The organism is Candidatus Chryseobacterium colombiense, from assembly GCA_029203185.1.
Taxonomy (GTDB): domain Bacteria; phylum Bacteroidota; class Bacteroidia; order Flavobacteriales; family Weeksellaceae; genus Chryseobacterium; species Chryseobacterium colombiense.
The window spans coordinates 2,364,533-2,479,875 of the sequence record CP119310.1; the positions used below are offsets into that span (position 1 = coordinate 2,364,533).

Sequence of the window (115,343 nt, forward strand, 5' to 3'; positions counted from 1 at the left end):
CTTCCGATATCAAATCCGGAAAGATTCAGATTTCAGAATTACCCGCTGCAGCTTATTTCATTGAAATTTCAGGGAAAGATTCAAAAACAGAAATCACTAAACTTATAAAAAAATAGAAAGTTTGATAAACAGTAAATATTTCAGTGTTTCTGTTTCTCAAAACCTTATAATATAATAAGTTTGCCTGTTTTTTGCATTCTGTTTTAATACACACACTTAAAATATAAAGTCATGAAAAAATATTTCATTCTGCTTCTTTGTTTTATTTTTTCGGGAATAAACGCACAGGAAGAATCGGGAGCTGTATCTTCAGAAAGGATGAATATCGTCAAAACGAATGTTACGGCATATGCTTTCAGGAATATTAATCTTTCTTATGAAAGAGCCTTTAACAAATGGTTTTCAGTCAATATGGGATTCGGTACGATGCCGGAAGGAAAAGTTCCTTTTATCAATTCTTTTCTGAATGATGAGGATGAAAAAAAATTTCAAAACCTTGAAGTAAAAGCTTTTAATTTCACCATAGAACCCCGTTTCTATATCGGGCACGGATATGGGAAAGGATTTTATTTTGCGCCGTATTACCGTTATTCAAAAGTTACATCCAACACCTTCGATTTTTATTATGATTACAGACTGAATGGAAATACCTTCCGAATTCCGATAAAAGGATTCGGAAACACCAACGGGAACAGTGGTGGCTTAATGGTGGGAGTACAATTCTTTCTCACCAGAAAACAAAACTTAGTATTGGATTTTTGGATTGCCGGAGCCCATTACGGAGCCGGAAAGGGAGACTTTACCATGACCAGCGATGTTATTTTAACACCCGATATGCAGGCTCAACTGAAAAAAGAAATCGAGGATCTTAATATTCCTTATGTAAAATATACCGTAGAGACCAACTCCAATGGAGCCAGAATCAAAGTAGACGGTCCATGGATTGGCTTCAGAAGCGGATTGTCTTTAGGATTTAAATTCTAGAAAATTTTATTTACATATTTTTTGAAACCGTTCTTTTTACAGAGCGGTTTTAATTTTTAACAAAAAATAAATATCTTTCCCTTATGAATTCATCACAAATCACCACCACGCAAAGAATCAAAGCCATTGTAGGCGGATCGATAGGAAATCTGGTAGAATGGTATGACTGGTATGCGTATGCTGCATTTGCCATTTATTTTTCCAATTCATTTTTTCCGGATTCGGATCTTACGGCGCAACTTTTAAATACTGCAGGAATTTTTGCAGTCGGTTTTCTGATGAGACCTGTAGGAGGATGGCTTTTCGGGAGTATTGCCGATAAAGTTGGAAGAAAAAGAGCAATGACACTGTCTGTTTTACTAATGTCTTTTGGTTCTTTACTGATTGCTTTAACTCCAACCTATAAAACGATCGGAGTTTTAGCCCCACTTCTCTTGCTAGTTGCAAGACTATTACAGGGATTAAGCGTTGGAGGAGAATATGGAGTTTCCGCAACCTACCTTAGTGAAATGGCCACCAATGATCGAAGAGGATTTTATTCAAGCTTTCAATATGTCACTTTAATTGGCGGACAGCTGATTGCTTTGGGAATTCAATTGATTTTACAAAAGCTATTATTAACAGAAGCTCAGCTTGAAGATTGGGGATGGAGGATTCCTTTTGTGATCGGAGCACTACTTTCTGTGATTGCTTTATATTTAAGATCAAATCTTCATGAAACGGAAGCTTTTGAAAATAAAAAAGAAGTTAGTGAAAAGAAAAAAGGTTCTGTCAAAGAACTTTTAAAGCATCCTAAAGCCTTATTAACGGTTGTAGGATTAACCTTAGGCGGAACGTTAGCTTTTTATACCTACACCACTTATATGCAAAAATTTTTGGTAAATACCGTTCATCTTACCAAAGAAGAATCGACTCTTGTTTCTTTTATCTCGCTCTTTATTTTTGCTTGTTTGCAGCCTGTTTTCGGAGCTTTATCTGATAAAATAGGAAGAAGACCTTTATTATTAAGTTTTGGGATTCTAGGCACTGTTTTCACTTATCCCCTTCTGAATGCTTTAAGCCATACCACTTCAATGTGGGGTGCCTTTTTCCTAATCATGTCCGCGTTAATTATTGTAAGCGGATATACTTCAATCAATGCCGTGGTAAAAGCTGAACTTTTCCCATCTGAAGTAAGAGCTTTAGGAGTAGGATTACCATATGCTTTAACGGTTGCTATCTTTGGAGGAACGGCAGAATATATTGCACTATGGTTCAAACAGGCCAATGTGGAACATTATTTTTACTGGTACATTACTGCGTGTATCTTCTTCTCAATGGTAGTCTATTCAAGAATGAAGGACACTAAAGAAACTTCCACTTTAAATAAAGATTAAATCTAATATTAACAATAAAGCGGGCGGCTCAGATTCTCTGAGCCGCCCGCTTTATTGTTAATGATAAGCTTGTTTAAACTTCTCTAAAATATTGTCTAAATTATGCCTCTGCACATACACGCTCTTTACATCTTGGTACCTTGGTGACTTATAAAAAACTTCATGGAAATCCATACTCCCGTTTCCTACTTTTATTACTTTCTGCACATCAATATTCAATTTTCTAAGCTCATCTTTAAAAACTTGAAATTCATCCTGTATATTCTTCATCTATATTTTGGGTTTAATTAAAAAAACAGTTAATTTTATTTCAAACACCCTGCCATTTTAGTGGGTGATGTCTGAAATTTTCATTAAAGTTAATAAATTCATCCAAATAATCATAAGATTTTGTTAACAAAATGTAAAAATAAATGAAAAATAACAACCTTTTTCATTATATCCATGCACATTCCCTATATTTACCCCTGAAAGAAACCCTTTTCCACTTATGAATAGTAAAATATTTTTCATTTTATTTCTTCTGAATGTATTTTTAAATCTGCAGGCTCAGAAACAAGAGTTTCAGGCTCCAGATTATACTCTGATCAAAAAGAATATAGAAGATAAAACCTCAGAATTTTATTATCCCCGTGTTCTAAAAAGACTGAAAGAGAATGATACCCTTCTTACCAATGAGCATTACAGGCATCTTTATTTTGGTTTTATTTTCCAGAAAAACTATAAACCTTATAAAATCAGTAAGAAAACTGATGAACTGAAAAAGTTTTATCTTGGTGAGGTTACTGAGAAAGATTTTCCAAAGGGGATTAAACTTTTCACAGAGGAGTTGGAAGAGAATCCATTTAATCTTCGCGCCATGAATTACTTATCATACCTTTATCACCTCAACAAAGATGAGGTTACAGCCAAGAAGATGTCCAAAAATTTTCACGGTTTGCTGGATGCTATTTTGTCTTCCGGTGACGGTCAAAAATGCGAGACAGGATTTCATGTGATTGCAGTACCGGATGAGTATGTTCTGTTAAATATGTTTCAGATGGAAACCCGGTCCCAAAGCTACTCAGGAACATGTGACTATTTAGAATTTGAAAAAGATAAATACAAGGTTCCCGGTTTATATTTTGATGTAAGTATTTTTTACGGAAAATTTTAAGAAATAAATAAAAATTAAAAAGGTTAAAATCAGTGTTGATTTTAACCTTTTTTGTATCTATGAATGATCATTTACTTTAATTCCTCAGTCTCTTCCACCTCATGTCTCAACTGAGCTTTATACAGCGTCGCATAATATCCGTTTTTATCTAAGAGCTCCAGATGTTTTCCTTCCTCAACGATTTTTCCGTGTTCCATTACAATGATTTTATCTGCTTTTTCGATGGTTGAAAGTCGGTGTGCAATAATAATTGATGTTCTGTTTTTTGTAATCTTTTCCGTTGCTCTCTGAATTAATTTCTCACTTTCATGGTCAATAGAAGAGGTCGCTTCATCCAGGATTAAAATTTTAGGATCAGATAAATAAGCTCTTAAGAAAGATAATAACTGCCGCTGTCCCAGTGAGATAGATGAACCTCTTTCGCTCACCACATAATCGTAACCTCCGGGAAGCTGTTCAATAAACTGATCCACTTCAATTTCTTTTGCCCCTGCTTTTATTTTATCTAAAGTAATCGTATCGTCACCGAACGCAAGATTTTCAAAAATACTTCCGTGGAACAGGAATACATCCTGCAATACAACACCAATATGACTTCTCAGATTGTATAATTCGTAATCTTTAAGATTAACATCATCAATAAGAATATTTCCTGAATTAATATCATATAACCTCGTAATCAAGCTGATAATGGTAGATTTTCCGGCTCCGGTTGCTCCTACAATCGCTACAGTCTCTCCTGGATTTACTTTGAAATCAATTCCTTTTAAAACTTCCTGCTTATCATCATAAGCAAAACGAACATTCTGGAACTCAATTTTTCCGTCAAAATGATCTTTTTTTACCATTCCTGTATTAGACATGGCGTAATCCTCATCCATCAATCCCAATACTCTTTCCGCTCCTACAATACCCCTTTGAATATTATTAAATCGATCCGCAATCTGTCTTAAAGGACGAATCAACATCGAAATATATTGAATAAATGCAATGACAACTCCCGCACTGATGGTAATATAACCTCCGTAGAAAAGGATAAATCCGATAAAAAGTGAAGAAATAAGCTCTACTACAGGAAAGAACAGTGAGAAAATAAATACCGTTCTCAATAACGCTTCTTTCAGAGTAATATTAATATCATCGAATTTCTTAAACTCAGATTCCTGCCTGTTGAATACCTGAATAATAGACATTCCGGCCAATCTTTCCTGAACAAAAGAGTTCTGATTGGCTGTCCAGTTCCTTTCATCACCAAAAGCTTTCTTCAGTCTCTTCTGAAAAAATCTTGTGATAATAACCATCAAAGGTAAAATTGCTAATGTAATATAACTCAGGTGAACATTTGTGCTGAACATCATCACCAGCACAAAAACAATCCTCAACACATCTCCGAAAACCATCAGGAATCCGTCTGTATAAACTGTTGCAATCGTTTCAACATCACCTACGGCTCTTGTTACCAGCTGTCCGATCGGAGTTTTATCAAAAAATGACGTTTTAAAATAGATAAGCTTACTATAAAGTCTTTCTCTGATATCTCTGATTACATTTTGTGAAATATAGTTGGAGAAATAAACCAGGAAAAAATTCAGAACCGTTTCTGCAAAAACCAAACCTACCAGTAAGTAGATATGCTTCATCATCAGAGCTTTGTCTCTTAGTTTCGTGATATCATTATCCACAACCTGCATGGTAAGATAAGGTCTATACGTGGAAACCATTGCCAGTAAGATAGAGATAATCAGCGTAATGATGAACCAAGAACGAAACTTCATCCCGATAAAGAACAGCCTCTTGATAATTTCCCAGGTATCTTGTTTTTTCATTGTACGAATTGAAGAAAGAATTAAAATAAAATTCTTTGCAAAAATAAGACTTTCAAATTTCTCAGCCTTTACAACTTCATTAAATACTCATGAAAATTTCAGATAGCTGTTATTTATGGTATGAATATCATTAATTAACTTTTTTCAGCCAGTCCAGAACATATCCAGCGACTTCTTCCCAGCCTTTTTCACCTGCTATAAAGTGGCTTCTTCCCGGAAACACCTTAAAGTCGACAATGCTGTTTTTATCTTGATATGCACCTGCAATTTTTCTTGAAAATTCTGCCGGAAAAATATGATCATTTCCACCAGCAATGAACAGTAAAGGCTCGTGAGGTTTCTTTAAATCTAATTTTGCAGAAGATTTAAACAATGGATCTTTTGCCAGTTTTCTGCTTTCAGGAGCTGCTACCGTTTCATACAATTGATCGCTCTCTTCTTTAGAATAATTATTGAAAAAAGCTTTATGATACCATTCTTTTGAACCCATAAACACCGTATTTCCTTTAAAGAAATTCACTACAGGCCAAACGATTTTCACTGTAGAAAAAGGAGCCATTACATTTTTGGGAGGAGCTCCGTCAATGCTTACACCCGCAACTGCTTTTCCCATATCAATCAGTTTCTGAACCATCAAACCTCCGAATGAATGCCCAATGACAATTGGTTTTTCAGGTAATGTGTCGATAAATTTGGATATATAAGCAACCACATCATCAAACCCGACATCTTTCAAGTCTGACGGAATGTTCTTTTTCAATTCTTTCGGATCACCATGATGTCCCGGATTGGCAGGAGTGTGTACAGTGTACCCTTGTGCTTCGAAATAAGTTTTCCATTCTTTCCAGCTTGTATTATTCACAAATAACCCATGAATCAATACGATAGTTTTTGTTTTCATAACTTTTATTTTTTATTGGTTTTAAATTATGAGACAAAGTTCCGCGAATAAAATGAGGATAATTTTAACCTTGGTTAAAATCGTGTTACTTACCCGAAATTCTTTTCCGGATTCTGCTTAAAGACGGGCCCTGTATTCCTAAATACGAGGAAATATGATACAACGGAACATTGTTGAAAATATCAGGATGTTGTTTAATAAGATCTAAATACCGTTCTTCAGGAGATTTTAAAATAAATCCCTCTATACGGCTCATTGTAACATTAAATGCTTCCTGAGCAAGAAGTCTTCCAAACTTTTCCCACCGATGCGATTTCTGATACAGTGAAAGCAAATCCGTATACCTAATATAAATAATAGAAGCATCCGTTAATGCCTGAGTATGATAATCACACGGAATCTGATTAATGAAACTTTTAAAAGAAACCACAAAACCATTCGCTGAATACAGAAAAACATTTTTTTCTTCTCCCGTCTTTTCATCGATGGTATAAGAACGGAAAACTCCATCAACAATGAACCCTAAATAGGTGCAAACCGTTCCGCGAAGATTGTAAAAATCACCTTTTCTGTAATCTCTGGGAAGCCAAAAATCTTCGGATAATCTAAAATCATCTTCCGAAAGCCCGGCAAAATGATTCAACGCAAAAGCTAATCTTTCTATTTCTTCCATGGTTTTTAGTTTTTATCTGTAATTAAAATGGTGACTTCGAAACATCGAGCCACCATTATTCATAATCATTCTGTTTTGCCAATTTCCTCTATTTCTAAAGTAGGTTTTTGACGATTTTCTTTTATAAATTTATTTTCAAGAAGTTTGTACACTCCATACACTGCAGCAATAGAAATAAGCCAGCCAATAATATTTATTCCTGAAAAACCAGTGTAATTTATATCGTCTAAAGATTCTGGATCTGTGATCCCTACATAAATACCATAACAAAAACCGAAAAGCAACTGCGTTCCTATATAAACTCCAATTGCAAAAAGCCCATAGTGCCATTTTGTTTTTCTAAATGTTTCAGCAAGCCTTGCATAATACCTGTATGCAGCTATCAAAATAAAAATTCCCAGCATAGTTATTAGTTTTTTGTTTTTTAATTACATTATTCAAATTCGTATCCTACATCTACCAGATACAATCCATGAGCGGGCGCGGAAGTTCCTGCAGAATTACGATGCTTGTCTTCAATTACTTTTCGTAAATCTTCAGGTTTTATTTTTCCTGAACCAATTTCAACCATGGTTCCGACAATTGCTCTCACCATATTTCTCAGAAAGCGGTTTGCCGAAACAGTGAACTTCAGTTCACTTCCGCTTTGCTCCCATTCTGCTTTGTACATTTTACAGATATTGGTTTTATTATCGGTTTTTAATTTAGCAAAACTTGTAAAATCCTCGTACTCAAATAATATTTTACAGGCTTCATTCATCTTATCAATATCCAGGTTTCTTTTCCAGTGCTGCCATGCAGATTCTGTAGTGAACGGATTTTTCTCTAAGGTAATATAATATTCATAGGTTCTGTAAGTAGCATCAAAACGGGCATGAAAATCATCTTTTACTTTAAAAATTCTTTTAATCGCAATATCAGGCGGAAGAAAGCTGTTTAATTTTCTGGGAAGATCATCATCCAAAACTTTTTCCGTATCAAAATGGGCGAAAATTTTCTTCGCATGAACGCCTGTATCTGTTCTTCCCGCTCCTGTTGTTTTAATCTCTTCCCTCAAGATTGTGGAAAGTGCTTTTTCCAATTCTTCCTGCACAGAAATAGCATCCGGCTGAATCTGATAACCGAAATAATTTTTACCGTTGTAAGAAAATTCAATAAAATACCTCAATGTAATAGTTTAATTTTACAAAAATACTTTAATTTAATAAAATATTTATTGAAAACTCGTCCTGAATATGAGACAAAATGATGTTGAAATTCCTATTTTTGCATACGTATGAAAAGATGGTACCTTTATCCTTTTTCCCTCGGTTATCATTTGGTAACGGGTATCCGAAACACAATGTATGATGTAGGGATTTTTAAATCTACAAAATTCAAAACTCCGATTATTTGCGTCGGCAATCTTTCTGTGGGCGGAAGCGGAAAATCTCCCATGGTGATGTATCTCGCTCAGTTTTTATCAAAACATTACAGAACCGGAGTCCTTTCACGTGGTTATGGAAGAGTTACCAAAGGTTATGAAGTAACGAACTACGACAGCAACTATAAAATGGTGGGTGATGAAGCGATGCAGCTGTTTGAACGCTTTAAGAACCGTTTTGTCATTGCCGTTTCCGAAGAAAGAGTTCCGGGAGCCAAGAAAGTTATTGCCGATATGGATCTTGACGTACTTGTTCTGGATGACGCTATGCAGCACAGAGCCATAAAAGCAGGTTTCAATATTTTAATGACTGATTTTAATGATCCTTATTTTAAAGATCATTTACTTCCGGCCGGAGATTTAAGAGAGTCCAGAGCGGGCTCCAGTAGAGCAGACATTATTATGGTCAGCAAATGTCCCGATGAACTTACGGAAGAAACCAAGCAGTATTATATCTCGAGAATAAGACCGGATCGTACCCAGAAAGTATTCTTTTCATCCATTGGCTATGACGAAAACGTGTATGGAAAAGAAAAAATGCTTCCGGACAACAACCTGAATTATTATGACATTCTATTAATCACAGGAATTGCCAATCCAAAACCTTTGTTGCAGCATTTAGCCAAATTTTCGCAGAGGGTAAAGCATTTAAAATTCAGAGATCATCATAACTTTACGGATGATGACATCAAAAAAATCATTGCCGAGTATAAAAAACTGGGTGAATATAAATTAATCTTAACCACAGAAAAAGATTACGTACGTCTTAAAACTTTTGACTATCTTAGAGATATTGTTTACTACTGGCCTATTAATGTGATCATTGATAAGAAAGAAGAATTCAATCAAATCATCTTAGATTATGTTAGAAAAAATTAAGCAGACCGCCGATTTTATCAGAAACATCATTCAGGAAACTCCTGATTTTGCCATCGTTTTAGGCTCCGGATTGGGAAAGCTTCAGGATGAAGTGGAAGCAATTCATATTCTTGAATACAAAAACATCCCTAATTTTCCACAGACCACAGTTGCAGGCCATAGCGGAAAACTTATCTACGGAATTCTGGAAGGTAAAAAAGTACTGATGATGAGCGGCCGCTTTCATTACTATGAAGGTCATTCCATGGAAACCGTAACTTTTCCTATCAGGGTTTTTCATTTATTAGGCATCCAAAATCTAATTCTTTCTAATGCTTGTGGCGGAGTAAACCCGAATTACAACATCGCTGATATTGTTATTGTAAAAGACCACATCAATATGATGCCTGAACATCCGCTTCGTGGCAGAAATATCGATGAATTGGGACCTCGTTTTGTTGATATGAGCGAACCTTACAACAAAAAGATGATTTCCGTTGCCGAACGATCTGCCAAAGAAAATAATATTAAAGTTCATCAGGGAATTTATGTTGCCTTACAGGGACCTACTTTTGAAACGCCGGCAGAATACGGAATGATAAAAGCAATCGGTGGTGATATGGTAGGAATGAGTACCGTACCTGAAGTAATTGTTGCCAAACATATGAATATGGATGTTTTTTGTGTCTCCGTAATTACAGATCTGGGAGGACCCGATATTGCCTTCACCGTTTCTCACGAAGAAGTTTTAAATGCAGCCAACAAAGCAATGCCCAATGTGATTACTCTGGTAAAAGGTCTGGTAAAAAATTACCAATAGACAGTCTCGATCTATAAATTTTTCCTTATTCATAAGAAACTGATCTCAAATTCCGTTTCATTGTTTAGATTTGCATAAAATGAAATCGAAAGAATGAGAAAGTTAGTATTAATTTTTGCCTTAAGTATTTTTGGATTGGGTCATTCTCAGGAAGTTCCAAAAGTTCTTAAAACCGGTTTTTCCAAAGAAGCTTTAAACCAGAAATTGGAAGATGAAGATGGGAAAAGCACTACTATTCAGCAAATTTTGGATCAGCATAAAGGAAAAGTATTGGTTATTGATTTTTGGGCAGGTTGGTGTAGAGACTGTCTGAAAGCGCTTCCAAAAGCTAAAGAACTGGAAGAAAACAATAAAAATATTGATTTCGTATTCCTCTCGCTCGACCGCTCCAAAGAAGGTTTTGATAAAAGCCTGGAAAGATTTGAAATGAAGGACAAAGAAAACTATTGGTTTGCTTCCGGCTGGAAAAATGACTTTAATAATTATGTTGACCTCAACTGGATTCCTAGATATATGGTAGTCGATCAGAAATCTTCTATTGCAAAATATTACGCGATCACACCTGAAGATCCGGAAATTCAATTTACTATTGATAAGTTATTAAATAAATAAGGTTTAGGCTAAGATTGAGATTAAGAATCTCGTTGCACTCTAAAACCATGACAAGAAAATACAGAATCCATATCTTTGTGATATGGATTTTCCTTTTCCCATCCGCAAAATAATTCATGTTGATATGGATGCATTTTATGCTTCCGTAGAGCAGCATGACAATCCTACACTAAAGGGAAAAGCCATCGCCGTTGGAGGACAGCATCGAGGAGTTGTTGCCGCAGCAAGCTACGAAGCCAGAAAATTTGGAGTTCGCTCTGCAATGCCCAGTAAAACAGCCCAAGAAAAATGTCCTCATTTAATTTTTGTTCCCCCACGTTTTGCGCGATATAAAGAAATTTCAAGAAAAATCAGGGAAATATTTTACGAATATACAGATCTTGTAGAGCCCCTCTCTTTAGATGAAGCCTATCTTGATGTTACCGAAAATAAAAAAGGAATAGAATCCGCCAATCAGATTGCGAAGGAAATCCGTCAGAAAATATTCAGTGAAACCGGACTCACCGCTTCTGCAGGAATTTCCGTTAATAAATTTTTAGCAAAAGTAGCTTCCGATATCAATAAACCGAACGGACAAAAAACGATTCATCCTGATAAAATCGAAACATTTTTAGAAGAACTTCCTGTTGAAAAATTTTACGGCGTTGGAAAAGTTACGGCTAACAAAATGTTTAGTTTAGGAATTTTTAAAGGAAAAGATTTAAAAAAAAGATCTATTGAAGACTTAACCCGAATGTTTGGAAAATCCGGTGGATATTATTACAATGTCGTTCGCGGAATTCATCATTCTGAAGTAAAACCTCATCGCATACAGAAAAGTGTGGCAGTGGAAAGAACTTTTTTTGAAGATATTTTTGATGAACAGCAGATCAATGAAAAACTTGAAAGTCTAAGTACCGAGCTTCATTCAAGACTACAAAAAAATAATATTCTCGGGCGGACCTTAACGTTAAAAATTAAATACAAAGATTTCTCACTTTTTACAAGAAGCATCACTAAAGAAGATTATTTTTCTTCGGCAGATCAATATTTCAATACCGGAAAAAAACTCTGGGAGCTCCGTCCGTTCGACAAACCTGTCCGATTATTAGGCTTATCACTCTCCCATTTGAATACTGAAGATCAAAAACTGGTTTCCGTTCAACTAAAAATCCCGTTTAAGGAATTTGAAGATCAATAGTTTGTAAATTTTCACTATCTTGTAGAAACCAAATTTTACAAAATATGAACCAGACAATGATTCAATTTTTCCACTGGTATTCGGAAGGAAACGGAAAGCTTTGGCAGGAAGCCGAAAAACAGTCAAAATATTTATCAAAATTAGGAATCACGGCGATTTGGTTTCCTCCGGCTTACAAAGGCGCAAACGGAGGCTATTCTATTGGTTATGACACTTATGATCTGTTCGATCTCGGGGAATTTGATCAGAAAGGAACCATTCCTACAAAATACGGAACAAAAGATGAGTATTTAAAAGCCATTAAAACCCTTAAAAAAAACAATATTCAAGTCATTGTTGATATTGTACTGGGACATAAAGGCGGTGGTGATGAACTGGAAACCTTTAAAGTGGTAAAAGTAGACGAAAACAACCGTGAAAAAGTAATTTCCGACGTTTTTGAAATACAGTCTTACACTAAATTTACTTTTCCTGGAAGAGCAAAAAAATATTCAGATTTTGAATGGAATTTCACCTGCTTCAGCGGAACCGACTACGCAGAAGGAATGGACAAGCATATCTATAAAATCCAATCTGAGTACGGAAACGATTGGGAGGAAATGATTGATGATGAAAAAGGAAATTATGATTACCTCATGTTCAATGATATTGAGCATCGAAATCCTCATGTACGTGAAGAACTCAACTATTGGGCAAAGTGGTATTTTGATCAGACTGATTTTGACGGAGTAAGACTGGATGCCTTAAAGCATATTTCTTTTGATTTTTACAAAGAATGGCTCACTTTACTGCGCTCCAATTCCGGAAAAAATATTTTTGCCGTTGGGGAATATTGGGCTCCCGGACATCTGCATCTGCTTCAGAAATATCTTGAAGTGACGGAAGGCTGCATGAGCTTATTTGACAGCTCTTTGCAGAATAACTTCCATACAGCATCCAAAGAAGGTGGTTCTTATGATTTACGAAGAATTTTTGATGAGACTCTAACGCTGGCTGATCCTATGCACTCTGTTACTTTGGTTGATAATCATGATACTCAGCCGTTACAAAAGCTTGAAGCTCCTGTGGAATCATGGTTTAAACCTATTGCTTATGCACTCATATTACTCAGAGAAGAAGGCTATCCATGTGTTTTTTACCCCGACTTATATGGAGCTCATTATATAGATAAGGACGGAGCAGGCAATGATCAGGAAATTTTTCTTCCCAAAATTGATAAGATTGAAGAATTATTAAAAGCCCGGAAAGATTATGCTTACGGAGCTCAGAGAGATTATTTTGAAGATGCCAATTGCCTAGGTTGGGTTCGGGAAGGAGATCAGGAACATAGTGGTTGCGCTGTTGTGATCAGTAATAAAGATGCCTATAATAAACCTATGGAGGTCGGAAAACAATATTCCGGAAAGAAATTTCATGATCTTTTAAAAAGATTCAAAGAAAAAGTAACGATTGATGAAAATGGCTGGGGAAATTTTCCTGTTCCCGCAGGAAACGTGAGTGTTTGGATTCCTGAATAAAAACTTTTGAAACTAAAGTTTTTTAAGTTCCAGAATTTCAGGTTTTTCCGAGTCTTCAGAAATTGTACCGGTTCTAGCAAACTCTGCCCAAAGCGCCCGGAGTTTTCTTCCGTTTTTCTGAATATACTCCCAAGGTACATCTTTTAATAATTCGGAATCTTTCCACGCGGTTTCATTTTCAAAAATCAACGGAAGATCTACACAATGAGAAGCTCCGATAAAATTATTTTTTAATCGGGAATGAAGGGTAAACTGATAAATATTTCCGCCTCCTGCTGCATAGTTTTGGGCAAAAATAGCAGCAGGCTTTTCATAGATAGATTCTGTGGTTTTCCGAACAATTCTGTCGAGAATTTTTTCATGTAAATAAGTGTACAGTCCTTCTTCGGCAGTTTTTACATAAAAAGCAGTTTCATCATGATTTAAACCGATCAATACATCATATTTTTTGGCATTTTCTTTCCATTTCGGAAGACTTTCCTCTTCGGTACATAACGGAGAATAGCCATATTGTGTACAAAAAGGCATGGAGGTTTTTAAGCCATATTTCATAAATGACGGTAGAAACGCTGAATAGCTTTCTGTCATTTTTAAAGGATCTTTCTCATCTTGTAAGAATGCTGTTTTCTGAAAAAACTCAAGAGACATTTTGCTTCTTTTAAGACGAAAACCAAGAGGGGCACTCTGAATAATCACTCTTTGAAATAAATTTTCAATGCCCTCGGAAATCATTAAATGGGCAATCGCATCACCTCCGGAAGATTGTCCGAAAAGAGTAATATTGTGAGAATCTCCGCCAAAGCTTTCAATATTGCTTTTGATCCATTGTAAAGCTTCAATGATATCGAAAAGCCCTAAATTCGGAGGTCTTTTTTCATTGCCGCCTAAAAAACCAAAAAGTCCGAGGCGATAAGAAACAGAAACTACAATAATATGTTGTTCTCTCACCCAAACTGAAGGATCTGAAGTAGGAAGATCTCCGCAGCCAACTTCATAAGAACCACCATGAATCCAAACAATTACAGGAAGCCTTTCTTCGTCTTTAAAATTTTCCGGCCGTGTGATTGTTAAATATTGGGGAGATTCATCAACATGAAATTTTTCAATGTCTGTTTTTCCGATAAGCCTTTCTAAAAGCGGACTTATTTTCTGTGGACAAACCGGTGTTTTGTCTGGGAAACCAATTTCTGAGGAAGAATATTTTACGGGAACAGGTTTCTGATACCTTTCTGATGTCGCATAGCGGATGCTTTGAGCCTTAATAACTCCATTTTCTTTTAAAGCTAAAATTTTTCCGAACGGCGTCTGAAAAGCATGAGTTCTAAAATTTTGTTGTGATGTCATTGAATTTCAAAATAGTAAGTAATAGGCTCCAGATTTTCCACTTCAATTTACTACTTTTTTAGTATTTAGTACCTATCAAATTAGTTTAAGGTTTTATATTCACTCGGAGACACTCCTACTTTACTTTTGAACAGTCTGGTAAAATGCTGCGGATATTTAAATCAAGATCATAAGAAATTTCACTAATGGATTTTGCAGGATCAAAAATCTGATCTTTGGCAACATCAATAAGTTTATTGTGAATATATTCCTGGGCAGAAATTCCGAGCTCTTTTTTAATAAGATCTCCAAAATAGTTGGCAGAAAGATTGAGCTGCTCTGCAAAATAGTTGACCATAGGAAAACCTATATTCTTAGGTTTGTCAGATTTTAAATACTCATTCAGCAGGTTTTCAAATTTCCCGATAACTCCCTGATTGATATGATCTCTTGTTATGAACTGACGATCATAGAAACGCATGCAATAATTTAAAAACAACTCAATATTGTTTACTATTAAAGATTTACTATGTTTGTCTATTGTCTGCTCCAGCTCATGTTTTATATTCTTGAAGCATTCTAAAATAATTTCCCTCTCCTTTTCTGAAAGGTGCAATGCTTCATGAACTTCATAAGAAAAGAAATTATAATTGTTGATATTTTTACCCAAGTTGGTTCCTTTTAATAAATCGGGATGAAAAATTAAAGCAAAACCTGCAGGCTGAATATAAGTATCTGCATTATAAATTCCGTAAGTCTGCCCCGGAGCAATAAAAACCAGTGTTCCCTCCTGATAATCATAACTGTGCTTTCCATACAGCATATCTCCACACATCACATCTTTTAGGAAAACAGTATAAAATCCAAATTTTCTGATATACTGACAAATCGGATTTGCCTTGGAAAAATCAACCACACTTATCAGCGGATGCATCGTTTCATGATTCATCATTTTATTATATTCCGCAACCGTATTAAATATTTCAACCTTCTGATTTTCCATGAAGTATATTTTATTTCTATTCAAAATTACCACTTTATCAGCTGACATTTTATAAGGTCTGTAAAATTGGTACATCTTTCCGTAATTTATATAAGCCGAGTTGAGCTAAAAGTTTCGACTTTTGTATCCATGATAATAATATTTAATTCCAGCGGATATATTTTAATCGTAAATTATAACATTCATTTTTAATGATCCTTCAATACAAATTTAAAACTCAACTAATTAAAATTTAAACTAAAAAAATATGAGCACAATCACTGTAAAAGCTTACGGAGCAGAATCCAGGACAGCAGATTTAGCTGAAATCAACATTGAAAGGAGAGAAGTAACGCCTAAAGATGTAGAAATTGAAATTCTATATTGCGGAGTTTGCCACTCAGATCTTCACACCGCAAGAAATGACTGGGGCGGATCTATGTATCCTGTTGTTCCGGGACACGAAATTGTAGGAAGAATCACAAATGTAGGAAGCGAAGTTTCCCAATTTAAAGTGGGAGATTTAGCCGCCGTTGGTTGTATGGTTGATTCCTGCGGACACTGCGACAGCTGTAAGCACGATCTGGAACAATACTGCCAAAATGGTTTCACCGGAACTTATAATGGAAAAGACAAACATTTGGGAGGCCATACTTTCGGTGGATACTCTCAGAAAGTAGTCGTTGACGAACATTTCGTACTAAGCGTTCCTGAAAATCTTGATCTTGCCGCAGTAGCACCACTTCTATGTGCAGGAATTACAACATGGTCACCTTTAAGACACTGGAATGTAGGTCCAAATTCTAAAGTTGCCGTTGTAGGTTTAGGAGGTTTGGGACATATGGCCATCAAACTGGCAAAAGGTTTGGGAGCAGAGGTTACTTTATTTTCAAGAACTCCGGGAAAAACTGAAGATGCTAAGAAATTGGGAGCAGATCATGTCGTTATTTCTACAGATGATGCTCAAATGAAAGAAGTAGCTGCAAAGTTTGACTTAATTATTGATACTGTTCCTTACGAGCACGACATCAATCCTTATATGCAAACTGTAGCCCTGAACGGAACTCTTGTCTTGGTTGGTTTCGTTGGCCAGTTTGAAGAAGCAAAACCAAGTACCGTACCTATGATTTTCCAGCGTCGTTCTGTGGCGGGATCATTGATCGGTGGTATTGCTGAAACTCAGGAAATGCTTGATTTCTGCGGAAAACACAATATCGTTTCTGATATTGAATTAATTAAAATCCAGGATATCAACAATGCTTATGAAAGAATGCTGAAAAGCGATGTAAAATATCGTTTTGTAATTGATATGCAATCTTTGTAATTCTTCGTATATTTTTAACTGAAAGACTCTCTCCGGAGAGTCTTTTTCTTATAGTAAAACAATATTTAAATTAATTCCCGTATTTTCCACCCATATCTTCAAATGCCCATTCTGCCATTGAATTGATAACAGGAATCAAGCCTTTTCCGGCTTTACTTAATTCATAGGTTACATGAGGCGGAACCACAGGTTTTGCCGTTCTTATTATTAAACCATCACTTTCCAATTGTTTTAAATGCTGAATCAGCATTTTTTCCGTCACTGCCGGAATCGCCCGTTTCAATTCACTGTATCTTTTATCACCTCCTGAAAGATTATATAAAATAATGGGCTTCCAGAATCCACCGATTTTTTCCATCACATACGTTACCGGACAATAATCGAGCGCATATTTCTTATTCTGCTGAATGGTTGAACTTTCTTTAATTGCTGCCATAATACATACTTTAGGGTAAGTACTTGTATAAAAGTAAGCACAAATATACCTTTGTATCAGGAAATAAAAAAATAATTATTAACAAATAATACAAATATTATGAAAATCATCGTCACAGGTTCATTAGGAAATGTTGCAAAACCTCTTACAGAGCAATTAATTGCTGAAGGTCATGATATTACTGTAATCAGCAGTAATGCCTCTAAAAAAGAGGAAATTGAACGTTTAGGAGCAAAAGCAGCTATCGGCTCAATCACAGATTTAGATTTTTTAATTGAAAATTTTAAAGGGAATGATGCCGCATTTTTGATGACTCCTCCTAATATAGGATTTGAAAACATTGTTGAAAATACAATTCATGCAGGTAAAAATTATGCTGAAGCCATCAAACAGACAGGTGTAAAAAAGATTGTAATGCTAAGCAGCATCGGAGCTGAATCTCCGGTTGAAAACGGACCAATCAAAGGTCTCCATTTTATCGAAAAACTCTATAACGAATTAGAAAATACTTCTGTGACCTTTTTAAGAGCCGGATATTTTTATATTAATTTCTTCAATGATATTCCACTGATTAAAAATGCAGGAATTATCGGAGGAAATTATCCGGGTCATATAGAAGTTCCTTTAGTACACCCGAAAGACATTGCAAAAGCAGCTGCAGAGGAATTGACAAAAACATCTGAAGGTAAAAATGTAAGATATATTGTAAGCGATCTTAAGAATGCCTCTGATTTAGCCAAAACTTTTGGAAATGCCATCGGAAAACCTGAGCTCCCTTGGGTTGAGTTTAAAGACGAAGAATCGTTAAACGGAATGTTACAGGCCGGTCTTCCGGAAGAAATTGCAGAATTATATACGGAAATGGGGAGAGGAATCAGAACCGGAGTTGTGCAGAAAGATTTTATTGAGCATGGTTCTGTAGTTGATGGTGAAATTAAACTGGAGGAGTTTGCCAAAGAATTTGCGGGTAAGTTTAGTGCTTAATTTTCTTTTGACTTGAATCAAAAGAAACAAAAGTTCAAGACTTGGAATCAAAATGCTAAAAATAAATTCTATTCACTAAAAATTCTAAAACTTACGCGAATTCATGATTTGTATTTTAATTCTAAATTGATCTCGCGCTTCAGACAGTAGAATTTTTTTAACGTCCATAAAATTCATTTTTCTTGACGCTTTTGATTCCGAGGTCGGTTTGAATATACCGTTTAGATATAGTTTCGGCGAGCCAAAGGCTCGCCGAAACTATATCTTACTAGATTTTTTATACTGAAATTAAAATCAATTGTTTTATTTCTCTTTTAAAGTTTCTTTCAAAACCTTCAATTTCCCATCAATTGGCTGATGAATTTTCAATCCTAAAATTTCAGCAACTAAAGGATACACATTGATATTAGCAAATTCATCAATGATCAGATTATTTTTAAATTCAGGACCCCAAGCGAAGAAAGTAGCTTTCATTTCAGTAACTATTCTCGGGTTATAACCATGTTTCCCAACGGAAGTTTTCTTTCCTTTTTCCAGAAATATTTTTGGAGCTTTCGGTATTAATAAGATTTGTCCTATTCTATTATATTTATCGTCTTTTGTTCCGAAGTGAAGATATTTTGGCAGCTTTTTATCTAAATATACTTCATAATCTTCGGTTTTATTTGCTTTTAATTCTTTATATATTTTTTTAACCTCAGCAGGGTTTTTAACATAAACTCTCAGTAAAGTCTGAGAATTATAAATATCAAATCTGTTTTTATCTAAAAGCATTGCAGGAATTTCCAAAGGATTTCCACCATCTACTTTTATCATTCCGTGGTCTGAAACAAACACGAAGTTGACATTTCTTAATCCTAAGTCATTCACTTTTTGAACCAGCTCTCCGATGGCTTTATCAATTAAATGAACAGCATCTTCGGTTTCCTTGGCATCGGGTCCAAAGTGATGCCCGCTTCCGTCAACCTCAGGAAAGTATAATGAAATAAAGTGAGGTCTTTTATCCATAGGCAATTTCAGCCAGTTGATTACTTTATTCACTTTTTCTGACGGAGTAAATTTTTCGTGATAAGGATAATAATAGGTCGGTCTTTTTCCACCCGCATCACTCGCAGAACCCACCCATTGCATGGAGGCGGAAACCATTCCCTGCTTTTCAGCTAAACTCCAAAGCGGAATTCCTCCATACCAGCTTCCATCCTCAGCATTTTTCTTATTACTCATCGCATAAGATTCTTTTCTTTTATAATCGTAAAAATAATTATCTATCAATCCGTGATGAGAAGGATACAGTCCGGTAATTAAAGTCCAGTGATTCGGAAAAGTAATGCTCGGATAACTTGGAATCATTGCTTTAGCCTGAACACCTTCATTTGAAAGCTTTAGAAGATTTTCTGCATTGTACTTTTTAGCATAATCATATCGGAATCCATCTGTTGAAATCATGATTACATAAGGCTTTGTCTGGGCTTCAGCACTATTGTATCTGTTTGGAATAAGGACCTGTGCCGTATCAACTGTTTCTTTCTGGGCAAAAACCGTCAATGAAAAAATTAACAGTAAAAATTGTAATCCTCGCTTCATTATCATTTTTTTGCAAAGTTACTTCTGTAAAATTAGACCTAAAAATTTCCTGGGTTAAAAAAACATTAAAAGCATTTTTTAGAATAAATGTAAACAGAAAATTTTTAACTTTAGTTTTCAAAGAAAGCCAACCATGAAAATCATAATAGTTCTATTTATCCTTTTTTTATTTACGGGCTGTTATAAGGATAATAAAAGAATCACCGCCACACTAGAAATTAACAATGAATGGATTAAAGACTCTTTAGGATGCCTGAAAAAGAGGAATAATAATTATGCAGAAAATTTAATTCAAAAATACAATCTCAAAAATTCAACCCTATCAGATTTTAAAAAAGTATTCGGAACCCCAAATACAACTGAGAAGGAAAACCTTAGTACTGATGAAATCTTAATTTATTTTTTTGATTCTTTTTGTGAAAATAATATTCTTCAAAATAATTCAGATAAATGCTATGCCAGATTTTATTTTAGAAACAATATACTAATCGATAGAGATTATATATGTGAATAAAAAAGCCACTTTTCAGTGGCTTCTTCTAATCTATTCTTTAATCAATTTTTCATAGGACAATGTTCCATCTTTCTGGGTAATTTCCAAATAATAACTTCCGGATCTTAAATCAGAAATACTGATATTCCCACCTTCAACTTTTACAGTTCTCACTTTTCGTCCTGTAGATTCATAAATATCAACTGACTTGATATTATCTGCATTTTTAAAGTTTACCGCTTCTTTAGCCGGATTCGGATAAATGCTTATTTTTTTGTTTTCAAGTGCTAAATCAGCCGTTGCAAGACTTGCCGATCTAGACAACGTTGCATAATCTCTATTTGAACTATGATATCCCAATGCTGTATTCCCATCTCTCCTTGCGTAGAAGATATTGATGCTTGTATTGGCATTGGAAATAGCAAAATCTCCGGCTCCACCAGCTAAAGTTCTTGTTGCAACAATAGTTCTTGTACTTCCAGATACTGTATTGCTGCTTACCGTCCAGTCTTGTGATGCATCTGCAGTAGGGGTAATTCCTATTCCTCCAAAAGTATAATCGGTATTTCCTGAAGAATTATAAATAAATCCGTCTGCTCCACTTGCCATCCCGCTCGATCCGAAACCGATTCCCAGCATTGAATTACTGTCTCCAGTTAATGTTAAAGTTACCGTAGTAGGCGTAGTATCTATTTTCACAGTCATACTTGCAGTTGGTAACGAGACTGTTCCTGTCGTAAACTGAGCCCAGGCAAAATTTGCCAGAAGCATTCCCATTGATAGTAGAATTTTTTTCATTTTTAATTTTTTAAGAGGTTGATGATGTCTTTATTATTCGTTTGAAGGGCATATTCGAATGGAGTCATTCCCTGAGCATCTTTGATGGATTTGTCTGCCTTATGTTTCAGTAGTAATTCTATAAGTTCTTTATTACCAAATTTCACTGCCCAGAATAAAGGAGTAGCTCCTGTAGCATCCGCGATATTAGGATCGGCGTTCTTTTGTAACAAACGCTCTACCAAATCTTTATTATATTTCACAGAAAGTCCGGCTAAAGCTGTACCTTCCTGGCTCTTATAATTAACGTTCTTTACATGATCAATCAAAAACTCAGCCACTTCTATATTTCCTCTGTAACATGCTAGAATAAGAGGAGAAAAGCCGTGATCATTGGTTTGATTAATAACATCCGGGTTCTGTTTCATCAGTCCTTTTACTTCCGAAACAGTTCCGCTTCTGGCAATATCAAAAATTGATTTTGCTTTTTCCTGGGCAGACACAAATGTGAGGCTCAGAAATACACTCATTATAATTATTAGATTTTTCATTGTTTTGACAGGATATAATCGTATTGAACATTTACATTTTCAGCCACTTTTTTAGTGACCATTTTAGGAATTGTTACTTTATGGTCTGCTGATTTTGCTACAAAACTTCCCGATATATAAATCTTCCCGTCTTTGGCATAAATGGTTGCACCGGAAGTATAGGCTTTATCAACTCCATGAAAATTCAATGTTCCCTGTATGGTATATTTCTGAGGATTTGCGGTCAGCTTTGTTTTATCAAAATTCAAAATCTTTCCTGAAAAAGTGGTTTTCGGATATTTTGCAGTTTCTGCATAACTTTCGTTAAAATGTTCCTCCATCAGCTTCACTTTAAAATGAAAGTTTTTAACTGCTGAAACGGAAGCAATATCTCCTGTATCAGCGTTTAAAACGACAATATTATTATCATCCTGAGCAAAAACGTCCTCAAATAAAGGAACTGAAGCTTCAAACGTTACTTTCCCTGTTTTTGAGCTGTATTTCTGAGCTGAAACAAGGTTTGCAAAAAGTAACGAAACGGTTAGTATTATTAACTTTTTCATATTAATTCAGTTTAATTTTCAATAAGTCCGTCAGTTTTCCATTTAATAAAAATATTGATCTGTGCCGGAGATAAGGCTCCTCCTTGAGGCATTTTTCCGGGGTCTCCATTAGCCCTACTTATTCTGTCGATGACATTGTCAATATTCGCTTTTACCTGGGAATAATTTGTTAAAGCCTGAACTCCGGGTGAATGGCAGTTGGCACAATTAGCATCCATAATAGGTTTTACATCTTTGGAGTACGTTACTTTATCCGCGATAGGTTTAACATCCGAAATCTCTTCATAAGTTCTGCTTTCACAAGCTGTTACCAAAACTGCTGATGAAATTAAATACATAAACTTTTTCATAATTTAAAAAACTCTATAAAGATTAAACCCAAAGAAAATATGTCCTTTTCCCCAATTTCCTGTTGCATTGGTGAGATAGCCAATGTCTGAATTGAGTTGGGAATTGGTAAATAACAGCTGGAAAACATGTCCCCCGGTTTCTATATCCATCCCTAATGACAAAGGATTTTTATAAAAACTGTGATTATCAAAATTCACGAAGTATTCTGCGTTAAGAGAAATTCTTTTTGAAATTTTATAACGGCCTCCTAATCCTGTAAGGAACTGGTCTTTATTTTCGATACTTGGCTCGTAAAGATTCTTATGAACATAAGAAGGGGTTAATTGTAAAGAAAATTTATCATTAAACCTTCTTGAAATTAACGCCTGGGTAAGATAAGAAAGCCTGTCCCCAAACTGAAGCTCCGGATAATTATCTTTGCTAAGATCTGTATTGACAGCCAATACATTATATCCAACAATATCTAACGGAAAACTCTCACTTTGTTTTAACAGTTTGTATTTTGCACCGCCTTCAAAGGTTTTCTGATTCGTTTCTCTGGAAAGATGTAACGAAAGGCCATCGGTAACGCCATAAATGACGCCTAATTTGGTAGAAGCATTATCCAACCCAAAAAAATCTTTGAAACCTCTGCTTACATCCCCAAAACGATGGGCTACAACAATGTACCACTCATTCTTCGAAGGAAGTTTTGTAGATTGTCCCGTGACGATTTGTAATGCCTTGAATGCAGGCTGTGAAATTTCGGTGTTTGTTTTAATAGTATCAATATCCTTCAACAAGTCTTCCTGTGCAAAGGCAAGACCTGAAGCCAACATTGACAAAAAGAAGAAAGTTTTTGTCATACGCTTATTTTTTATTAAAAATTAGTACAACAAACTTATAGACTTATGCTTTCAAAAGCAGGTGATAAAAGTCACCGACAAAATTGTTTTTATCAATCAGATTGTTAAAATAATTAAATAACACTTATTAGAATCATCTAACATTTTCATTGACAGGTATTTTTATACCTTCTCTGGTCTGGATAATTTCTCCTTCATTTTCAACTTTTTTCAACACACGGCTTACCACTTCTCTGGAAGTTCCCAAGTTACTGGCAATTTCTCTATGAGTAAGTTTTACAGGATTATTTCCAGTTATCAAAATCTGCTGTTTGATATAATTTAATACTCTTTTATCGAGCCGGTGGAAAACAGCATCATTAACCATGTTCATGACATCTGTAAACCTTTTGTCATATTCATGATAAAAAAGTTTATTGATCTCGGGAAATCTAATCAGCCAATAGTGCAATACTGCTGCAGGAACCAGCATTACTTCAGAATCTTCTTCAGCAAGAGCATATATTTTACTGGTATAGTCACCAAAAATAGATGAAAAAGTCATCAAACAACTATCATTAGGTCTTACATAATAATAGATCAGTTCTCTTCCATCATTTAAAGAATAGACTTTGATAGAGCCTTTTATTAAAAATGGAACATATCTTACCTTTTGCCCTTCTGTAATAATCTCTGTTTTGGCTTTAATATTGGTAATAAATGCATTCTTCTCAAGCTCAATTGAAAAATCTTCTCCCAAAAACCCGAATTTATTAATAATAAACTGGTTATTTATCATATTCATTAAATCATATATAGTAACAAATATATAAAAATGAAGAGTTATGATTGTAAAAAAATAAAATTCTTTTATTATCTATATAAAAAATTTATATTTTATTCATTTAAGCTATCTATTCCAGTTTAAAAAAGAGCTTATATTAAGAAAAATGAATTCAATATAAAATTTACTACTCTCCCAGATGTATTCTTCATAAAAAAACTGCTTCATTAAGATGAAGCAGTTTTAAATTTTTAGAATCTGTATTTCAGATTTGCGCCGTAAAAGAAATATGATTGATGAGGTCCCGGATTGAGATCGGTTGCCACTCCTTTCGGATAATTACTCCCTGTATCTGAATCATTAATACTGTTTCCTAAGAACAGGAATGTATAATTAATCTGGTTTGTCAAATTATTTCCCATTACAAAAACATCCAAATCCAGTTTATTAAAGGATTTTTTATAGCCTAATTTTGAATTGAGCAATCCGAAGCCTTTTACTAATCTGTCATTGTTAAAATCAGCATATACGTTTCCTAAATAATTGTACGTATTCACAAGATAAAAACCCGGTTTTGTATAAATATCCAAGCCTATTGCATATTTATTTCTTGGAACTCCTACTACGGTTTTATGCGTATAATCTTGATCTCCTCCTGCCAGTCTTGTTTTAAAATCTTTATATTTTGCATCATAATAGGAAAGATTAACAAACGGAACAATTTTATTAATAAATGAATTTTCATTTTTATACTGATATCCAACACTCACTTCCAGTCCGTTATTTTTCTGGCTTCCTGTATTTGCCCAGTACGTTTGATTTCCGGAATTAGGAATCACCAACTGAGTCAGTTTATTAGAATAATCTATTCTGAATACGGAAACCTGATAATCCAATTTTGTGTTTAACAGCAGACCATGCACACTGAAATCAAACATTTTGGCACGCTCTGGTTTCAAGTCATCATTTGCGGTATTCGTAAAGTTTATGAATGATGAAGCTGCTGTAGGAGAATTATAGCCTTCACTATAACTTAAGTTAAAAATCTGCTGCTTCCATTCTTTTTGTAATGCAAAGTGTGGCGTGTAAGCAACTTTATACTCTTTTTCAAATGACTGGTCCTTTGTATGCCCGGCAATTAATCCCGGCAAAGCAAAAAGGTCTTTTCTGTCATAATTCGTTCTATTCGCACTTACTCCTGCCAGCAAAGTTACTCCCCACGGTTTATAAGTAAGATAGTCTATTGCAAAATAGGTCGACTGATTGTTGTTGTATTTGAAATAAGAAGCTCCGTTAATTCCTGTTGTCAATAATGGATTATTGGGATCTCTACCATCAAAACGATAGCTTGAAGCAGTAGAAACCGAGTTTTGAATTTCTGTTCCAAAGTCTAATTTGTTTTCAAAATTATTGAACTCATTTTTCAAGGTAAATGTTGAACGTAATCCTACGTTGGGTGAACTTGTAATACCATAAGCACCAGCTGAAATACTTTCCGTATTTGCACTATAATAAAATAAGGTCGTATAATTTCTCAGGTTGGGTAAAATATTTACCGTATTGCTTAATCCGACTCTTGTAGATTTTATTTTAGTCCCTGCATTTTTACTAATATAAGCCGTGTTTCCGTTATCAATTCCTGCGTAATAATCGTCATAAGAAATTTGTCCTGAAGTATGCTCATAAGAGTAAGCCTGACTTGCAAAAAAACTTAACTGATCTTTTTTCCCAAGCTTCACCGCTCCATTGATATTGAAAAAGTTTTTTAATCCTCCTCCATTCGGTCTGTAACCATCGGTTTCAAGGTGTCCATACGCTGCATTAATAGAATAGTTCTCATCTGCAACATTCAGCTGTGTTCTGGACTGAAAAGTCTTAAAAGCTCCAAACATTGCATTTTCTGAAACTGAGACTCCTTTTGTAAAATCCGGACGGGTATAGAAGCGTACCGCTCCTCCAACTCCCCCTCCATACATTGTCGCAGCCGGACCTTTTATAACTTCTACATTGTTTACATAAGCAAAATCAACATCATCTAAGATTGTGATTCCTTCTGCGTTTGTTAAAGGCATATTATTCCAATAAGCCTTAACTCCCCAGTTATTAAACTTCTGGTCATTTCCGTATCCACGTACAACCAGTCTCTGACCTCCGAAATTGGTTCTCTTATCCACTTGCAGACCAGACATTGTTGATAGCGTCTGATCAATTGCTGCCGGATTGTTTCTATTTAATTCTTCTTCAGAAAGTGTTTCTACAGATTGTCCGTGTCTTTTGAATTCGGCACGTTCCTGTTTTATTTTTTTCCTTCCCTGTATTGCTACTTCTTCTATTGTACTTTCCTGTGACTGTTGAGCATTCGCAACTACGCAGCATAATAAAGCTGCAATTCCTATATATCTTTTCATTACATTAAAAAATTATTATCATTAAATTATATTCGTTCTCTGTGGATGCTTCCTTCAGGAGGCGGAATAATAATGAATGAATAATGTGTATTTTCTAATTGCGTGTAATGATTTGGCAATATTCTGATATAGAAGATATTAAAAACATTAAGATCAGGACCTTCGAAAGCCGTAAAGAAGTTGGATCTTTTGGATATACTTCTTTCATGAACAGGCAGATCTATTTGCTTTCTTACATTTACTTTCTTCACTCTGAGTTTTTCTGAAAAAGTCAATAATGAATTAATGATGATATCTTTTTTATCTATATAACAGAGAAAATACTTTTTCCCTTTTATAATGCTAATCCTAATAACATCATAAGAATACCCGTTGAGAATAAATTCTTTTTCTTCTTTCCATTTTGCCTTTACCAGATCTTTTTCCGTAAAAAATATTGTTTCGGATTTCCTGAAATTTTTGTTTGAAATATTATATTGTACATTTTCGTACAACTCTCTTTTCACATGAGAAATAATATGGTAGATCACATTATTGAATAACATGATTACCGGGATGCAGATAAAAATAAAAAATAGTTTTTTATTCAAAAAAGTATTATTGTCTTTGGGGAATTAATTCGCCTGCTGGTTCGACCAAAACAAACTTAGAAATGTTTATTTTATATATTTTTTTGGAATCCTTCACGGCATATTCTATCCAGTTATCTTTGGGATGCAAGGTCTGGGATAGAGGTTTGTCTGTCGTAATTCTGCCTAAAACAGGATTATCTTCTGTATTATTTAATTGCAAATTTCCTCTTATTACAGTTATACCTTCAGAATTATCTTGTACAAATGGAATCGTATTGCCTTCTGCGTGCAAAGTTTTTACCATAATAACCTGATTATTTTTCTTCTTCAATTTTATGGTATACATGATCCCTCTTACACCGGCTCTTCCTCCCACCCATTTTGTTTTTTCTGCAGAGATTACTGATATATTTTTTTCCTGATATACAGAAGATACCGGCTTCCCGCAAGAAGCCAGTATCCAAAATAATATTAAAAGTAATTGATTATTCATGATTTAGTCATCATCTCCTCCTACTCTTCCCAGTACTAAGAAATTACCGCTATAGATTTTTTCTCCTTTATATTCAGCTTTAAGCACGTATTTTCCAGGTGTTAACCTTTGTCCAAACTCTTCGTCAGATTTTACATTTTGTTTGCTGTATATCAATCTTCCTGATCCATCAAAAATGCTTATATCTACAGTACTATATTTAGAAGAATCAAATCTTAAATGGGCAATTCCTTTTGAAGGGTTAGGATAGATCATGGTCATATCCTTTTTAGAGCTTACTTCTCCAGTTGCTAAAGAAGTGCTGTTTTGTGAAGTCCATGCTCCTCTTCCATAGGTAGAAACCAATATTGTTTTGGTAGATGGTCTGTAATCTAAATTTGTTACTCTCACATTTCCGATATTCCCCGTTACTGATGACCAGATTGGTGCAGGATCCATAAAATTAGTTGTACCCCAAACTCCCATTTCTGTTCCCAATAATACTTCATTTACGTTGTCAGGATTTCTCAATATTGTTCTTACGGGCATATCCGGAAGGTTTCCTTCTTTATTTTGCCATGTAACTCCTCCATCTGTAGAAAAGAATACACTTGTTAGGTTATAGTTGGATAATGTTACCATAATTTCACTCTCACTAGCCCCAAATTCTATATCTGAAATGGTTCCGGTTGCAGGGGATGTAAGAAGTGTAGAGGTATAAGATGTCGTATTAGCATTGGTTATTTTAAATACCCTTCCTAAATTTGTTCCAACAAACAGCGTTGTAGATGCGGTTGTATAAGGAGAAACTTTCATCCAAGAAATCTGCTCGCCACTTTGTGCTGTTCCTGCAGTCACTGTAACATTTGTAAATGTTGTAGCAGTAGCAGAAAGTCCGGCAGTTCTAAAAAGTGTCAGCCCAGAACGATAAGAATAAAACACATCATTTATTCTGTCTAAAGCAAGTTCATTCACAAAGTGTCCATAGTTATTTCTATTAGCAGAAGACAGCAAATAGTATGTGCCTGATGTTAGTAAATAATGGTTATTATAAACATAGCTGGCAATTTCATAATTATCCTGATCGTCATATTCTGTGTACATTCCGTCTCCACCCGTTGCAGATTGACTGGTCAGAAAATTATTCGCTTGTGGTGCACCATACAGCCACCATGAACCATTATCCTGAGCTCCGGCTAACAATTCTTCATTCGCAGGTGTTTTTATAGGATTAAGCATTGCAGAGTAGAACTGCGTTACATTATATCTTGTATTTCTTGCTGAAAAACCAGTATTTGTTGCAATATTGGCTTTATTGGATGCAAAATAAATTCCGCCATCGTTTCCAAACATCATTTGTCCTGTTGCATAGTTATTAAAAGGATTAAAAACTATAGCGTGCTGATCCGCATGTACAATAGAAACCGGCAAGCTCGCCATTGCATTGTTGTTAGACCATTTTGAAATTTGTGACCAATTGACTCCTCCATCAGTAGATTTAAATAAATCTACCCCACCAATATATACACTATTATCATCTTGAGGATCTGCCGCAATTACAAGATCATAAAAAGATTGTCCTCTTGTAAAATCATTTGCCGGAATACTTGTATCTGTAGCAGTAGGAAGATTTATAGTTCCTGTTCCATCATTAGTAGCCTGCCATGTAGTACCTCCATCTGTAGATTTCGCAATGCGTATAGGTTCGGAAGAACCTGCTCCCTGCATAAATGCATATACCTTATTGGCATTTGTTTTGGAAAGAGTGAAATTCACCCTTGCACCAGCACTTCCAACATTATAAACTTCAGTAAAAGTAGTTCCGTTAGTAGATTTTAAAATTCTTCCCCCTGAATCTATATTTGAATATCTTGAAGACCTGGTAGAAACCCAGACTGAATTGTCTGCGCCAATTTCTATCTGCTGAATAGAATACCCTGTGGTACTTGTTACACCTGTCGTCGTATTAAGAGCTAATAAACTGGTATTTTTTACAAATGTTACCCCTCCGTCGGTAGATTTATACAACCCTGACTGACTTAATCCCTGGTATGCTCCATCATTATAGTTACCACTTACTCCAGCATAGACTTCAGAAACTCCGGCATTGTTTCTTACTTTTATATCATTGATATAAAAATTACCACTTCTGACTCCATTAACATACGTTACCGGTATTGTAAAAATCTGAGTCCATGTGGTACCTCCATTTGTAGATTTCCATATTCCGGATCCTATTGCGTCTGATGTTGAAGCTTCTCCAGTCCCCGCATAAAAAACCTGGGGATTGTTAGGATCGTAAGTAATACTTGAAATCGAGGTATTAGCCCAGAATGTACTTAACGGAGTCCATTCATTAGTACTAACTGAAGGGTCCTGATTTACCCAAAGTCCACCTGAAACACTTCCTGCAAATACCCTTTTCCCTGTAGGATCATTAGGATCAAACATAATAGCCCTTGTTCTGCCTCCTACACTATAAGGCCCTCTTTCAATCCAAGGCTGATCAAAACTTTTTGAAGTTGCAGATGCATTATTAGAAAGAAAGGACATCCCGGTTTGAGGAGCATACTTTCCTTCTAAAATATCTTTTCTTATTTTTAATAATCCCTCAAAGTTTGTCTGTCCCGTAACCGGATCCATAGTCCTCTTAAAATCTTCTTCATTATATGGGTTAGGAGGTATTCCTGCCGACTTCCCATACTTATGCTGCTTTTTAAGATCTTTTTTATATTTAGCATACAGCTCTTGCAGGTGCTTTTGATTCTCCTGAAGTGTGTTATTTTTCTGGGCATACATGCTCACATTTACACTCAACAATAGACTCAAAAGATAGTATTGTTTCATTTTTACATATTTTCTACAAATATAATTAAGTTTAATACAAAATATAATAATTTAACGCCATTAATTACATATACTTATCATAATTAAAGTTTCCTTAAGTGTTCTTCATTATGAACAATCAGCTATATCCGGTTAAAATACAGAATTTATTTCATAAAAAATGCCTCAATTTTCATTGAGGCATCTTATGTATGTTTAAGAAAAATTCTTAAGCTTGTACGTTGTTAGCACCTAATACGAAAGGCTCAACTTCTTTGATTTCTCCAAATTGTTGCTCGTAGTTAGCGATGTTTTGTTGAAGAGCAGATAATACTCTTTTTGCGTGAAGTGGAGCAAGGATAACTCTTGATCTTACTTTCGCTTGTTGTACCCCCGGCATTAATTGGATAAAATCTACAACGAATTCAGATGGAGAGTGGTTTACTAATGCTAAGTTAGCATAGATTCCTGCTGCTACCATTTCGTTTAATTCGATGTTGATGTTTCCGTCTTGTGGATTTTGATTGTTGTCCATTGTTATAAATTATTTTTTTTAATTCGAAATTTGAGGTTGTGAAAATATAAAAATAATTTCAAACCTCAAATTCCAAATCATTAATTTTAGTTAAGGTCTTCGAATTCTTTTCTAGAACCTACAATTACATTTTGGTATTCTTTAAGACCTGTACCTGCAGGAATTCTGTGTCCTACAATTACATTTTCTTTCAGACCGTTAAGATCGTCTACCTTACCAGCAACTGCTGCTTCATTAAGCACTTTAGTTGTTTCCTGGAACGATGCTGCAGACATGAACGATTTAGTTTGAAGAGCCGCTCTTGTAATACCTTGCAATACAGGTGTTGCTGTAGCAGGTAAAGCTTCTCTTACTTCAACTAAAGCCTGATCTTCACGCTTCAATTTAGAATTTTCATCTCTTAATTCTCTTGCTGTAATCATCTGACCTGGTTGGAATACTTTAGAATCACCAGCATCAACAACTACTTTAAGACCGAATACTCTATTGTTTTCTTCTAAGAAGTCATATTTGTGCTCAAGAGCTCCTTCAAGGAACTGAGTATCACCTCCATCAACGATAGATACTTTCGTCATCATCTGTCTTACGATAATTTCAAAGTGCTTGTCATCAATTTTTACCCCTTGTAGACGGTAAACTTCCTGAATCTCATTTACTAAATATTCCTGAACTGCAGTTGGACCTTTAATTCTTAGGATATCTTCCGGTGTGATAGAACCGTCAGATAATGGAGAACCTGCTCTTACGAAGTCATTCTCCTGTACTAAGATCTGGTTTGATAATTTAACTAAGTAAATTTTTCTTTCTCCAGTTTTAGCCTCAACAATAAGTTCACGGTTACCTCTCTTGATTTTTCCGTAAGAAACTACCCCATCGATTTCTGTAACAACCGCAGGGTTTGAAGGATTTCTCGCTTCGAATAATTCGGTAACTCTCGGAAGACCTCCTGTGATATCCCCTGCTTTCGCAGATTTTCTTGGGATCTTGATTAGGACTTTACCAGCCTTAATCTTTTCACCATCGTTAACCATTAAGTGGGCTCCTACCGGTAAGTTGTAACCTTTTTGTTCAACACCTTTAGAGTCTACTACTTTTAACGTAGGTACCGCTTTCTTATTTCTAGATTCAGAGATTACTTTCTCTTCAAATCCTGTAGCTTCGTCAATTTCCAACTGGAATGAAATACCCTGGATAATATCCTCGTATTCAACCTTACCAGAAGTTTCAGCAATGATTACCGCGTTATAGGCATCCCATGTACAGATTACATCCCCTTTTTTAACTTTATCACCTGGTTTTACAGCCAATATTGAACCGTAAGGTACGTTAGCTACCATTAATGGAGTTCTGGACTCATTATCAGCAACTAATCTGAATTCCGTTGAACGGGAAACTACAACTTCTGATGTATTACCGTTTTCATCTTCAGAAGTAATAGTTCTTACTTCATCCATTTCAACGATACCGTCTCTTCTTGCAACGATTGACGGGTTTTCTGATACGTTTCCTGCAGTACCCCCTTGGTGGAAAGTTCTCAACGTAAGCTGAGTTCCCGGTTCCCCAATTGACTGTGCTGCAATTACACCTACCGCTTCCCCCATATGGATCATCTTACCTGTTGCCAAGTTTCTACCGTAACATTTCGCACAGATACCTTTCTTAGCTTCACAAGTAAGTGGAGAACGAACTTCAACAGCTTCTAATCCAGCTTCCTCAATTCTCTTAGCCAATACCTCATTGATTACCTGATCTGCTTCAGCGATTAATTCATCACTTTCAGGATCGTAGATATTATGTAAAGAAACTCTACCTAAGATTCTTTCAGAGATTTTTTCAACAATCTCGTCATTTTTCTTAAGTGCAGTAACTTCTGTACCTCTTAAAGTTCCACAGTCGTCTTCTGTAACGATAACGTCTTGTGCAACGTCTACCAATCTTCTCGTTAAGTAACCTGCATCGGCAGTCTTAAGAGCGGTATCCGCAAGACCTTTACGAGCACCGTGGGTAGAGATAAAGTATTCTAGGATGGAAAGACCTTCTTTAAAGTTTGCAAGGATCGGGTTTTCGATGATCTCCGCACCGGTAGAACCAGCTTTTTGCGGTTTCGCCATCAAACCTCTCATCCCTGATAACTGACGGATCTGTTCCTTAGAACCCCTCGCCCCAGAGTCAAGCATCATATATACAGAGTTGAAACCACCTTGGTCAGTTTTCATTCTGCTCATGATCATTTCAGTTAATCCTGCGTTGGTATTTGTCCAAACGTCGATTACCTGGTTATAACGTTCTGTATCCGTAATTAGCCCCATGTTATAGTTAGCTCTAATTTCGTCTACAGTTTCAATTGATTGTGCAATCATCTGTTTTTTCTCAACAGGAACCACGATGTCTCCTAATGAGAAAGAAAGACCTCCTTTGAATGCATTTGAATACCCTAAGTCTTTCATTGCATCCAGGAACTTCACCGTTGTAGGGAAATCTGTATCAGCAAGGATCTTACCGATAACGTTTCTTAATGATTTCTTAGTTAAAAGTTCATTAATATATCCTACTTGTTTAGGTACAATCTGGTTAAACAAAATTCTACCCACAGAAGTTTCGATCAATCTTGTAACGATTTCACCGTCTTCTTTTACTGGAAGTCTACATCTTACTTTAGCATTTAAAGATACTCTACCTTCAGCATAAGCGATTTCCGCTTCTTCAGGAGAATAGAATGCAAGACCTTCACCTTTTACTTTCATATCTTCTGTAGAGCTCAATTCTTTAGTCATGAAATAAAGACCAAGAACCATGTCCTGAGAAGGTACCGTAATTGGAGAACCGTTTGCAGGGTTCAAGATGTTTTGAGAACCTAACATCAATAACTGAGCCTCAAGGATCGCTTCTGGTCCTAACGGTAAGTGTACCGCCATCTGGTCACCATCGAAATCGGCGTTGAATGCTGTTGTTACTAATGGGTGTAGCTGGATTGCCTTACCTTCGATCATCTTAGGTTGGAAAGCCTGAATACCAAGTCTGTGAAGCGTAGGTGCTCTGTTCAATAGAACAGGGTGACCTTTCATCACGTTTTCAAGGATGTCATAAACTACGGGTTCTTTTCTATCAATAATTCTCTTTGCAGATTTTACTGTTTTTACAATCCCTCTTTCAATTAGTTTTCTAATGATGAACGGTTTGTACAATTCCGCAGCCATATCCTTAGGAATACCACACTCGTGAAGCTGTAAGTTTGGACCTACAACAATTACCGAACGCGCAGAGTAATCTACCCTTTTCCCTAATAAGTTCTGACGGAAACGACCTTGCTTACCTTTCAATGAATCAGAAAGAGATTTCAATGGTCTGTTTGATTCAGATTTTACAGCAGAAGATTTTCTTGTATTATCAAATAATGAATCTACTGATTCCTGAAGCATACGCTTCTCGTTTCTCAAGATTACTTCAGGAGCTTTGATCTCCAATAATCTCTTCAAACGGTTGTTTCTGATGATAACTCTCCTGTAAAGGTCATTTAAGTCAGAAGTTGCGAAACGTCCTCCATCCAATGGAACCAATGGTCTTAGTTCTGGTGGGATAACCGGAAGAACACGCATAATCATCCACTCCGGTCTGTTGATCATTCTTGTATTAGCATTTCTCAATGCTTCTACAACGTTCAATCTTTTCAGCGCTTCAGTTCTTCTTTGTTTTGAACCTTCGTTGTGTGCTTTATGTCTCAAATCGAAAGACAATGCATCAAGATCGATTCTTTTTAATAATTCCTCAACAGCTTCAGCACCCATTTTAGCGATGAATTTGTTTGGATCAGAATCATCAAGATATTGGTTTTCTACAGGAAGAGTTTCCATGATATCAAGGTACTCTTCTTCTGTAAGGAATTCCATTTTTTCAAAGTCGGAACCGTCTAATTTCTTAGCAATACCTTGTTGGATCACTACATATCTCTCGTAGTAGATAATCATATCCAATTTCTTTGAAGGAATACCTAAAAGGTAACCGATTTTGTTTGGTAGAGAACGGAAATACCAAATGTGCGCGATAGGAACAACCAAACCGATATGTCCGATTCTCTCTCTACGTACTTTTTTCTCCGTAACTTCTACACCACAACGGTCACAAACGATCCCTTTGTAACGAATTCTCTTGTATTTACCACAAGCACATTCGTAATCCTTTATAGGACCGAAGATTTTTTCACAGAACAAACCGTCTCTTTCAGGCTTGTGTGTTCTGTAGTTAATAGTTTCCGGTTTAAGAACCTCCCCTCTTGAGTCTTGTAAAATAGACTCCGGTGAAGCTAAACCGATGGTTATTTTATTAAATCTACTTGATTTATTTTTATTTGACATTTTAAATTTGATTAAAGATTAAAAGATTGAAAGATTCAAAAATTAATTTGATGTTTTTCTTTCACTCTTATGAGTTCAATGATTTTTAAATTTTTGAATAATTAAATCTTTAAATTACTCTTCCAATCTTACGTCTAATCCAAGACCTTGTAACTCGTGAAGTAATACGTTGAATGATTCCGGAATACCTGGTTCAGGCATAGATTCACCTTTTGCAATTGCTTCATAAGTTTTTGCTCTACCAATCACGTCATCTGATTTCACAGTCAAGATTTCTCTCAAGATGTTAGATGCTCCGAATGCTTCAAGAGCCCAAACTTCCATCTCTCCGAATCTCTGACCTCCGAACTGAGCTTTACCTCCTAACGGCTGCTGAGTAATCAATGAATAAGGACCGATAGAACGTGCGTGCATCTTATCATCTACCATGTGTCCTAGTTTCAACATATAAATTACCCCTACTGTAGCCGGCTGTGTAAATCTTTCTCCGGTGCCACCATCATAAAGGTGAGTATTACCAAATTTAGGAAGACCTGCTTTTTCAGTGTATTCAGTGATTTGATCTAAACTTGCTCCGTCAAAAATTGGTGTAGCGAACTTCAATCCTAATTTTTTACCAGCCCATCCAAGAACTGTTTCATAAATCTGACCGATGTTCATACGAGAAGGTACCCCTAGTGGATTCAATACGATATCTACCGGTGTTCCGTCTTCAAGGAATGGCATATCTTCTTCACGAACGATTCTTGAAACGATACCTTTGTTACCGTGACGTCCTGCCATTTTATCCCCTACATTCAGTTTACGTTTCTTAGCGATGTAAACTTTAGCCAATTTCATGATACCTGCAGGAAGCTCGTCTCCGATTGAAATTGCAAACTTCTCACGGTTTTTAACCCCTTGGATATCGTTGTATTTGATTTTGTAATTGTGAATTAATTGTTTAATCAATTCATTTTTATCGTTATCTACAGTCCAGTCTGAACCGCTAACGTTTACATAATCTTCAACTGAAGTCAATAATTTATGAGTGAACTTCACACCTTTACCGATGATTTCTTCATCAAGGTCGTTGGTAACCCCTTGAGAAGTTTTACCGCTTACCAGTGTATTTAATTTTTCAATTAAAGTATTTCTCAACTCATCAAACTTAGCCTTGTAAGTGTTTTCAATTTCTTCAAGTTTAAGTTTTTCTTCAGTTCTTTTCTTTTTGTCTTTAATGTTTCTTGAGAACAATTTTTTGTTGATAACAACACCTCTTAATGAAGAGTCAGCTTTCAATGATGCATCTTTCACATCACCAGCTTTGTCACCGAAGATTGCTCTCAAAAGTTTTTCTTCAGGCGTCGGGTCAGATTCACCTTTTGGAGTAATTTTACCAATCATGATATCTCCAGGCTTCACTTCAGCACCGATTCTGATCATACCGTTCTCGTCAAGATCTTTGGTAGCTTCTTCAGAAACGTTTGGAATATCCGCTGTCAATTCCTCCATACCTAATTTGGTATCACGAACTTCTAGAGAGTATTCATCTACGTGGATTGAAGTAAACCAGTCTTCGCGTACAACTTTTTCGTTGATTACGATCGCATCCTCGAAGTTATATCCTTTCCAAGGCATGAACGCAACCACTAAGTTTCTACCAAGAGCCAATTCTCCGTCTTCAGTAGCATAACCGTCGCAAAGCACCTGACCTTTCTCAACTACATCACCTACTCTTACGTTTGGTCTTAGTGTAATTGTTGTACTTTGGTTAGTTTTTCTAAACTTAGTTAAGTTATATGTTTTAGTAGCAGACTCGAATTGTACTAAATCTTCGTCTTCACTTCTTTCATATTTAATAACGATTTTATCAGCATCTACATACTCTACAGTACCTGTACCTTCAGCGTTAATTAAAATTCTTGAATCTTTTGCAACTTGCTGTTCCAGACCTGTACCTACGATTGGAGCCTGTGGCTTCAACAAAGGAACTGCCTGACGCATCATGTTGGATCCCATCAATGCACGGTTCGCATCATCATGCTCCAAGAACGGAATTAATGATGCAGAAATACCGGAAATCTGGTTAGGTGCAACATCGATAAGATTTACCTGATTAGGCTCAACTACAGGGTAGTCACCATCCAATCTTGCAATAATTCTGTCTGTTAAGAATTCACCATTATCGTTCAATTCAACGTTTGCCTGAGCAATTACTTTATCTTCTTCGTCTTCAGCATTTAAGTAAATTGGATCAGCCGATAAATCGATCTTACTGTCTATTACTTTTCTATATGGAGTTTCGATGAAACCTAGTCTGTTGATCTTAGCATAAATACCTAAAGATGAAATCAAACCGATGTTTGGTCCTTCCGGAGTTTCAATCGGACAAATTCTTCCGTAGTGCGTATGGTGAACGTCTCGAACCTCGAAACCTGCTCTTTCTCTAGATAAACCACCAGGTCCTAATGCAGAAAGTCTACGCTTATGCGTGATTTCTGATAACGGGTTGGTCTGGTCCATGAACTGAGAAAGCTGGTTGGTACCAAAGAACGAGTTGATTACTGATGTCAAAGTCTTAGCATTAACAAGATCAAGCGGAGTAAAGATTTCGTTATCTCTAACGTTCATTCTCTCCTTAATTGTTCTTGCAATTCTTGAAAGACCTACACCGAACTGACCTGCTAATTGCTCACCAACAGTTTTAATTCTTCTGTTTGATAAGTGGTCGATATCATCAACCTCTGCTTTAGAGTTAACAAGCTCAATCAGGTGTCTTACAATAGCAATGATATCTTCTTTTGTAAGAACCTCAGTAGTAGTAGGAATGTTAAGACCTAATTTTTTGTTCAATCTGTAACGTCCAACTTCACCTAGAGAATATCTTTGCTCAGAGAAGAATAATTTTTCAATAATTCCTCTTGCAGTTTCCTCATCTGGCGGATCAGCATTTCTTAACTGACGGTAGATATATTCTACAGCCTCTTTTTCAGAGTTTGTAGGGTCTTTCTGTAATGTATTCTGGATGATAGAGAATTCATTGCTGTTTTCTTTGTGAATCAAAATAGATTTCACACCAGCATCAAGAATAAGATCTAAATGTTCTTTTTCAAGAATAGTTTCTCTATCCAAGATGATTTCATTTCTTTCAATAGAAACTACCTCACCTGTATCTTCATCTACGAAATCTTCAAACCAAGTGTTCAAAACTCTCGCAGCCAATGTTCTTCCTTCAACTTTTTTAAGGGCAGCTTTAGAAACTTTCACTTCTTCAGCAAGGTCGAAGATCTGAAGGATATCCTTATCAGATTCGTAACCGATAGCTCTTAAAAGAGTAGTTAGTGGTAATTTTTTCTTACGGTCGATATATGCGTACATAACGCTGTTGATATCGGTCGTAAATTCCATCCAAGATCCTTTGAAAGGGATAATTCTTGAATAATACAGTTTTGTTCCATTTGCGTGGTACGTTTGTCCGAAGAATACACCAGGTGAACGGTGAAGCTGCGTAACGATAACTCTTTCTGCACCATTGATGATGAAAGATCCACTAGGCGTCATGTATGGAACAGGGCCTAAATATACATCCTGAACTACAGTCTGGAAATCCTCGTGCTCAGGGTCTGTACAATACAATTTAAGTCTTGCTTTAAGAGGCACTGAATACGTCAATCCTCTTTCCACACACTCATCAATTGAATAACGTGGAGAATCCACCAAATAATCCAAGAATTCCAATACGAATTGGTTTCTGGAATCGGTAATTGGGAAATTTTCCTGGAAGGTCTTATACAAACCTTCGTTTGTTCTGTCTTCCGGAAGGGTATCAAGCTGGAAAAACTCACTGAAAGACTCGATCTGGATATCCAGGAAGTCAGGAGTAATGATTTTTCCTTTTGCTGAAGAGAAGTTAACTCTCTTATCCCCCCTAGTTGTTGCTGTTGTTTTACTCATAAAACTTTTAAGAAAGGGTTAAAAAATATTTTGATTAAAAAATATCAGAAGAGAATCGTATTAAATATGAGAATAAGGATAAATAAGAAAATTTTGGCGCAATGATCAAGTTTTATTCCTAATGCTCAACTATTTAAATCGTATTAAGCTTCTAACTGCAACACTGGTATATCTTTTCACAGTGTAATGCAAAATATTTTTATTACTTTTGAGGCAGAACCGCCGCAATATCTATATACAACAAAGCCCTTTCATTTTCATGAAAGAGTTAATCCTCAGTATTTTATAGATTTACAAACAATTTTTCGCGCCAAAAGAGGAGCAAAGATACGAAAAGTTATCCACATTCACAATATTTCATCTCATAATATTACTCATCATTCTTTGATTAAACTCAAGCGATCCAAACTTTAATCTATAAAAAAAGCCCGAGTAAATACTCAGGCTTATTATGTATCGTATAAATTGATTATTTCAATTCTACTTCAGCACCAGCTTCTTCTAATTGCTTCTTAAGAGCTTCAGCTTCGTCTTTAGAGATACCTTGCTTCAATGGAGCAGGAGCACCATCTACGATATCTTTAGCTTCTTTAAGACCAGCACCAGTTAAATCTTTTACTAATTTAACAATAGCTAATTTAGAAGCACCTGCAGACTTAAGAATTACATCGAATTCTGTTTTTTCTTCAGCAGCTTCACCTGCACCACCTGCAGCAACTACTACAGCAGCAGCAGCTGGTTCAATTCCGTACTCATCCTTAAGGATAGCAGCTAATTCGTTTACGTCTTTTACTGTTAAGTTTACTAGCGTTTCAGCTAAATTTTTTAAATCTGACATTGTTGTAATGTTTTTGTTGATTATTTATTATTTTTTGAGTGTAATTATTCAGCAGCTGGCGTTTCGTCAGTGCTTTCTGCAGCAGGAGCTTCTGGAGCAGCCTCAGCAGGAGTTTCTTCTACTGCAGGAGCAGCAACTTCTTCAGTTGTAGCTTCTCCAGCTTCAGATTTGTTTTGAAGAGCAGAAACAACTCTTTGAATTGGAGACTGAAGTAATCCGATGATTTCACCGATCATTTCTTCTCTAGACTTGATGTTAGCCAACATATCTAGGTTGTTGTCACCAATGTAGAAAGTTTCCTGAACAAAAGCAGATTTCAAAGCTGGCTTTTCTTCTTTCTTTCTGAACCCTTGGATTAATTTTGCAGGAGCGTTTGCAGTCTCAGAAATCATAATAGCTGAATTTCCTTTGAAAGACTGGAACATTTCAGAGTAATCTACCCCTTCCATTTGCTCCATTGCTTTTTGTAAAAGTGTATTTTTTACTACTTTTACTTTAATATTTTGTTTGAAAGCCTGTCTTCTGAAGTCAGAAGATTTTGCAGCGTTCAATCCGTCTAGATCTGCTACGTAAACTACTTTTGCATCCTGAAGCAAATCTTTGATCTCTTGTATTGCTACAACTTTTTGGTCTTTTGTCATTGTCTTAAGGATTTATATTAGTTAACAGATTTAGTATCAATTGCAATACCTGGACTCATTGTAGAAGACAAATAGATAGACTTCACATAAGTTCCTTTAGCAGCAGTTGGTTTCATTTTAATCAAAGTAGAGATCAATTCCTGAGCATTTTCCTTGATTTTAGCAGCATCAAAAGATACTTTACCAATACCAGCGTGGATAATACCGTATTTATCAACTTTGAAATCAATTTTACCTGCTTTTACTTCAGTTACTGCTTTACCAATTTCCATAGTTACAGTTCCTGATTTAGGGTTTGGCATTAAACCTCTTGGTCCTAATACTCTACCCAATGGTCCTAATTTACCCATTACAGCTGGCATTGTAACGATAACGTCAACATCTGTCCAACCTTCTTTGATTTTTTGTAAATATTCATCTAGACCTACATAGTCAGCACCAGCTTCTTTAGCTTCTGCTTCTTTATCTGGAGTTACTAAAGCCAAAACTTTAACATCCTTACCAGTTCCGTGAGGAAGAGATACAACACCTCTTACCATTTGGTTTGCTTTTCTTGGATCTACACCTAGTCTTACAGCGATATCTACAGAAGCATCAAACTTTGCAGTGTTAACTTCTTTTACAAGAGCTGAACCTTCTTCAAGGTTATAGATTCTACCTTTCTCTACTTTGCTTAAAGCTTCCTTTTGCTTTTTTGTTAATTTTGCCATTTCTTCTTTAAGTATTAAGCGTTAAAAGTTGGTTTAGTTCCTGTTACTTTTAATCCCATAGATCTTGCAGTACCAGCAACCATAGAAACAGCTGAATCCATTGTAAAGCAGTTAAGGTCCGCCATTTTATCTTCAGCGATTTTTTTCACTTGATCCCAAGATACAGAACCTACTTTGTTTCTGTTTGGTTCTCCAGAACCACCCTTGATTTTAGCCGCATCCATTAACTGGATTGCTGCAGGAGGAGTTTTAATTACGAATTCAAAAGATTTATCTTCGTATACTGTAATTACTACAGGTAAAACTTGTCCTGGCTTATCTTGAGTTCTTCCGTTAAATTGCTTACAAAACTCCATGATGTTCACACCTGCAGAACCCAAAGCTGGACCTACTGGTGGAGAAGGGTTAGCTGCGCCACCTTTCACCTGAAGCTTTACCATTTTAAAGACTTTTTTAGCCATTTTTTGTTTTTTAAATTTGAATAATTAATGAGTTTGGAAGCATTTATTATTCAGCAGGTTATCTATTCTCACCTCAGACAATCCTACTTTTCGGACTGCAAAATTATGAAATATTTTTGAAATAGCAAATCGAATCGACTGATTTTTAGAAAGTATTATATTTTTCTCTAAAAATTTATTTTTTCTTTTATTTCAAATTCTTTACCCCGCACAAAATATTTTAGAAATAAAAAAAGCGAAATCACTGAGGTTTCTATCCATTCAAAATCCAGTTTAAAACGAATATTGGCAGCATGCCCTATTAAATAGGGGAATGTAAATCCTCCAAATACTATACAGCAAAAAATAAATATTTTTTTTTGATTTCTGAAAAAATAAATCAGACTTATTAATAGTAATAAATTGATGAAAGCCACATACAGCTTCCTTCCGATGAGAATTGACCATGCATCATTATCAAAATAGGTTTTGGGAACAAACCATAGGCTAATAAAGTTATTTACCCCTTTTTTAATAGGAGCAAAACTATCTTTTTCTACAATTTTCAAGACCTCTTCCTTATAAATTTTCTCATTGATAAATTCATTATGAGCTGCTGTCTTTTTAAAGACGATTTTCTTTTCTTCTTCTGTTAGAAAATGAGTACCCGATAAGATCTGATAATCCGGAATATAACCCAAAAATACGTTTTGCCAAAAAGGTGATTTACTGATAATAACCTTATCAAAAGTAATATAATTTCTAATTACCCAAGGAGAATAAACAAGTACAGTAATAAAGGCAACAGTGAAAATATCTTTTAAAGAAAATTTTTTATAAAAAATTAAAAATACAGTCATCACTCCCATAACAGGAACAGCTACCACCTGCGTCAAAGCAACAAAAGCTGTGATCACAGAAAAAATCACTATCTTATTTAAGCTAATATATACCTGGGTCCAACATATAGAAAACCAATAAAGCCAAATGGCAAAAAGCAGAATAAATAAATTGGTAGCCTCTAAAATATTAGAATAATAAAAATAAGCAGGCGAAAAAATAAAAAAATACGCAGATAGAAAACCAACTGTTTTTAGATTAAAATTTTCGAATATTTTAATAATTATTACAGGAATAACAAAGTAAAAAACATGCTGAGTAATAATGATAAATTTAACAGCATTCAGGAGTCCGAAACATTTCATGAAAAAACACAGAAATAAAGGATATAAGGGAAGTTTATAGGCCGAGCTTCCAAATTTATAGTTCCATGAGTAGATTTCAAGAGCAGCTAAATTCCTGGCAATACTCCAATCTTCAAACCATTCTGCGTGAAAGTTATTATATGCTGAAAAAACGATTTTAGTAACGAAAATAAGAATGTTAAAAACAAGAAAAGATTTCCAATTAAGAAAAAAATCTGTTATCCGTATTTTTGAAATATTCGACATGTAAAAATTTATAGAAACAAAAATAAAAAAAGCTATTTACTTCTAAATAGCCTTTATATATTTTGACATGAAAAATCCGTTAAAAACCTGATGGCTTATTTATCATTTGCGTAGAACCGTCATTTCCCCCAAGATCAGTATTGACATCACTGATGTTTTGCTTTTCAATCAATCTTTTATATGCCATCAGATACAGATCAACGGTAAAGTTGTTGTATGTTCTTGATGGAATAGGTGAATTCGTCGCAATAATTCTGCTATCCGTAAACTTTGCTTTGATATGCCATGTTCCATTACTTTTGAATGCAATAACATCAGGAGATCCCTGCCTGTCATCATTAAGACCATTATCTCCGTAATCAAGCATTACACTGGTAGTTCCGTCATTTAACTTAAATGAGTAGTTGTGAAGCACAACAAGAAAATTATTGGCATCTATCTTTGTGTCATAATCTTCAATTCCTGTACCCGGAACTCCGGTAAGAGTTAGTTTAAGATAATTAAACAATCCACTACTTTCCAAAGCAGGATCATATAACTGTAAAGCATTTTCTGAAGTTGCCAGAAAGCTACCTCCCGACATGGTAGGCTCTCCCGGATTTCTAAGGTATAAAGAATTGGTATATGTTTTACCATTAACATCAAGTGTTTCTGTAGGGTTTGTTGTGTTTATCCCTACTTTTCCCTGCTGGGCATTTATAAACAATCCCACACACATGATTATTGTGATATAAATATTTCTTTTCATAGTTTTCTTATTGAAGTCCTAGAGGTGTATTGGTTGAAATCCCTGAATAAATAGGCGAAGCTGCTGCCGAAACAGAGCCGGTGAAAGTTCCCCAGTCTTTAACTAATGACTTTTCAAAGACATTTAAAGAAAGTGTCCAGGTTCCGTTTTGAGATGAAACTGTTCCTGCGCCTTTAAAAGCTAAATTAATAGCATGATAGTTTTTACCCCCACTCGTTACTTGAGTAATTTCTGTAGAATAAGATCCGAATGATTTCGGATTTGTAGTTGTATTTGCTGCAGAAACCGCTCCTGTAAAAATAGCACCTGTAATAGCCACAACATATTTACTCGCATCCAACCCTGTATTGAGATTTATAACTTCATCCTGTTTCACATTTTTCAATACAATATTATAGGTATTTACAGGCGCTACATCACGGAGCGTTATATCCAGCATCTTAACTTTTCCTACCGGTGAACTGTCTTTTGAACGGGTAAGAAGGAGATAATTTCCTCCCGCCTTCGCATTTTCAGTATCTATTAAATAGGATTCTACCAGTGTTTCTCCTTCTACATCAAGAGTTCCTTTTGGTGTTGTAGTATTAATTCCGATTTGGGCATGCATACCTAAGGCAGCAAAACCCGTAAAGAGGATTGCAATAATTTTTTTCATCATTTTGTTTTATGTTTTTACTGAATTAATGGAGCTGCTGCCGCACCTGTCCCTAAAGCATTAAGGCTTTGTGTTGCATTGAAATCTTTGGCATATGATCTATCAAATACTAACAGATTCAGTGTCCAGATTCCCGTAGGAAGTGATGAATCCGGGGCGAATCCTTGATAATCTGCCTTCAGTTTCCATGTCCCTCCCGAAGAATAGGCAAAAATCTGGGGCACGGGGGTAAGCCAGTTAGCAGAAAACGTTCTTGTAGGCTGTGTAAAACCAAAAGAAGAAATCACCACCAAAAACTTGCTGGAATTAATCTTTGTATCAAATTGATTTACCCAATCCTTGTCCGTAGGATCACAATTAATTTTGAACTGAATAAGGTTAATGGGTGCCGGCGCATTAGGCACAAAAGAATCATTATACGCAGTAATTTTGTTTTCCGGAGCCGGAGATTTGATAAGGAAAGTATAATTCTCATCCGCTCCCAATTTTTCCATAGGCTGTTTGAAAACCATTCCTGACGTCTTCATCGTACCATTTACGGTAAGTTCTTTTTCCGGCGTAGTCGTATTGATTCCAACCTGCGCACTCATAAGTACTGATGCACTCAATAGAGTGATCATAGAAATAATTTTTTTCATTGAAATGTGTTTTTAAGATTGTGTTTTAACTATTCTACATTTATATTCTTAATTAAACGCATAGAAATTACTCTATAATAAATAAAGAATGTAAAAATTGGAAATAGTTAATAACTCAATTACAAGAAGTATGCCATTCAATTTAAATTAAATTATTCAAAAATTTAGGTCAGAGGTAATATAAGCACTAAAAGTGATAAAATTACTAAATCAACTATTATTTAGCAGTTGCAGTGCTTCATATTTAAACAATAAAATAAGCCTAAACAATTATCACAGGGAAAATATGAAAATCCGATTTCAATATAAGGATTAACCAATCCTTTAGTCTACTGTTAAAAATAGTCATATATGCAAAAAGACTGCTATTAAGCAGTCTTTTTATATTTTTATAAAATAATATTATACTTTTTCAACCTGCATATAGCTAAGTTCCATTGGAGTTTTTCTACCGAAGATAAGAACTGAAACTTCAATTTTCTTTTTATCTTCAAGGATTTTTTCTACTGTTCCGTTGAATCCGTTGAATGGTCCGTCAATTACTTTAACGTTTTCACCCACTATATAAGGAATTTCAACATCACTTGCGAATTCTGACAATTCATCCATTCTTCCAAGCATTCTGTTAACTTCAGACTTTCTCATTGGAACCGGATCTCCTCCTTTTGTTAAACTCAAGAAAGAAATAACTCCAGGAATGTTTTTAATAATGTGAGGAATCTCCCCCATTAAGTCAGCTTCAATCATTAAGTATCCAGGATAGTAGGGTCTTTCTTTAGGAACTTTTTTTCCGTTTCTAATCTGAATAACCTTTTCCATAGGAATAACCACTTGAGTAACATACTGCTCAAACCCTAAACGTTTGATTTCTGTCTCAATATAGTTTTTCACTTTATTTTCCTGTCCGCTGATTGCTTTCAGCACATACCATTTCAATTCGCTCATTATGGGAAAATACTTTTATTATTAATTGAACAAGTTGATTAGCATTCCTATTATGTTGCTGATTGCTTTAGAAAACAATTCATCAACTCCAAAAGTAAATAGTGCCAAAATAACTGTTGCAATAGTCACTACAATTGTAGAGGATTGCAGATCAGCCCACTTCGGCCATTCAACTTTATGTCTGAATTCGTTATAAGAACCTTTTAAAAAATCGATTAATGAACTCATAATTGTTATTTGCACGGGCACAAGGATTCGAACCCTGATCAACGGTTTTGGAGACCGGTATCCTACCATTGGACGATGCCCGTAGATTAAAAGTTCCGTAAGTTTCCTTACGGAACTTTAATTATATTAAGATGATTAGTCTAAAATTTCAGTAACCTGACCTGAACCAACTGTTCTACCTCCTTCTCTGATCGCGAATCTAAGACCCTCGTTAAGAGCGATTGGTTGTAACAATTCTACAGTGATCTCTAAGTTATCACCAGGCATTACCATTTCTACACCTTCTGGCAAGAAGATCTCACCTGTAACGTCAGTAGTTCTTACGTAGAACTGAGGACGGTATTTGTTGTGGAATGGAGTGTGACGTCCACCTTCTTCTTTAGAAAGGATATAAACTGAAGCCTTGAATTTTTTGTGAGGCTTAACAGAATCTTTCTTAGCGATAACCATACCTCTCTTGATGTCAGTTTTTTCAATACCTCTCAACAATAGACCTACGTTATCACCAGCTTCACCTCTGTCTAGGATTTTTCTGAACATCTCAACTCCTGTAATTGTAGAAGTTAATTTTTCATCACCCATACCTACGATATCAACTGGATCACCAGTATTGATAATACCTGCTTCAATTCTACCAGTTGCTACAGTACCTCTACCAGTAATAGAGAATACGTCTTCGATTGGCATCAAGAATGGCTTTTCTGTATCTCTTACAGGCTCATCAATCCACTCATCAACAGCATCCATTAGAGCTTCAACAGTTTTGAACCACTTATCTTCTGAATCACCGTTAGTTGCAGCAGTAAGAGCACCAAGAGCAGAACCTTGAATCACTGGAGAGTTATCTCCGTCGAAATCATAAGTAGCTAATAGATCTCTAAGTTCCATTTCAACAAGCTCTAACAATTCTGGATCATCCACCATGTCAACTTTGTTCATGAAAACAACGATCTTAGGTACGTTTACCTGACGGCAAAGTAGGATATGTTCTCTAGTTTGAGGCATTGGTCCGTCAGTTGCAGCACATACTACGATAGCTCCATCCATCTGAGCAGCACCAGTTACCATGTTCTTCACATAATCCGCGTGACCTGGACAGTCAACGTGAGCATAGTGTCTTTTTTCAGTTTCGTATTCGATGTGAGCAGTATTGATAGTAATACCTCTTTCTTTTTCTTCTGGAGCAGAGTCAATTGCAGAGAAGTCTTTTTTCTCAGCAAGACCTTTGCTAGCTAATACAGCAGAAATAGCAGCTGTAAGAGTAGTTTTACCATGGTCAACGTGACCAATAGTACCAATGTTCAAGTGTGGTTTGTTACGATTAAACGTTTCCTTTGCCATGATTTAAAATTATTTATTTATTGTTTTTCAAATTTTCGGTGTGCAAATATAATGATTTTTTACATACCAAAACCTTTTTACTAAAAAAAGTTTTAATATTTAAATCCTAAGAAGTACAAACCGTATTTTCAAAGTATTGAGACTGCAAATTTACACATTTTTCTCAATTGAAAAAATTCGGAAAACTCTTTTATTAAAAATCCAAACTATCTTATTAATTATGAATGAAATAATTTTAGGAATAATAATCGTTCCGGTAAATCCATGTTTATTTTTTTCTCGTAAATAAAAAAACAACCTATTAAAATTAATATTATGAGAAAATTACTACATTTATGTACCGTACTGTTCAGCATTTCCATTTTATTTTCATGTAATAATTCTGAAGATATGATGTCACCCGTAGAAATGTCAGTACAGGGACCAGATCTTATGGCATACGGACTTACATCGAGTAACGAACTGGTGTCTTTTAATTCCAACAATCCCAAGGTATTTATTTCTAAAACAGCAGTAACCGGCGTGATTGCAGGAGAAAAACTGATGAGTATAGATTTCAGACCTGCAACAGGGGAACTTTACGCTTTATCAAGCGCAAGCAAACTATATGTCATCAACACTTCAAACGCTTCTGCAAGAGCGGTAAGTACCACTGCATTTTCACCTACAGTTTCAGGGACTATTGCTTCTATAGATTTTAATCCTACCGTGGACAGAATTCGTTTAGTAAGCAATACCGGACAAAACTTAAGGCTTCATCCCGAAACAGGAGCAGTTGCTGCTACCGATATGAATATCAATGGAGGCGGAACTCCTTCTGTAGCAGGAATAGCTTACACCAACAGCAAATCAGGAGCTGCAAGCACTGTTTTGTATGATATTGATATGGCTTCAGGAAAATTATTTAAGCAAGATCCTCCCAACAACGGGACATTGGTAGAAGTAGGAAGCCTGGGAACTACTTTTACAGGACAGGCAGCTTTTGATATCAAATACGATAATAGCGTGGCCTTATTAGCTTTAAATAATAATTTGCATGTACTGGATCTAAACAGTGGTAAAGCCACTGCTGTCGGAATGCTACAGCAACAAATCATTGACCTTGCTATTCCTACCGAACCTGTTGCTTACGCAGTGGATAATTCCAATAATCTGCAGATCTTCAATCCTAATAATCCGATGCCGGTTTCAAAGGCAATTACAGGACTTCAAAGTGGTGAAAATATTCTGGGAATAGATTTCAGACCTGTAAACGGGCAACTTTACGCTTTAGGAAGCTCAAGCAGACTATATATAATTAATTTAGGAACCGGAGCTGCAACAGCTGTGGGAACTTCTCCTTTTGCAACTTTATTGGCAGGAACAGATTTCGGATTTGACTTCAATCCTACGGTAGACAAAATAAGAGTAGTTAGCAACACAGGACAAAATTTACGTCTTGATCCTGTAACAGGTGGAATTACTGCAGTAGACGGTATTCTAAACCCGGGAAGTCCCATGATTGGAGCAGCAGCTTACACTAATAATTTCGCAGGAGCTACTTCAACAACTTTGTTTGTTATTGATCATAATACTGATAAATTATATCAGCAAAACCCACCTAATAACGGAACTTTGGTAGAAACAGGTTCTTTGGGCATCAATATTACCAACGCCAATGGTTTCGACATCGGAAGCATGAGCCAAAAAGCTTATTTGCTTGCAACAGTAGGAACCTCAACAAAAATTTACAGCATTAATACTTCAACGGGAGCAGCAACATCAGTTTCTGATTTCCCGAATGCCGTGAGAGGTTTTACAGTGGGATTAGGATTCTAAACTCATAATATTTTTTTCAATAAGGAAGGGCGGAAAACTTTGTTTTCCGCCCTTTTGGTTAATATAATATAAATGAAAGAATAGTTAGATCTGTTGTGATCTTTTGGTTCTGTTAAAGATCCAGAAGATAATCGGGAAAATTAACAGCGTTAAAACAGTTGCCGTGATTAATCCTCCGATAATTACGATTGCTAATGGCTTCTGAGACTCCGAACCGATACCTGTTGACAACGCTGCAGGCATTAATCCAATCGATGCCATTAAAGCCGTCATGATTACCGGACGTGTTCTGGATTTTACACCATTTAATATGGACTCATCAAGACTCAGTCCGCTCTTGACATTCTGATGGAATTCCGTAATCAGAATCACCCCATTTTGAATACAGATTCCAAGAAGAGCAATCATCCCTACTCCCGCTGAGATTCCAAAATTAATTCCTGTCACATGCAGAGCAATAATTCCTCCGATCAAAGCAAATGGTACATTGGCCAATACCAAAAGGGAATCTTTCATATTTCCGAAAAGAATGAATAGCAGAAAGAAAATTCCTAAAATACTGATCGGAACCACCTGAGTCAATCTTTTTGATGCTCTTTGCTGATTTTCAAACTGACCGGTCCATCCTATGGAATAGCCATCCGGAAGCTCAATTTTAGCCACTTTTTTCTGAGCATCTGCAATTGTACCTCCCAAATCGCGGTCTCGGATAGAGAATTTCACTCCAATATATCTTTTAATATCATCACGATAAATAAACGCCGCTCCGTTATCTTTAATAATGGTACTGATTTCTTTTAAAGGAATTTTAGCACCATCCTGAGTAGGAACCATTAATGCTGCAATATCATTTTCATCTTTTCTGTATTGCTGTGAATAGCGAAGACGAATCGGGAATTTTCTTTCTCCATCAAACATTTCCGAAGCCGTTTTTCCTCCAAAAGCCATTTCCAAAACCGCCTGTGCATCTGCAGGCATTACTCCGTAAGCCGCCATTTTATCTCTATCAAGGACTACACTTACTTCCGGCTGACCAATATTTTTGATGATTCCCGGATCTTTTACCCCATCTACATCCTTGATTTGTTTTAAAACTTCCTCCGCCAATCTATCCAATGTTTCCAGGTTATCCCCATAAATTTTAATTCCGTTTTCTGCTTTAAACCCAGCCACTGCTTCAGCAACATTGTCAGAAATCGGCTGGGAATAGTTAAAGGTAATTCCTTGATACGTTCTCAATTTCTTATCGATTTCTTCAATCAGCTCTTCATAGGTGATTTTCCGTTTCCATTCTTCTTTAGGTTTAAGATTTACTGCAAACTGTACAAATCCAAAACCATTGGGATCGGTACCATCATTACTTCGTCCTGTTTGCGCAAGAACATCCGTTACTTCCGAGAAGCTCATAATATCTTTTTTAAGAAGATCTGCTGTTTTTAAAGATTCTTTTAATGACGAACTCATTGGCATTTCTGCCGTAATCCAAAGAGAACCTTCATTTAGCTGGGGTAAAAATTCTGTTCCTAAGAATTTCCCTGAGAATAACGTCACTGCCAAAAAGGATATGGCGACAATTAAACTCATCCTTTTGTGTTTAAAGGTATAATTAAAACCTTTCAAAACGATTCTGTCCCAGAAATTCACAAAAGGATTGTTTTTTTCTTTAACATTCTTATTTAAAAGGAGATGTGAAAGAACCGGAACTAATGTCAGAGTGAAAATCAAAGCTCCCATCAAAGCAAAACCTAACGTAAATGCTAATGGTGAGAACATTTTCCCTTCCACTTTCTGGAATGAGAAAATCGGAATCAAGGAAGTAATAATAATTAATTTTGAAAAGAAAATAGCTTTTCCCAATCCTGTTCCTGTCTGTTTGATCCATCCTCCTTTGGCCAATTTATTAAATCGTTCTTCTCCGTATTTATGAGCTTTGTGGTCGAGCATTACAAATAGTCCCTCCACCATGACGACGGCCCCGTCAATAATGATCCCGAAATCTACTGCTCCAAGAGATAATAAATTGGCACTCATTCCGGCTAATTTTAGACATAAAAATGCAAATAAGAGAGATAGCGGAATGATGATGGAAACAATTAGAGTAGTCCTCCAGTCTGCCATAAAAATTAAAACGATTACGGTAACTAAAACAATTCCTTCAATAAGGTTGTGCATTACCGTATGCGTTGTGAAATCCATCAGATTGTCACGATCATAGAACGTAACCATTTTTACATCTTTAGGAAGGATCTTTTCATTAAGCTCTTTAATTTTAGCTTTCACTCCCACTAAAACTTCACGTGGATTTTCGCCTTTTCGCATCACGACAATTCCTTCAACGGTATCTTCATGATTATTCAATCCCGCCTGCCCTACTCTAGGCATCGAACTTTCGTGAACTTCGGCCACATTTTTTACCAAAACCGGGTTTCCACTGTCATTTTGTATGGTAATATTTCCAATATCAGCAACGGATTTCACCAGACCGATTCCACGAACAACATAAGCCTGTCCGTTTTTTTCGATCACATCTCCACCGACATTTAAATTACTTTTAGTAACTGCATCGTAAACCTGAAGCGGTGTTAAATTATATTTATCCAAAGCTCTCGGATCAATACTCAATTCAAAAACTTTATCCTGCCCCCCGAAAACATTGATATCAGCAACGCCCGGAACACCTCTCAAAGCTCTGTCGATTACCCAGTTTTGAAGAGTCAATAATTCACGGGAATCTTTCTTCTTGCTTTCCAAAGTATACCGGAAAATTTCCCCGGTTGGTCCATAAGGTGGCTGAACTTCCGGATCCACCGCATCCGGAAGGCTGACTGTCCGTAATTGATTATTCACCTGATTTCGTGCAAAAGTATCATCCACACCATCATCAAAAAGAATTTTGACAATGGAAAGTCCAAACATCGTGGTACTTCTCACGCTGGTTTTCTTCTGAACAGGGCTCATCGCCAATTCGATGGGAGTCGTCACAAAACGCTCTACTTCCTCTGCACTTCGTCCGTTCCATTGAGTAATGATAACAATCTGGGTATTGGTAACGTCCGGAAAAGCTTCAATAGGCATATTTTTGAAACTTATAAATCCTGCAACCGCCAAAACTGCTACCCAAATAAAGGTAAATGCTTTATTTTTTAACGAAAAAGCAATTATATTTTTAATGAATTTATTCATGATAGATTTTTTGATGACCTAAAAAAGTCGGTGAATTTGTTTTTAACGCAAAGAGCGCCAGTTTTTTTGACAAACTGTAAGTTTTTAAGTTCGCAAAGGCGTTTCACTTAACAAAGAATTTTCATTTTTGAACCATTAAGGATATTTAAGGAGTTAAGAATTATTAAGAAATTCGTAAACGAAGTTTGTAAGATCGAATGTTTAAATATCTTTAAATATTTCCTTCATTAAACTTAACTTCTTAAGTATACATTATTAAAAGTCTAATGGCTTAAATAAAATTTTAACTATTCAAAGAGCGGTAAATCAGCAATTGATTATTGGTAATTACCTGTTCTCCTTCAGACAAACCTTCGGAAATATAGGTAATATCACCAACCTGTTTTAAAACTTTTACTTCTTTAACCTTTACATCCGTTCTGGATTTGTAGATCACCACAAAACTTCTGTTATCATCAAAAATTACTGCTTTTGAAGGAACAGTGAGCGCCATACTGTTTTCCGAACTGGTCACTTTTATCGTCGCTTTACTGTCAGGAATAAGCAATCCGTTTTGGTTATCCAATACTACTCTGGCCTGCATGGCATTGGTTTGCGGATCGATAATCTTGAAAATTTTATCAATTTTTCCGTCAAAAACTTTATCCGGATAAGACAAAGTAGAAACCTGAGCTTTCATTCCAAGACTGATTTTATCAATATCAGATTCGTTGACATTCATAATGGCCCAAACGTTGTTGGTATTGGCCACATCGAAAATATTATCACTTCTGTCACTTCTCAGCTGCATATCTTTGTTAATATTCTTCTGAACAATATATCCGCTGATCGGGGCAAGCACACTGTAAATATTACCCTTCTTCACATTATAAACCGTACTTACCGCACTTGCTCTCTGCAACTGGTCCTGTGCTTTTTGCAGCTGACTTTTAGCTTCCAGTACATCTCTCTCGGTATTCAGTTTCCCTTCATACATTTCCTTGGCAACACGAAGGTTATTTTGAGCAACCACCAAATCCGTTTTTGCATCGCTCACGTCTTTCTGAACTTCTGCTAATTCGGTACTTCTGATAGTCGCCAGAACCTGACCTTTCGTCACATGATCTCCCAATTCTGCATTTACACTCAAAACGTTTCCTCCAACCAGTGGATAAACGTCAATATAACTATTTTTATCCGCCGAAATTTTTCCGTAGAAATTATAGTCGTCTTGAATATATCGTTTTTCAACTTTAGCTAAAGAAATCGATTGAAGCATGGTGTTGCTCAGTTCAAAACCTTTTTTTGCCTGCTGCTTTACCACTTCCTCTTTTTTGGAGCAAGATAAAACTGACAAAGCTATCATTACCGGAATTATATAATTTTTCATTGTTTAATAGAAGATTTTCGTTTGTACTAGTTGATTCAATTGTTCCGCCGACTGTATGATTTCGTTTTTCATATCATAGATCTGAAGAGCCGTTTGCCTGTAGCTGTCCATGAAATCCGCAAACTCGATAAGGCTCACATTTCCTTTTCTGAAATTGTTCAGCATTCCGTTATATACCAATTCCATGTTATTAAGATCATCAGATTTAATTTGTGCCAGCTGATCGTATTGTGATTTCCAGGTTTTATAAGCCGCCTGAACTTTAGTTTCAAGATTTAATTTCTGAAAATCTGCATTTTTCTGGTTTTGCTGAATGGCAAAATTGGCTTTCTCAACATTTCCTTTATTGGATTTCCACAACGGCAAGGGAATTCCTACCAAGAGATTCACTTCATTTTTAAAAGTTCCTCCGTTCTGGTCCCATCCTGCACCTAGATTAAGATCCGGAACATTCAGTGATTTTTGCCATTGAGCATACAACTTGCTGTTGTCTATTAATTTTAAATTATATTGATAATCCGCATTATTCTCCAATGCTTTTTTCTGTAATTCGGTTTCGTCTCCAAAAGGCTGAGCTGCAAGAATATCTTTCGCTTCCGAATCCGAAAGTTCGGGCTCTATATCATCTGTAACCCCTGTCAGAACTTTTAAAGTCTGTTCAAACCCAAGAATATTTTTATTGATGCCTATTTTGTCATTGTTCAGCTGTATCACGATACTCTGAAGTCTTACTTCATCTTTCAAAGAGACATTTCCTTTTGCTGACTGCACTTTATAAGCTGCTAAAAGGTCGTTCATATACCCAAGCTGCTTATTGGTATTTTCAAGTTTTAATTTTTCGTAATAAAGATCGAAATAAGCGGAACGAAGCTGAGATCGTAAATCTACCAGAAGTTGGGAAAACTGAAGCTGTGCAAGCTCTTTACTGGATTTTGCAAAGGCAATTTCATTTTTCTTTTTGCCCCCCATGTAGATCAGCTGTGTTACCTGAGCTCCTTTTGATTGTCCAGCATCAAAAATTTTCCTGTTTTCAGGATTGTACGCATTAATTTGTCCGCTCAGCTGCGGAAGCTCCCAGATTTTGGCCTGCAAAATATCTGCATCGGCCATGTTAATATTATACTGTTCCGCAAGCAGTTGTAAATTGTTCTCCTGAAAAGCTTTTTCACAGTCCTGAAGAGACATTTTCTGTTGTGCCGCCATGAATGAGGAAATGACGATGAACAGTCCTGCAAATTTGTTCATTATTTTTTCTTTTTAAGTTACAAAATTGCCTTTATGCTATTAAAAAGCTCTTAAAGAATCCTTAAAAAAAAATTAAAATCCCTGATTAATACTGATTTTTCAACCGATTATTTTTTCATTTTCATTTCACATTTAATCCCTAACTGTTGAATTTTAGATAAAAATTAATCATCCGTTTAACATAAAACTGAGTTTGGCTTTTGTGAAAGGGAAAATTATTGCAAAGAATTATTTGTGAAAAACGACGCTGAACTTATTCAATAAATCCCCCGGAGAAGTATAAATGATTTGAGCATTGTGATACTCCAGAATTCTCTTGACAATCCTTAAGCCAAGTCCTGAACCTGAAATATTCTGAGAGTTTTTCCCGCGTTTGAAAGCTTCAAATAATTTTGACTGCTCTTCTTCCGAAATGGTATTCCCATGGGAAATCACATCTACGATAAGATTTTCATTAGATTCGGTAATTAGCACATCGACTTCTACATCATCCGAATAAACCGCTGCATTCTTAAATAAATTAATGAAAACAATATCCAGTAAAGACTGTATTCCTTTTATCGTTAAAATAGCATCTTCGGAAGTATTTTCGGAAATAAGGAAGTCCATTTTAAGCTTGGGATAACTTTTTTCAACAGCTTCAAACGACTCAAAAATCACCTCATCAATTCTTACTTCTTCGTAAATACTCTGAATATTTTCTTTATCGAATTTCGTCAACAGCAACAGTGAATTCGTTAAATCGGACAGCTGATAAACATCGCGCTGAATTTGTTTTAAAGAAGATAAGGTTTCCGGAGAATGCTGCTCAAACTTAATTAAATTTTCCAGCTGGAAAGCCATTCTTGTAATGGGTGTCCGGATTTCATGGGACGCGCTCGCTGTAAAGTCTTTCTGTGACTGGAAAACATCATCCAGTCGCGCGATCATGGTATTGAAAGACTGTGCCAGTACATCAATTTCATCATTCGATTCACGAACAGGAATTTGAGTGGTCAATTTATGGGCGGTAACCTCCGAAATTTCTTTATTCAGATCTTCTAAAGGTTTCAGGAATTGCCCCATAAAATAATAACTGAAAAAGCCAATGAGCAACGTACTCATTACATAGGCCGTGATTAGTAGATATTTTAAATAAGCCAGTTTTGATTTTCCGTTGGTATCGAATGCACTGGTAAGAATGTAATAATTCTCACCATTGATTGTTCTTAGAGCCGCATAAATTTCAGGAACTGTTTTTTCAGAATAGATGATTTTCTTTTCATCAAGTTCCTTTAACAAAGTATTATCCCAGGTTACATTCCTATCTTTAATGGTACTGTAAATTAATTCCTTTTCGCTATTAAAAATTAAAATGGTTTCGTTTAAAAGAATATTATCTGAATTCTCATTAAAAAAAATAGGAGCCTCTTCTTCAAAATCCTTTGACTTGGCAATAAAATGTGAAGTAAATTCCAGCCTCTGCCTGAATCTTTCTTTGAATTCATCTCTCCGGAAATCATTAAAGGACATATAAATCACCGCCATAACAATACCAAAAAGCAATGAAAAGGCAATACTGAGATTGAGTGCTATCTTCCGTTTTAAAGACATTTTTATAGTGGACTTAAGTAATACCCGAAGCCGGAACGTGTATGAATAAGTTTAATTTTAAAATCTTTATCTATTTTCTTTCTTAAAAAATTGATATAAACTTCTACTGTATTGGTATTTGTATTAAAATTGTGTTCCCACACATGCTCTGTAATCTGTTGTTTGGAAACGGTTCTTCCCTGCGCTTCTGCAAGATAAACCAACAATTGAAATTCTTTCAGGGTAAGACTGATTTCATTCCCGCCACGATATACCTTTTGTTCAGTTTTATTGACAATTAAATCATCTATTCTGATAATATCTTGATCTGTTGTTTCAGAAGAAGACTTTCTTCTCAATAATGAATTGATGCGTAACAATAATTCCTCAAACTGGAAAGGTTTTACTAGATAATCATCCGCCAATCGGGTGAATGCATCTTTCTTATCTGACAAATCTCCATAGGCTGAAATGATGATAATCGGCGTATTTTTATCAAATGAACGAATGGTCTGACAAACATCCAGCCCATTGATCTTAGGAACATTGATATCAAGCAAATACAAATCGTAAGTATTATTCTTTATCTGCCGGATAAAAGTTTCCCCATCATATATCTTATCACATGTAAAATTATTTGATTCAAGGAATTTACAAAGTTCAGCCGAAAGAATAAGATCATCTTCCAATAAAAGAATATTCATCAAACTATATTTTATACGAATGTAACAAAAATTTTTATGATAGTAAATGAAGTTATAAAGAGAAGCAAATACTTTAATTAAATTTTAAGGTTGAAATTTAATATTAAACTATAATTAAAATAAAAGCATCACGATAATCCTGTTGAAATTCTGCTATTATCAGAATAAATTTTAAAATGACTGTTTAACCACTATCTTATATCAAAGTCTAATTTTTTCTTTTTTGTAAAAGATTAATGATTCTAAATGATTTTAAAACTTGTCAAAATTCAGGCAAAAAATATCCCGAAGAAATCGGGATTAAACGAGAGCCAACTACGGGACTTGAACCCGTGACCTCTTCCTTACCAAGGAAGCACTCTACCGCTGAGCTAAGTCGGCATTAATTAAAAAAATCACACTGAATAGCGTGATTTTTGTTGAGCGGAAGACGGGGGTCGAACCCGCGACATTCAGCTTGGAAGGCTGACGCTCTACCAACTGAGCTACTTCCGCAATTTTGTTTCCAAAACTATTGGTAACGCTGTGCAAACTTAGGAAAAATCCTTTAGTTGTGCAACTTTTTTTCTAATATAAAATGTGGGGAGAGCAGGATTCGAACCTACGAAGCCGAAGCAACTGAGTTACAGTCAGTCCCATTTAGCCACTCTGGAATCTCCCCAGATATTTTATATTAAATAGAGCTTCCAGAGGGATTCGAACCCACGACCCCGAGATTACAAATCACGTGCTCTGGCCAGCTGAGCTATGGAAGCATTTTAATATATGGACTGAACGTGTGAGAAACTCTACTCTACATCATTTCAGTAGTAAAAAAAATCACGCTAGTAAAAGTGTGATATTCGAGCGGAAGACGGGGGTCGAACCCGCGACATTCAGCTTGGAAGGCTGACGCTCTACCAACTGAGCTACTTCCGCAATTTTGTTTCCAAAACTATTGGTAACGCTGTGCAAACTTAGGAAAAATCCTTTAGTTGTGCAACTTTTTTTCTAATATAAAATGTGGGGAGAGCAGGATTCGAACCTACGAAGCCGAAGCAACTGAGTTACAGTCAGTCCCATTTAGCCACTCTGGAATCTCCCCAGATATTTTATATTAAATAGAGCTTCCAGAGGGATTCGAACCCACGACCCCGAGATTACAAATCACGTGCTCTGGCCAACTGAGCTATGGAAGCATTTAATAAAAAAGAATTCAAAAGATCGCTGTTCCCTTTTTGCGAGTGCAAATATAGAACGGATTTTTTGAATTCTCAAATTTTTTAATGACTTTTTTTATTTTTTTTTCTATGCCATTTCTTTTTTCTTGATTAATAGCTTTTTAGCAGTATCAACGCATAGGTCTAAACTTTCTTCAAAACTTGTAGTAGTCTTTTTTACTACGATATCGTCTCCCGGAACCGCCAAAATAATCTCGGCAGTTTTATTAGCTTTATCAGCATTATTTTCCACTTTCAGGAATATTTTACATTCATGAATTTTATCATAAAACGTATCAAGTTTGCTTACTTTTTTGTCAATGTGTGATTCTAGTGGTTCGTGAGGAGTTAAACCAATTGATTGAACTGTGATCTTCATAATTCTTCTTTTTTTGATGCTCGAGGATGAGCCTGATTAAACACTTTTTTCAATTGTTCTATATTAGCATTCGTATAGACCTGAGTACTGGCAAGACTGGAATGACCTAATATTTTTTTTACTTTGGAGATCTCCGCCCCATTATCCAAAACGTGTGTAGCAAAGCTATGACGAAGGATGTGAGGACTTCTTTTTTCTTTTGTTGTTACAAGACTAAGGTACTTATTAACTACCACATAAACAAATTTTTCAGAGAGTTTTTTGCCTTTCTTATTGACAAAAAAATAGGACTCATAATCAGTCAATGGTTTACGGATATTTAAGTAACCTTTTAACAAATATGATAACTCTGCGGAAATAGGGATTACTCTTTCTTTATTACCTTTTCCGATAATTCTCATTTCGTTTTCGTCTAGGTTAACATTTTCAAATATCATACCACAAAGCTCAGCTTTACGAATCCCTGTCTGATATAACACCTCTATGATACACTGTTCTAAAACATCATGTATATGATCAAATACAGAATCACTAAGAACCTGCATTTCATCTTTAGAGATAGGAATTTGCTTCTCTGCATAAAATTTAAGGGAAGAAATACTTTCTGTAGGAGAAACTTTAATTTCACCTACTTTAAGAAGAAAAAGATAGAAGCTACGCAATGAAGAAAGTTTTCTATTAATACTTCTCTTGGAAATACCGTTCTCGCTTAGTTCTACGATAAAATTCCTGATGATTTTTTTGTCTGCTTTAGAAATATCTTCGGAAGACTCTGTCCTGAGATAGAAATGAGAAAAGTCTTCCAGGTCTTTTTTATAGCTTGTAATTGTGTGAGGAGAATACCTCTTTTCGAATTGTAAATAGTCTAAAAATTTATCCCGCATCATTGAAGTATAAAAACAAAAAATTCACTCTTCAAATATAAGTATTTAAAGAGTGAATTTAGTATGTGTTTAAGAAAATATCTTAAGCCTGTTCTTCTTTGCTAAGATTTCTTTGCTTGTGAGCAGCTTTCAGTCTAGCTTGTCTTAAAGTTACAGAAGGCTTGATAAACGCCTGTCTAGCTCTTAATTGACGAACTGTACCCGTTTTATCAAATTTTCTTTTATATTTTTTTAATGCTCTGTCGATAGACTCTCCGTCTTTTACTGGAATTATTAACATATATTACATCTCATTTTGGATTGCAAAAATAGACATTTTTTATTAAAGCACAAAAAAATAAGCTTTTTATAATTCAAAATCATTTTTAAAACATGTAAAAACCCTGTATTAATGGTGGTTTACCGTGATAATTATTTTTAGCTTATTAATTTTAATCATCATTCTGCACAAAACAGTATTCAAAAAGCTACTTTCAATACTAATATTATTTAAACAAATTAATTATATTTGCACTCACTTTTCATGGGGTTGACTGGTTTCGACAGCAAGACCAATGGGTAAGTAAGCATGCAGAGAACCGTAGCGCGATCTCTATAATCCCTTGCTACAAAATTTTAACTGGCAACGAAGAGTTCGCTCTTGCAGCTTAATATCGAAGTATAGTAGATCAAGCGTTTTCCCGAAGATTTCAGTAGGGAAGCAAGATATTCCACAAATGCTCTGTTCTGCGGCGTTTGATCCTGGGATATAGGAATGCAGAAATAAGGTTTTAGATGCTTTGGCTAAAACTCGAAAACCTCAGAAGATAAGCTGGAAGTTGGGTGTCTGCTCTCTGCCTCCAGTCAAAAACCAATAGTAGAATAAGCATGTAGAAAGCTTATGTATTGCTTGTTTGGACGAGGGTTCGAATCCCTCCAACTCCACAAAAAAGAGGTTTTGTAATTACAAAACCTCTTTTTTCTTTTTCCTATTCTTCCTAAACTTCCAGGGTGAAATCGCATTACTGTCTTTCCACAATCCAACTTTTGAGTTTTTGGCTGTTAATTCATAATTTTTTAATTCTGTGTTTTTTGAAGATTTAAAATACCACCATCCAAAACCTGATTTTATAATCTCAGCAGACAAATATTTATCATTATCATAGAATATTTTAGCAACCGTTCGTTTGTACCGGTCTTTTCCCGTTCTATAAAACATTACTTTTTTACCAAAAACCTGAGAACCGGTAAATTGTTTTGCATTTTTACCAAAAGCCTGTCCATTTTCTGGGCAATCCACTTCTGCTAAACGCAATGTTTCCTGCCGATTATTTCCTAAGAGAACGACTACAGTATCTCCATCTTTCACTTTAATGACCTTACCTTTCGATTGAGAAAACAGTAAATGACAATTTAAAAGCAGAATTACACAGACAAATTCCAACTTCATTATATATAAGATATCTATATTATTTTACTGGGTGATGAGCCATAATGTTTTTTAAAGGCAAACGAAAAATGAGAAAGATCTTCAAAACCGAGGTCCAGATATATTTCGGAAGCCATTTTTCCTTTTTCCAAAATAAGATAATGAGCTTCCTGCAATCTTTTCTGAATCAGCCATTTTCCCGGTGTAATTCCGAAAATCTTTTCAAAATCACGTTTAAAAGTCGCTAAGCTTCGCCCAGTAAGGTATGCAAAGCGGTCTAAATTAACATTAAAATGGAAGTTTTTATTCATAAAAGCTTCAATATCTATTTTACCGGGCTCATTAAAATCAAACAAAATATTTTTTAATTCGGGCTCTTCTTCAAGTAATAAAATTAATACCTCTTTTATTTTTAAATCTACCAGTCTTGCATCAGAAAGTTTTTCTGAATTATAATAAAACAGTAGCGAGTTCATATAATTTTTAAATTGCAGACTGTCATTAAATAAGTATAAGGGTTTATTAAACTCTTTTCTTTCCGAGATTAAATTATATTCAATACTAAAATCTTTAAGAACTTGTTGATTTAAATAAATAGATAAAGACCTAAACTCTCCATCAGGAGGTGGCTGTTTGGTAAATTTCAATAACTGATTTCTTCTCAGAAAGCGAATTGAACCGTCTTTCGCGGAATAATCATGGAAACCGTCATTTAAAATCAAATCACCTGAGATCTGATAACTCAGCACATGATCAGACACAAAATGCTCTCCCTGTCTACTCAGCTGAGTGTAGCAGGAAAATACAATATTTCCAAAATCCTCTCTTTTAGGTTTCATGATATACAAAGATATAAAACGAGATCGCAAAAACTCAACCCATTTATTATTCCAGACTAATTCCTTTATGGGTTAAATACTTCTTTCCGTACTCTGTGTCAAAAATATTAACCGCGTTGTCATGATCTGTAGAGATCGTCACATCCATCCATTTCTCAAACTCTTCTTTTCTTTTTTCATCAGTTGCTCTTAAAATAGCCGCCGCTTCACTTCCCAAGACCAAATGCAATGGAGGATTTTCATTTTCTACAACATCAATCATTACTTTTGCTGCCTTCGCAGGATCTCCCATCGGAAGAAACTTCCCGGAAGTCAAATATTCTTTTACGCCACCTACTGTCGCTTCATACCCATCAATATCTTTTGCAAAGCTCATTGAGGAACCCGCCCATTCTGTACGAAAACCACCAGGTTGAATACAGGTTACTTTTATTCCCAAAGGAGCAACTTCTTTACTCAGAGATTCAGAAAAACCGACTAAACCAAACTTCGCAGCCTGATAAATGGAAAGCCCTGCATTCCCCACCCTGCCTCCAATAGAACTGATCTGCAGAATATTTCCCGAACGTTCTTTTCTCATATAAGGCAGAACAGCTCTAGTAATTTCAATCGGCGCATACAAATTAACTTCCAACTGACTTCTTACCTGTTCATTCGTAAAAGCTTCCGCAGCTCCAGTAATTCCGAAACCTGCATTATTTACCAAAACATCTATTTTACCGAAATAACTCACCGCTTCTTCAACTGCAGCATAAATCTGCGCTTTATTCTGAACATCTAATTCCAATGACAACAACTGCCCCGAATATTGTTCAGTCAGTTCTGTTAAATGTTGAAGATTTCTGGCGGTAGCCACAACATAATCTCCTTTTAATAATACTGCTTCAACTAGACTTTTTCCTAAACCTTTTGAACTTCCTGTGATAAACCAAACTTTTTTCATTATATTATTGATTTTATTTGATACAAATTTCCGTCAACAATGCTTCGTACAGGTTTGTTAAAAAGCTCAAATTCACTTTGTTTAAAGAATCATTTCAGTTAAAATTAAGCAGTTATTATATAAGGTATATCCACACAACAAAATATTATTTCAATCAAATTAAAACAAGGACATATAATGCCAAAATATAAACACCTGAAAACTAAAACACTAAACTAACCAAGGATAAAATAAGCACCTGCAAGCCACAAAAAAGACTAAAAAAATGTTTTATCGTAAAGAATTTTATATATTTGCACCATCTAACAATTAAAAAAAATAATTTACTATGTCAGACATTGCATCAAGAGTAAAAGCTATCATCGCTGATAAGCTTGACGTTGAAGAAACAGAAGTAACTCCTGAAGCTAGCTTCACTAACGATTTAGGAGCTGATTCATTGGATACAGTTGAACTAATCATGGAATTTGAAAAAGAATTCAACATTCAAATCCCTGATGATCAGGCTGAAAAAATTACTACTGTAGGACACGCTATCGCTTATATCGAAGAAGTAGTAAATAAATAATATTCTTCAACAAAAAAGAAATTAAACAAAGTTTATGGAATTAAAAAGAGTAGTTGTAACAGGATTTGGAGCAATAACACCGATTGGAAATAATGCAAAAGAATACTGGGAAAATCTTGTGAAAGGTGAGAGCGGTGCCGCTCCGATTACTCTTTTTGATGCCACAAACTTTAAAACAAAATTCGCTTGCGAAGTAAAAAATTTCAATCCATTAGACCATTTCGATAAGAAAGAGGCTAAAAAAATGGATAGAAATACACAACTTGGACTGGTTGCTGCTAAAGAAGCAGTACAACACTCAAGAATTATTGAAGACCATGTAGATAAAAACAGAGTCGGTGTAATCTGGGGTTCAGGAATCGGAGGTTTAGAAACTTTCGAAACTGAAGTTTTAGGATGGGCCAATACGGAAATTCCGAGATTCAATCCTTTCTTTATCCCTAAAATGATTGCAGATATTACTCCAGGACATATTTCTATTGAATATGGATTCCACGGACCGAACTATACTACTGTTTCTGCATGTGCATCTTCGGCAAATGCTTTAATTGATTCCAAAATGCTTATCCAATTAGGAAAAGCAGATGTAATTGTGTGCGGAGGCTCAGAAGCTGCCGTTACAGCAAGTGGTGTCGGTGGATTCAATGCAATGATGGCACTTTCTACAAGAAATGATGATCCTAAAACAGCTTCAAGACCTTTTGACAAAGACAGAGACGGATTTGTACTTGGTGAAGGAGCGGGATGTATCATCCTTGAAGAATACGAGCACGCTGTAAAACGTGGTGCTACAATTTATGCGGAATTAAAAGGTGGTGGTCTTAGTGCAGATGCACATCACATGACAGCACCTCATCCTGAAGGTTTAGGAGCTTATCTGGTAATGAAAAGTTGCTTGGAAGATGCAGGCTTAACTGCTGATGAAGTAGATCACATCAATATGCATGGCACATCTACTCCATTAGGAGATATTGCAGAGTCTAATGCGATTTCAAAATTATTAGGAGAGCACGCTTTCGACATTCAGATTAATTCTACAAAATCAATGACGGGTCACTTATTGGGTGCTGCCGGGGTTATTGAAGCTATTGCTGCGTTAGGAACTATTATTCATGGTATTGTTCCTCCTACCATCAACCATTTTACTGATGATGAAAATATCGATAGCAGACTGAACTTTACGTTCAACGAAGCTGCGAAGAAAGATGTAAAAGTAGCCATGAGTAATACTTTTGGGTTTGGTGGACATAACGCGTGCGTTCTATTTAAGAAAATCTAATTTTACTGAATGGAGTTACAGAAATACTTTTCTAAATTCCTTCTCAAACAAAGAAAAAGAAAATTAACGGAGAGAGACTACTTCCTCAGTACTGAACTTCACAAAATGTTAGGTACCGAGGTGCAAAATGTTGCGCTTTACCGTGAAGCTTTTTCTTTAAAAAGCTCTTCTAAAAATCAAGACAATAGTAATTACGAAAGACTTGAATTTTTGGGAGATTCCGTTTTGGGTACAATTATCTCCTGTCATCTGTTTCAGACTTATCCTAAAGCTAATGAAGGGTATCTGACACAAATGAAATCTAAGATTGTCAACAGGAAAAACCTTAATAAACTTGGAGAAGATTTAAAATTGACAGATCTTCTGCAAAAGCAAAATTCTGTGGCTTTAGGGGAAAATATCTCCGGAAATTTATTTGAAGCCTTAATTGGTGCCGTTTATCTGGATTTTCAATATGACACCTGTAAGAAAATCATTTTGGAAAGGCTTTTAACGCCATCAGAGATCAATAAACTTGAGAATAAAATTGTAAGCTACAAAGGTCTTTTGCTGGAATGGAGCCAGAAGAAAAAAGTAAATATAAAATATGAGACCTGCGAAGAAATCCAGGTAAATAAAGCCGTCGTTTTTCGATGTCATGTTTGGTTAGGTGAAGAAAAAATAGCCAATGCTACAGAAACCTCCAAAAAGAAAGCAGAAGAAAAAGCAGCACAGAGAGCATTTTATATTTTAAATAAAAAAGAAAATATACTTGGAAATCCAAAAACTTTATGATCTAGACGATATAGAATTTGAAGATATTGCCATAGGATTGGTAAGATTAGCAAAAAATATACCTGATCACGAGTTTTTCTACAAAATAAATCAAAATAATGATCTTACCTTCTCCAGAAAAAAGGACATTGTCTTACACGGAGATTATTATGATTATTTTTTTCCAAGATTTGAAGCTTATCACAAGTTTACAAAGACATGTTTTACTTTCATTTCGAACAGATCTTCTGAAAGTAAACAAAAAAAAATACAAACAGAACTCTTCTCAGAAGAAGAAAACATTAAATTTTTATTAAATAATCAGGTAGATGTAGAATATATTCTGCATAGTTCGGAACAGTTTCCTGATTTTTCCGTAATTTTGCTCCCTGAAAATCTTGTATTTCCAATTCAAGATTATACATTGAGTTCTGAGGAAGAACTTTATCAAATTATCCAGTATTATGAATAAGTATTTAAAGAAGACAAAAATTATCGCAACACTTGGACCGGCTTCATCGTCGAAGGAAGTAATGTTAGGATTAATGAAAGCGGGAGTTGATATTTTTAGAATTAATTTTTCACACGCCGATTATGATCTAGTAAAAGCAAATATCAAAATCATCAGAGAGCTTAATAAAGAATATGGTTTCTCTGTAGGTATATTGGGAGATTTACAGGGTCCTAAGCTGAGAGTAGGTGTGGTAAAAGAAGGTTCTTATCTGAATCCTGGAGATATTCTGACCTTTACCAATGAAAAAATAGAAGGCGATTCTACAAAAGTATATATGACTTACCAACAGTTTCCACAAGATGTAAAAGTTGGTGAAAGAATTCTTATCGATGATGGTAAGTTAGTTTTGGAAGTTACTGAAACCAATCTGACCGATACGGTAAAAGCAAAAACGATTCAAGGGGGACCTTTAAGTTCTAAAAAAGGAGTAAACCTTCCCAATACCAACGTTTCTCTTCCTGCTTTAACGGAAAAAGATATTCAGGATGCTAATTTCATGCTTGATCAGGAAGTAGATTGGGTGGCTCTTTCATTCGTGCGTCACGCTCAGGATATTATTGATTTGAAAGAATTAATCAATAAACACCCGAAAGGTAAATTTAAGACTCCGATTATTGCGAAAATTGAAAAGCCTGAAGGCGTAAAAAATATTGATGAGATCCTATTGGAATGTGACGGATTAATGGTTGCGCGTGGAGATTTAGGAGTAGAAGTTCCAATGGAAGAAGTTCCGGCTATTCAGAAAACATTGGTAGAAAAAGCCAGATTTTACTCTAAGCCGGTAATCATTGCTACTCAGATGATGGAAACAATGATCAACAGCTTAACACCAACAAGAGCAGAGGTAAACGACGTTGCCAACTCCGTATTGGACGGAGCTGATGCAGTAATGCTTTCTGGAGAAACTTCTGTAGGTAGATATCCTGTTCAGGTGGTTGAAAATATGGCTAAAATTGTGAAGAACATTGAAATGACCCATTTTTACCAACACAAAAATGAACCGATTGAAAAAGACTACAACTGCATCGATGAAAGATTCATTACTAACAGAGTTTGTCTTGCAGCGGTAAGAATTGCAAAAACAACCAATGTTTCAGCTATCGTTACTTTAACACATTCAGGATATACAGCATTCCAGCTTGCAGCACACAGACCGAACTCGCATATCATCGTTTATAGCGGAAATAAGAGAGTTATTACCATGCTGAACCTGCTTTGGGGAGTTCATGCTTACTATTATGATATGAAGAAACCTACGGATGAAACGATTATCCAGGTAAATATGCTGACTCACAACCACGGTTATATTGAAACCGGAGATTTTGTAATCAACATCAATGCTACACCATCATACGAAGGTGGAAAAACGAATACATTGAGATTAACAACGGTTTAATCAAACGAAAAACAGTATACAATAAAAACTCCCAAGATTTTGGGAGTTTTTTTATGTTTAAATTATTTCCTATTTTCAATAAAGCTAATTTCCGACAATCGTCTTAGCCGTTACAAACTCTTTTAAAGCCAGTAAAGAAAGCTCCGTACCATAACCCGAAGCCTTTGTTCCGCCAAAAGGAAAACGGGGATCAGAACTTGTCATTCTGTTGATATTTACCGTTCCCGATTCCAGGTTTTCGATAAAGAATAACTGACGGGCTTTATCAGCTGTCCAGACAGAGTTTGAAAGTCCGAAGGGAATATCATTCGCCATTTGTAAAGCTTCCTCATCATTTTTAGCAATCATCACTATTCCAAGCGGTCCGAAAAGTTCTTCCTGTAAAATTGGATTACCTTCTTTTACACGGATTAATCCTGGATTAAATTCAATATCTGAAATTCTTTCCAATGGGATGATAATTTCCGCACCGTTCTCCAAAGCTTTTTTAAATTGCTGTTCCAAATCATCGGCCAAGTCCGGCCTTGCCATTCCTGCAATCCTGGTTTCTTTATTCATCGGATCTCCGACAACATATTTTTTATATTCTTCAATGAATTTTGGAAGAAAAACATCTTCAACTTTCTCATCGATAATAAACCTCTTGGCTGCAGTACAAGTTTGTCCACAGTTTTGAAGCCTGGATTTCACTCCGGCCTTCGCAGCTTCCTCTAGGTCTGCATCATCAAAAACAATAAATGCATCACTTCCTCCTAATTCAAGCAGGGATTTCTTAATGTTTAAACCGGCTATCGAAGCCACTTCACCACCTGCTTTTCCACTTCCTGTAAGACTTACTCCTTTTACAATAGGATGCTCTAAAATTTCTTTTACGGCTTTATGTCCCACTTCAAGATTCTGAAAAACACCTTCTGGAAAGCCCGCTTCCAAAAGCACCTCTTCAATCGCATTTCCACTTCCAAAGCAAATTGATGCATGCTTCAAAACAATAGTATTACCCGCTAAAATTGCAGGCGCAGCGAATCTCAACACCTGCCAGAAAGGAAAATTCCAAGGCATTACTCCTAAAATCACACCTTTTGGAACATAATGAACTTCTGAATAAGAAAATTCGGAGTCTATTTTCTCTGGTTTTAAAATGTTCTCGGCATCGGCATAATAATTCATCATTAAAGCACATTTTTCTACCTCAGCAATCGATTCTGAAATCGGCTTATTCATCTCTTGAGTAATGATAGTACCAAATCTCTCAGCATTGTTTTTTAAAATTCCTGCAGCTTTTGCAATGAGTTTTTGTCTGTTTTCGAATGGTACTTTTCTCCATTCTGAAAATGCCTTATCTCCTTGGATAAGTTTATTTTCAATTGATTGTTCCATACTGTAATTTCTGTTTTTAAATTCAAATCAATGAATTTAATTAATGCCTTTCTCTAAAAAGCATCATATAAGCAACAAAATTTGTTCCTTAGGGTTAAATAAAATAATGATTTTCTCTATCGAAGAATATCAAATTATCGTTTATATCATAAACCATTCATTCATAAGACATGCCGCCAGTCTCGCCGTTCTTTCCTGAATATCAAATAACGGATTAACTTCTGCTACATCCAAAGCTAATAGCTTTTCACTTTTTAAAATGTGTCTGTAAAAATGCATAAATGTAGCATCTGCAAAAATTCCATTATAGGCTGAAGCTGAAACTCCCGGAGCTATGGAAGCATTAAAGACATCCATACAAATCGTTAAGTAAACATAGTCAACACTTTCCAGCAGTTCATTTATTCTCTGGTAAATAGAAGGTAAGTTTTCAAAGAACAGTTCATCAGCCAAAATATATTTCATTCCATACTGATGTGCTGTATCAAATAATTTCAAGGTATTGGAATTTCTTTGAATTCCGATATGCAGTGAATTGATTTCGCTTTCCTGGGCAATCTGCCAAAATCCTGTTCCGGAACTTGCTCCTACTCCATTTTCAGGCTGTCTGTTATCAAAATGGGCATCAATATTAATGATCCCGATCTTCTGTTCAGGAAAAGCTGTTTTAACACCTAAATAATGGGCATAAGTAACCTCATGCCCCCCTCCCAAAACCATTGATTTTCCTCCTTTCAACAGAACTTTGGAAACATTCTTAGCAAGATTATTCTGAGCATTTTCTAATTTTCCATCTTCACAGGTAACATTACCAAAATCAAGCAACGAAAAATCAGGAAGAATCACCGGAAAGTTGGACATATTTTTCCTGATGATACATGGAGCATCTTTTGCCCCCTGTCTTCCTTTATTTCTCCGAACCCCTTCATCTACGGCAAACCCATGTAAAACGAAATCATTCGTTGAAATTGCATCGTAATTAGTTTCTTCTTTCACTCTTTGAAAGAGCCTGTGATAAAGAAGCTCTTCACCATCTAATCTACCCTGCCAGATTTTGTTCATTACTTTGATAATTTTGTATTTAGTCTAAACTTTTTTTCCATCAATATAAACACTTTCAGCTTGTAAGCTTCCCTGGTTATACAGAACATTTTGGAAATTACTGGTTTTAAAAGTTACAAAATCAGCTTTCTGATCCGCTGCTAACCTTCCTCTATCTTCTAAACCAAGTGCAAAAGCCGAACGGAATGTTATTCCGGCTAAAACTTCTGCTGTAGTAAGCTTTTCAAATGTTGCTAAAATAGAAGCTTGTGTAATCAGGTTTCCCATAGGAGCAGAACCAGGGTTCCAGTCACTTGCGATGGCTACAATTGCTCCTGCATCCAAGAGTTTTCTTGCGGGAGTAAATTTTTCTCCCAAGCCTAAACTTGCACCCGGTAAAGCTGTTGCCACAGTTTCTGACTGCGCCAAGAATTCAATATCTTCATCAATTGTTGCTTCCAGATGATCCGCAGATTTTGCCCCCACTTCCACTGCAATTCTTGAACTTCCGGGAGTGAACTGGTCTGCATGGACTGTAATTTCAAAACCTAAGTCTTTCGTTTTAAGTAAGAAATCTTTGCTTTCTTCAGGCTGAAATGCAGATTTTTCAATGAAAATATCGACGCGTTTCGCCAGATTTTCTTCTTTTACTTTAGGTAAAATTTCAGTTAAAATATATTGTAAATATTCTTGATTATTTCCTTCAAAATCTCTCGGTTTCAAATGTGCGGAAAGACAGGTAGGAACTAAAGTTACCTTCGTTTGTTCCTGAGCTTTTTTAATGATTCGAAGCATTTTCAATTCATTTTCGACATCTAATCCGTAACCACTTTTTACTTCAATGGTTGTGATTCCTAAAGAAACCAGAAAATCAATTCTTTCCAGTAAAGTTTTCAATAATTTCTCTTCTGAAGCATTTCTTGTATGCTGAACAGAGCTCCAGATTCCCCCTCCGCTTTCTGCAATTTCAAGATACGTTTTTCCTGCGTTACGCATCGCAAAATCATTCGCGCGGTTTCCCCCAAAGCAAATATGGGTATGAGAATCTACAAAAGCCGGAAGAACGATCTGTTCTCCTTCAACAGTTTCAATCTCTATATTTTGATTTTCCGATTTTAATGTTTCAAAATTTCCGATCTGATGGATTTTGTCATTATTGACTACAATACCTCCATCAGTAATAATTTCAAGTTGCTCATCAGAAAGCTTTCCTCTTAAAGGAAGATTAGCAAGTGTTACAACCTGCTTGAAAGGACCAATAAGTTTCATTTATTTAGTTTAATGCTAATATTGGAAAAACAGTTGAACTCATGCTTTACAGGAATGCTAGAAAATATTCAATTACGATTCTATACTTCTAAAGCAACATCAACTTCTTTATATCCAAAATTTTCTCTCTCAAAAATACTCAAAATATCTCTTCTGCTCAAATCTTAATTTTTCATCTGATCCAACCTTAATCTTAACCTCAATTTTCCTATCTTTACGGTAAATGAAATTGAATTAATGCCTGATTTTTTACACCCAGACAAAGACAATTACTCCCGTGAGGAGCTGATACAGGAAGAACAGATTCGTCCTCAAAGCTTTAAAGATTTTGCGGGACAAAGGAAAACTTTGGAAAATCTTGAAGTCTTCGTAACCGCTGCCAAGAAACGTGGCGGAGCACTCGACCATGTTTTATTGCATGGTCCTCCAGGTTTGGGAAAAACAACTTTAGCAAATATTATTGCCAACGAATTGGGAGTAAACTGCAAAATTACATCCGGTCCTGTACTGGATAAACCCGGAAGTTTAGCCGGATTATTGACAAACCTTGAGGAAAATGATGTTCTTTTTATTGATGAAATTCACCGGTTGTCTCCTGTTGTAGAAGAATACCTATATTCCGCGATGGAGGACTATAAAATCGATATCATGCTGGAAACCGGTCCTAATGCGAGAAGTGTTCAGATCGGCCTGAATCCTTTTACTTTGGTTGGTGCAACGACAAGAAGCGGAATGCTGACCAAACCGATGTTGGCAAGATTCGGAATTCAAAGCAGACTTGAATATTATACCATTGAACTCTTATCAATGATCATCATCAGAAGTGCAAGAGTTTTGGGTGTGAAAATCTATGAAGATGCAGCGATTGAAATTGCAAGAAGAAGCCGTGGAACTCCAAGAATTGCCAATGCTCTATTGAGAAGAGTCCGTGATTTTGCTGAGATAAAAGGTAATGGTGAAATTGAAATTAACATCACCAAATATGCTCTTAATTCATTGAATGTAGATGAATTCGGATTGGACGAAATGGATAATAAGATCATGCGTGTAATGATTGAGAATTTTAAAGGAAAGCCTGTAGGTATTTCCGCACTCGCTACCTCAATAGCCGAAAATCCTGAAACACTGGAAGAGGTTTATGAGCCCTTTTTAATTCAGGAGGGATTTATCATTAGAACTCCAAGAGGGCGCGAAGTGACTGAAAAAGCCTATAAACATCTGAATATTGCAAGACCTAAAAATCCTGGGGAATTATTTTAAATAATGTTTATACCTAAATTATACAAAAGCGAAGATTACAATCTGATGAAAGAAATTATCCGAGAGCATTCTTTTGCTTTATTAATTTCTTCCGTGGATAAAATTCGTGCCACCCATTCTATGATGATGCTGAATGAAGATGACACAGAAAATGTTTATATTGAAACTCATATTTCAAAAGCCAATCCACAAGCAAAAATACTAAAAAACGGAGATGAAGTTCTTTGCGATTTTTTAGGAGCGCATGTCTATGTTTCAAGCAGCTGGTATGACCATGTGAATGTTTCGACCTGGAATTATGAAGCCGTGCAAATCTATGGAAAAGTCGAACTGATGACCCCGAAAGAGCTGTATGATCATTTAGATAAACTGACTTCAAAATACGAGATGTTTCAGCAATGCCCGATGATGGTAGAAAATATGGGAAAAGAATTTGTTGAAAAAGAGATGAAAGGGGCTTTCGGATTAAAAATTATTCCTACCGAAATTTTCATTAAACAGAAGCTTTCTCAAAACAGAAAAGAGAATGATTTTAAAAATATCATTTCAAATCTTGAAAACAGCGATGAAAACGGAAAAAAGATTGCTGAGAAAATGAAACTGTTAAAAAATAATACATTATAAAACTTAATATTATATGAAACTATATCCAATACAGTGTGGAAAATTTAAATTAGATGGCGGAGCCATGTTTGGAGTCGTCCCAAAGAGTTTGTGGGAAAAGACGAATCCTGCAGACGAAAAAAACCTAATCGAGCTTGGAACACGCTCACTTCTTGTAGAAGACGGAAAGAAATTAATTTTAATTGATTGCGGTCTTGGAAACAAACAGGATGAAAAGTTCTTCGGGCATTATTCTCTTTGGGGAGATGATCATTTAGATAAAAATTTAAAAAAATATGGTTTCGTAAGGGAAGATATCACAGATGTTTTTTTAACCCATCTTCATTTCGATCATTGTGGTGGAGCTATCGAATGGAACGATGACAAAACAGGTTACAGACCTGCTTTTAAAAATGCACATTTCTGGACCAATGAAAATCACTGGCAATGGGCAACAGAACCTAACGCAAGAGAAAAAGCAAGTTTTTTAAAGGAAAACATTATCCCGATGCAGGAAAGCGGACAGCTGAATTTTTTACCGCTTCCAACCACCGGAAATTACGGCTTTGCACCCGACTTGAAAATGGATGTCATATTTGTTGATGGTCACACAGAAAAACAAATGTTGCCTGTGATTCAATATCAGGATAAAACAATAGTTTTTGCTGCTGATTTGATTCCTACAGTTGGACATATCAATCTGGTGTATGTAATGGGATATGATACAAGACCTCTTTTAACACTAGAAGAGAAAGGAAAATTCCTGAAGCAATGCGTAGATAATGAATATTTGTTATTTTTTGAACATGATGCCCATAATGAATTGGCAAGTCTTAAAATGACGGAAAAAGGAGTAAGACTAGACGAGACTTTTAGTTTTAATGATGTTTTTGGATATTAATTTTTAAGTATGGAAGAATTACAGTCAGAAACTCAAAAAGCAGAACCAGAACCGTTATCTACCCCGAAAATAATAGGATTAACAGGAGGAATCGGATCAGGAAAAACCACTGTTGCAAAATTCATTGAAGAGTTCGGATTTCCAGTTTATTATTCAGATGACAGGGCAAAAGATATTGTAAACGACAATGATGACTTGAAGGAAAAAATTAAAACCCTTTTAGGTGATGAAGCCTATGATGAAAACGGACTTTACAATAGAAAATTCGTTGCTGAAAAAGTTTTTAATAATAAAGATCTACTCCACAGCCTAAATGAAATTATTCATCCTGCTGTCCGGATCGATTTTGAAGAATGGGTGAAAAGACAGACCAAATATCTTGTTTTTAAAGAGACAGCGTTGTTATTTGAATTAAAATTAAACAGGCAATGTTATCAATCTGTTTTAGTAACTGCCGAAGACAACATCCGGGCTAAAAGAGTAATGGACAGGGACGGAAAAACCTATCGGGAAGTAGAAGCTGTCATGGAAAAACAAATGCCGGAAAAAGACAAAATAAAGCTGGCCGATCATATCATCTATAATAATACAAACCTGGATGATCTGAAGGAACAAACAGAAAAAATCATTTTTGATATTGAATAAAATACAGCTCGTTGGAATTTTTTCAACGAGTTTTTTTGTCTTTATTTATCTACGAATAAAAAAATCAGCTCCCATTTCTGAGAGCTGATTCTATTTTAAAGTAATCAGTTATGATTTCTTATTCCTTGATGAATTTCTTCTGTACCGAAGTTGAACCATCCTGAATATCGATCACATACATTCCGTTGATTAATGCATGAACATCTACCTTGTTGTTTAAGATAATTCCACTTGTGATCAGCTGTCCTGCAGCACTATATATTTTATAATTAGCTCTCTTGCTGATATTCTTAACATTCAATACTGTGCTTACCGGGTTAGGGTAAATTAAGATATCATTCTGATTCAACAGATTAGTAGCTGGTTTCTTAGTGATTCTTACCGTGTAATCTTCCACTTCCCCATTGTCAAAGTTGGTACAGTTTACAGGAATTCCTCCTTTCATTAAAGCTACTCTCATCACCACATACGTATAGTCTACATTGCTTACAAAAGCATCTGATGGTACACTGAATATTGTCGTTGCTGTTGCTGCAGTATTTGGCCCGGATACTAAGATTCTTTCATTGATATCAAATTCTCCGTTTCTGTCGAAGTCGATCCATGCTACAACTCCTGCATCTGCGGTTACCACTTTATCAATTGTCAACTGGTTGTTTACTGATCCTTGGATCAATTCGATCTGAGCAGTAGGAACAGCCGTATAATCAGTATATGTTGAAGCTGCAGAAGTATTTACCATCTGTGGTTTACCATTAGGAAGCACAGTTACTTTGGAAATATATTCTCCTGATGTATTATTAGCTCCCATCTGACAGTAGATCACCGTTGGAGTGGTAAAATAGTACGGTAACGTGAAATTACCAGGAGTACCACTACAAATATTAGCTACCTCCATTTCATATTTAGTAAGCTCCGTTAAACCGGTAAGAGTATAAATATTATTCGTTACCTGAACATTAGTCCATCCTGGAATTCCTACTTTTCTGTATCTCAATACATATTTACCTGTTGCATCCGGTCCTAGATAAGGATCCCACTGAACTTTAGCACTTGTTGGTTTTAACTCAAGAATGGTTAATCCCGGAGGCGCAATAACACAAGTTCTTTCAGTTGTAAATCTTGCTAAGCTAGACCATGGATTAGGTGTCGTTGAATTAACACATGTGCTTCTTACCTGAACCTCATACTGTGTATATGGATCTAAGCCCGAAAGCAGATATGTACTTGCCGGTGGATTTGGTAAGTTAATTGGCAGAGACCAAGTTCCTCCTACTTTTCTCCATTGCATTTGGTAAGTTGCACTCGCAACTAACGGCGACCAATTCACAATTGCCGAAGTAGACGTAATATTGGTGAACGTTACATTCGGTGGAGTCGGATCACATTTTGTAGTAAATTCATTGTGGGAATAGGTTCCTACATTCACCGTATTACAAACCGCTGCTACTTCCACTTCGTATAATGTTGCAGGAGTTAATCCTGTAAGAGGAAAAGGTGGTTGGTTAGCCGCTGTTACTGCCGGGACATCAATTGGACCTGATACTGGTAGCCATTGAGTGGAACCAACCGGACGGTATCTTACTTTATAAGAAGCTCCTCCAATATCCTGTGGCCAGGTAATTGTTGCTGAATTATGCGTAATAGAAGCCGGAGTTACGGTAACGACAGGTGTAGCCGTGCTACATACTCTCAATACAATATTATCGACCGCCATTGGTGGCTGCGTTCCTCCTGAAGTATCGTTTCTCCATTCGAATACCAAACGCATAGTAGTACCTGCATAATTCGTAAGATTCAAGTTTGAATTGGAATAATTACTCCAAGTCCCATTTAAATTATACTGTCCTACCTGAACTCTTCCCGGTGCTCCAGGTGTTCCTGTTGCAGCTGTAATCTGAACTCCCGATGTAGGCATAAAACTTGACGGTACTAACCATACTCTTAAGTAATCATAAGCACTTTCCCCTTGTCCTTTCCAGTCAAAAGAGAAAGAAGCCAAAGTGGTTCCATTAGGAATCTCTATATCTCTATACGCCTGTACTACACTTCCTGCAGTAATGGTATAAGCATTTGTTACCCCATTATCATTGGTAATATAGATAGACTTTCCTGTATTTCCGGTTGCAGCACCATAGAACCATTTATTGGTTTGAGTTCCATTAATTAAACCTAAATCATTTGCTGTTTCAAAATTCTGAATATAAGGAAGCTGAGCCGGAATCTGCGTGGTCATAACAGAAACTACGTCAGATAAATCACTTTGATCTGTAGAGCTACATAATGCTTTTACCCATATATAGTAGGTCGTACTTTGTGCAAGTCCTGGAATTGTATATCCTGTACTTCCGCCTGGAATTCCTGTAATATTAGGTGTCGGAGGCGGTGTAGTTGTAGTACTGTAATATATTTGATATCCTCCTGCAGGCGCAGTAGCCGGTGGTGTCCAAGAAATTGTCGCAGTAGATGACGTTGAGCTAACTACTGTTACTCCTAATGGTTCAATACATGTAGGAGCTACTCTTAATTTAAAATCATCAACTCCTAAATACCAAGGAGAGCTAGTAGCAGTTACATTAGTCCCAAAATAGTATGTTCCGGATGTTGCTGGAGTATAATATACTTTATACTTAACATAACCTGGCGTATCCTGAGTAGCTGTTATAAATGTTCCTAAATTGGTTGCCCCTGTAGTAGAAGTCGCAGAATTCACCAATACATTACCTGTAAATCCTTGGTAAGAAGAGCCTTGCCCTCCTGTGTTATAATAGAATGAAAACTCATAGGCTGTACCTGCTGTTAATGCAAATCCGGGTGTCCATAATTGGCTTGCCGTGGTATTACCATATTGAATCCTCATATAATTCGGAGTAGATCTAGGTACATTATATGTTGTAGAAGCCGTATTAGAAGAAGTCCACGCATTAGTACCTGTTACTTGTTTCCAGCAAGAAGGAACAATCCCTGAACCAATACTTGACATAGAATCAAAATTCTCAGTCCATGGTAAAGCAGTTATAGCTGCACATGGTGTTGTAAAGGATATAGACGTCCAACCACTTTGATCTGTTCCACTACATCTGGATCTTACCCATACATAATATGTTGTATTGGGAGACAGTGGTGAAAGTGTTACAGAAGTTCCTGTAAATACCATTTGTGATGGTGTCGTTGAAGATGTTGGCGCTGTTGTAGAAGTAGTATAATAAATATCATATCCACTTCCCGGAGCTGACGATGGAGCGGTCCAGCTAACTGATCCACTTGTAGCGGTTATTGCTGATGACGTTAAATTCGTAGGCGCAAAGCAAGTTGGCGGCGTCCAAGTATAAGTCAATCCGTCCGTTGGCATTCCAGGTGTAGCAGCAGTCGTATTAAATGACTGAGTACTGCTATTTGTTGTACCCGCAGTAGCATTTGAGTAAAGAACTGAAGTTGAATTAGTTCTATTATTAAAATCTGCATTGGATGTACCTCTAAGCCCAACTTGTCTGGTCCCACTAGCAGATGTACTTCCTACAAGATAAGATCCTCCCTTATAAACTACAGCAATTGTATTGGTAGTTTCTCTTAATCGGATCTGAAAGGAAAAAGAATAAGCACTTGTAGTCGTCGTCGTGTAAGCAGGTCTGAAATCAGCCCACTGAACGACTACTTCCCTGTTTGGAGCTGTTCCTACAACTTTCCAACTGATGCTACCTGTAGCACCACCAAGGTTGAATACTGAATTAAGATCTCCACCAAATGCAGAAACAGCACCAGAATAGGCTGTTGTACTGGAAATAGGAGAATATTCAGATGTTGACGGAGCTGTTGTTCCAAAGGTTAAGAAACCATTTGTTGAAACATTTAATGATGAATAATTAACGCCATTAAAAGAAAAATTAAATGGAATGGTTACCGGATAGACATTGTTATCCAATGACCCCGCAAGTGTATTTGCCGTTGCAGCTTCTAAAACAGTAGGCGCTGTTAAAGCCGTGTAAGTTCCAGATGACTTCACAAAACTGTAAGAACTCACCTGTGCATTACCCATAAATGCAATTGCAAATGAAAAAAGTAGTAAAATCTTCTTCATATCATCAAAATATTAAATCCATTATTAGGATTTTGAGCATTATACATAAATTAAATTAGAATTAAATTGAATGGTCTTAAAAATATGATTAACGTTTAAAACCTTAAGTTATTATAGAAAATAGTAAAATGTAAAAATTTTTATCATAGGCTTCATTATTTTAAATTGGTTGCAAAACTAATACTTTTATCTCACAAATACCTTACCCTTATTTATTTTAAATAAATAACACCAATTTTCATTTTTTATTGGAAATAAATAAAAACCAAAAAAAAGATTTAAATTTTAAGAACTACAATATTTATCTATCAAATATCCATTAAATCAGTCATATTGAAACAAAAAAAATAATTCCTGTCAAAAAACTTCATTTTTTCCTCCATCAAATCTTAATACTATTATGCATAAAATATTCATTCTTACATATTACAATCGGTAACATATTTATAATAAAAAATCAGCTCTCATTTCTGAGAGCTGATTCTATTTAAAAAGTAATCAATTATAGTAATTTCTTATTCCTTGATGAATTTCTTCTGTACCGAAGTTGAACCATCCTGAATATCGATCATATAAACTCCATTAATCAACATGTGAACATCTACCTTGTTGTTTAAGATAATTCCACTTGTGATCAACTGACCTGCAGAACTATAAATCTTATAATTGGCTCTCTTGCTGATATTCTTAACATTCAATACCGTACTTACAGGGTTAGGATAAATTAAGATATCATCCTGATTCAATAAACTGCTTGTCGGTTTCTTAGAGATTCTTATCGAGTAATCTTCTACTTCACCCTTGTCAAAGTTGGTACAGTTTACCGGAATTCCTCCTTTCATTAAGGCTACTCTCATCACGACATACATATAATCTACATTGCTTACAAATGCATCTGCTGGCACACTAAATGTTGTCGTTGCTGTCGCTGCAGTATTTGGTCCGGATACCAGGATTCTTTCATTGATATCAAATTCTCCGTTTCTGTCGAAGTCGATCCATGCTACAACTCCTGCATCTCCGGTTACCACTTTATCAATTGTTAACTGGTTGTTGGTTGATCCCTGGATCAATTCGATCTGAGCAGCAGGAAAAGCTGTATAATTTGTATACGTTGAAGCTGCAGAAGTATTTACCATCTGTGGTTTACCATTAGGAGTTACTGTTACTTTAGAGATATATTCTCCTGATGAATTAATAGCTCCCATCTGACAGTAAATTACTGTTGGAGTGGTAAAGTAATACGGTAAAGTGAAATTACCCGGAGTACCGCTACAAACATTGGCTACTTCCATTTCATATTTAGTAAGCTCAGTTAAACCGGTAAGAGTATAAATATTATTCGTTACCTGAACAGTAGTCCATCCCGGAATTCCTACTTTTCTATATCTTAAGATATACTTACCTGTTGCATCCGGTCCTACGTAAGGATCCCACTGAACTTTAGCACTTGTTGGCTTTAACTCAAGAATGGTTAATCCCGGTGGCGGAATTTCACAAGTTCTTTCAGTCGTAAATCTTGCTAAACTTGACCATGGGTTAGGTGTTGTTGAATTTACACATATATTTCTTACCTGAACTTCATACTGTGTATACGGTGTTAAAGTATATCCTGTTGAAGGAAGTGAGAAGCTATTAGCCGGCGGGTTCGGTAAATTAATCGGTCCAATCCATGTTGGATCTCCTACTTTTCTCCATTGCAACTGATACGTAGCACTTGCTGCCAATGGTGACCAGTTAACAACTGCTGTAGTAGATGTAATATTAGTAAAAGTCACATTCGGTGGAGTCGGATCACATTTTGTGGTAAACACATTATGAGAATAAGTTCCTACATTCACTGTATTACAAACTGCCGCTACTTCTACTTCATAATTCGTTGCAGGAGTTAATGGATAAGTTGGCGGGTTTAATGTAAATGTCTGTGTAGTACCTGTTATTGCTGGTATATCAATTGGGCCTGTTGTTGGCAACCATTGAGTAGAACCTACCGGTCTGTATCTCAATTTATAAGAAGCTCCTCCGATATCCTGTGGCCAAGTAATCGTCGCCGAATTATGAGTAATAGAAGCCGGAGTTACAGTAACAACAGGTGTAGCAGTACTACATACTCTTAATACAATATTATCAACAGCTGCCGGTGGCTGTGTTCCTCCTGAAGTATCATTTCTCCATTCAAATACCAAACGCATTACACTTCCTGCAAAGCTGGTAAGGTTTAGATTAGCATTAGAATAAGACTGCCAAGTCGTTCCATTTAAATTATACTGTCCTATCTGAACTCTTCCAGTACCAGCTACAATCTGAGTTCCCGGTGTAGGCATAAAGTTGGATGGCACCAACCATACTCTTAAATAGTCATAAGCACTTTCACCCTCTGCTTTCCAGTCAAAAGAGAAAGTAGCAAGACTTGTTCCTGCCGGAATCTGGATATCTCTATAGGCTTGTACAGTACTTGCCGCAGAAGCAATTGTGTAAGCATTCGTTACACCATTGTCATTTGTAATATAGATAGATTTTCCCGTATTTCCTGTTGCAGAACCATAGAACCATTTATTAAGTTGTGTTCCGTTCAGTAACCCTAAATCATTTGCTGTTTCAAAATTCTGAATATAAGGAAGCTGAGCCGGAATTTGCGTAGTCATAAAATTTGGACCCTGAGCTACATAGCTATTATCTGTAGGAGAACAAATTGCTTTTACCCACCAGTAATAGGTCGTATTCGGAGCTAAAGTCGGTGCAAGGTTTACCGAAGTTGCCGTTGTTGTCCCTGTAGGTGTTCCCGGCTGCGTTGGGGTTGTAGAAACATAATACGCATATCCGTTTGCCGGTGGCGTTGCAGGAGTTGCCCAGCTTATAATTGCCCCATTACCTGTCAAACCTGTAACTGCTAAACCTGTAGGAGGTAAACAAGTTGGTGGCGCAACTACAGCCAATGTAAAGTCTACATAGTTTCCATATGGACCAGGTCCGCAAGGAGTAACCGCTCCAATAAAAGATGAAGAAGTTCTCACTCTGTAATTTCCTAACGCTTGTCCTGCAGGAATATTAATTGTTGCTGTTCCTGTAGAAGCATAAGAAGTTGTTGCTAAAATAGTTTCTCCCGGATCATTAAAATCCATATCATTATTCCAGTCAATCCAAACATAATAATAATATGTAGAACCTCCAGAAGTCGCTAAATTCATTACAACACTACTTCCCGGTGAACTAAGGAAAGACATGTTAGAATTAACATAAGCTGTATAAGATGATGCTGTATATCCAAGATTTGTCCATCCTCCTGTAGTTGTAACGTTGTTTAAGTAGTAGGTTGTCGAACTACTTCCTCCTGTTGGAGCACAATAATTAGTAAATACAGTAACTGGTCCAGACCAAGGACTCGCATCAGTAGAACTACATCTTGCCCGTACCCATATATAATAGGTAGTGTTAATTGCCAAACCAGAAATTGTAGTCGTTGTACCTGTTACTCCAGTAATCTGAGGAGTAGTTGCAGCTCCCGGTGCAATACCTGTTGTATTGTAATAAATTTCATATCCAAGAGGATTTGTTGTAGAAGCTGTCCATCCAATAGATGCCGAAGATGTTGTAGCAGAGTTTAAAACCAATGCTGTTGGCGGCATACAAGTAGGAGGAGCTCCAACCGCTATAGTATAATCCACATAATTACCATATGGCGCAGTGCCACAAGAAGTAAGCGCTCCACTGAATGACACCGCAAATCTTACTCTGTAGTTTCCATAAGGCTGCGCTGCCGGAACGTTAATAGTTGTCGATCCTGTAGCAGCATAAGAAGTTGTTGCTAAAATAGTTTCTCCCGCATCATTAAAATCCATATCATTATTCCAGTCTACCCACACATAATAGTAATAACTACTAGATCCCGCCGCCGCTAAACTAACATTAATGGCAGCTCCCGGTGAAGTAGTAAGAGTATTTGTTGAATTATTAACATATCCTGTATAAGAAGATGCTGTATAATTCAAGTTTGTCCATCCTCCTGTCGTTAAGATTTTATTCAAATAATAAGATGTTGAACTCGTTCCTCCTGTCGGCACACAATATCCCGTATAGAAAGAAACCGGCCCTACCCAAATACTTTGTTGCGTAGAACTACATTTAGCTCTTGCCCATACATAATAAGTAGTGTTAGCTGCTAATCCCGAAATGGTAGCAGATGTAGTAGTACTTTGTACGGAATTACTAGCATTAAGTACCGTTGAAGAAGTAGGAGCAACTCCCGTAGTGTTATAATAAACATCATAGCCGTTGGCTGGTACAGGAGTAGGAGCTGTCCAGGTAATCTGTCCGCTATTTGAAGTAATAACTCCTGTAGCTAGCTGATTTGGAAACATACATCCGGAAGGTGCTTCGCTTACAAGTTGCAGCCTTGGAATAGATGCCGTTCTACTATTTGCAGTTGGCGGCGAAGCCGGATCTGCATTTACAGTATCACTATACTGATATATTCCAGTATTTGCTCCCGATGTATATGCTCCCCATGTAGCCGTACATGAATAGCCAGGTGCATTTTCATCAACCGCAATTACCAGATTGCTCGTTCCATCCCACACAAATGGTGTCGTAAGAGAAAGCTCTACCCAGTTTCCTGTCGTCATATTACTTAATGTCCCAGAATAAACCTGCGACATTTGTGATAAAGGGACCCAGTCGGTCGTAGAAGAAAAAGTCGTTTTTGTGGTATTCCCAATATAGACTGTCCATTGATTATAGTTGGATTGGGTTGCTGCCGTAGCGGATACATAAAACCTTACTTTGGTAATTACCGTATTGGTAGTCCCAATAGCTGAGGTAAGCTCAGCAGATGTATACAATTGTTGTGAATAACTGTATCCATAACAAGAGTAAACAGGAAGGTAGCTTGATGTAGCAGTACCCGTACCAATCGATCCTGTCTGTCCATTCACAAACAGCCCGAACAGCATACAGAATAATACAACCAACTCCCTAAAGAATTTTTTGTTTTTACAATGTAAAAATACGCTCATAGTTTTTTAAAATTTAATGATGATAATCGTCGAAAGACAAGTTATTTTTTCGATTATATATTCAAAGCTCTGAATATATTTTATTGCAGTTTCAACTGCATTAAGGAAAGGATAAATGTTTATTTCATATTGTAAGATTTTTAATAATTACACAAATCTAATCATATTTTCATTAAAAATACCATCAAAAATTACTTATTTTAACTAAAATATATAAAATCTTTCAATTATGATTATAAATATCAGAAAAATACACAAAGGTGTGAATTTTTAAAACATTGATTTCCCCCATAAATAAAAGCATTTAGTCAATAAACGAAGTCACTATTTTCTTAAAAAGAATGATTCTGTTAAAAAAATTACCGATCCTCTATTGAATGAAAAATATTCGAGTTATTTTTTTAAAACATTTTATTTTTTAGTTAAAACTCCACAAACGTCAATAAAAAAATCAGCTCTCAAATGAGAGCTGATTCTATTTTAAAAGTAATCAGTTATGATATATTATTCTTTGATGAATTTCTTCTGTACCGAAGTTGAACCATCCTGAATATCGATCACGTACATTCCGTTAATCAATGAATGAACATCTACCTTATTGTTTAAGATAATTCCACTTGTGATCAACTGTCCTGCAGAACTATATATTTTATAATTAGCTCTCTTGCTGATATTCTTGACATTCAATACCGTGCTTACTGGGTTAGGATAAATTAAGATATCATCCTGATTCAATAAACTGTTTGCCTGTTTTTTAGAAATTCTTACCGTGTAATCTTCCACTTCTCCACTGTTGAAGCTAGTACAGTTTACCGGAATACCTCCTTTCATTAAAGCAACTCTCATCACTACATACATATAGTCTGCATTGCTTACAAATGCATCTGAAGGTACACTGAATGTCGTAGTTGCTGTTGCTGCAGTATTTGGTCCGGATACTAAGATTCTTTCATTGATATCAAATTCCCCATTTCTGTCGAAGTCGATCCATGCTACAACCCCTGCATCTGCGGTTACTACTTTATCAATTGTTAGCTGGTTGTTGGTTGATCCCTGGATCAATTCAATCTGAGCAGGGACTACAGCTGTATAATCAGTATATGTTGAAGCTGCAGAAGTATTTACCATCTGTGGTTTGCCATTAGGAATTACTGTTACTTTAGAGATATAATCACCTACAGAATTCGATGCTCCCATCTGACAGTAAATTACTGTTGGAGTGGTAAAATAGTACGGTAACGTAAAATTACCCGGAGTACCACTACAAACATTAGCTACCTCCATTTCATATTTAGTAAGCTCCGTTAAACCGGTAAGAGTATAAATATTATTCGTTACCTGAACAGTAGTCCATCCCGGAATTCCTACTTTTCTGTATTTCAATACATATTTACCTGTAGCATCCGGTCCTACGTAAGGATCCCACTGAACTTTAGCACTTGTTGGTTTTAACTCAAGAATGGTTAATCCAGGTGGCGCAATATCACAAGTTCTTTCTGTCGTAAATCTTGCTAAGCTAGACCACGGGTTAGGTGTTGTGGAATTAACACATATATTTCTTACCTGAACTTCATACTGTGTATACGGTGTTAAAGTATATCCCGTTGAAGGAAGCGAGAAGCTATTAGCCGGAGGGTTCGGTAAATTAATTGGTCCAATCCATGTTGGATCTCCTACTTTTCTCCATTGCAACTGATAAGTAGCACTTGCTGCCAATGGTGACCAGTTAACAACTGCTGTAGTAGATGTAATATTAGTAAAAGTCACATTTGGTGGAGTCGGATCACACAATGTAGTAAATTCATTATGAGAATAAGTTCCTACATTAACCGTATTACAAACTGCTGCTATTTCTACTTCATATAAAGTCGCTGGTAATAGCGGATAAGTTGGCGGATTCAATGTAAACGTCTGTGTAGTCCCTGTTGTTAATGCTGGTATATCAACCGGACCTGTTGTTGGCAACCATTGAGTAGAATTTACCGGACGGTATCTCAATTTATAAGAAGCTCCTCCGATATCCTGTGGCCAGCTAACCTGAGCCGAATTATACGTAATAGAAGTCGGAATTACGGTAACAACAGGTGTAGCCGTACTACATACTCTTAATACAATATTGTCAACCGCCACTGGTGGCTGTGTTCCGCCAGAACTATCATTAGTCCATTCGAATACCAGACGCATTATACCACCTGCATAGTTGGTCAAATTTAAATTAGTATTAGAATAAGACTGCCAAGTTGCTCCATTTAAATTATACTGTCCTACCTGAACTCTTCCTGGTGCTCCAGGTGTTCCTGTTGCAGTTGTAATCTGAGTTCCCGGTGTAGGTAAAAAAGTAGCCGGTACCAGCCATACTTTTAAATAATCATAATAGCTTTCTCCATCTGCTTTCCAGTCAAAAGAGAAGGTCGCAAGACTGGTACCTGCTGGAATCTCAATATCCCTATAGGCATGTACAATACTTGTTGCATTATCAGTATATGAGTTTGTAACTCCATTATCATTTGTTATATAGATGGACTTTCCGGTATTTCCGGTTGCAGAACCATAGAACCATTTGTTGGTCTGTCCTCCGTTCAATAATCCTAGATCATTTGCCACTTCAAAATTCTGAATATAAGGAAGCTGAGCCGGAACCTGTGTGGTCATAAAGCTTGGTCCCGGAATCCAAATACTGGAGTCTGTAGTGGAGCAAACTGCTCTTACCCACCAGTAATACGTCGTATTTGGAGCTAAAGTAGGAGCCAAATTCACAGAAGTCGCTGTGGTAGGAACTCCAACAGTCCCTGCACCAGGAGGTGTATTTGAAGCAGATACATAATATATATATCCACCAGCAGGCACAGGTGTTGGCGCCGTCCAGCCGATTGTCGCTCCATTCGAGACAATTCCTGTTACATTCAAGGTTGTTGGAACCTTACAAGTCGGGATTAATAAATTGATGTTATCTATTGCCCCTGCCGGAGAATTTCCTCCATATGAATCATTTTTCCATTCGAATACCAAACGCATAACACCTCCTGCATAACCTGATAAATCCACATTAGTATTCACAAAGCTCTGCCAAGTTCCCTGCTGGTTCAGCTGACCTAATAGAACTCTATTTGCTCCTGCTGTAATTGCATTTCCTGCAGTTGGCATATACGATGAAGGAACCATCCATACACTGATATAATCATATAAATATGGTGTCGTTCCCTCTCCCATTGCTCTCCAATCAAAAGTAAGAATAGCAGGGGAAGCTGCTGTTGTTCCCGCAGGTATAGCAAAATCTCTATATGCCTGGGCTACACTCGTAGAATAGGCATCATATGCATTGGTAGCTCCATTATCATTAGAGATAAATATTGAATTCGACGGATTACCTGCTGCTGAACCATAATACCATTTATTTGACTGAGACCCGTTTACAAATCCAAAATCATTACTGGTAAAAGGTTGATAATAAGGCAATGTCGCAGGAATTTGCGTTGTTGTAAATGTTGGCCCCTGAATCCAAATACTTGAATTCGTAGAAGAACAAACTGCTCTTACCCACCAATAATAAGTAGTATTTGGAACTAAAGTACTTGGTAAATTAAATGAAGTTCCAGCTACAGGTCCTGTAGGAGCCGTAGGCGGCGTATTGGTTGTGGAAATATAATATTCATAACCGTTTGCAGGAACAGGATTTGGAGCAGTCCAACTTATAGTAGCCATATTTGAAGAGATTCCGCTCACGGCCATTGCTGTAGGTTCTACACAGTTAGGAGTCGGCATTACATTAAAATCATCAAATCCCATATAATACGGATCCCAAGTAGCAGCATAAGCTTTAATTCCGAAATTATATTCTCCTGTTGTAGTAGGTACAAATGTTACCTTAACTTTCGTATAGTTTGTACTGTTTGAACCACCATTTGTTGTTTGTGAAGAAGTTACAAAGGTGCTCAAATTGGTAGCTCCAGTAGAAGATTGTAAAGTGTTTACTAACACATCACCCTGCCAACCGGAATATCCGTCTCCTACCCAGAAGAAGGAAAAATCATAAGACTGGTTTGCTGTTAAATGAAAACTTGGCGTCCATAAATAAGATGCTGTTGTAGGATAATAAACAGTTACATAATTAGGAGTAGATTTTGGATCATTATATCCTTGAGAAGAAGCATCCTGAGTTGTAAATAAATTAGAACCTCCATTGGTTGCCCAACAACTCGGTAACACACCAGCTCCAATACTTGTCATTGAATCAAAATTCTCAGACCAAGGAAAAGTAGAAATTGAAACACATGGGGTTGTGAACGGCAAAGCCATTGGGATCCAATAACTCTGATCAGTAGCACTGCATTTTGCTCTTACCCAAACATAATAAGTAGTTATTGGTGACAAGCCTGAAATCGTAGCTGAGGTTGTAGTACTTGGTACAGAATTACTTGAATTAAGCACAGTACTTGAAGTTGGAGGTATTCCTGTAGTATTATAATAGACATCATATCCATTTGCCGGAGCCGGAGTAGGTGCTGTCCATGATATAGCAGCAGTAGCAGCAGTAACAGTTCCTAACGTTATTGCTGATGGTGCAGCACATGTTGGAGGTGCTGATTGAGAAATTGATACATTATCAAAATAATAATAAACATCTGAATTGATATCAGAAGTAACATTAAATCGAACATATAAATTCCCTGCCGAAGGCACAAAAGTAATCGTTTTTGTTGCACATGTATTAGCCGCTATGTGATTGGCAGAATTAATCGTATAAGCCGTCGTCCAAGGTCCCGAAGTGCTTGTAGCATATTCTACCTTTATAGTACCTATATTGGCAGAAGGCGTAGCAGAGGTTCCCGCATAATAATCTGTTACTTTGTAATCAAAAGACATAGTGACCTGCCCAGTATTATTCCCTGTGAGATTGGGGGAAGTAAACTGTCCAGTATTTCCATAATACCTTTCTCCCCTAATGGTTCCACCGCTGGTTCCACATATTTGATTGGCAGTAGTATTATTGGAAAAAACCGAGCCACTGGTGGTCCAGCTGTTAAGTCCCGAGGCCGTCCAATCCTGAGTATAGGTGACCTGGGCCATCAAAAACGAGCCAAAAAGCAATTGGCACATGAGTAAAAGTTTTTTCATAGTATAATAAATGAGTGTTAAGATGATTTTAAATTTGCCAATAGGTCTATTTTTATACTATTTTTTAAATAATATTATTCATAGAAATAGGCTGAGATTATTCTGTCAGATATTAACGAATCAGATTTATTAAATCCAACCCTTCTGAACAATTAAAATATGGAGAATGTAGAGCTTCTTTTCATAATATTTCACTTGTATTGGTATTATTTCATACAAATCTAATCATTTTTTGTGATCTACCTATTAAAACTTTATTTTTTTATCGATACCATTAAAAAAATCAATTCAAACCTATTATCTCATATAATAAACTTCAAATATCTATCAACTTCAACATCTAAAATTTGTCCAATCTTTTAAAAAAAAAAGCCTCATGAGAACATGAGGCTTATAAGTATAATTTAGAAAATTTACTATTTCTTAATAAATTTAGATTTAAACGAATCGTTTCCTTTATCTTCAATAGCAATTACATAAGCACCTTTTATCAAAGCTGAAACATTAATTTTTCCACCACTAATATTTCCGTTACTCACTAATTGTCCTGCTGCATTATAAATTTTATAAGTTGCTTTATCAGAAACTTTAGTTATGTTTAAGAAATCTGTTGCTGGGTTTGGATAGATTTGGATACCATTATTAGGGTTCTCCACATCTCTTGTCCCTAAACTACTTTGTACAATAACATTGTAGTCTTCTACCTCACCATAAGTGAAAGTTCCACATGCATAAGATTCAGGTAGACTTGCTCCTGCGCTTGCCGCAGTTGCAACTATAGTAACTACTCTCATCCTCAATGGAGAATTTGTAATTGCTGTTGATGGAACTGTGAACGTTCCTGTAGTAGCTACTGTTCCAACTGACGTTAATACAGCAGGTTTATTAAGAACTTTTTCACTTGCTTCGAATGTTCCGTTTTTATTGAAATCTATCCAAACTGCCATTGCACTTGTATTTCCTGTTGCAGTAGGAGTTGTAACAGATACACTTATCGAGTTAGAACTGTTTGTTAACAAAGTAGGCTGCAATGCAGAATTCACTGTAAAATCCGAATACATTGATGCTCCAGTTGTATTATTTACACTTGCTAATGTTACATTTGATACATAATCCAGCGTTGCGTTAGTACTTGTATCTGTACAATAATTTGTACAAACAGTTGAGAATGTAATAGGAGCAGAATAAGGACCAGTTACGCCAGAACAAACAGCTGCAACTTGTACTTGATATGATGAACAACTTGTTAAATTACTCAGCGTATATGTGTTACTACTTACTGGAACTGTAGTCCATGTCGACGCAGATGACAACTTATATTGTAAAGAATATGAACTCGCCCCATTCACCGGAGCCCAAGAAACAGTACCACCTACACTTGTAAGACTTGATGCAGCCAATCCAACAGGAGCAGAACCACAACTTGCTTGTGTACTTACTGTAATTTTTTTCAATGCATAGAAAACGTTTCCAATTGCGGAAATACGCACCACTATCAGTTGACCGTTTAGAGATGCAGGCAGAGCAACTATAGTTGCAGTACCATTATTAGGTGTAGACGCAGCCAATACTGTCCAGCTCACACCATTATCCGTAGAATAATCTATTTTTACATTAGCCACATTATAAGGGGCAGCAGACGTATTTACAACATCCCAAGTTAAATTCGTAGATGTATTACTAAACACATAACCTGAAGTAATTTGGAATGGCCCATCACTACCTACCGTAATTGATTGCTGAGCAAAATTAGTTTGTTGCTGAGTAGCATTTGCATTATTATCTCTTACTGTAACAGCAAAATTAGAAGTTCTTGCGACCTGAGATGTAGATTCCCATGTATTCAAAGAGTTATCCAAAACCCCCGCAAGTACTGATGGAAATTTAGGGAAATACCTTGTAGGACTTGTCGTAGGAGTGAAAGATCTAAATGACGCACCATACGTAGTAGTTCCTAAATTTGTTTTATTAATTGTTTGAGCAGATGTAGATCCACTGTCAACTTCTTCCCATGTATATGTCATTGGATCATTCTCAGGATCCGTAGCACTAGCTGTTAATACAAAAGCCGTTTTATTAGGAATTGTATAACTTGGTAATGAAGCTATCGTAGGAGGATTATTCGTAACAGAGGTTTCAGTATCACATGTTTTATTAGACAAACTTAAATTGGTTTGTACTTGTCCTATACTCGCTTTATGAAAATAAGCATCAGAATGTGCCTGTACATCTGTAGAAGTACCCGTAATTCCTGCATATCCCATAATTGTTGATCCAGATCCTGGCTCAACATTCACCCCAGTCCCTTCAATAGAATGAGAAAAGGTATGATTTGCTCCTAATTGGTGTCCCATTTCGTGAGCCACATAATCAATATCAAAATTATCACCCTGAGGTACACCATCTGCAGGAGATGTATATCCTGAACCTTTATAAGATGCAAAAGCACCTCCGCCAACAGAAAGTGTATTATTACACACACAACCAATACATCCTGCGTTACCGCCGCCTCCAGAAGCACCAAATAAGTGCCCTATATCAAAATTAGCATCCCCAACATTATTATGCAAGGTATTCATCAATTCTGTATTCCAGTTTCCCATGCTTGAGGAAGGAGAATAAGGATCGGTAGTTGCATCAGTATAAATAACTCCTGGATAGCTCTGAAGAATAAGGTGCAATGCAAAGTCTTTTTCAAATACTCCATTTACTCTTGTCATTGTCGCATTAATTGCCGTTAAAGCTCCAGCAACTGTACCCCCAAAATAAGTCGTATATTCTCCCGTAACTGACATTACCAATCTCATTGTACGGTATTTTTTATCTGAACTTTTATTGAATGTTCCAGGTTGATGAGTAAATGTTTTTGCATTATCATACAGATTCTCTACCTGTTGTATTGCATTTGGATTCTCGGTAGTGCTACAAGTAAAAGGTTTATCACCTGTCTTTTTCGTTTTTGGATGTACTGCATATAATCCTGTCGATTTATCCACGGGCTCTATAAACTCATAATTTCCGTTTTTAAATAACATAGATTGGAAATCGTTTGGCGCCACAGAAAACCTAATCTGTTGTGTAGGATCATCAACCGCAGCACCTACATAAGAACCTAACTGATATTGATCAGCAAGCTCTTTTACCACAACAGGAAAGCTATATACATTAAATTTCTGAACTTTGCCTTCTAGTGTTGGTACAGATATTACAACCGGTTTAGCATTTGCCCCCATCTCAACAGCATTCTTCAGTTGCTCACGAATCTGATTTATATCCAGTTTGTAATAGCTTCTCATGGAGTTAGTAGCTACGGGAACAACTTCCCCTCTTTTCGGGTTCCCGGCAGAACCACTTGCCCCATTGGATGGAGACCATTGTGCGGTAGCCGTACCTGCCAACAATCCCACAAACAAGGATGTAATTATTTTTTTCATATAAACAAATCTTAATAATTATTTAATCCCCAAATATAATGCTTTAAAATTATTCAAAATGTATAAAAAACTAAAAATTATGTTAAATAATCATTTTACAAAAAATCAAATATTGGTGATAAAAAAACCTCAAGCAATTTGCTTGAGGTTATATATAGAATAATAATAAGATTATTATTATTTTTTAATAAACTTAATACTTTCAGAAAGGTTAATATCTTTGACAGTAATAATATAAGTTCCTTTAACCAGATCAGCCACTCTTACCTGATTATTATTAATATCTCCAGATTTCACCAATTGTCCTACTGCATTATGAATTTCAAATTTAGCTTTCGCTGAAACTTTAGTTACATTAAGCACATCACTTGCAGGATTCGGGTAAATTTGAATGCTGTTTTGTTTTACAAAATTTTCTTCTTTAGTACCCAATACCAATACTTTAAATGACTTAGACTGTGTACTTCCGAAATTAGTTGATCCTTCAGCAAAAATAATATTTCCTGCAGAGTTTTTCAAATTATAATAACCGTACAATGCAATACCATCCCCATAACTATCATTAATTGTAAATACGTAACAATCCGGTGTCAAATTCCATGTTTCAGTAACCAAAGCAGGCAACGATTGAATCTGACCTCCAACCTGTACACCATTTAAATATGGACCTCCAGATTTCACAACATTTCCAGCACTGTTTGTTAACGTCCAAGTAGTTTCTGTACCGTAAAAATCTGGTTGAAGAGTAAAATTAACAGTTGTATTAGCAACCGGTGTAGTTGCATATGTTCCTGCAATAGAAGTTGCAGCGTTATTGCTTAATCTGGCATCTGTAGTTCCATTTACGGAAGTAATTTGTGCAGAGATAACAGAATTACCCGGAGCCGATATACTAACTATCGCATATTTATCTTGAACAAGATTTCCCGTCCAATTATAAGTTTGTGTAGCTCCACCATTTACGGTATAGCTAATTACCGCAGCTGTAAGTGGAGATGTACCTCTGTTGTAAAGACTAAATAAAAACGGTATAGCTGCAGTTCCTCCGCAAGTTGTATTAGAAGTACAAACTCTTTCTGCTTTAAGTTCCCCGTCATTTGCAAACAAAGGAATTGCTACATCTTTCGTAGAAGTTTTCAACTCCATTCTTCTAGGAGAATTATTCATTACCGCAGTCATTCTATCCTTCTGATTTTGTGTGAAAATATTCATACAGGTATCATTAGTATAGTCCATATAATTCTCTACCATTTCAAACAAACCAGCAGTACAGCTTGCAATAGGTGTCGAACAGCTATAATTATCTTCATGGGCAGGTGGTGTATCATTACAATAATCTGTAGCACATACTGTTGCATCACTATCATCCCCCCAAATATGTCTTAATCCTAGGAAGTGTCCTACTTCATGGGTCATTGTTCTTCCTTTATCATATGTTGAAGTCATGGGGAAAGACCCAAAATCTGTACTTCCAAAAGTTGCATAATTGGCAACTACACCATCAGTAGAAGCATCACCACCATTTGCATCCAGTCCGGGCAACCCAGAAGCTGAAGGAAATTGTGCATATCCCAACAATGTATTATTAGAAAATCTCACACTCCACATATTCATGTATTGTGTAGGATTCCAAATCGTTGTTGGCTTTACATATTCATCAATATTGTCTTGAGACCAACTTGTACTACACAAGTTCACTCTATCAATACCATTCGTAGGGTTCCCATTCATATCTACTTTTGCCAAAGCAAACTGGATCATAGTATCCGCTCCTACAGCGTTGGTATTATATCCTCGTGTTCCTGCCATTCTACGGTAATCCTGATTCATTACCGTAATTTGTGACTGAACCTGTTCGTCTGTAATATTAGCACCCGTTCCATAAGCTTCTCCATTGTGAATAACATGTACTACCACAGGAATAGTGATAATGCCTCCGTTTGTAGATTTACTTGTTAATCCCTCACGTTTCGCTTTTTCAATTAATGGAGCAATCCAAGCCTCAAACTGATCCGTAGTCATTCTCTTCGGATCTTTTCTTCGTAGATAATCTTCATAGTCTATAAAAGAGCAACGGTCGAAACCATTACTTTTTGCTAACTCTTGTGCTGATTTTTTTGGAAAATCGCCAGCTATATTTGTTCTCTGTATTTTTTGCGCATGAGCAACAACTCCCATTGCAATAAATGAAAACGATAAAACAGATGTAAAAATTCTTCTCATTATATTATCAATATTGTACAAAGGTATTGAATTTTGTAATAATTTAAAAATTAAGATGTATTTTACACAAAAATTTCAGTCCAATGAAAACAATTACGTTATCATTTTTACTTATTTTAGTAAGTGCCTGTTCTACAAAAAAAAATATAAGCACTCAAACCAATAATTCTGTGGATAAAAAAATTGAAGAAATAGAACTCACCGAACGTACAAGAGGTTTAAAAAGGAGTTTTACATTCAGTTCCACTGCTTTTACGACAACTTCAAACGGAGACAGCAAGAAATCGAAAATATCTTTAGCTGAGTGGGAATCTATAGAAAAACAGGCAAAGCTTCTTGATGTTTCCAAAATCTCGTCACTTGCAGCTCCTTCTACAGATCACCATTCGGATCGTGCATTGGCTTCAACGCTTATAATTACATCGAATGGAAGCCGCTATCAGTCTTCCAATTTTGATGCAGCCAATCCTCCGAAAGAATTAACTTCTCTCTACAGAGCAGTACAACAAATCATACAAAGCAAAAAGACAACACAATAGTTGTCTTTTGTTATTCTAAAATATTATTTTTTTTCTACTAAAACTTATACGCAATATTCCAGGCAAATCCCATGGCAAATTTGCCAGAACTTCTTCCAAAGCCGGGAACAATCATCGGTTGTATATCATCCTGCTTTGTCGTATATACTAAGTATTTAGGCTGCAAGTTTACATCTATATAAAAATTAGATTCAAATAACTGGACTCTTCCTCCTAAAGAACCTTCGATCCAGTAAGATGACTGAGTAGAGGAAGGAAACGCTACTGAAGAGCTGCTTCCACCATATCCACGTACCGGAATAGCCATATATTCCTGTTTGTAAAATGCTCCGGCTAATTTACCACCACCGTAAAAACCATTAAATTCATTTTCGGGATCTCTGGCCAACATGTAAAAGCTTCCCAATCGAAGAAAGACACCATTTACTTTGGCATCATATCCATTTTTTTGATAAACATTGGAGTCAAAACCTGCATCTATTACTCCGTGAACTTTATCTTTAATTCTTGAGGATATAAAACCCTGATACAGTTTTCTATCCGAAAAAAAAGAAGCACCTGTATTCAACAGATCAAAACCTACCATAAAATTAGGTTTATAGTGCCATTCTTTTTTATGATCTTCTTTCTTTTCCTGAGCAAAAGCCACAAAATATGAAAGACTAAAAATTAAGGTATAAATTAGTTTTCTCTTCATTTTCAATAAAATTTTGCCCAGTTTCCACACCTAAAACAGTGGTTGGTAATAATAATTCTGATTTTAGATTTTCGTAGTTCTTTTTTATTCCACAGCCCGGCGAAACATAAATCGATTTGGTCGTATAACTTACTCTGACTTTAGACGAATCTGCTTTAGTCGTAGTTTTAATGAACAAATCCGTATAAGGAGAATCATCTACACGCAAGGGAACAAAAACAGAGTCTACATTTTTTTGCCAGCCAAAATCTACAACGTTAGAACCATAATTTACAAATACTTTAATAGAATCTAAAGTAGTCTGCTTTCCTGCTTTTTTAAACTTGATTTTCATTCTCGGTGTACCTTCTCCGCTTTCACAGATATCATCGTCTCCTCCACAGGAAGTAAGCATTCCGAGGCTGCATAATAATATAATAATGCTAATATATTTCATACTTCTACTTTACTTTGGGTCTAAAGCTTTTTCAATTCTGAAGACAAGATCTTCATAGTGATATTTATTTACTGTATTAGAATCTTTTCTTTCGGAAAGTTCTTTTTTTATCGTGACAAGATTTCCTCTTGCAATGGCCGAAACATCAGATCGGTCAGAGTTCTTCACATCAATAAGCTTAATTAAATTATCAACATAATTTCTCTGAAGATTTCTTCCGTACACATCCGGATTTTCTTTTTTAATAATTGAAGCGTTAAGGTCTGAAAATAATTCCACCGTTGTATAGGTATTCTGATCTACCGCTTCCATCTGGAACATATTATTTAATACCATTGGGCTCAAAATTCTTGCAAGAACACCATTTTGAATATCTTCAACGGTTCTTACAGGTGTTTTTCCTGTCTTTTCAAAAATTTCTTTCTTAAGAAGCCATTGTGGTGTGGTGAAAATATTTTCTTCTAAGAATTTCATGGCCTCCTTCTGATCTTTTTTGGCTACGACTTCGTATACAGGTCCTGACTGTTCTGCAGTTTTAGGAGTTTCCATCTGTCCTCCGATGTATTTTGAAACATGTCCTGCATATCTTCTGAACTGTGTCGTTACCTGATCATACATCATTCCAAGGTTATCATAATTTTCATTGGGTGTTTGAGTCCACTTTTCAAGATTATCAATAATTCTTTTAAGATTTTTGATTCCGTAAGTACTTGCAATCATTGCATTGTCTCCTACCTGCTCACTTTGAGATCTGGGATCAAGAGGATTAGATTCAGTTCCAAACCAAAGTCTTTCGTTCTTAAGGTTTTTAATTACCCATTTATTTAAATATTCCTTTTCCAGAACAGGAGTATTATATTGATAGAATCTTCTATATCCCCATTCAATGGCCCAATTGTCATAATCTCCAATTCTCGGCATAATTCCGGATTCTCCAATATTATCTTCCGGCTGTGCCACATAATTAAAACGGGCATAGTCCATGATTGAAGGAGTATGGCCATTTTTTTCCAGCCATTTTTTATCTCTCAATTTTTCAACAGGTACAGTAGAACTTGAACCAAAGTTATGTCTCAATCCTAATGTATGTCCCACTTCATGAGAAGAAACAAAACGGATAAGCTCGCCCATTAATTGATCATCAAATTCAATTTTTCTTGCTCTTTCGTCATTGGGTGAAGCCTGAATAAAATACCAGTTTCTCAACAGCATCATTACATTATGGTACCAATTGATATGGCTTTCCATGATTTCGCCTGTTCTCGGATCTGAAATTGAAGGTCCTGAAGCATTCGGAACATCCGAAGGCTTATAAACGATTGCCGAAAACCTAGCATCTTCAAGGCTCCATTCCGGATCAGTTTTCGCATCAGGAACTTTAGCATAAATTGCGTTTTTAAAACCAGCTTTTTCAAAAGCTTTTTGCCAGTCATTTACTCCTTGAATCAGGTAAGGAACCCACTTTTTAGGGGTTGCCGGATCAATATAGAATACAATAGGTTTTGCAGGCTCTACAAGTTCTCCTCTTTTATATTTTTCTAAATCCTGAGGTTTAGGCTCCAGTCTCCATCTTTTAACTAAAGAAACTCTTTTTACCCCTTGAGGATCAAGGTCAAAATCTGTATATCCCACAGCAAAATATCCTACTCTTGGATCAAAATACCTTGCCTGCATTTTATTTTCGGGCAGAAGAACAAATGAAGCGTTGATTTCCACCGTATAATTACCACTTACTTTCGGCAGGTTGGCAGCCGGAACTCCAGGAATAGGTCTTCCCAGCGTACGGGCAAAAGTTTTGGTGGTATTGATCTCAATATTGGTTGGATAAGATTTTACAAAATTCACAAAAGACATATCTTTCTGAAAAGCGCCCACTTTAAAATCATCTTTAGAATTCGCAGAGAAAGAAACCATTTCATTATCCGAATTTAAAAGATCTGTTACTTCAATAACAGAAGATTTATTATTATTTCCGTACGTTTTTACATCAAAAGATTTAATAATAGACTGCACATTATTTCTGATCACAGAATTGTACATATCTGATGTGGAATCTTTTGCATAGTCAACAAAAGAAATTGATCTTAAAAGTATTTTATCTTTCGGGCCTTTTTCAAAAGCTACCACCTGTTGTCCAATCTGATCTCCTGCATAGCCTGTACTTCCAGAACGCATTCCCGCCGCAGCTTTTGTAAGTCTTGTTACCAACAAAAATTCCTTTTTCAATATATTATCAGGAATTTCAAAATAATATTTATCCTCAATTTTATGAACAGTGATAATCCCCTGGTCGGAAATTGCTTTATCGGTGATAATCTCTTTATAAGACTTCATAGAAGGCTTTTTCTTATCATCCTTTTTCACTTTGGCGGTATCCGTTTTTACTGCCGTAGAATCTTTTTCCTGCCCTTTCAGCTCGTACTGACCAAACATCAAAGCAACTAAGACGAAGGCAGCACTGAGGTTTTTCACTTTTTTCATTTAAATTTTATGATTAATATTTCAAATGTAGGTAATTATTTTTTGATAAGTAATGCAATATTTTCCACGTGATGGGTTTGTGGAAACATATCTACAGGTAAAATTTTAATGACATCATAATGGTCTTTCATCAAAGCAAGATCTCTTGCCTGAGTTGCAGAATTACAGCTTACATAAACCACTTTCTCCGGAGAAAGTTTTAAAATCTGCTCCACAACTTTTTGATGCATCCCGTCTCTTGGTGGGTCCGTAATCAACACATCTGCTTTTGGATGATTCGCAAGGAATTCATCGTTGAAAATATCCTTCATATCTCCACAATAGAATGTCGTGTTGGTGAGACCATTCAGCTCTGCGTGTTCAATTGCCGCATCAATAGCTTCCTGAACAGATTCGATACCGATCACCTGTTTTGCATTTCTCGCCACATATTGTGCAATCGTTCCTGTTCCTGTATATAAATCATAAACGACTTCATCTCCTTTTAAATCGGCAAATTCAAGCGTTTTTCTGTATAACTCCAGAGCTTGTTTATAATTGGTCTGAAAGAACGATTTTGGACCTATTTTAAACTTCAGTCCGTCCATTTCTTCCATCAAATACCCTTCTCCGAAATATACATTGATATCCAGATCATAAATAGAGTCATTGGGCTTTGGATTAATAGCATACACCAGCGTTTTTATCTGAGGGAATTTCTCTAATAAAAATTCAAAAAGCTTTTCTCTGTTTTCTTTTTCTTCTCTGTACAGTTGGAAAAGAACCATCCATTCGCCTTTAGAATTCTGTCTCATCATTAAGGTTCTTAAAAAACCTTCATGATTTCTGACATCAAAGAAATCCAGTCCGTTATCTACCGCATATTTTTTTACAGCAAGTCTGATTTGATTGGAAGGATCTTCCTGCAGGAAACATTCTTTAAGATCAAGAATTTTGCTCCACATTCCCGGAATATGGAAACCTAAGGCATCTTTATTTCCAAAATTTTCTTCAGAACTTATCTCGTATTGAGTAAGCCAACGGGCATTCGAGAACGAAAACTCCATTTTATTTCTATAAAAATACTGTTCTTCCGAACCCAGAATAGGAACGGTTTCAAAGTTTTCAATTCCGCCAATTCGTTTGATGTTGTTGTACACTTCTTCCTGCTTGAAATCAAGTTGCTTTTCATAGCTCATATTCTGCCATTTGCAACCTCCGCAAACTCCAAAATGAATACATTTAGGATCAACTCGGTAAGGAGATTTTTCAAGAACGTCTATAGCTTCGCCTTCATAATATTTTGACTTCGCCTTTTTCACTTTCACATTCACAATATCACCAGGAATTGCTCCGGTTACCATCACCGCTTTCCCTTCTTCCGTTTTCCCGATAGCAACACCCTTTGCACCAGCTGTCAACAGTTTTATATTTTCAAGAACTAAATTTTTCTTATTCTTTCTGCTCATTCTAAAATTTTCTATTTTTCTAATTGAAACTTTAAAAGTTTCATGTCTGCAAAAATACAATAAAAAAAACCTTATCCGAAGACAAGGTTTTATATGTTATTAAATGTTTATTATTTTGTCTGAGCCGGTTGAGGAGCCTGCTTTTGTGCAGCAGCCTGCTGAGCCGCTACTACCGCGGGATCCATTCCTGCACCTTGTTGTAACTGAACATTGGGAGCTACTTTAGGAGCAGATAAACCAGTTTGCTTATCCAAAACCGTTACCAATTCCTGCTCACCAAGATTTACAAAAGATCTGCTTGCAATTTTCCCGTCTTTATCAACGATTACAAAATTTGGAAGTTTGAATCCATAGATACCATATTTCTTTGCAATATCAGAGCTTAATCCTCCTTCTGCATATACGTTTGTTCCTGGAATTCCTTTGAACATTGCATTGCTTGTCTTAATAAACTGATCTTTAGTGTCATCAACATTTACAAAAACAAAATTCATTTTTGATTTATAGAAATTAACAACTTCTTTCAAAACAGGCACTGTAGATTCTGCGATATAAGGATTCCAAGATGCATAGAAACATAACATGTAAGGCTTCCCTTTATTTTCTGACAATTTGTAAGATTTACCATCCTGCTTGATCAATGATGCTTCCGGAGCAACTTCTCCTACTTTCAATCCGATTACAGCCGTCTGAATTTTAGCTAAATCTGCTTTAATAGTAGCGTCTTTAATTTCAGTATCAATGATTTTCTTAATTTTATCTGAAGTTTTAGCAGGAGTACCTGGGTGAATATCAGACTGTGCCATTACAAAAGCTAATAAATAATCTTTAGCTGTATCAGATAAATTTTTATCCGTTTTTAAATACTGAGAGAAAAGCTCAGAAGTTGTAATATCAGTTTTACTTTTACTGTTAGCTTCTGCATATTTTTGGAAATCAGGGCTAATTTTAGTCAATAAATATTGTCTGTAGAAAGGATTTTCTTTTACCATTACATCCTTATTCTCCTGAAGTTTGTTTTCATAGTCTGTAAACACTTTTGAAGGCTTGAATGAAGGGTTTCCCGAAAACTGCTTCTGTCTCATCTCATACTGCATAAGAATAGAAAGTATTGTTGCAGAAAGATCGTTCTTTTTCCAAGTTACAATTTCATTATCCGGATTGAATTTTTTAACATTCTGATCAATATTATCACTGATGTTTTTTTCAATTTTCTGAACTCCTGCAACGAAAGCTTTGTCATCTTTCGTCATCAGTTCAGACATCGTAGTGTTTACCTTTTGTCCGTATTCTCCAAGGTATTTTTGAGTTGCCATAAAGAAGTCATTATTCTTTTTAGCATCACCAGTAATTACATATTCTGATGGGAAAGTAAGTCCGTTTCCTGAAATTTCAAGAGTCTGTCCTCCTTTAAGATATACTAAATTCTGCTTCCCAGCATAATTGATTAAATACATTCCATTTTTAGGAGCCTCAAAGCTTCCTGAGAATGTTCCGTCATTTTTTACACCAATATTTGCCAAAGGTAACGTAGCTACCCCTGAAGCTTCAATAAATTCGATTCTCTCTAATGGAGAAGCTCCTGTAATTTTTCCTTTTACTTCAACTTTTTTAGAGCAAGACACCGCAAAAACAGCGATGATAAACAATAAAAGATATTTTTTCATTTTTGATTTTAATAATGTAGCAAAAATAGGTTTTTCCAATCAACTGAAAACAATTATTTAAGGTATTTTATGAAAGATTTAACTAATATTTCAGTTATTCAGAAAAACAATGGGATAAACTTATTCTATGGACAGAAAAATTACCGGGCAATGGTAAGTAGCTCGTCCATACCATTGAAGTTTTTCTTCCACATTATAACATTTATTTTCGCCTATTTTATTCGCTTTCTTCATTTTAATTACAAAACTACCGAGTGAGACAAATCCTACATATATATTTTTAAAAGTTTCGTCAATGATAATATTTCTATGGTTAACATCTATTTCTAAATATTTACCATTACCCGTAAAATTCACCTCTGTTTTCGGAAAAAGATATTGTGGATTTTTACAGTCTGCTGATTCACAAGTGTACATAAAAGCAATGATTTTTGTATCACTTTTATCAATCCTTTCTCCTGTTACCGGATGTTTTCCGCCACTGAAATAGTATCTTATTTTATTTATTTTTTTACCTATATACAATTTGTTTTCAGGAATCTCAACCATTCTTGATGTGCCCGGTCGAATGTATAGTCGTGAAGCCCATCCTTTATCTTCTATACCAATTAATGTCTCTTCTTTTTTACCATTAATAATAACAGTCTCAATAATTTTCCCTGAAGAAAAATTTAAAACAGAGTCTTTAATTTTTAATTCTTCTTTATAGAGATGGTAGTCAATCTTTTTATCTAAATCAATAATTATAAAGCTTTCCGCCTTATTGATGCTTTCCAAAGGAATATCAACAGCACCATTTTCAGAAATAAACAATTGGTTTTCTTGACCGTATATTTCAATCTGGTAATTTTTGATAAATTCTGAATCTTTTTTAAGCTGGAAATTTTGTGCAGTATAAACCGCAGAACAACATAAAAAAATGAATACAAAAAGTTTCTGATGAAGTAGTTTGCCTATTTGTGAACTGCTCACATTCATATTCTAAAGATATTTGAAGAAATTATTACATAAAAAAATCGTCAGCCGGTAAAGGTGACGATTTTTTATTTATAAAATGATAAAATTTTATCCTCTGTCAACAAGAGCTGCCATATATTCTCTGTTCATTCTGGCAATGTTTTCAAGAGAAATTCCTTTCGGACATTCTACTTCACAAGCACCGGTATTTGAACAGTTTCCGAATCCTTCTTCGTCCATAGCTTTCACCATGTTCAGAACTCTTCGCTTCGCTTCTACTCTACCTTGAGGTAAAAGAGCATACTGAGAAACTTTAGCCCCTACGAATAGCATTGCAGAACCGTTTTTACATGTAGCTACACAAGCTCCACATCCGATACAAGCCGCAGCATCCATTGCTTTGTCTGCATCTTCTTTGGGAACCGGAATTGCATTTGCATCCAAAGTATTTCCTGAAGTGTTCACCGAAATGAAACCACCTGCAGCCATTACTCTGTCGAACGCGCTTCTGTCTACCATTAAATCTTTAATAACCGGGAAAGCAGCACTTCTCCAAGGTTCAATAACGATCGTTTCACCGTCTTTGAACATTCTCATGTGAAGCTGGCAAGTCGTGATCCCTGTATCCGGACCGTGTGCTCTACCATTGATGTAAAGAGAACACATCCCACAAATTCCTTCACGACAATCGTGATCGAAAGCTACAGGCTCTTTTCCTTCGTTAATAAGATTTTCGTTCAGAATGTCCAACATTTCCAAAAATGAAGAATCTGTAGAAACATCTGATATTTTATAGGTCTCAAACTGACCTTTAGTTTTATTATTTTTTTGTCTCCAAATTTTCAGCGTAAGATGTAAGCCTTTTTTTGCACTCATAATTTTTTATTTATAGGTTGGAGATTATTTGTAACTTCTAGTTTTAACCTCGATGTTGTCATATATCAGTTCTTCTTTGTGCAACACCTCTCTGTTGATGTCACTTCCCTGATATTCCCAAGCTCCGACGTATTTGTAATTAACGTCATCTCTTTCCGCTTCTCCGTCCGGAGTTGAGTGGTCTTCACGGAAATGTCCTCCACAAGACTCATTTCTGTGCAATGCATCGATAGCCATTAATTGTCCAAGTTCAAGGAAATCTGCAACTCTGAATGCTTTTTCAAGTTCAGTGTTCATTCCGTCATTATCTCCAGGAACTTTTACGTTTTTCCAGAAGTCGTTTCTTACTTCTTCAATTTCTTTGATTGCTTCTGCCAATCCTTCAGGAGTTCTACCCATTCCCACCTTGTTCCACATAATGTTTCCTAGTTGCTTGTGGAAGTGGTCTACTGAATGTGTTCCTTTATTATTTAAGAAGAAATCAACTTTATCTTTAATTCCTTTTTCAGCCTCATCAAATGCTGTTGAATTGGTAGGAATAACACCTGTTCTGATATCTGCAGAAAGATAATCAGCAATTGTATAAGGAAGTACGAAATATCCGTCAGCCAAACCTTGCATCAATGCAGAAGCTCCCAATCTGTTTGCTCCGTGATCTGAGAAATTCGCCTCACCAATTACGAAACATCCAGGAATAGTAGACTGTAGGTTATAATCAACCCAAACACCACCCATGGTATAGTGAACTGCAGGATAAATCTTCATTGGAGTTTTGTAAGGATCATCAGCCGTAATTTTTTCATACATTACGAATAAGTTACCATACTTTTCCTCAACCCAAGCTTTTCCTAAATCATAGATCTGCTGATCGGTTGGATTATGAATATGCTTTTCGATAGCGGCTTCTCTACCTTTTTTCATGATCTCTGTAGAGAAATCAAGGTAAACACCTTCTTTTGTATCATTATTTTCGATTCCGTATCCAGCATCACATCTTTCCTTAGCAGCTCTTGACGCAACGTCTCTAGGTACCAAGTTTCCGAAAGCCGGGTATCTTCTTTCCAAATAATAATCTCTATCTTCTTCTTTAATATTTTCAGGTCTTAGTTTCCCTTCTCTGATGGCTACTGAATCTTCAATTTTCTTAGGAACCCAGATTCTTCCTGAGTTTCTTAATGATTCAGACATCAAAGTCAGTTTAGACTGCTGTGTTCCGTGAACAGGAATACAAGTCGGGTGAATCTGTACGTAACAAGGGTTTGCAAAATATGCTCCTTTTTTGTGGATCTTCCAAGCTGCAGAAACGTTTGAACCCATTGCGTTGGTAGAAAGGAAATATACGTTTCCGTAACCTCCCGAAGCAATGACAACAGCGTGAGCTGAATGTCTTTCGATCTCACCAGTTACAAGATTTCTTGCAATGATCCCTCTTGCTTTTCCATCAACAATTACAAGATCCATCATTTCATGACGGTTGTACATTTTGATTCTACCTTTACCGATCTGACGGCTCATTGCAGAATATGCACCTAATAATAACTGTTGTCCAGTCTGTCCTTTTGCGTAGAAAGTTCTTTTTACCTGAACCCCTCCAAATGAACGGTTATCTAACTGACCTCCGTAATCTCTACCGAAAGGAACTCCCTGAGAAACACACTGGTCGATAATATTCGCAGAAACTTCAGCTAATCTGTAAACGTTTGCCTCTCTTGCTCTATAGTCACCACCTTTAATCGTGTCATAGAACAATCTGTAGGTAGAGTCACCGTCTCCCTGATAATTTTTAGCCGCGTTGATTCCTCCCTGAGCAGCAATAGAGTGTGCTCTTCTTGGAGAATCCTGATAACAGAATGCCTTTACATTATATCCCTGTTCAGCCAAAGTAGCTGCAGCAGAACCTCCTGCCAAACCTGTACCTACAACAATAATATCAATCTTATCTCTGTTGTTTGGTGCAACAAGGTTCATATGGTCTTTATGATTTTTCCACTTATCCTTTAAAGGACCCGCCGGAATTTTTGAATCTAATTTACTCATATTGGTATATTGATATTATTGAGTTACAAAGTGAAAAATTGCGATAAAAATAAATCCTGCAGGAATAAGGATAGAATACCATTTCCCAAAAGCTTTAATTACCGGAGTATATTTTGGGTGTCTAGCCCCGATTGACTGGAATGAAGACTGGAAACCGTGAGCCAAATGCAGACCCAACAATACAAAAGCAATCACATAGATCGCTACTCTCCAAAGATCAGCAAACTTCTCATGAAGCTCCGGCCAGAAACGCTCAGCATCAGGAGCAATCCCCTGAATGTACTTGTAGCTCATCTCGTGAAACCAGAAATCATAAAAGTGTAAAACAAGGAAAGCCAAAACAACAGCTCCAGAAATAATCATATTTCTGGACATCCATGAAGAGTTCACAGAAGGATTGTTTGATGCGTACTTTACAGGACGCGCCTTGTTATTCTTAATTTCAAGAACAAATCCCATAATGAAATGGAAAAGAACTGCAAAACCAAGAATAGGCTGCATTAAGAACTGCACAAAAGGATTATAGCCCATGAAATCTGATGCTGTATTGAATGCATCACGATTCAGAACTGATAACAAATTGGTCGTCAAATGCAGTATAAGAAAAATCAGCAAAAATAGAGCTGATAATGCCATAGCATATTTTCTACCTATCGTAGAACTCGTTAAACCTGCCATATAAGTTTAAATTTGAATTTCCACAAAATTATGAAATGTTAACAATATCAAAAAGTGAGAAATCTCACAATTTATCAGTTTGTAATCTTTCTAAATAAGAATTTAAACATTATTAATTAAAGAGAAAATAAAAATTTTAACAATTATTTTATCATATAAATCCTGTTGTCATAAATGATCTTTTGAGCATCATCCGGAATCGTTTTTACAACAGCCAAACTTATCCTTCGTGACGCACAATATGGATTAATAATAAACTTTTTAACCTTCTGTCTATCTGAATTTTTATCAATCCAGAAGCACACTTCATTTCCTTTTTTCACAGAAAATACTTTATGCTTATAAAAATCATGCAATAACACCTCATCTCTTTTATTTTCATAAATATTGAAACCTGTCCTGACTATTAAAAACATTAAGGTGTACATTATCAATCTCGCAGAATTTTTAACATTAAATTTTAAAATCAAAAACCGAAGCAAATAAACAGCTATAAACAGACATCCAACTTCTAAAAGGTTCATCGCTATATTCTCCGAAAAAAGAAAGTCAACACCCGCAAACCAATGAATCAATTTGAGTAATTCCTGAACTATAAAATCATAAATAGTGTTAATAAAAGACATATCCAAACCAAACGCAATTAAGGCCGTTATTACCAATGAAAATACAATGATAACCTCGGAAAAAGGCACAATAATAAAATTGGCAAGAATAGAAATCAATGAAAACTGATGGAAATAAAACAATACTAAAGGTAATGTTGCCAATTGTGCAGAAAGAGAAATCGACACCGTATTAAAAATCAACTTCTTAAAATAATTATTGGTTTTAGGCAAATAATTTAAAATCGGCTGATTCAACCAATAAATTCCCAAAACAGCAAGAAAGCTTAGTTGGAAACCCACATCGAAAAGCTGCTGAGAATCATTAATTAAAATGATAAAAGCAGACAAAGCCAGGGAGTGCAGTAAATCCGGTTTCCGCTGAAGCAGAACATACATAAAATAGAAAGTCAGCATAATACACGATCTTATTACTGAATTTCCGAATCCTATAAACGCAGCGAACAGCCAGATAAAAATCAAACTGGAAATGATTGCATATTTTCTGAACCGCAGAGGTAAAATCTTTATCAACACCATATAGAACAATCCGAAAATCACTACAATATGTGTCCCGGAAATTGCTAAAAAGTGCACTAATCCCGATTTATTAAAATCCTGTAAAGTTTCAGCATCAATTTCGGTACGGTCTGCTAGAATAATTCCTTTTAAAAATTCCTGACTTTTAGGCAAAAGACTCGATTGATTAATCTTTTGTAAAACCTCTACTCTTTTTTGTTGTACTTTCTCTGTTACAGAAAGATCGGACCTGTGTTTTGATAAAATCTCTCCATTAAGATAAAATTGTGACTGTATCTTTTTCCGGTGAAGGTATTTTGCATAATCAAACTGAAAATCATATTGAGGCTTTTTTACATCATATCGGAAAGCTTTTGATTTATAATAATTTTCAAAATCCAGTTCTTTAAATTCTTTAGGAAGGTAGATCAGAGCATTTTCATATTTCTTTCCGGACTGCACCAAAGCTTCATATTTCTTATATTTTTCCGTAGAATTTAGCTTTTTAGAAATTTTAAAAACAATAAAATCTTCTTTTTGAGAAAATTCTGATTTCTCATTAAACTGCTTGGAATAATGAAAACAGATCCCGATTCCGAAAAACGAGACTGCAAGCAAAATAGGTTTTACTTTAGAAACAAGATAAGAATAGTAAAAAGTGGTAAGTAAAAAAATAAGGCTCAGAAAAATAATTCCAGCAATTACATATCCAGTTACAGGAAAAATGTCTTGCAGAAAGATCCCAAGAATAAAAGCAATGACAAGAATCAAAAGAGGCTGCCTGTTCAAAATCATTTGTGTTTGAACAAGCAATTTAATAAATTTTACAATACAAAAAGAAACAAGCAGCTGATTTCCAAAAGAATTAACGAAACTACTGAAGTTTTAAAATGACTTCGGCTGCATTTTTACTCGCTCCTTCTCCACCCAGTTTTTCTCGCAGCAATTCGTACTCCTTAAGAACCTCAACTCTTTTTTCTCCTTCCAACATCTTTTTCAACTCTTCAACCAGGTTTTTAGTATTTAAATCGTTTTGAATAAGTTCTTTCACAACCTCACGATCCATAATTAAATTCACCAGAGAAATATATTTGATATTTTTCACCAATCTTTTTGCAATCGCATAAGAAACTTTACTTCCTCGATAACAAACCACTTCAGGAACATTCAGTAAAGCTGTTTCTAAGGTTGCTGTCCCGGAAGTCACCAAAGCCGCTTTTGAACATCTCAATAAATCGTACGTTCTGTTAGACACAAAATGTACATTCTCATCTACATATTTTTCATAAAATTCTTTCGGAAGACTTGGTGCACCGGCAATAACGAACTGATATTCTTTAAAATAAGGTCTTACGGAAAGCATCATTTCAAGCATTTTTTCAACTTCCTGTTTTCTTGAGCCCGGTAAAAGTGCTATGATTTCTTTTTCGTTCAGTCCGTTCTCTTTTTTGAATTCCTCAATATTGATTTCCTGAAGCGTGGAAATTGCATCTAGCAAAGGATGCCCAACAAAATGAGAGTGCACTTTATGTTTTTTATAAAAATCTTCTTCAAAAGGAAGGATTACCATCATTTCATCTACATATTTTTTGATGATCTCTACTCTTCCTTCTTTCCATGCCCAAAGCTGAGGAGAAATATAGTAAACAACTTTTATCCCAAGTTCTTTTGCAAACTTTGCAATTCTTAAGTTAAATCCCGGATAATCCACTAGAATTAAGACATCCGGCTTATTCTTTTTAATATCTTCTTTACAGAATTTAATATTATTCAAAATGGTTTTTAAATTCATCGCCACCTCTAAAAACCCCATGAAAGCAAGATCACGGTAATGCTTTACCATTGTTCCGCCTTGGTTTGCCATAAGATCTCCTCCCCAAAATCTGAATTCTGAATTGGGATCTTTTTGTTTTAAAGCTTTTATCAAATTGCTTCCGTGTAGATCTCCGGATGCTTCACCTGCGATAATATAATATTTCATTTCTTCTGAAATCTTTTATGTTATAATCATCAGCAAACGTTCCCACTGGATTTTAGCCTTATCAATAAGTTAAAGTTATGGGAGGTTTCTATGATCAGGATAGAAAACAAATAAGATGTTATACATCTTTAATTTGTAAATTTGTTCAAAGATAATGATAAAAATGTCAGAAGAATTTGAAATAAGAAATAAAGTTGCAGAAAGCGGTTTAATCAATTTTGACCTTACAGATCTTGTTCCGAAAGGAGAAAGAAAGGGGATCGATCTGAAAGATTTTCTTTATATGGAGATGATTTTAAAAGAGAAAGATTTCCGCGAAAAAGTAGCAGCGATCAATCCGGAAGATTATAAAGATGCCTATGTCTATATTTATAACTCGGCAGATTCTATTGTTCCTCTTTGGGCCTATTTTTTAATCACAGCAAAACTTACTGAAGCCACAAAGAAAATAGTTTTTGGAAATCGTGAAGATCTGGAAGTTATTCTCATGCACAATGCCATCCAAAACTATGATTTTGATGAAATGAGAGGAAAAAGAGTTTTGGTTAAAGGATGTTCAGATAAAGAAATTCCGGAGAATGCTTATATTGAACTGGTAGAACAGTTACAGCCACTTGTAAAGTCATTAATGTTTGGAGAAGCATGTTCCAATGTTCCAATTTTAAAGAACTAACTTAACACAAAGTTAATTCTTCATAAAAACATCTAATATTACAAGATAAAAAACTCATCATTCAGAATTTTTAATAAATTTGATTTCAACAATTAAAAATCACATACGAAATGAGTTTACTCGATTTACTTACCGGAAACACCAGCAATCAGGTTGCTGAACAGGCTGAAAATAAATTCGGAATCAGCAGAAATCAAATTATTGCCCTATTGGCAGTAGCCGCACCACTGATTATTTCTTACCTGAGAAACAAATCTCAGGATGCCAAAGAAGCAGAAGCACTTAACAATGCATTGGATAAAGACCATGACGGAAGTATCCTGAATGACTCCTCTCAATTAGAGGCCAGAGAATCAGAAGGCAGTTCTATTTTGGGTCATATTTTCGGTGGAGACAGACAAAATGTGGAAAACCAACTTTCTCAGAATACAGGTATTTCAATTGATAAAATCGGACCTGTTTTAGCGATGTTAGCTCCTGTAATTATGGGATATATCGGAAAAGAAAAGCAACAGAACAATGTAGGAGCAGGAGGCTTGGGAGATCTTTTGGGAGGAATTCTCGGAAATGCATCCAACCAGGCTCAAGCACAACAATCCAGTCCTTTGAATGATATTTTAGGCAGCGTTTTAGGTGGCGGTCAATCTCAGTCTCAATCTTCAGGAAATCCATTGAGTGAGATTCTGGGAAGTGTTCTTGGAGGAGGTAACAACCAACAAAACCAACAAGGAGGAGGCGGTTTAGGAAGCATCCTGGGAAGTTTTTTTGGAAAATAATTTAAATCATAAAAAAGACCGGAGATTAATCTCTGGTCTTTTTATTTCTGTCAATTTTTAGATTGTCCTTCAGAAGCTACAGCAGATTTTGACTTTCTTCGTGGTCTTCTTTTCCCATAACTTCCATTATTAATTTTTCCTTTTCTTGATTTTTTGTCGCCTTTTCCCATTGTAATAATTTTGGTTGATTAATGACGAATTTAGAAAATATGAATTAAAAATCAAAAATTCAAGCTGTTAAAATTATTATAAAACTAGACTTTTACAGTCTTCCATTTTCCTCTTTTAAACAAAACAAAGGCAACAACTGTGATTAAAGCTTCCGAAGCAGGAATAGAAATAAAAACACCTTTCGGCCCCATTCCGAAATGTTTTGAAAGAAAATAAGCCAAAGGAATCTGGAACAGCCAAAACCCAAAAAGATTCACCCAAGTCGGCGTCCACGTATCTCCTGCTCCGTTAAAAGCATTAATCATCACCATTCCGATTCCGTAGAAGATAAATCCGGTACTCATAATATGCAAAGCGTTTTTAGCATAATTTTTAATTTCCATTTCCTGTGTGAAAAATCCTACTAAAAAATCACTCAGAAAGAAAAATATCAGACTTACCGTCAACATGAAAATTACGTTATATTTTACTGTTTTCATCACGGATTGTTCAGCCCTCACCATTTCGTTGGCTCCCATATTTTGTCCGACTAAAGTTGACGCCGCATTACTCAGTCCCCAAGCCGGAAGCATGAAAAACATCATTAAGCGTAAAGCGGTCTGATAACCCGCAGAAGCATCTTCATGCCCAGTCGTTGCCACCAATTGTGCTAAAAAAATCCAGCTGCAGGAAGCAATTACAAACTGAAAAATTCCCGGGGTCGCAATTTTTACGACAGATTTTATAATTTCAAAATCTGGTTTAAAATAAGTAATCAGGATACGGATCTGGGTATCAGCAATCAATAGATGATACAACTGATACATCACTCCTATGCTTCTTCCGATTGTTGTGGCTAAAGCCGCTCCCGTTAATCCCATTGCAGGAATCGGACCTAAGCCTCTAATTAAAACCGGACACAAAATAATATTGGCAATATTGGCAATCCAAAGTGACTTCATCGCAATCGCAGCATTTCCTGCTCCTCTGAAAATTCCATTAATTAAAAACAGGAGCATAATAATGACGCTACTTCCCATCATTATCCTTGTGAATTCTTTTCCGTAAGAAGCTGCTTCAGGTTTTGCTCCCATCAGCATTAAAATTTCTTCAGCATAGATGACTCCGAATACACTTAAAATAAAAGTAACAACAAACGAAACCAACAACACCTGTGCCGCGCTTCTGGAAGCCTGTTCAGGATTTTTCTCTCCGATTCTTCTGGCAACCATTGCCGTTGCAGCCATGCTCATCCCGATCGCAATGGAATACATGACGGAAAGCACGGATTCTGTTAAACCGACAGACTGAATCGCATAACCACTTTCTTTCAAATGACCGACAAAATACAAATCCACCAACGCAAATACAGATTCCATGGCCATTTCCAGCATCATCGGAATCGCCAAAAGAAGAACTGCGCTTCTTATGGTTGCTTTGGTATAGTCGACTTCTTCGCCACTTAACGCTTTTCTGATAAAAGAAAAATACTTCCTCACAATCTTATTATTTAAGTTCTTAACAAAAATATACATTCGAAGATGATCACAACTTGGCATATGAAAAGATTTCGAACAGCTGTCAGATCATGTTTCACAGGTCAATGAAAATAATTTCAATAAATATTTATCGTAAAACAATAATTAATTATATATTTGCAATAATAAAACAATTAACAGATGAAGCTAAATTCAGATTTTATACTTGAAATTTTAAAAATTTTCTTTTGGATATTCACATTCATTTTAGGGATTGCAATATTCATATTGGTCCTTATTTTCTTTTTTACAATTTTCGGAATTGACATGGGCAGTTTAAAAGAAATAAAGATTAACATGACTCTTTTCAGCGGAAAGATAAAAGATATGCAATCCTTAGGAAAACTAAAATCAATTTTTATTTTAGGCTATTCCATCCTTGAAGGCATTTTACTGTTTGTCTTTTTTGTAACGGTCATTAAAATTCTGAAAAAGATCAGTCTCAAAAGTACTTTTTCTACCGAAATATATTTTTTAATCTCCAGGATTGCCCAACTGGCTTTGTTAATTGGCAGCTTATCTTTCTTAGTCAAGGTGAGTGATGAACTGATGAATGGAAACCTCAATATCTCGGCAGATTTAAACAGTAAAAGCTTACAATTCTTTTTAGTTTCAGGAGTAGTATATATCATCGCACAGGTTTACAAAAGAGCCGTTGACTTGCAGAATGAAAATGACTTAACAATTTAAATTATCATCACCATGAAAATTATCGGTAAAAACTCTTTATCACAATACATTAGCTATCTGCTTTTTGTTTTGTTCATCATTGTTGCTTTTAACCTTGTGTATGAAATTATCGGTCATAGTATTTTATTCTATAAATATAAAACCGGAAGCACAGTATTATCAGATACTTTTGTTTTGGCAAACGATGTGGGATGGACAAAAAACAAATGGACCATTCCCATGGAAAACCTGTTAAAGTTCAGGATCAATTATCCGTTTTCAGAAATTCAGATGGTAACCGGAATCTATGCTTACAATCAGATTATCCATAATATTCTGGGTATGATTTTCTTGAGCTTATTCTTCTTTTTTTCTTACCAATGCTTTAAAGAAATGAGCTTGGATCAGATTTTCAATCAAAATGCAATAAAATGGCTCAAACGATTTTGTTTTCTGAATCTTATTATTGCAGCAGCTGGAATTTTCGAATTCTTCTATTTTAGAATGGATTCTGGATATACTTTACTGACATTCCTTTTCTTTGGTTTCTTTGGCATTATTATTCTCTTTATTGTAGAATTTTTCAAAAAGGGATTAGCTTTGCAGACTGAAAACGATTTAACAATTTAAACCATGCCGATCATCATCAACGTAGACGTAATGCTCGCCAAGCGAAAAATGCAGTCACAGGAATTGGCGGAAAAAATAGGGATTACACAGGCAAATCTTTCGATTTTAAAAACCGGAAAAGCAAAAGCTGTTAAACTTTCTACACTGGAAGCTATATGTAAAGCACTCGATTGCCAACCGGGAGACATCCTGGAGTACGTAAAAGATTAAGATTTATGTGGAGTGGATCAAAAACGGATCATTCAAATCAATTATCAATAAAAGCACAAATTTCAAATAATAAACCCAGCATCAAACGCATTTATTTTTATATTCATACTCAAAAACTTCTGAAAGGGAGTTTTTTTGTTTCTAAAACCTTCAAAAATCTTATCTTTGCAAACGGAAAATAAAGACTCAAGATATTGGGTCTTAAACCTTGAACTTTAAACAAATAATTATGTTTCGATCGCACACAAACGGAGAATTATCTCTTCAACATCTTAATGAAGAAGTTACACTTTCAGGATGGGTACAAACTATCCGTGATAAAGGATTTATGATTTGGATAGATCTTCGAGATCGTTACGGAATTACACAGTTGGTTTTTGATCAGGAGCGTTCTACTGCAGAGCTGATGGAAAATGCAAAAAAATTGGGTCGTGAATTTGTTATTCAGGTTACAGGAAAAGTAATCGAAAGAGTAAGCAAAAACCCCAACATTCCAACAGGAGAAATTGAAATTTTAGTTGAAAAATTAACGGTTTTAAATGAATCACAACTTCCTCCTTTTACGATTGAAGATGAAACGGATGGTGGTGAAGAATTAAGAATGAAATACCGTTATTTAGATATCAGAAGAAATCCGGTAAAAGATAAATTGGTGTTCCGCCACAAAATGGCACAGAAAGTAAGAAATTACCTTTCAGACAACGGGTTTATTGAGGTTGAAACTCCGGTTTTAATCAAATCTACGCCT

The 115,343-nt window shown here is 35.9% G+C and carries 94 protein-coding genes, 8 tRNA genes, 1 other RNA gene and 1 pseudogene (2 of these 104 running past the window's edge); 30 read left to right on the top strand and 74 right to left on the bottom strand.

All coding sequences use genetic code 11. The annotated features are described in order from the left end of the window. The 3 genes from P0Y62_10510 to P0Y62_10520 form a co-directional block, all read left to right on the top strand. Positions 1-116, top strand: partial view of a T9SS type A sorting domain-containing protein gene (locus tag P0Y62_10510; protein ID WEK68299.1) — the 3' end only. The gene continues 883 nt to the left of window position 1, outside the view; the window shows 116 of its 999 coding nt (coding positions 884-999); its start codon lies beyond the left edge, outside the window; its stop codon occupies positions 114-116. 115 nt (positions 117-231) lie between these two features. Beyond that, positions 232-984 carry a DUF3575 domain-containing protein gene (locus P0Y62_10515; protein WEK68300.1) on the top strand — a complete coding sequence of 251 codons (753 nt, stop codon included), beginning with the start codon at positions 232-234 and terminating at the stop codon, positions 982-984. A gap of 83 nt (positions 985-1,067) precedes the next feature. Beyond that, positions 1,068-2,360, top strand: a complete 1,293-nt coding sequence (locus tag P0Y62_10520) for an MFS transporter (protein ID WEK68301.1) — start codon at positions 1,068-1,070, stop codon at positions 2,358-2,360. A 57-nt stretch (positions 2,361-2,417) separates the two neighbouring features. Here P0Y62_10520 and P0Y62_10525 read toward each other — a convergent pair whose 3' ends face one another. Continuing rightward, a complete protein-coding gene (locus P0Y62_10525; GenBank protein WEK68302.1) occupies positions 2,418-2,630 on the bottom strand; it encodes a hypothetical protein in 213 nt (70 codons plus the stop codon). 220 nt (positions 2,631-2,850) lie between these two features. Between P0Y62_10525 and P0Y62_10530 the strand changes: the two genes are divergently transcribed. Continuing rightward, on the top strand, positions 2,851-3,516 hold the full coding sequence (locus P0Y62_10530; protein WEK68303.1) for a DUF4919 domain-containing protein: 666 nt from the start codon (positions 2,851-2,853) through the stop codon (positions 3,514-3,516). A gap of 71 nt (positions 3,517-3,587) precedes the next feature. Here the strand turns inward: P0Y62_10530 and P0Y62_10535 are convergent, their stop codons facing one another. The 5 genes from P0Y62_10535 to truA form a co-directional block, all read right to left on the bottom strand. Next, a complete protein-coding gene (locus P0Y62_10535) occupies positions 3,588-5,342 on the bottom strand; it encodes an ABC transporter ATP-binding protein (protein WEK68304.1) in 1,755 nt (584 codons plus the stop codon). Positions 5,343-5,472: 130 nt separating this feature from the next. Then, positions 5,473-6,243: an alpha/beta hydrolase gene (locus P0Y62_10540; protein WEK68305.1), complete on the bottom strand. Its 771-nt coding sequence runs from the start codon at positions 6,241-6,243 to the stop codon at positions 5,473-5,475. An 85-nt stretch (positions 6,244-6,328) separates the two neighbouring features. Next, entirely contained in the window at positions 6,329-6,916 is a 588-nt protein-coding gene (locus tag P0Y62_10545; protein WEK68306.1) for a Crp/Fnr family transcriptional regulator, read from the bottom strand. A 65-nt stretch (positions 6,917-6,981) separates the two neighbouring features. Further along, entirely contained in the window at positions 6,982-7,320 is a 339-nt protein-coding gene (locus tag P0Y62_10550; GenBank protein ID WEK68307.1) for a hypothetical protein, read from the bottom strand. Positions 7,321-7,349: 29 nt separating this feature from the next. Further along, positions 7,350-8,084 (bottom strand): tRNA pseudouridine(38-40) synthase TruA, encoded by a 735-nt coding sequence (truA, locus tag P0Y62_10555; GenBank protein ID WEK68308.1) that lies wholly within the window; start codon positions 8,082-8,084, stop codon positions 7,350-7,352. Positions 8,085-8,192: 108 nt separating this feature from the next. Between truA and lpxK the strand changes: the two genes are divergently transcribed. The 5 genes from lpxK (at position 8,193) to P0Y62_10580 (ending at position 13,326) form a co-directional block, all read left to right on the top strand. Further along, a complete protein-coding gene (lpxK, locus tag P0Y62_10560) occupies positions 8,193-9,218 on the top strand; it encodes a tetraacyldisaccharide 4'-kinase (GenBank protein ID WEK68309.1) in 1,026 nt (341 codons plus the stop codon). After that, on the top strand, positions 9,202-10,017 hold the full coding sequence (locus tag P0Y62_10565) for a purine-nucleoside phosphorylase (protein WEK68310.1): 816 nt from the start codon (positions 9,202-9,204) through the stop codon (positions 10,015-10,017). Before lpxK ends, P0Y62_10565 begins: the two co-directional genes overlap by 17 nt. Before the next feature lie 93 nt (positions 10,018-10,110). Beyond that, complete coding sequence (locus P0Y62_10570) at positions 10,111-10,629, top strand: thioredoxin family protein (protein WEK68311.1); 519 nt, start codon at positions 10,111-10,113, stop codon at positions 10,627-10,629. Positions 10,630-10,711: 82 nt separating this feature from the next. Beyond that, positions 10,712-11,809 (top strand): DNA polymerase IV, encoded by a 1,098-nt coding sequence (gene dinB / locus P0Y62_10575; GenBank protein WEK68312.1) that lies wholly within the window; start codon positions 10,712-10,714, stop codon positions 11,807-11,809. 44 nt (positions 11,810-11,853) lie between these two features. Continuing rightward, entirely contained in the window at positions 11,854-13,326 is a 1,473-nt protein-coding gene (locus P0Y62_10580; GenBank protein WEK68313.1) for an alpha-amylase, read from the top strand. 12 nt (positions 13,327-13,338) lie between these two features. Here P0Y62_10580 and P0Y62_10585 read toward each other — a convergent pair whose 3' ends face one another. After that, complete coding sequence (locus tag P0Y62_10585; GenBank protein WEK68314.1) at positions 13,339-14,670, bottom strand: carboxylesterase family protein; 1,332 nt, start codon at positions 14,668-14,670, stop codon at positions 13,339-13,341. Between the two features lie 80 nt (positions 14,671-14,750). Further along, positions 14,751-15,652 (bottom strand): annotated as a pseudogene (locus tag P0Y62_10590) (helix-turn-helix transcriptional regulator). 247 nt (positions 15,653-15,899) lie between these two features. Between P0Y62_10590 and P0Y62_10595 the strand changes: the two are divergent. Continuing rightward, positions 15,900-16,955, top strand: coding sequence for an NAD(P)-dependent alcohol dehydrogenase (locus P0Y62_10595; protein WEK68315.1), 1,056 nt, complete (start codon positions 15,900-15,902; stop codon positions 16,953-16,955). A gap of 70 nt (positions 16,956-17,025) precedes the next feature. Here P0Y62_10595 and P0Y62_10600 read toward each other — a convergent pair whose 3' ends face one another. Beyond that, positions 17,026-17,391 carry a helix-turn-helix domain-containing protein gene (locus tag P0Y62_10600; GenBank protein ID WEK68316.1) on the bottom strand — a complete coding sequence of 122 codons (366 nt, stop codon included), beginning with the start codon at positions 17,389-17,391 and terminating at the stop codon, positions 17,026-17,028. 99 nt (positions 17,392-17,490) lie between these two features. On the opposite strand from P0Y62_10600, the gene P0Y62_10605 reads away from it, so the two are divergent. After that, positions 17,491-18,375, top strand: a complete 885-nt coding sequence (locus P0Y62_10605) for an NAD(P)H-binding protein (GenBank protein WEK68317.1) — start codon at positions 17,491-17,493, stop codon at positions 18,373-18,375. A gap of 303 nt (positions 18,376-18,678) precedes the next feature. Here P0Y62_10605 and P0Y62_10610 read toward each other — a convergent pair whose 3' ends face one another. Further along, entirely contained in the window at positions 18,679-19,959 is a 1,281-nt protein-coding gene (locus tag P0Y62_10610; GenBank protein WEK68318.1) for an ectonucleotide pyrophosphatase/phosphodiesterase, read from the bottom strand. Positions 19,960-20,092: 133 nt separating this feature from the next. Between P0Y62_10610 and P0Y62_10615 the strand changes: the two genes are divergently transcribed. Then, complete coding sequence (locus tag P0Y62_10615) at positions 20,093-20,473, top strand: hypothetical protein (GenBank protein ID WEK68319.1); 381 nt, start codon at positions 20,093-20,095, stop codon at positions 20,471-20,473. A gap of 30 nt (positions 20,474-20,503) precedes the next feature. Here the strand turns inward: P0Y62_10615 and P0Y62_10620 are convergent, their stop codons facing one another. From P0Y62_10620 to tuf, 25 genes are all read right to left on the bottom strand, one after another. Beyond that, positions 20,504-21,250 carry a T9SS type A sorting domain-containing protein gene (locus P0Y62_10620; GenBank protein WEK68320.1) on the bottom strand — a complete coding sequence of 249 codons (747 nt, stop codon included), beginning with the start codon at positions 21,248-21,250 and terminating at the stop codon, positions 20,504-20,506. A gap of 2 nt (positions 21,251-21,252) precedes the next feature. Beyond that, positions 21,253-21,780, bottom strand: coding sequence for an ankyrin repeat domain-containing protein (locus tag P0Y62_10625; GenBank protein WEK68321.1), 528 nt, complete (start codon positions 21,778-21,780; stop codon positions 21,253-21,255). Next, entirely contained in the window at positions 21,777-22,322 is a 546-nt protein-coding gene (locus P0Y62_10630) for a YceI family protein (GenBank protein ID WEK68322.1), read from the bottom strand. The genes P0Y62_10625 and P0Y62_10630 overlap by 4 nt, the downstream gene beginning before the upstream one ends. Positions 22,323-22,333: 11 nt before the next feature. After that, on the bottom strand, positions 22,334-22,672 hold the full coding sequence (locus P0Y62_10635; protein ID WEK68323.1) for a cytochrome c: 339 nt from the start codon (positions 22,670-22,672) through the stop codon (positions 22,334-22,336). A 3-nt stretch (positions 22,673-22,675) separates the two neighbouring features. After that, positions 22,676-23,518 carry a DUF5777 family beta-barrel protein gene (locus tag P0Y62_10640; GenBank protein ID WEK68324.1) on the bottom strand — a complete coding sequence of 281 codons (843 nt, stop codon included), beginning with the start codon at positions 23,516-23,518 and terminating at the stop codon, positions 22,676-22,678. 133 nt (positions 23,519-23,651) lie between these two features. Beyond that, on the bottom strand, positions 23,652-24,302 hold the full coding sequence (locus P0Y62_10645; protein ID WEK68325.1) for a Crp/Fnr family transcriptional regulator: 651 nt from the start codon (positions 24,300-24,302) through the stop codon (positions 23,652-23,654). A 230-nt stretch (positions 24,303-24,532) separates the two neighbouring features. After that, positions 24,533-26,689 carry a TonB-dependent receptor gene (locus tag P0Y62_10650; protein WEK68326.1) on the bottom strand — a complete coding sequence of 719 codons (2,157 nt, stop codon included), beginning with the start codon at positions 26,687-26,689 and terminating at the stop codon, positions 24,533-24,535. Between the two features lie 26 nt (positions 26,690-26,715). After that, positions 26,716-27,234, bottom strand: coding sequence for a hypothetical protein (locus tag P0Y62_10655; GenBank protein WEK68327.1), 519 nt, complete (start codon positions 27,232-27,234; stop codon positions 26,716-26,718). 52 nt (positions 27,235-27,286) lie between these two features. Continuing rightward, complete coding sequence (locus tag P0Y62_10660) at positions 27,287-27,754, bottom strand: hypothetical protein (protein WEK68328.1); 468 nt, start codon at positions 27,752-27,754, stop codon at positions 27,287-27,289. Between the two features lie 3 nt (positions 27,755-27,757). After that, positions 27,758-30,580, bottom strand: a complete 2,823-nt coding sequence (locus P0Y62_10665) for a T9SS type A sorting domain-containing protein (protein WEK68329.1) — start codon at positions 30,578-30,580, stop codon at positions 27,758-27,760. Between the two features lie 208 nt (positions 30,581-30,788). Beyond that, complete coding sequence (locus P0Y62_10670) at positions 30,789-31,094, bottom strand: DUF3467 domain-containing protein (protein WEK68330.1); 306 nt, start codon at positions 31,092-31,094, stop codon at positions 30,789-30,791. A gap of 86 nt (positions 31,095-31,180) precedes the next feature. Then, positions 31,181-35,446: a DNA-directed RNA polymerase subunit beta' gene (gene rpoC / locus P0Y62_10675; protein WEK68331.1), complete on the bottom strand. Its 4,266-nt coding sequence runs from the start codon at positions 35,444-35,446 to the stop codon at positions 31,181-31,183. 114 nt (positions 35,447-35,560) lie between these two features. Beyond that, a complete protein-coding gene (gene rpoB / locus P0Y62_10680; GenBank protein ID WEK68332.1) occupies positions 35,561-39,382 on the bottom strand; it encodes a DNA-directed RNA polymerase subunit beta in 3,822 nt (1,273 codons plus the stop codon). 469 nt (positions 39,383-39,851) lie between these two features. Next, positions 39,852-40,220 (bottom strand): 50S ribosomal protein L7/L12, encoded by a 369-nt coding sequence (rplL, locus tag P0Y62_10685; protein WEK68333.1) that lies wholly within the window; start codon positions 40,218-40,220, stop codon positions 39,852-39,854. Between the two features lie 44 nt (positions 40,221-40,264). Then, complete coding sequence (gene rplJ, locus P0Y62_10690; protein ID WEK68334.1) at positions 40,265-40,861, bottom strand: 50S ribosomal protein L10; 597 nt, start codon at positions 40,859-40,861, stop codon at positions 40,265-40,267. A 17-nt stretch (positions 40,862-40,878) separates the two neighbouring features. Then, positions 40,879-41,571 (bottom strand): 50S ribosomal protein L1, encoded by a 693-nt coding sequence (gene rplA / locus P0Y62_10695; protein WEK68335.1) that lies wholly within the window; start codon positions 41,569-41,571, stop codon positions 40,879-40,881. 14 nt (positions 41,572-41,585) lie between these two features. After that, a complete protein-coding gene (gene rplK / locus P0Y62_10700) occupies positions 41,586-42,032 on the bottom strand; it encodes a 50S ribosomal protein L11 (protein ID WEK68336.1) in 447 nt (148 codons plus the stop codon). 167 nt (positions 42,033-42,199) lie between these two features. Then, on the bottom strand, positions 42,200-42,928 hold the full coding sequence (locus tag P0Y62_10705) for a hypothetical protein (protein WEK68337.1): 729 nt from the start codon (positions 42,926-42,928) through the stop codon (positions 42,200-42,202). A 613-nt stretch (positions 42,929-43,541) separates the two neighbouring features. Beyond that, positions 43,542-44,210: a hypothetical protein gene (locus P0Y62_10710; protein ID WEK68338.1), complete on the bottom strand. Its 669-nt coding sequence runs from the start codon at positions 44,208-44,210 to the stop codon at positions 43,542-43,544. Between the two features lie 7 nt (positions 44,211-44,217). Next, positions 44,218-44,868: a hypothetical protein gene (locus P0Y62_10715; protein WEK68339.1), complete on the bottom strand. Its 651-nt coding sequence runs from the start codon at positions 44,866-44,868 to the stop codon at positions 44,218-44,220. Positions 44,869-44,882: 14 nt separating this feature from the next. Then, a complete protein-coding gene (locus P0Y62_10720) occupies positions 44,883-45,503 on the bottom strand; it encodes a hypothetical protein (GenBank protein ID WEK68340.1) in 621 nt (206 codons plus the stop codon). A gap of 402 nt (positions 45,504-45,905) precedes the next feature. After that, positions 45,906-46,448, bottom strand: coding sequence for a transcription termination/antitermination protein NusG (gene nusG, locus P0Y62_10725; GenBank protein ID WEK68341.1), 543 nt, complete (start codon positions 46,446-46,448; stop codon positions 45,906-45,908). A 21-nt stretch (positions 46,449-46,469) separates the two neighbouring features. Continuing rightward, entirely contained in the window at positions 46,470-46,676 is a 207-nt protein-coding gene (gene secE, locus P0Y62_10730; protein WEK68342.1) for a preprotein translocase subunit SecE, read from the bottom strand. A 12-nt stretch (positions 46,677-46,688) separates the two neighbouring features. Further along, positions 46,689-46,759: transfer RNA gene (locus tag P0Y62_10735), tRNA-Trp, on the bottom strand. Positions 46,760-46,811: 52 nt separating this feature from the next. Next, positions 46,812-48,017, bottom strand: coding sequence for an elongation factor Tu (gene tuf, locus P0Y62_10740; GenBank protein WEK68343.1), 1,206 nt, complete (start codon positions 48,015-48,017; stop codon positions 46,812-46,814). A gap of 315 nt (positions 48,018-48,332) precedes the next feature. Here tuf and P0Y62_10745 point away from each other — a divergent pair, with 315 nt between their 5' ends. Further along, on the top strand, positions 48,333-49,835 hold the full coding sequence (locus tag P0Y62_10745) for a DUF4394 domain-containing protein (protein ID WEK68344.1): 1,503 nt from the start codon (positions 48,333-48,335) through the stop codon (positions 49,833-49,835). Between the two features lie 84 nt (positions 49,836-49,919). On the opposite strand, the gene P0Y62_10750 is transcribed toward P0Y62_10745, so the two are convergent. The 15 genes from P0Y62_10750 to rpsU form a co-directional block, all read right to left on the bottom strand. After that, positions 49,920-53,018, bottom strand: coding sequence for a CusA/CzcA family heavy metal efflux RND transporter (locus P0Y62_10750; protein ID WEK68345.1), 3,099 nt, complete (start codon positions 53,016-53,018; stop codon positions 49,920-49,922). Between the two features lie 283 nt (positions 53,019-53,301). Then, a complete protein-coding gene (locus tag P0Y62_10755; protein WEK68346.1) occupies positions 53,302-54,387 on the bottom strand; it encodes an efflux RND transporter periplasmic adaptor subunit in 1,086 nt (361 codons plus the stop codon). A 3-nt stretch (positions 54,388-54,390) separates the two neighbouring features. Next, complete coding sequence (locus tag P0Y62_10760) at positions 54,391-55,632, bottom strand: TolC family protein (protein WEK68347.1); 1,242 nt, start codon at positions 55,630-55,632, stop codon at positions 54,391-54,393. A 228-nt stretch (positions 55,633-55,860) separates the two neighbouring features. Further along, the gene (locus P0Y62_10765; protein ID WEK68348.1) at positions 55,861-57,225 is read right to left on the bottom strand and encodes an ATP-binding protein; all 1,365 of its coding nucleotides are present in this window, start codon (positions 57,223-57,225) and stop codon (positions 55,861-55,863) included. 2 nt (positions 57,226-57,227) lie between these two features. After that, positions 57,228-57,908, bottom strand: a complete 681-nt coding sequence (locus P0Y62_10770; GenBank protein ID WEK68349.1) for a response regulator transcription factor — start codon at positions 57,906-57,908, stop codon at positions 57,228-57,230. 309 nt (positions 57,909-58,217) lie between these two features. Further along, positions 58,218-58,289: transfer RNA gene (locus P0Y62_10775), tRNA-Thr, on the bottom strand. Between the two features lie 41 nt (positions 58,290-58,330). Continuing rightward, positions 58,331-58,403: transfer RNA gene (locus P0Y62_10780), tRNA-Gly, on the bottom strand. An 85-nt stretch (positions 58,404-58,488) separates the two neighbouring features. Further along, positions 58,489-58,569, bottom strand: a tRNA-Tyr gene (locus tag P0Y62_10785). A 20-nt stretch (positions 58,570-58,589) separates the two neighbouring features. Beyond that, positions 58,590-58,663: transfer RNA gene (locus P0Y62_10790), tRNA-Thr, on the bottom strand. A gap of 90 nt (positions 58,664-58,753) precedes the next feature. Then, positions 58,754-58,826, bottom strand: a tRNA-Gly gene (locus P0Y62_10795). Between the two features lie 85 nt (positions 58,827-58,911). Further along, a tRNA-Tyr gene (locus P0Y62_10800) sits at positions 58,912-58,992 on the bottom strand. A gap of 20 nt (positions 58,993-59,012) precedes the next feature. Beyond that, positions 59,013-59,086, bottom strand: a tRNA-Thr gene (locus tag P0Y62_10805). 109 nt (positions 59,087-59,195) lie between these two features. Then, positions 59,196-59,486 (bottom strand): HPF/RaiA family ribosome-associated protein, encoded by a 291-nt coding sequence (locus P0Y62_10810; GenBank protein WEK68350.1) that lies wholly within the window; start codon positions 59,484-59,486, stop codon positions 59,196-59,198. Next, positions 59,483-60,370: a tyrosine-type recombinase/integrase gene (locus P0Y62_10815; GenBank protein ID WEK71800.1), complete on the bottom strand. Its 888-nt coding sequence runs from the start codon at positions 60,368-60,370 to the stop codon at positions 59,483-59,485. The genes P0Y62_10810 and P0Y62_10815 overlap by 4 nt, the downstream gene beginning before the upstream one ends. 82 nt (positions 60,371-60,452) lie before the next feature. After that, entirely contained in the window at positions 60,453-60,650 is a 198-nt protein-coding gene (rpsU, locus tag P0Y62_10820; GenBank protein WEK68351.1) for a 30S ribosomal protein S21, read from the bottom strand. Positions 60,651-60,895: 245 nt separating this feature from the next. Here rpsU and ssrA point away from each other — a divergent pair. Further along, positions 60,896-61,297, top strand: a transfer-messenger RNA (tmRNA) gene (ssrA, locus tag P0Y62_10825). 16 nt (positions 61,298-61,313) lie between these two features. Here the strand turns inward: ssrA and P0Y62_10830 are convergent. The 3 genes from P0Y62_10830 to P0Y62_10840 are packed head-to-tail and all read right to left on the bottom strand — an operon-like array spanning position 61,314 to position 63,560. Next, the gene (locus P0Y62_10830) at positions 61,314-61,799 is read right to left on the bottom strand and encodes a thermonuclease family protein (GenBank protein WEK68352.1); all 486 of its coding nucleotides are present in this window, start codon (positions 61,797-61,799) and stop codon (positions 61,314-61,316) included. Positions 61,800-61,813: 14 nt separating this feature from the next. After that, a complete protein-coding gene (locus P0Y62_10835; GenBank protein WEK68353.1) occupies positions 61,814-62,617 on the bottom strand; it encodes an AraC family transcriptional regulator in 804 nt (267 codons plus the stop codon). A 46-nt stretch (positions 62,618-62,663) separates the two neighbouring features. Then, positions 62,664-63,560 carry an oxidoreductase gene (locus tag P0Y62_10840; GenBank protein WEK68354.1) on the bottom strand — a complete coding sequence of 299 codons (897 nt, stop codon included), beginning with the start codon at positions 63,558-63,560 and terminating at the stop codon, positions 62,664-62,666. Between the two features lie 328 nt (positions 63,561-63,888). Here P0Y62_10840 and P0Y62_10845 point away from each other — a divergent pair, with 328 nt between their 5' ends. The 5 genes from P0Y62_10845 to pyk are packed head-to-tail and all read left to right on the top strand — an operon-like array spanning position 63,889 to position 68,070. Continuing rightward, on the top strand, positions 63,889-64,128 hold the full coding sequence (locus P0Y62_10845) for an acyl carrier protein (protein WEK68355.1): 240 nt from the start codon (positions 63,889-63,891) through the stop codon (positions 64,126-64,128). Between the two features lie 34 nt (positions 64,129-64,162). Continuing rightward, on the top strand, positions 64,163-65,407 hold the full coding sequence (gene fabF, locus P0Y62_10850) for a beta-ketoacyl-ACP synthase II (protein ID WEK68356.1): 1,245 nt from the start codon (positions 64,163-64,165) through the stop codon (positions 65,405-65,407). 9 nt (positions 65,408-65,416) lie between these two features. After that, positions 65,417-66,181, top strand: coding sequence for a ribonuclease III (gene rnc / locus P0Y62_10855; GenBank protein ID WEK68357.1), 765 nt, complete (start codon positions 65,417-65,419; stop codon positions 66,179-66,181). Then, positions 66,159-66,632 carry an IPExxxVDY family protein gene (locus tag P0Y62_10860; protein WEK68358.1) on the top strand — a complete coding sequence of 158 codons (474 nt, stop codon included), beginning with the start codon at positions 66,159-66,161 and terminating at the stop codon, positions 66,630-66,632. The genes rnc and P0Y62_10860 overlap by 23 nt, the downstream gene beginning before the upstream one ends. Beyond that, the gene (gene pyk, locus P0Y62_10865) at positions 66,625-68,070 is read left to right on the top strand and encodes a pyruvate kinase (GenBank protein WEK68359.1); all 1,446 of its coding nucleotides are present in this window, start codon (positions 66,625-66,627) and stop codon (positions 68,068-68,070) included. Before P0Y62_10860 ends, pyk begins: the two co-directional genes overlap by 8 nt. 84 nt (positions 68,071-68,154) lie before the next feature. Here the strand turns inward: pyk and P0Y62_10870 are convergent, their stop codons facing one another. From P0Y62_10870 to hutI, 3 genes are all read right to left on the bottom strand, one after another. Next, positions 68,155-69,447, bottom strand: a complete 1,293-nt coding sequence (locus P0Y62_10870) for an aldehyde dehydrogenase family protein (protein WEK68360.1) — start codon at positions 69,445-69,447, stop codon at positions 68,155-68,157. Positions 69,448-69,588: 141 nt separating this feature from the next. After that, positions 69,589-70,509 (bottom strand): formimidoylglutamase, encoded by a 921-nt coding sequence (gene hutG / locus P0Y62_10875; protein ID WEK68361.1) that lies wholly within the window; start codon positions 70,507-70,509, stop codon positions 69,589-69,591. A gap of 24 nt (positions 70,510-70,533) precedes the next feature. Next, positions 70,534-71,757 carry an imidazolonepropionase gene (hutI, locus tag P0Y62_10880; GenBank protein ID WEK68362.1) on the bottom strand — a complete coding sequence of 408 codons (1,224 nt, stop codon included), beginning with the start codon at positions 71,755-71,757 and terminating at the stop codon, positions 70,534-70,536. A 237-nt stretch (positions 71,758-71,994) separates the two neighbouring features. Between hutI and ruvB the strand changes: the two genes are divergently transcribed. Genes ruvB through coaE form a run of 4 tightly spaced genes read left to right on the top strand, consistent with a single transcriptional unit; the run spans position 71,995 to position 75,166 of the window. Next, positions 71,995-73,017, top strand: coding sequence for a Holliday junction branch migration DNA helicase RuvB (gene ruvB, locus P0Y62_10885; GenBank protein WEK68363.1), 1,023 nt, complete (start codon positions 71,995-71,997; stop codon positions 73,015-73,017). Positions 73,018-73,020: 3 nt separating this feature from the next. Then, positions 73,021-73,641 carry an FMN-binding negative transcriptional regulator gene (locus P0Y62_10890; GenBank protein WEK68364.1) on the top strand — a complete coding sequence of 207 codons (621 nt, stop codon included), beginning with the start codon at positions 73,021-73,023 and terminating at the stop codon, positions 73,639-73,641. Positions 73,642-73,654: 13 nt separating this feature from the next. Next, the gene (locus tag P0Y62_10895; protein WEK68365.1) at positions 73,655-74,521 is read left to right on the top strand and encodes an MBL fold metallo-hydrolase; all 867 of its coding nucleotides are present in this window, start codon (positions 73,655-73,657) and stop codon (positions 74,519-74,521) included. Positions 74,522-74,530: 9 nt separating this feature from the next. Further along, complete coding sequence (gene coaE, locus P0Y62_10900; protein WEK68366.1) at positions 74,531-75,166, top strand: dephospho-CoA kinase; 636 nt, start codon at positions 74,531-74,533, stop codon at positions 75,164-75,166. Between the two features lie 118 nt (positions 75,167-75,284). Here the strand turns inward: coaE and P0Y62_10905 are convergent, their stop codons facing one another. The 5 genes from P0Y62_10905 to P0Y62_10925 form a co-directional block, all read right to left on the bottom strand. Beyond that, on the bottom strand, positions 75,285-79,244 hold the full coding sequence (locus P0Y62_10905) for a fibronectin type III domain-containing protein (protein ID WEK68367.1): 3,960 nt from the start codon (positions 79,242-79,244) through the stop codon (positions 75,285-75,287). 515 nt (positions 79,245-79,759) lie between these two features. After that, positions 79,760-84,256: a GEVED domain-containing protein gene (locus P0Y62_10910; GenBank protein WEK68368.1), complete on the bottom strand. Its 4,497-nt coding sequence runs from the start codon at positions 84,254-84,256 to the stop codon at positions 79,760-79,762. A gap of 504 nt (positions 84,257-84,760) precedes the next feature. Continuing rightward, complete coding sequence (locus tag P0Y62_10915) at positions 84,761-89,353, bottom strand: fibronectin type III domain-containing protein (protein ID WEK68369.1); 4,593 nt, start codon at positions 89,351-89,353, stop codon at positions 84,761-84,763. A gap of 434 nt (positions 89,354-89,787) precedes the next feature. Continuing rightward, entirely contained in the window at positions 89,788-92,805 is a 3,018-nt protein-coding gene (locus tag P0Y62_10920; protein ID WEK68370.1) for a M12 family metallo-peptidase, read from the bottom strand. 177 nt (positions 92,806-92,982) lie between these two features. Then, entirely contained in the window at positions 92,983-95,028 is a 2,046-nt protein-coding gene (locus P0Y62_10925) for a M43 family zinc metalloprotease (protein ID WEK68371.1), read from the bottom strand. Between the two features lie 83 nt (positions 95,029-95,111). Here P0Y62_10925 and P0Y62_10930 point away from each other — a divergent pair, with 83 nt between their 5' ends. Next, entirely contained in the window at positions 95,112-95,567 is a 456-nt protein-coding gene (locus P0Y62_10930) for a hypothetical protein (protein ID WEK68372.1), read from the top strand. Between the two features lie 37 nt (positions 95,568-95,604). On the opposite strand, the gene P0Y62_10935 is transcribed toward P0Y62_10930, so the two are convergent. From P0Y62_10935 to lpxB, 11 genes are all read right to left on the bottom strand, one after another. Continuing rightward, positions 95,605-96,264, bottom strand: coding sequence for a DUF6048 family protein (locus tag P0Y62_10935; protein WEK68373.1), 660 nt, complete (start codon positions 96,262-96,264; stop codon positions 95,605-95,607). After that, the gene (locus tag P0Y62_10940; protein ID WEK68374.1) at positions 96,230-96,700 is read right to left on the bottom strand and encodes a DUF6452 family protein; all 471 of its coding nucleotides are present in this window, start codon (positions 96,698-96,700) and stop codon (positions 96,230-96,232) included. The genes P0Y62_10935 and P0Y62_10940 overlap by 35 nt, the downstream gene beginning before the upstream one ends. A 9-nt stretch (positions 96,701-96,709) precedes the next feature. Then, positions 96,710-99,181 carry a zinc-dependent metalloprotease gene (locus P0Y62_10945; GenBank protein WEK68375.1) on the bottom strand — a complete coding sequence of 824 codons (2,472 nt, stop codon included), beginning with the start codon at positions 99,179-99,181 and terminating at the stop codon, positions 96,710-96,712. A gap of 35 nt (positions 99,182-99,216) precedes the next feature. After that, positions 99,217-100,629, bottom strand: a complete 1,413-nt coding sequence (gene rlmD / locus P0Y62_10950; GenBank protein ID WEK68376.1) for a 23S rRNA (uracil(1939)-C(5))-methyltransferase RlmD — start codon at positions 100,627-100,629, stop codon at positions 99,217-99,219. Positions 100,630-100,739: 110 nt separating this feature from the next. Continuing rightward, positions 100,740-102,296, bottom strand: a complete 1,557-nt coding sequence (locus P0Y62_10955; protein ID WEK68377.1) for a TlpA disulfide reductase family protein — start codon at positions 102,294-102,296, stop codon at positions 100,740-100,742. A 120-nt stretch (positions 102,297-102,416) separates the two neighbouring features. Further along, positions 102,417-103,109, bottom strand: a complete 693-nt coding sequence (locus tag P0Y62_10960) for a hypothetical protein (GenBank protein ID WEK68378.1) — start codon at positions 103,107-103,109, stop codon at positions 102,417-102,419. A 252-nt stretch (positions 103,110-103,361) separates the two neighbouring features. After that, positions 103,362-104,129: a succinate dehydrogenase/fumarate reductase iron-sulfur subunit gene (locus P0Y62_10965; GenBank protein WEK68379.1), complete on the bottom strand. Its 768-nt coding sequence runs from the start codon at positions 104,127-104,129 to the stop codon at positions 103,362-103,364. A 24-nt stretch (positions 104,130-104,153) separates the two neighbouring features. Next, complete coding sequence (locus P0Y62_10970) at positions 104,154-106,166, bottom strand: fumarate reductase/succinate dehydrogenase flavoprotein subunit (GenBank protein ID WEK68380.1); 2,013 nt, start codon at positions 106,164-106,166, stop codon at positions 104,154-104,156. 15 nt (positions 106,167-106,181) lie between these two features. Continuing rightward, entirely contained in the window at positions 106,182-106,844 is a 663-nt protein-coding gene (locus P0Y62_10975) for a succinate dehydrogenase cytochrome b subunit (GenBank protein WEK68381.1), read from the bottom strand. Positions 106,845-106,987: 143 nt separating this feature from the next. Continuing rightward, a complete protein-coding gene (locus P0Y62_10980; GenBank protein WEK68382.1) occupies positions 106,988-108,781 on the bottom strand; it encodes a ComEC/Rec2 family competence protein in 1,794 nt (597 codons plus the stop codon). 61 nt (positions 108,782-108,842) lie between these two features. Continuing rightward, on the bottom strand, positions 108,843-109,949 hold the full coding sequence (gene lpxB, locus P0Y62_10985) for a lipid-A-disaccharide synthase (protein WEK68383.1): 1,107 nt from the start codon (positions 109,947-109,949) through the stop codon (positions 108,843-108,845). Between the two features lie 163 nt (positions 109,950-110,112). On the opposite strand from lpxB, the gene P0Y62_10990 reads away from it, so the two are divergent. After that, the gene (locus P0Y62_10990) at positions 110,113-110,622 is read left to right on the top strand and encodes a DUF2480 family protein (protein ID WEK68384.1); all 510 of its coding nucleotides are present in this window, start codon (positions 110,113-110,115) and stop codon (positions 110,620-110,622) included. 110 nt (positions 110,623-110,732) lie between these two features. Then, positions 110,733-111,398 (top strand): DUF937 domain-containing protein, encoded by a 666-nt coding sequence (locus tag P0Y62_10995; GenBank protein ID WEK68385.1) that lies wholly within the window; start codon positions 110,733-110,735, stop codon positions 111,396-111,398. A 50-nt stretch (positions 111,399-111,448) separates the two neighbouring features. Here the strand turns inward: P0Y62_10995 and P0Y62_11000 are convergent, their stop codons facing one another. Then, positions 111,449-111,568 carry a 30S ribosomal protein THX gene (locus P0Y62_11000; protein WEK68386.1) on the bottom strand — a complete coding sequence of 40 codons (120 nt, stop codon included), beginning with the start codon at positions 111,566-111,568 and terminating at the stop codon, positions 111,449-111,451. A gap of 84 nt (positions 111,569-111,652) precedes the next feature. Further along, a complete protein-coding gene (locus tag P0Y62_11005; GenBank protein WEK68387.1) occupies positions 111,653-113,083 on the bottom strand; it encodes an MATE family efflux transporter in 1,431 nt (476 codons plus the stop codon). A 270-nt stretch (positions 113,084-113,353) separates the two neighbouring features. On the opposite strand from P0Y62_11005, the gene P0Y62_11010 reads away from it, so the two are divergent. The 4 genes from P0Y62_11010 to aspS all read left to right on the top strand — a co-directional run. Beyond that, the gene (locus P0Y62_11010; protein ID WEK68388.1) at positions 113,354-113,776 is read left to right on the top strand and encodes a DUF2975 domain-containing protein; all 423 of its coding nucleotides are present in this window, start codon (positions 113,354-113,356) and stop codon (positions 113,774-113,776) included. A 12-nt stretch (positions 113,777-113,788) separates the two neighbouring features. Then, a complete protein-coding gene (locus P0Y62_11015) occupies positions 113,789-114,385 on the top strand; it encodes a DUF2975 domain-containing protein (GenBank protein ID WEK68389.1) in 597 nt (198 codons plus the stop codon). Positions 114,386-114,388: 3 nt separating this feature from the next. Next, complete coding sequence (locus tag P0Y62_11020; GenBank protein WEK68390.1) at positions 114,389-114,595, top strand: helix-turn-helix transcriptional regulator; 207 nt, start codon at positions 114,389-114,391, stop codon at positions 114,593-114,595. 229 nt (positions 114,596-114,824) lie between these two features. Beyond that, on the top strand, positions 114,825-115,343 hold the 5' end (the start) of the coding sequence (aspS, locus tag P0Y62_11025) for an aspartate--tRNA ligase (GenBank protein ID WEK68391.1). The gene runs 1,236 nt beyond the window's last position; only the first 519 of its 1,755 coding nucleotides appear in the window; its start codon is at positions 114,825-114,827; its stop codon lies beyond the right edge, outside the window.

What these genes read in the sequence shown, in the direction of transcription:
- P0Y62_10515 (WEK68300.1), top strand. Translation starts at nt 232, where the DNA reads ATGAAAAAATATTTCATTCTGCTTCTTTGTTTTATTTTTTCGGGAATA.
- P0Y62_10520 (WEK68301.1), top strand. Translation starts at nt 1,068, where the DNA reads ATGAATTCATCACAAATCACCACCACGCAAAGAATCAAAGCCATTGTA.
- P0Y62_10525 (WEK68302.1), bottom strand. Translation starts at nt 2,630, where the DNA reads ATGAAGAATATACAGGATGAATTTCAAGTTTTTAAAGATGAGCTTAGA.
- P0Y62_10530 (WEK68303.1), top strand. Translation starts at nt 2,851, where the DNA reads ATGAATAGTAAAATATTTTTCATTTTATTTCTTCTGAATGTATTTTTA.
- P0Y62_10535 (WEK68304.1), bottom strand. Translation starts at nt 5,342, where the DNA reads ATGAAAAAACAAGATACCTGGGAAATTATCAAGAGGCTGTTCTTTATC.
- P0Y62_10540 (WEK68305.1), bottom strand. Translation starts at nt 6,243, where the DNA reads ATGAAAACAAAAACTATCGTATTGATTCATGGGTTATTTGTGAATAAT.
- P0Y62_10545 (WEK68306.1), bottom strand. Translation starts at nt 6,916, where the DNA reads ATGGAAGAAATAGAAAGATTAGCTTTTGCGTTGAATCATTTTGCCGGG.
- P0Y62_10550 (WEK68307.1), bottom strand. Translation starts at nt 7,320, where the DNA reads ATGCTGGGAATTTTTATTTTGATAGCTGCATACAGGTATTATGCAAGG.
- lpxK (WEK68309.1), top strand. Translation starts at nt 8,193, where the DNA reads ATGAAAAGATGGTACCTTTATCCTTTTTCCCTCGGTTATCATTTGGTA.
- P0Y62_10565 (WEK68310.1), top strand. Translation starts at nt 9,202, where the DNA reads ATGTTAGAAAAAATTAAGCAGACCGCCGATTTTATCAGAAACATCATT.
- P0Y62_10570 (WEK68311.1), top strand. Translation starts at nt 10,111, where the DNA reads ATGAGAAAGTTAGTATTAATTTTTGCCTTAAGTATTTTTGGATTGGGT.
- dinB (WEK68312.1), top strand. Translation starts at nt 10,712, where the DNA reads ATGGATTTTCCTTTTCCCATCCGCAAAATAATTCATGTTGATATGGAT.
- P0Y62_10580 (WEK68313.1), top strand. Translation starts at nt 11,854, where the DNA reads ATGAACCAGACAATGATTCAATTTTTCCACTGGTATTCGGAAGGAAAC.
- P0Y62_10585 (WEK68314.1), bottom strand. Translation starts at nt 14,670, where the DNA reads ATGACATCACAACAAAATTTTAGAACTCATGCTTTTCAGACGCCGTTC.
- P0Y62_10595 (WEK68315.1), top strand. Translation starts at nt 15,900, where the DNA reads ATGAGCACAATCACTGTAAAAGCTTACGGAGCAGAATCCAGGACAGCA.
- P0Y62_10600 (WEK68316.1), bottom strand. Translation starts at nt 17,391, where the DNA reads ATGGCAGCAATTAAAGAAAGTTCAACCATTCAGCAGAATAAGAAATAT.
- P0Y62_10605 (WEK68317.1), top strand. Translation starts at nt 17,491, where the DNA reads ATGAAAATCATCGTCACAGGTTCATTAGGAAATGTTGCAAAACCTCTT.
- P0Y62_10610 (WEK68318.1), bottom strand. Translation starts at nt 19,959, where the DNA reads ATGAAGCGAGGATTACAATTTTTACTGTTAATTTTTTCATTGACGGTT.
- P0Y62_10615 (WEK68319.1), top strand. Translation starts at nt 20,093, where the DNA reads ATGAAAATCATAATAGTTCTATTTATCCTTTTTTTATTTACGGGCTGT.
- P0Y62_10620 (WEK68320.1), bottom strand. Translation starts at nt 21,250, where the DNA reads ATGAAAAAAATTCTACTATCAATGGGAATGCTTCTGGCAAATTTTGCC.
- P0Y62_10625 (WEK68321.1), bottom strand. Translation starts at nt 21,780, where the DNA reads ATGAAAAATCTAATAATTATAATGAGTGTATTTCTGAGCCTCACATTT.
- P0Y62_10630 (WEK68322.1), bottom strand. Translation starts at nt 22,322, where the DNA reads ATGAAAAAGTTAATAATACTAACCGTTTCGTTACTTTTTGCAAACCTT.
- P0Y62_10635 (WEK68323.1), bottom strand. Translation starts at nt 22,672, where the DNA reads ATGAAAAAGTTTATGTATTTAATTTCATCAGCAGTTTTGGTAACAGCT.
- P0Y62_10640 (WEK68324.1), bottom strand. Translation starts at nt 23,518, where the DNA reads ATGACAAAAACTTTCTTCTTTTTGTCAATGTTGGCTTCAGGTCTTGCC.
- P0Y62_10645 (WEK68325.1), bottom strand. Translation starts at nt 24,302, where the DNA reads ATGAATATGATAAATAACCAGTTTATTATTAATAAATTCGGGTTTTTG.
- P0Y62_10650 (WEK68326.1), bottom strand. Translation starts at nt 26,689, where the DNA reads ATGAAAAGATATATAGGAATTGCAGCTTTATTATGCTGCGTAGTTGCG.
- P0Y62_10655 (WEK68327.1), bottom strand. Translation starts at nt 27,234, where the DNA reads ATGTTATTCAATAATGTGATCTACCATATTATTTCTCATGTGAAAAGA.
- P0Y62_10660 (WEK68328.1), bottom strand. Translation starts at nt 27,754, where the DNA reads ATGAATAATCAATTACTTTTAATATTATTTTGGATACTGGCTTCTTGC.
- P0Y62_10665 (WEK68329.1), bottom strand. Translation starts at nt 30,580, where the DNA reads ATGAAACAATACTATCTTTTGAGTCTATTGTTGAGTGTAAATGTGAGC.
- P0Y62_10670 (WEK68330.1), bottom strand. Translation starts at nt 31,094, where the DNA reads ATGGACAACAATCAAAATCCACAAGACGGAAACATCAACATCGAATTA.
- rpoC (WEK68331.1), bottom strand. Translation starts at nt 35,446, where the DNA reads ATGTCAAATAAAAATAAATCAAGTAGATTTAATAAAATAACCATCGGT.
- rpoB (WEK68332.1), bottom strand. Translation starts at nt 39,382, where the DNA reads ATGAGTAAAACAACAGCAACAACTAGGGGGGATAAGAGAGTTAACTTC.
- rplL (WEK68333.1), bottom strand. Translation starts at nt 40,220, where the DNA reads ATGTCAGATTTAAAAAATTTAGCTGAAACGCTAGTAAACTTAACAGTA.
- rplJ (WEK68334.1), bottom strand. Translation starts at nt 40,861, where the DNA reads ATGACAAAAGACCAAAAAGTTGTAGCAATACAAGAGATCAAAGATTTG.
- rplA (WEK68335.1), bottom strand. Translation starts at nt 41,571, where the DNA reads ATGGCAAAATTAACAAAAAAGCAAAAGGAAGCTTTAAGCAAAGTAGAG.
- rplK (WEK68336.1), bottom strand. Translation starts at nt 42,032, where the DNA reads ATGGCTAAAAAAGTCTTTAAAATGGTAAAGCTTCAGGTGAAAGGTGGC.
- P0Y62_10710 (WEK68338.1), bottom strand. Translation starts at nt 44,210, where the DNA reads ATGAAAAGAAATATTTATATCACAATAATCATGTGTGTGGGATTGTTT.
- P0Y62_10715 (WEK68339.1), bottom strand. Translation starts at nt 44,868, where the DNA reads ATGATGAAAAAAATTATTGCAATCCTCTTTACGGGTTTTGCTGCCTTA.
- P0Y62_10720 (WEK68340.1), bottom strand. Translation starts at nt 45,503, where the DNA reads ATGAAAAAAATTATTTCTATGATCACTCTATTGAGTGCATCAGTACTT.
- nusG (WEK68341.1), bottom strand. Translation starts at nt 46,448, where the DNA reads ATGAGCGAATTGAAATGGTATGTGCTGAAAGCAATCAGCGGACAGGAA.
- secE (WEK68342.1), bottom strand. Translation starts at nt 46,676, where the DNA reads ATGAGTTCATTAATCGATTTTTTAAAAGGTTCTTATAACGAATTCAGA.
- tuf (WEK68343.1), bottom strand. Translation starts at nt 48,017, where the DNA reads ATGGCAAAGGAAACGTTTAATCGTAACAAACCACACTTGAACATTGGT.
- P0Y62_10745 (WEK68344.1), top strand. Translation starts at nt 48,333, where the DNA reads ATGAGAAAATTACTACATTTATGTACCGTACTGTTCAGCATTTCCATT.
- P0Y62_10750 (WEK68345.1), bottom strand. Translation starts at nt 53,018, where the DNA reads ATGAATAAATTCATTAAAAATATAATTGCTTTTTCGTTAAAAAATAAA.
- P0Y62_10755 (WEK68346.1), bottom strand. Translation starts at nt 54,387, where the DNA reads ATGAAAAATTATATAATTCCGGTAATGATAGCTTTGTCAGTTTTATCT.
- P0Y62_10760 (WEK68347.1), bottom strand. Translation starts at nt 55,632, where the DNA reads ATGAACAAATTTGCAGGACTGTTCATCGTCATTTCCTCATTCATGGCG.
- P0Y62_10765 (WEK68348.1), bottom strand. Translation starts at nt 57,225, where the DNA reads ATGTCTTTAAAACGGAAGATAGCACTCAATCTCAGTATTGCCTTTTCA.
- P0Y62_10770 (WEK68349.1), bottom strand. Translation starts at nt 57,908, where the DNA reads ATGAATATTCTTTTATTGGAAGATGATCTTATTCTTTCGGCTGAACTT.
- P0Y62_10810 (WEK68350.1), bottom strand. Translation starts at nt 59,486, where the DNA reads ATGAAGATCACAGTTCAATCAATTGGTTTAACTCCTCACGAACCACTA.
- P0Y62_10815 (WEK71800.1), bottom strand. Translation starts at nt 60,370, where the DNA reads ATGCGGGATAAATTTTTAGACTATTTACAATTCGAAAAGAGGTATTCT.
- rpsU (WEK68351.1), bottom strand. Translation starts at nt 60,650, where the DNA reads ATGTTAATAATTCCAGTAAAAGACGGAGAGTCTATCGACAGAGCATTA.
- P0Y62_10830 (WEK68352.1), bottom strand. Translation starts at nt 61,799, where the DNA reads ATGAAGTTGGAATTTGTCTGTGTAATTCTGCTTTTAAATTGTCATTTA.
- P0Y62_10835 (WEK68353.1), bottom strand. Translation starts at nt 62,617, where the DNA reads ATGAAACCTAAAAGAGAGGATTTTGGAAATATTGTATTTTCCTGCTAC.
- P0Y62_10840 (WEK68354.1), bottom strand. Translation starts at nt 63,560, where the DNA reads ATGAAAAAAGTTTGGTTTATCACAGGAAGTTCAAAAGGTTTAGGAAAA.
- P0Y62_10845 (WEK68355.1), top strand. Translation starts at nt 63,889, where the DNA reads ATGTCAGACATTGCATCAAGAGTAAAAGCTATCATCGCTGATAAGCTT.
- fabF (WEK68356.1), top strand. Translation starts at nt 64,163, where the DNA reads ATGGAATTAAAAAGAGTAGTTGTAACAGGATTTGGAGCAATAACACCG.
- rnc (WEK68357.1), top strand. Translation starts at nt 65,417, where the DNA reads ATGGAGTTACAGAAATACTTTTCTAAATTCCTTCTCAAACAAAGAAAA.
- pyk (WEK68359.1), top strand. Translation starts at nt 66,625, where the DNA reads ATGAATAAGTATTTAAAGAAGACAAAAATTATCGCAACACTTGGACCG.
- P0Y62_10870 (WEK68360.1), bottom strand. Translation starts at nt 69,447, where the DNA reads ATGGAACAATCAATTGAAAATAAACTTATCCAAGGAGATAAGGCATTT.
- hutG (WEK68361.1), bottom strand. Translation starts at nt 70,509, where the DNA reads ATGAACAAAATCTGGCAGGGTAGATTAGATGGTGAAGAGCTTCTTTAT.
- hutI (WEK68362.1), bottom strand. Translation starts at nt 71,757, where the DNA reads ATGAAACTTATTGGTCCTTTCAAGCAGGTTGTAACACTTGCTAATCTT.
- ruvB (WEK68363.1), top strand. Translation starts at nt 71,995, where the DNA reads ATGCCTGATTTTTTACACCCAGACAAAGACAATTACTCCCGTGAGGAG.
- P0Y62_10890 (WEK68364.1), top strand. Translation starts at nt 73,021, where the DNA reads ATGTTTATACCTAAATTATACAAAAGCGAAGATTACAATCTGATGAAA.
- P0Y62_10895 (WEK68365.1), top strand. Translation starts at nt 73,655, where the DNA reads ATGAAACTATATCCAATACAGTGTGGAAAATTTAAATTAGATGGCGGA.
- coaE (WEK68366.1), top strand. Translation starts at nt 74,531, where the DNA reads ATGGAAGAATTACAGTCAGAAACTCAAAAAGCAGAACCAGAACCGTTA.
- P0Y62_10905 (WEK68367.1), bottom strand. Translation starts at nt 79,244, where the DNA reads ATGAAGAAGATTTTACTACTTTTTTCATTTGCAATTGCATTTATGGGT.
- P0Y62_10910 (WEK68368.1), bottom strand. Translation starts at nt 84,256, where the DNA reads ATGAGCGTATTTTTACATTGTAAAAACAAAAAATTCTTTAGGGAGTTG.
- P0Y62_10915 (WEK68369.1), bottom strand. Translation starts at nt 89,353, where the DNA reads ATGTGCCAATTGCTTTTTGGCTCGTTTTTGATGGCCCAGGTCACCTAT.
- P0Y62_10920 (WEK68370.1), bottom strand. Translation starts at nt 92,805, where the DNA reads ATGAAAAAAATAATTACATCCTTGTTTGTGGGATTGTTGGCAGGTACG.
- P0Y62_10925 (WEK68371.1), bottom strand. Translation starts at nt 95,028, where the DNA reads ATGAGAAGAATTTTTACATCTGTTTTATCGTTTTCATTTATTGCAATG.
- P0Y62_10930 (WEK68372.1), top strand. Translation starts at nt 95,112, where the DNA reads ATGAAAACAATTACGTTATCATTTTTACTTATTTTAGTAAGTGCCTGT.
- P0Y62_10935 (WEK68373.1), bottom strand. Translation starts at nt 96,264, where the DNA reads ATGAAGAGAAAACTAATTTATACCTTAATTTTTAGTCTTTCATATTTT.
- P0Y62_10940 (WEK68374.1), bottom strand. Translation starts at nt 96,700, where the DNA reads ATGAAATATATTAGCATTATTATATTATTATGCAGCCTCGGAATGCTT.
- P0Y62_10945 (WEK68375.1), bottom strand. Translation starts at nt 99,181, where the DNA reads ATGAAAAAAGTGAAAAACCTCAGTGCTGCCTTCGTCTTAGTTGCTTTG.
- rlmD (WEK68376.1), bottom strand. Translation starts at nt 100,629, where the DNA reads ATGAGCAGAAAGAATAAGAAAAATTTAGTTCTTGAAAATATAAAACTG.
- P0Y62_10955 (WEK68377.1), bottom strand. Translation starts at nt 102,296, where the DNA reads ATGAAAAAATATCTTTTATTGTTTATCATCGCTGTTTTTGCGGTGTCT.
- P0Y62_10965 (WEK68379.1), bottom strand. Translation starts at nt 104,129, where the DNA reads ATGAGTGCAAAAAAAGGCTTACATCTTACGCTGAAAATTTGGAGACAA.
- P0Y62_10970 (WEK68380.1), bottom strand. Translation starts at nt 106,166, where the DNA reads ATGAGTAAATTAGATTCAAAAATTCCGGCGGGTCCTTTAAAGGATAAG.
- P0Y62_10975 (WEK68381.1), bottom strand. Translation starts at nt 106,844, where the DNA reads ATGGCAGGTTTAACGAGTTCTACGATAGGTAGAAAATATGCTATGGCA.
- lpxB (WEK68383.1), bottom strand. Translation starts at nt 109,949, where the DNA reads ATGAAATATTATATTATCGCAGGTGAAGCATCCGGAGATCTACACGGA.
- P0Y62_10990 (WEK68384.1), top strand. Translation starts at nt 110,113, where the DNA reads ATGTCAGAAGAATTTGAAATAAGAAATAAAGTTGCAGAAAGCGGTTTA.
- P0Y62_10995 (WEK68385.1), top strand. Translation starts at nt 110,733, where the DNA reads ATGAGTTTACTCGATTTACTTACCGGAAACACCAGCAATCAGGTTGCT.
- P0Y62_11000 (WEK68386.1), bottom strand. Translation starts at nt 111,568, where the DNA reads ATGGGAAAAGGCGACAAAAAATCAAGAAAAGGAAAAATTAATAATGGA.
- P0Y62_11005 (WEK68387.1), bottom strand. Translation starts at nt 113,083, where the DNA reads ATGTATATTTTTGTTAAGAACTTAAATAATAAGATTGTGAGGAAGTAT.
- P0Y62_11010 (WEK68388.1), top strand. Translation starts at nt 113,354, where the DNA reads ATGGGCAGTTTAAAAGAAATAAAGATTAACATGACTCTTTTCAGCGGA.
- P0Y62_11015 (WEK68389.1), top strand. Translation starts at nt 113,789, where the DNA reads ATGAAAATTATCGGTAAAAACTCTTTATCACAATACATTAGCTATCTG.
- P0Y62_11020 (WEK68390.1), top strand. Translation starts at nt 114,389, where the DNA reads ATGCCGATCATCATCAACGTAGACGTAATGCTCGCCAAGCGAAAAATG.